The 110,024-nt window shown below is 60.9% G+C and carries 103 protein-coding genes and 1 riboswitch (1 of these 104 running past the window's edge); of the genes, 51 read left to right on the top strand and 52 right to left on the bottom strand.

Annotation, left to right across the window (positions count from 1 at the left end; all coding sequences use genetic code 11):
* The 3 genes from CQ015_RS12600 to CQ015_RS12590 form a co-directional block, all read right to left on the bottom strand.
* The coding region (locus CQ015_RS12600; RefSeq protein ID WP_146114057.1) for an aldehyde dehydrogenase family protein at window positions 1–299 on the bottom strand (299 nt) is incomplete at its 3' end.
* Window positions 296–2,461, bottom strand: coding sequence for a choline BCCT transporter BetT (gene betT, locus CQ015_RS12595; RefSeq protein ID WP_105554136.1), 2,166 nt, complete (start codon window positions 2,459–2,461; stop codon window positions 296–298). The genes CQ015_RS12600 and betT, both read right to left, overlap by 4 nt.
* Window positions 2,462–2,680: 219 nt before the next feature.
* Window positions 2,681–3,793 (bottom strand): mannose-1-phosphate guanylyltransferase, encoded by a 1,113-nt coding sequence (locus CQ015_RS12590; RefSeq protein ID WP_105650244.1) that lies wholly within the window; start codon window positions 3,791–3,793, stop codon window positions 2,681–2,683.
* Window positions 3,794–4,040: 247 nt separating this feature from the next.
* Between CQ015_RS12590 and sdhC the strand changes: the two genes are divergently transcribed.
* The 6 genes from sdhC (at window position 4,041) to CQ015_RS12565 (ending at window position 9,289) form a co-directional block, all read left to right on the top strand.
* Window positions 4,041–4,454, top strand: a complete 414-nt coding sequence (sdhC, locus tag CQ015_RS12585) for a succinate dehydrogenase, cytochrome b556 subunit (protein WP_170947871.1) — start codon at window positions 4,041–4,043, stop codon at window positions 4,452–4,454.
* 3 nt (window positions 4,455–4,457) lie between these two features.
* The gene (locus CQ015_RS12580) at window positions 4,458–4,901 is read left to right on the top strand and encodes a succinate dehydrogenase hydrophobic membrane anchor subunit (RefSeq protein WP_096288996.1); all 444 of its coding nucleotides are present in this window, start codon (window positions 4,458–4,460) and stop codon (window positions 4,899–4,901) included.
* Between the two features lie 48 nt (window positions 4,902–4,949).
* Window positions 4,950–6,737 (top strand): succinate dehydrogenase flavoprotein subunit, encoded by a 1,788-nt coding sequence (gene sdhA, locus CQ015_RS12575; RefSeq protein WP_105554137.1) that lies wholly within the window; start codon window positions 4,950–4,952, stop codon window positions 6,735–6,737.
* Window positions 6,737–7,519 (top strand): succinate dehydrogenase iron-sulfur subunit, encoded by a 783-nt coding sequence (locus tag CQ015_RS12570; RefSeq protein ID WP_096289000.1) that lies wholly within the window; start codon window positions 6,737–6,739, stop codon window positions 7,517–7,519. Before sdhA ends, CQ015_RS12570 begins: the two co-directional genes overlap by 1 nt.
* A gap of 120 nt (window positions 7,520–7,639) precedes the next feature.
* The gene (locus CQ015_RS19015; RefSeq protein WP_176484302.1) at window positions 7,640–7,801 is read left to right on the top strand and encodes a hypothetical protein; all 162 of its coding nucleotides are present in this window, start codon (window positions 7,640–7,642) and stop codon (window positions 7,799–7,801) included.
* A gap of 21 nt (window positions 7,802–7,822) precedes the next feature.
* Window positions 7,823–9,289 carry a catalase gene (locus CQ015_RS12565; protein WP_105650237.1) on the top strand — a complete coding sequence of 489 codons (1,467 nt, stop codon included), beginning with the start codon at window positions 7,823–7,825 and terminating at the stop codon, window positions 9,287–9,289.
* 97 nt (window positions 9,290–9,386) lie between these two features.
* On the opposite strand, the gene dctA is transcribed toward CQ015_RS12565, so the two are convergent.
* The 8 genes from dctA to CQ015_RS12525 all read right to left on the bottom strand — a co-directional run bounded on the left by dctA (window position 9,387) and on the right by CQ015_RS12525 (window position 17,215).
* A complete protein-coding gene (gene dctA, locus CQ015_RS12560; protein ID WP_096289004.1) occupies window positions 9,387–10,829 on the bottom strand; it encodes a C4-dicarboxylate transporter DctA in 1,443 nt (480 codons plus the stop codon).
* 167 nt (window positions 10,830–10,996) lie between these two features.
* The gene (locus tag CQ015_RS12555) at window positions 10,997–12,094 is read right to left on the bottom strand and encodes a tartrate dehydrogenase (RefSeq protein WP_096289006.1); all 1,098 of its coding nucleotides are present in this window, start codon (window positions 12,092–12,094) and stop codon (window positions 10,997–10,999) included.
* Between the two features lie 115 nt (window positions 12,095–12,209).
* Complete coding sequence (locus CQ015_RS12550; protein WP_096289008.1) at window positions 12,210–13,115, bottom strand: LysR family transcriptional regulator; 906 nt, start codon at window positions 13,113–13,115, stop codon at window positions 12,210–12,212.
* A 192-nt stretch (window positions 13,116–13,307) separates the two neighbouring features.
* Complete coding sequence (locus CQ015_RS12545; RefSeq protein WP_181150414.1) at window positions 13,308–13,784, bottom strand: 2'-5' RNA ligase family protein; 477 nt, start codon at window positions 13,782–13,784, stop codon at window positions 13,308–13,310.
* Between the two features lie 62 nt (window positions 13,785–13,846).
* A complete protein-coding gene (gene trpS / locus CQ015_RS12540) occupies window positions 13,847–14,884 on the bottom strand; it encodes a tryptophan--tRNA ligase (RefSeq protein WP_181150413.1) in 1,038 nt (345 codons plus the stop codon).
* A 16-nt stretch (window positions 14,885–14,900) separates the two neighbouring features.
* Complete coding sequence (locus CQ015_RS12535) at window positions 14,901–15,746, bottom strand: exodeoxyribonuclease III (RefSeq protein ID WP_181150412.1); 846 nt, start codon at window positions 15,744–15,746, stop codon at window positions 14,901–14,903.
* Window positions 15,747–15,814: 68 nt separating this feature from the next.
* Window positions 15,815–16,318, bottom strand: a complete 504-nt coding sequence (locus CQ015_RS12530; RefSeq protein ID WP_105554139.1) for a hypothetical protein — start codon at window positions 16,316–16,318, stop codon at window positions 15,815–15,817.
* Window positions 16,319–16,396: 78 nt separating this feature from the next.
* On the bottom strand, window positions 16,397–17,215 hold the full coding sequence (locus CQ015_RS12525; protein ID WP_105650234.1) for a GAP family protein: 819 nt from the start codon (window positions 17,213–17,215) through the stop codon (window positions 16,397–16,399).
* Between the two features lie 109 nt (window positions 17,216–17,324).
* On the opposite strand from CQ015_RS12525, the gene CQ015_RS12520 reads away from it, so the two are divergent.
* The gene (locus CQ015_RS12520) at window positions 17,325–18,563 is read left to right on the top strand and encodes a sensor histidine kinase (RefSeq protein ID WP_146114055.1); all 1,239 of its coding nucleotides are present in this window, start codon (window positions 17,325–17,327) and stop codon (window positions 18,561–18,563) included.
* On the top strand, window positions 18,560–19,201 hold the full coding sequence (locus CQ015_RS12515) for a response regulator transcription factor (RefSeq protein ID WP_105554142.1): 642 nt from the start codon (window positions 18,560–18,562) through the stop codon (window positions 19,199–19,201). Before CQ015_RS12520 ends, CQ015_RS12515 begins: the two co-directional genes overlap by 4 nt.
* 16 nt (window positions 19,202–19,217) lie before the next feature.
* Here CQ015_RS12515 and CQ015_RS12510 read toward each other — a convergent pair whose 3' ends face one another.
* Both CQ015_RS12510 and CQ015_RS12505 read right to left on the bottom strand, forming a co-directional pair.
* Window positions 19,218–19,574 carry a VOC family protein gene (locus CQ015_RS12510; protein ID WP_096289022.1) on the bottom strand — a complete coding sequence of 119 codons (357 nt, stop codon included), beginning with the start codon at window positions 19,572–19,574 and terminating at the stop codon, window positions 19,218–19,220.
* Between the two features lie 156 nt (window positions 19,575–19,730).
* A complete protein-coding gene (locus CQ015_RS12505) occupies window positions 19,731–20,681 on the bottom strand; it encodes a LysR substrate-binding domain-containing protein (RefSeq protein ID WP_105570069.1) in 951 nt (316 codons plus the stop codon).
* 133 nt (window positions 20,682–20,814) lie between these two features.
* Between CQ015_RS12505 and CQ015_RS12500 the strand changes: the two genes are divergently transcribed.
* Window positions 20,815–22,215 (top strand): MFS transporter, encoded by a 1,401-nt coding sequence (locus CQ015_RS12500; RefSeq protein WP_105650233.1) that lies wholly within the window; start codon window positions 20,815–20,817, stop codon window positions 22,213–22,215.
* A gap of 78 nt (window positions 22,216–22,293) precedes the next feature.
* On the opposite strand, the gene CQ015_RS12495 is transcribed toward CQ015_RS12500, so the two are convergent.
* A complete protein-coding gene (locus CQ015_RS12495; RefSeq protein ID WP_181148543.1) occupies window positions 22,294–23,190 on the bottom strand; it encodes a LysR substrate-binding domain-containing protein in 897 nt (298 codons plus the stop codon).
* Window positions 23,191–23,304: 114 nt separating this feature from the next.
* On the opposite strand from CQ015_RS12495, the gene CQ015_RS12490 reads away from it, so the two are divergent.
* From CQ015_RS12490 to CQ015_RS12475, 4 genes are read left to right on the top strand one after another with little or no spacing between them, the layout of a single operon-like run.
* Complete coding sequence (locus tag CQ015_RS12490) at window positions 23,305–24,582, top strand: cytochrome P450 (RefSeq protein ID WP_105650232.1); 1,278 nt, start codon at window positions 23,305–23,307, stop codon at window positions 24,580–24,582.
* A gap of 56 nt (window positions 24,583–24,638) precedes the next feature.
* Entirely contained in the window at window positions 24,639–24,962 is a 324-nt protein-coding gene (locus CQ015_RS12485) for a 2Fe-2S iron-sulfur cluster-binding protein (protein ID WP_105554147.1), read from the top strand.
* Between the two features lie 5 nt (window positions 24,963–24,967).
* Window positions 24,968–26,215 (top strand): NAD(P)/FAD-dependent oxidoreductase, encoded by a 1,248-nt coding sequence (locus CQ015_RS12480; protein ID WP_105650230.1) that lies wholly within the window; start codon window positions 24,968–24,970, stop codon window positions 26,213–26,215.
* A gap of 49 nt (window positions 26,216–26,264) precedes the next feature.
* Window positions 26,265–27,665: an MFS transporter gene (locus CQ015_RS12475; protein ID WP_105650229.1), complete on the top strand. Its 1,401-nt coding sequence runs from the start codon at window positions 26,265–26,267 to the stop codon at window positions 27,663–27,665.
* Between the two features lie 188 nt (window positions 27,666–27,853).
* Here the strand turns inward: CQ015_RS12475 and CQ015_RS12470 are convergent, their stop codons facing one another.
* Entirely contained in the window at window positions 27,854–28,738 is an 885-nt protein-coding gene (locus tag CQ015_RS12470) for a bifunctional methylenetetrahydrofolate dehydrogenase/methenyltetrahydrofolate cyclohydrolase (RefSeq protein ID WP_105650228.1), read from the bottom strand.
* Window positions 28,739–28,959: 221 nt separating this feature from the next.
* On the opposite strand from CQ015_RS12470, the gene CQ015_RS12465 reads away from it, so the two are divergent.
* From CQ015_RS12465 to CQ015_RS12450, 4 genes are all read left to right on the top strand, one after another.
* A complete protein-coding gene (locus CQ015_RS12465; RefSeq protein ID WP_258138396.1) occupies window positions 28,960–30,180 on the top strand; it encodes an NAD(P)/FAD-dependent oxidoreductase in 1,221 nt (406 codons plus the stop codon).
* 61 nt (window positions 30,181–30,241) lie between these two features.
* Window positions 30,242–31,087 carry a formyltetrahydrofolate deformylase gene (purU, locus tag CQ015_RS12460; protein WP_096289032.1) on the top strand — a complete coding sequence of 282 codons (846 nt, stop codon included), beginning with the start codon at window positions 30,242–30,244 and terminating at the stop codon, window positions 31,085–31,087.
* Window positions 31,088–31,165: 78 nt separating this feature from the next.
* Window positions 31,166–31,687, top strand: coding sequence for a gamma carbonic anhydrase family protein (locus CQ015_RS12455; RefSeq protein ID WP_096289034.1), 522 nt, complete (start codon window positions 31,166–31,168; stop codon window positions 31,685–31,687).
* Window positions 31,688–31,729: 42 nt separating this feature from the next.
* Window positions 31,730–32,788, top strand: a complete 1,059-nt coding sequence (locus CQ015_RS12450) for a Gfo/Idh/MocA family protein (protein ID WP_105650226.1) — start codon at window positions 31,730–31,732, stop codon at window positions 32,786–32,788.
* 96 nt (window positions 32,789–32,884) lie between these two features.
* On the opposite strand, the gene CQ015_RS12445 is transcribed toward CQ015_RS12450, so the two are convergent.
* The 5 genes from CQ015_RS12445 to CQ015_RS12425 all read right to left on the bottom strand — a co-directional run bounded on the left by CQ015_RS12445 (window position 32,885) and on the right by CQ015_RS12425 (window position 39,809).
* Window positions 32,885–33,886 (bottom strand): bile acid:sodium symporter family protein, encoded by a 1,002-nt coding sequence (locus CQ015_RS12445; RefSeq protein WP_105650225.1) that lies wholly within the window; start codon window positions 33,884–33,886, stop codon window positions 32,885–32,887.
* Window positions 33,887–33,953: 67 nt separating this feature from the next.
* Entirely contained in the window at window positions 33,954–35,870 is a 1,917-nt protein-coding gene (locus tag CQ015_RS12440) for an HNH endonuclease (protein ID WP_105650224.1), read from the bottom strand.
* A gap of 20 nt (window positions 35,871–35,890) precedes the next feature.
* Window positions 35,891–37,111: a cystathionine gamma-synthase gene (locus CQ015_RS12435; protein ID WP_105650223.1), complete on the bottom strand. Its 1,221-nt coding sequence runs from the start codon at window positions 37,109–37,111 to the stop codon at window positions 35,891–35,893.
* Complete coding sequence (locus CQ015_RS12430) at window positions 37,108–38,418, bottom strand: O-acetylhomoserine aminocarboxypropyltransferase/cysteine synthase family protein (protein WP_105650222.1); 1,311 nt, start codon at window positions 38,416–38,418, stop codon at window positions 37,108–37,110. Before CQ015_RS12430 ends, CQ015_RS12435 begins: the two co-directional genes overlap by 4 nt.
* Window positions 38,419–38,538: 120 nt before the next feature.
* Window positions 38,539–38,629: riboswitch (SAM riboswitch) on the bottom strand.
* 238 nt (window positions 38,630–38,867) lie between these two features.
* A complete protein-coding gene (locus CQ015_RS12425; protein WP_105554158.1) occupies window positions 38,868–39,809 on the bottom strand; it encodes a LysR family transcriptional regulator in 942 nt (313 codons plus the stop codon).
* Between the two features lie 122 nt (window positions 39,810–39,931).
* Here CQ015_RS12425 and CQ015_RS12420 point away from each other — a divergent pair, with 122 nt between their 5' ends.
* From CQ015_RS12420 to CQ015_RS19130, 4 genes are all read left to right on the top strand, one after another.
* Window positions 39,932–40,924: a DUF1852 domain-containing protein gene (locus CQ015_RS12420; RefSeq protein WP_096289048.1), complete on the top strand. Its 993-nt coding sequence runs from the start codon at window positions 39,932–39,934 to the stop codon at window positions 40,922–40,924.
* A 17-nt stretch (window positions 40,925–40,941) separates the two neighbouring features.
* A complete protein-coding gene (locus tag CQ015_RS12415; RefSeq protein WP_096289050.1) occupies window positions 40,942–41,982 on the top strand; it encodes a methionine synthase in 1,041 nt (346 codons plus the stop codon).
* 297 nt (window positions 41,983–42,279) lie between these two features.
* The gene (locus tag CQ015_RS12410) at window positions 42,280–42,852 is read left to right on the top strand and encodes a YdeI family protein (RefSeq protein WP_105554160.1); all 573 of its coding nucleotides are present in this window, start codon (window positions 42,280–42,282) and stop codon (window positions 42,850–42,852) included.
* 185 nt (window positions 42,853–43,037) lie between these two features.
* Window positions 43,038–43,982 (top strand): hypothetical protein, encoded by a 945-nt coding sequence (locus CQ015_RS19130; protein WP_219844306.1) that lies wholly within the window; start codon window positions 43,038–43,040, stop codon window positions 43,980–43,982.
* A gap of 106 nt (window positions 43,983–44,088) precedes the next feature.
* Here the strand turns inward: CQ015_RS19130 and CQ015_RS12400 are convergent, their stop codons facing one another.
* Window positions 44,089–44,298, bottom strand: a complete 210-nt coding sequence (locus CQ015_RS12400) for a hypothetical protein (protein ID WP_096289054.1) — start codon at window positions 44,296–44,298, stop codon at window positions 44,089–44,091.
* A gap of 181 nt (window positions 44,299–44,479) precedes the next feature.
* Here CQ015_RS12400 and CQ015_RS12395 point away from each other — a divergent pair, with 181 nt between their 5' ends.
* On the top strand, window positions 44,480–45,415 hold the full coding sequence (locus tag CQ015_RS12395; RefSeq protein WP_146114054.1) for an NAD(P)-dependent oxidoreductase: 936 nt from the start codon (window positions 44,480–44,482) through the stop codon (window positions 45,413–45,415).
* A gap of 62 nt (window positions 45,416–45,477) precedes the next feature.
* On the top strand, window positions 45,478–47,010 hold the full coding sequence (locus CQ015_RS12390; protein WP_105650220.1) for a deoxyguanosinetriphosphate triphosphohydrolase family protein: 1,533 nt from the start codon (window positions 45,478–45,480) through the stop codon (window positions 47,008–47,010).
* 21 nt (window positions 47,011–47,031) lie between these two features.
* Here the strand turns inward: CQ015_RS12390 and CQ015_RS12385 are convergent, their stop codons facing one another.
* Window positions 47,032–47,643: a maleylpyruvate isomerase family mycothiol-dependent enzyme gene (locus CQ015_RS12385; protein ID WP_105650219.1), complete on the bottom strand. Its 612-nt coding sequence runs from the start codon at window positions 47,641–47,643 to the stop codon at window positions 47,032–47,034.
* Between the two features lie 283 nt (window positions 47,644–47,926).
* On the opposite strand from CQ015_RS12385, the gene CQ015_RS12380 reads away from it, so the two are divergent.
* On the top strand, window positions 47,927–48,355 hold the full coding sequence (locus CQ015_RS12380; RefSeq protein ID WP_146112491.1) for a hypothetical protein: 429 nt from the start codon (window positions 47,927–47,929) through the stop codon (window positions 48,353–48,355).
* 96 nt (window positions 48,356–48,451) lie between these two features.
* On the opposite strand, the gene CQ015_RS12375 is transcribed toward CQ015_RS12380, so the two are convergent.
* A complete protein-coding gene (locus CQ015_RS12375) occupies window positions 48,452–50,674 on the bottom strand; it encodes an NADP-dependent isocitrate dehydrogenase (protein WP_096289064.1) in 2,223 nt (740 codons plus the stop codon).
* Window positions 50,675–50,880: 206 nt separating this feature from the next.
* Window positions 50,881–51,492, bottom strand: a complete 612-nt coding sequence (locus tag CQ015_RS12370) for a TetR/AcrR family transcriptional regulator (protein WP_096289066.1) — start codon at window positions 51,490–51,492, stop codon at window positions 50,881–50,883.
* Between the two features lie 150 nt (window positions 51,493–51,642).
* On the opposite strand from CQ015_RS12370, the gene CQ015_RS12365 reads away from it, so the two are divergent.
* The 8 genes from CQ015_RS12365 (at window position 51,643) to CQ015_RS12330 (ending at window position 60,533) form a co-directional block, all read left to right on the top strand.
* Window positions 51,643–53,100 carry an MDR family MFS transporter gene (locus CQ015_RS12365; RefSeq protein ID WP_258138390.1) on the top strand — a complete coding sequence of 486 codons (1,458 nt, stop codon included), beginning with the start codon at window positions 51,643–51,645 and terminating at the stop codon, window positions 53,098–53,100.
* 203 nt (window positions 53,101–53,303) lie between these two features.
* Window positions 53,304–54,062, top strand: a complete 759-nt coding sequence (locus CQ015_RS12360; protein WP_105554166.1) for a LamB/YcsF family protein — start codon at window positions 53,304–53,306, stop codon at window positions 54,060–54,062.
* Window positions 54,059–55,669, top strand: coding sequence for a carboxyltransferase domain-containing protein (locus tag CQ015_RS12355; RefSeq protein ID WP_105650218.1), 1,611 nt, complete (start codon window positions 54,059–54,061; stop codon window positions 55,667–55,669). Before CQ015_RS12360 ends, CQ015_RS12355 begins: the two co-directional genes overlap by 4 nt.
* Window positions 55,666–57,402, top strand: a complete 1,737-nt coding sequence (locus CQ015_RS12350; RefSeq protein ID WP_105570051.1) for a biotin carboxylase N-terminal domain-containing protein — start codon at window positions 55,666–55,668, stop codon at window positions 57,400–57,402. The genes CQ015_RS12355 and CQ015_RS12350 overlap by 4 nt, the downstream gene beginning before the upstream one ends.
* Window positions 57,403–57,442: 40 nt before the next feature.
* Window positions 57,443–58,129 carry a GntR family transcriptional regulator gene (locus CQ015_RS12345; RefSeq protein WP_096289074.1) on the top strand — a complete coding sequence of 229 codons (687 nt, stop codon included), beginning with the start codon at window positions 57,443–57,445 and terminating at the stop codon, window positions 58,127–58,129.
* Window positions 58,130–58,136: 7 nt separating this feature from the next.
* Entirely contained in the window at window positions 58,137–58,580 is a 444-nt protein-coding gene (locus CQ015_RS12340; RefSeq protein WP_105554169.1) for an HD domain-containing protein, read from the top strand.
* A 208-nt stretch (window positions 58,581–58,788) separates the two neighbouring features.
* Window positions 58,789–59,304 carry a Clp protease N-terminal domain-containing protein gene (locus CQ015_RS12335; RefSeq protein WP_105570048.1) on the top strand — a complete coding sequence of 172 codons (516 nt, stop codon included), beginning with the start codon at window positions 58,789–58,791 and terminating at the stop codon, window positions 59,302–59,304.
* 128 nt (window positions 59,305–59,432) lie between these two features.
* Window positions 59,433–60,533, top strand: coding sequence for an adenosine deaminase (locus CQ015_RS12330; RefSeq protein WP_374955693.1), 1,101 nt, complete (start codon window positions 59,433–59,435; stop codon window positions 60,531–60,533).
* Between the two features lie 70 nt (window positions 60,534–60,603).
* On the opposite strand, the gene CQ015_RS12325 is transcribed toward CQ015_RS12330, so the two are convergent.
* The 6 genes from CQ015_RS12325 to CQ015_RS12300 form a co-directional block, all read right to left on the bottom strand.
* The gene (locus CQ015_RS12325) at window positions 60,604–61,410 is read right to left on the bottom strand and encodes a putative hydro-lyase (protein ID WP_217990442.1); all 807 of its coding nucleotides are present in this window, start codon (window positions 61,408–61,410) and stop codon (window positions 60,604–60,606) included.
* 28 nt (window positions 61,411–61,438) lie between these two features.
* Entirely contained in the window at window positions 61,439–62,656 is a 1,218-nt protein-coding gene (locus tag CQ015_RS12320; protein ID WP_105554171.1) for an NRAMP family divalent metal transporter, read from the bottom strand.
* 248 nt (window positions 62,657–62,904) lie between these two features.
* Window positions 62,905–63,027, bottom strand: a complete 123-nt coding sequence (gene ykgO / locus CQ015_RS12315; RefSeq protein ID WP_096289084.1) for a type B 50S ribosomal protein L36 — start codon at window positions 63,025–63,027, stop codon at window positions 62,905–62,907.
* Window positions 63,024–64,127 carry a GTP-binding protein gene (locus tag CQ015_RS12310; RefSeq protein ID WP_105650216.1) on the bottom strand — a complete coding sequence of 368 codons (1,104 nt, stop codon included), beginning with the start codon at window positions 64,125–64,127 and terminating at the stop codon, window positions 63,024–63,026. Before CQ015_RS12310 ends, ykgO begins: the two co-directional genes overlap by 4 nt.
* A gap of 122 nt (window positions 64,128–64,249) precedes the next feature.
* Window positions 64,250–65,920, bottom strand: a complete 1,671-nt coding sequence (gene purH / locus CQ015_RS12305; RefSeq protein ID WP_105650215.1) for a bifunctional phosphoribosylaminoimidazolecarboxamide formyltransferase/IMP cyclohydrolase — start codon at window positions 65,918–65,920, stop codon at window positions 64,250–64,252.
* Between the two features lie 102 nt (window positions 65,921–66,022).
* Entirely contained in the window at window positions 66,023–66,781 is a 759-nt protein-coding gene (locus CQ015_RS12300) for a DUF4303 domain-containing protein (RefSeq protein ID WP_105650214.1), read from the bottom strand.
* Window positions 66,782–66,935: 154 nt separating this feature from the next.
* Here CQ015_RS12300 and CQ015_RS12295 point away from each other — a divergent pair, with 154 nt between their 5' ends.
* Together CQ015_RS12295 and CQ015_RS19400 are read left to right on the top strand one after the other, a co-directional pair.
* Window positions 66,936–68,273, top strand: a complete 1,338-nt coding sequence (locus CQ015_RS12295; protein WP_105554175.1) for an MFS transporter — start codon at window positions 66,936–66,938, stop codon at window positions 68,271–68,273.
* A gap of 83 nt (window positions 68,274–68,356) precedes the next feature.
* Window positions 68,357–68,848, top strand: a complete 492-nt coding sequence (locus CQ015_RS19400; RefSeq protein ID WP_258133664.1) for a hypothetical protein — start codon at window positions 68,357–68,359, stop codon at window positions 68,846–68,848.
* Here the strand turns inward: CQ015_RS19400 and CQ015_RS12285 are convergent.
* Window positions 68,831–69,745: an N-acetylglucosamine kinase gene (locus CQ015_RS12285; RefSeq protein WP_105650240.1), complete on the bottom strand. Its 915-nt coding sequence runs from the start codon at window positions 69,743–69,745 to the stop codon at window positions 68,831–68,833. The genes CQ015_RS19400 and CQ015_RS12285 overlap by 18 nt on opposite strands.
* 220 nt (window positions 69,746–69,965) lie before the next feature.
* On the opposite strand from CQ015_RS12285, the gene CQ015_RS12280 reads away from it, so the two are divergent.
* Window positions 69,966–72,986, top strand: a complete 3,021-nt coding sequence (locus tag CQ015_RS12280; RefSeq protein WP_105650213.1) for a glycoside hydrolase family 38 C-terminal domain-containing protein — start codon at window positions 69,966–69,968, stop codon at window positions 72,984–72,986.
* Window positions 72,987–73,081: 95 nt separating this feature from the next.
* Here CQ015_RS12280 and CQ015_RS12275 read toward each other — a convergent pair whose 3' ends face one another.
* Window positions 73,082–73,600 carry a hypothetical protein gene (locus CQ015_RS12275; protein WP_105570044.1) on the bottom strand — a complete coding sequence of 173 codons (519 nt, stop codon included), beginning with the start codon at window positions 73,598–73,600 and terminating at the stop codon, window positions 73,082–73,084.
* 242 nt (window positions 73,601–73,842) lie between these two features.
* Here CQ015_RS12275 and CQ015_RS12270 point away from each other — a divergent pair, with 242 nt between their 5' ends.
* Both CQ015_RS12270 and CQ015_RS12265 read left to right on the top strand, forming a co-directional pair.
* Window positions 73,843–74,346: a sigma-70 family RNA polymerase sigma factor gene (locus CQ015_RS12270; RefSeq protein WP_105650212.1), complete on the top strand. Its 504-nt coding sequence runs from the start codon at window positions 73,843–73,845 to the stop codon at window positions 74,344–74,346.
* On the top strand, window positions 74,343–75,011 hold the full coding sequence (locus tag CQ015_RS12265) for a zf-HC2 domain-containing protein (protein WP_181148539.1): 669 nt from the start codon (window positions 74,343–74,345) through the stop codon (window positions 75,009–75,011). Before CQ015_RS12270 ends, CQ015_RS12265 begins: the two co-directional genes overlap by 4 nt.
* A gap of 125 nt (window positions 75,012–75,136) precedes the next feature.
* Here the strand turns inward: CQ015_RS12265 and CQ015_RS12260 are convergent, their stop codons facing one another.
* Complete coding sequence (locus tag CQ015_RS12260; RefSeq protein ID WP_181148536.1) at window positions 75,137–76,651, bottom strand: SDR family NAD(P)-dependent oxidoreductase; 1,515 nt, start codon at window positions 76,649–76,651, stop codon at window positions 75,137–75,139.
* A gap of 33 nt (window positions 76,652–76,684) precedes the next feature.
* Entirely contained in the window at window positions 76,685–77,254 is a 570-nt protein-coding gene (gene purN, locus CQ015_RS12255; protein WP_096289096.1) for a phosphoribosylglycinamide formyltransferase, read from the bottom strand.
* 128 nt (window positions 77,255–77,382) lie between these two features.
* Here purN and CQ015_RS12250 point away from each other — a divergent pair, with 128 nt between their 5' ends.
* Window positions 77,383–77,904, top strand: coding sequence for a DinB family protein (locus CQ015_RS12250; protein ID WP_096289098.1), 522 nt, complete (start codon window positions 77,383–77,385; stop codon window positions 77,902–77,904).
* Between the two features lie 108 nt (window positions 77,905–78,012).
* Window positions 78,013–78,648, top strand: a complete 636-nt coding sequence (locus CQ015_RS12245) for a hypothetical protein (RefSeq protein ID WP_096289100.1) — start codon at window positions 78,013–78,015, stop codon at window positions 78,646–78,648.
* A 227-nt stretch (window positions 78,649–78,875) separates the two neighbouring features.
* Here CQ015_RS12245 and CQ015_RS12240 read toward each other — a convergent pair whose 3' ends face one another.
* From CQ015_RS12240 to CQ015_RS12225, 4 genes are all read right to left on the bottom strand, one after another.
* Complete coding sequence (locus CQ015_RS12240; RefSeq protein ID WP_258134021.1) at window positions 78,876–80,207, bottom strand: DUF6350 family protein; 1,332 nt, start codon at window positions 80,205–80,207, stop codon at window positions 78,876–78,878.
* Window positions 80,208–80,267: 60 nt separating this feature from the next.
* Window positions 80,268–81,077, bottom strand: coding sequence for an aldolase/citrate lyase family protein (locus CQ015_RS12235; RefSeq protein ID WP_105554180.1), 810 nt, complete (start codon window positions 81,075–81,077; stop codon window positions 80,268–80,270).
* Window positions 81,062–81,847, bottom strand: coding sequence for a 2-oxo-hept-4-ene-1,7-dioate hydratase (gene hpaH / locus CQ015_RS12230; protein ID WP_096289106.1), 786 nt, complete (start codon window positions 81,845–81,847; stop codon window positions 81,062–81,064). The genes CQ015_RS12235 and hpaH overlap by 16 nt, the downstream gene beginning before the upstream one ends.
* Window positions 81,848–82,001: 154 nt before the next feature.
* Window positions 82,002–82,688 carry a CE1759 family FMN reductase gene (locus CQ015_RS12225; RefSeq protein WP_096289108.1) on the bottom strand — a complete coding sequence of 229 codons (687 nt, stop codon included), beginning with the start codon at window positions 82,686–82,688 and terminating at the stop codon, window positions 82,002–82,004.
* Window positions 82,689–82,846: 158 nt separating this feature from the next.
* Here CQ015_RS12225 and kynA point away from each other — a divergent pair, with 158 nt between their 5' ends.
* Both kynA and CQ015_RS12215 read left to right on the top strand, forming a co-directional pair.
* A complete protein-coding gene (gene kynA, locus CQ015_RS12220) occupies window positions 82,847–83,716 on the top strand; it encodes a tryptophan 2,3-dioxygenase (RefSeq protein ID WP_105650238.1) in 870 nt (289 codons plus the stop codon).
* A gap of 58 nt (window positions 83,717–83,774) precedes the next feature.
* Window positions 83,775–84,548, top strand: coding sequence for a PaaX family transcriptional regulator C-terminal domain-containing protein (locus CQ015_RS12215; RefSeq protein ID WP_096289110.1), 774 nt, complete (start codon window positions 83,775–83,777; stop codon window positions 84,546–84,548).
* A 10-nt stretch (window positions 84,549–84,558) separates the two neighbouring features.
* Here the strand turns inward: CQ015_RS12215 and CQ015_RS12210 are convergent, their stop codons facing one another.
* Window positions 84,559–85,503 carry a CoA transferase gene (locus tag CQ015_RS12210; RefSeq protein WP_258138383.1) on the bottom strand — a complete coding sequence of 315 codons (945 nt, stop codon included), beginning with the start codon at window positions 85,501–85,503 and terminating at the stop codon, window positions 84,559–84,561.
* Between the two features lie 45 nt (window positions 85,504–85,548).
* Between CQ015_RS12210 and CQ015_RS19395 the strand changes: the two genes are divergently transcribed.
* Window positions 85,549–85,764 carry a hypothetical protein gene (locus CQ015_RS19395; RefSeq protein WP_258134019.1) on the top strand — a complete coding sequence of 72 codons (216 nt, stop codon included), beginning with the start codon at window positions 85,549–85,551 and terminating at the stop codon, window positions 85,762–85,764.
* Window positions 85,765–86,088: 324 nt separating this feature from the next.
* On the opposite strand, the gene CQ015_RS12205 is transcribed toward CQ015_RS19395, so the two are convergent.
* Together CQ015_RS12205 and CQ015_RS18770 are read right to left on the bottom strand one after the other, a co-directional pair.
* On the bottom strand, window positions 86,089–86,820 hold the full coding sequence (locus tag CQ015_RS12205) for a transglycosylase family protein (protein ID WP_096289114.1): 732 nt from the start codon (window positions 86,818–86,820) through the stop codon (window positions 86,089–86,091).
* A 210-nt stretch (window positions 86,821–87,030) separates the two neighbouring features.
* Entirely contained in the window at window positions 87,031–87,246 is a 216-nt protein-coding gene (locus CQ015_RS18770) for a hypothetical protein (protein ID WP_146112493.1), read from the bottom strand.
* A gap of 144 nt (window positions 87,247–87,390) precedes the next feature.
* Here CQ015_RS18770 and CQ015_RS12200 point away from each other — a divergent pair, with 144 nt between their 5' ends.
* Window positions 87,391–88,569, top strand: a complete 1,179-nt coding sequence (locus tag CQ015_RS12200) for a YihY/virulence factor BrkB family protein (protein ID WP_105554182.1) — start codon at window positions 87,391–87,393, stop codon at window positions 88,567–88,569.
* Here CQ015_RS12200 and CQ015_RS12195 read toward each other — a convergent pair.
* A complete protein-coding gene (locus tag CQ015_RS12195; RefSeq protein ID WP_176484312.1) occupies window positions 88,537–89,295 on the bottom strand; it encodes a M50 family metallopeptidase in 759 nt (252 codons plus the stop codon). The genes CQ015_RS12200 and CQ015_RS12195 overlap by 33 nt on opposite strands.
* A 124-nt stretch (window positions 89,296–89,419) precedes the next feature.
* Here CQ015_RS12195 and CQ015_RS12190 point away from each other — a divergent pair, with 124 nt between their 5' ends.
* Window positions 89,420–89,734, top strand: coding sequence for a hypothetical protein (locus tag CQ015_RS12190; RefSeq protein WP_096289120.1), 315 nt, complete (start codon window positions 89,420–89,422; stop codon window positions 89,732–89,734).
* Here the strand turns inward: CQ015_RS12190 and CQ015_RS19390 are convergent.
* Entirely contained in the window at window positions 89,731–89,982 is a 252-nt protein-coding gene (locus CQ015_RS19390; RefSeq protein WP_258141577.1) for a hypothetical protein, read from the bottom strand. The two genes, CQ015_RS12190 and CQ015_RS19390, sit on opposite strands and share 4 nt — an antisense overlap.
* 9 nt (window positions 89,983–89,991) lie before the next feature.
* Between CQ015_RS19390 and CQ015_RS12185 the strand changes: the two genes are divergently transcribed.
* Entirely contained in the window at window positions 89,992–93,270 is a 3,279-nt protein-coding gene (locus tag CQ015_RS12185) for a bifunctional RecB family nuclease/DEAD/DEAH box helicase (protein WP_258141576.1), read from the top strand.
* Between the two features lie 31 nt (window positions 93,271–93,301).
* Here CQ015_RS12185 and CQ015_RS12180 read toward each other — a convergent pair whose 3' ends face one another.
* Complete coding sequence (locus CQ015_RS12180) at window positions 93,302–94,567, bottom strand: polysaccharide deacetylase (protein WP_096289124.1); 1,266 nt, start codon at window positions 94,565–94,567, stop codon at window positions 93,302–93,304.
* Window positions 94,568–94,786: 219 nt separating this feature from the next.
* On the opposite strand from CQ015_RS12180, the gene CQ015_RS12175 reads away from it, so the two are divergent.
* Genes CQ015_RS12175 through CQ015_RS12165 form a run of 3 tightly spaced genes read left to right on the top strand, consistent with a single transcriptional unit; the run spans window position 94,787 to window position 100,272 of the window.
* Window positions 94,787–96,253 carry a DUF3375 domain-containing protein gene (locus tag CQ015_RS12175; protein WP_308727264.1) on the top strand — a complete coding sequence of 489 codons (1,467 nt, stop codon included), beginning with the start codon at window positions 94,787–94,789 and terminating at the stop codon, window positions 96,251–96,253.
* Complete coding sequence (locus CQ015_RS12170; protein ID WP_096289126.1) at window positions 96,250–96,936, top strand: DUF4194 domain-containing protein; 687 nt, start codon at window positions 96,250–96,252, stop codon at window positions 96,934–96,936. Before CQ015_RS12175 ends, CQ015_RS12170 begins: the two co-directional genes overlap by 4 nt.
* Before the next feature lie 3 nt (window positions 96,937–96,939).
* A complete protein-coding gene (locus CQ015_RS12165; protein WP_105650210.1) occupies window positions 96,940–100,272 on the top strand; it encodes an ATP-binding protein in 3,333 nt (1,110 codons plus the stop codon).
* Window positions 100,273–100,388: 116 nt separating this feature from the next.
* On the opposite strand, the gene CQ015_RS12160 is transcribed toward CQ015_RS12165, so the two are convergent.
* The 4 genes from CQ015_RS12160 to CQ015_RS12145 form a co-directional block, all read right to left on the bottom strand.
* Window positions 100,389–102,875, bottom strand: a complete 2,487-nt coding sequence (locus CQ015_RS12160; RefSeq protein ID WP_096289131.1) for an ABC transporter permease — start codon at window positions 102,873–102,875, stop codon at window positions 100,389–100,391.
* Window positions 102,876–102,879: 4 nt separating this feature from the next.
* On the bottom strand, window positions 102,880–103,629 hold the full coding sequence (locus CQ015_RS12155; protein WP_096289133.1) for an ABC transporter ATP-binding protein: 750 nt from the start codon (window positions 103,627–103,629) through the stop codon (window positions 102,880–102,882).
* A 127-nt stretch (window positions 103,630–103,756) separates the two neighbouring features.
* Window positions 103,757–104,689: a cation diffusion facilitator family transporter gene (locus tag CQ015_RS12150; protein WP_096289135.1), complete on the bottom strand. Its 933-nt coding sequence runs from the start codon at window positions 104,687–104,689 to the stop codon at window positions 103,757–103,759.
* A 3-nt stretch (window positions 104,690–104,692) separates the two neighbouring features.
* Window positions 104,693–105,013: a metalloregulator ArsR/SmtB family transcription factor gene (locus CQ015_RS12145; protein ID WP_308727320.1), complete on the bottom strand. Its 321-nt coding sequence runs from the start codon at window positions 105,011–105,013 to the stop codon at window positions 104,693–104,695.
* A 130-nt stretch (window positions 105,014–105,143) separates the two neighbouring features.
* Between CQ015_RS12145 and CQ015_RS12140 the strand changes: the two genes are divergently transcribed.
* Together CQ015_RS12140 and CQ015_RS12135 are read left to right on the top strand one after the other, a co-directional pair.
* The gene (locus CQ015_RS12140) at window positions 105,144–105,740 is read left to right on the top strand and encodes a DNA-3-methyladenine glycosylase I (RefSeq protein WP_096289275.1); all 597 of its coding nucleotides are present in this window, start codon (window positions 105,144–105,146) and stop codon (window positions 105,738–105,740) included.
* Window positions 105,741–106,586 (top strand): DNA-3-methyladenine glycosylase, encoded by an 846-nt coding sequence (locus CQ015_RS12135; protein WP_105570035.1) that lies wholly within the window; start codon window positions 105,741–105,743, stop codon window positions 106,584–106,586.
* 352 nt (window positions 106,587–106,938) lie between these two features.
* Here the strand turns inward: CQ015_RS12135 and CQ015_RS12130 are convergent, their stop codons facing one another.
* The 3 genes from CQ015_RS12130 to CQ015_RS12120 form a co-directional block, all read right to left on the bottom strand.
* Window positions 106,939–107,748: a siderophore-interacting protein gene (locus CQ015_RS12130; protein WP_258134015.1), complete on the bottom strand. Its 810-nt coding sequence runs from the start codon at window positions 107,746–107,748 to the stop codon at window positions 106,939–106,941.
* A gap of 90 nt (window positions 107,749–107,838) precedes the next feature.
* A complete protein-coding gene (locus tag CQ015_RS12125; RefSeq protein ID WP_096289143.1) occupies window positions 107,839–108,306 on the bottom strand; it encodes a thioesterase family protein in 468 nt (155 codons plus the stop codon).
* Window positions 108,306–109,205 (bottom strand): App1 family protein, encoded by a 900-nt coding sequence (locus tag CQ015_RS12120; RefSeq protein WP_258138378.1) that lies wholly within the window; start codon window positions 109,203–109,205, stop codon window positions 108,306–108,308. Before CQ015_RS12120 ends, CQ015_RS12125 begins: the two co-directional genes overlap by 1 nt.
* Window positions 109,206–109,484: 279 nt before the next feature.
* Between CQ015_RS12120 and CQ015_RS12115 the strand changes: the two genes are divergently transcribed.
* Window positions 109,485–109,916, top strand: coding sequence for a pyridoxamine 5'-phosphate oxidase family protein (locus CQ015_RS12115; protein WP_096289147.1), 432 nt, complete (start codon window positions 109,485–109,487; stop codon window positions 109,914–109,916).
* Between the two features lie 88 nt (window positions 109,917–110,004).
* On the opposite strand, the gene CQ015_RS12110 is transcribed toward CQ015_RS12115, so the two are convergent.
* On the bottom strand, window positions 110,005–110,024 hold the end of the coding sequence (locus CQ015_RS12110) for a 3-hydroxyacyl-CoA dehydrogenase family protein (RefSeq protein ID WP_096289149.1). 841 nt of this gene lie beyond the right edge of the window; only the last 20 of its 861 coding nucleotides appear in the window; the start codon falls outside the window, past its right edge — the gene reads right to left on this strand; it ends in the stop codon at window positions 110,005–110,007.

Raw genomic sequence — 110,024 nt, 5'->3', positions numbered from 1 at the left:
TCGGCCAGCGCGAATTCGTCCTTGCGTTCGGCCAGCCGATGAGCGACGCGCAGCAGGAAGTCACCGCGTTCCGGGGCGGGGAGCTGGGACCAGGTCCCCGTGTCGAAGGCGTGGCGGGCCGCGGCGATCGCGGCCTCGGCGTCCGCGGGCCCGGCCTCGGAGACGAGGGCTACCGGTTCGCCGTTGGCCGGGCAGAAGATCTGCCTGGTCGCGGCCGAGCTGGCCGGGCCAAAGCTGCCGTTAATATAAATCGTCGCGGCATTGAGCAGTAGCTCGTTTTGGTTCTGCGGAAAACTCATGACTCGTCCTTCGTCTTAGTTATCAGGGGAATAGAGGAAGTTTCAAAGTCCGACTCCCAGTCAGACTTTCCGGCTCCCGCCGCGTTGATCTGGCTGGGTCCATCGGATTCGATCTGTGCGTTCAGGAAGGTGAGGTGCGCTTCGTACTGGTCCAGCACATCGCAGATGAGCTGCTCTTTGCTCAGCCCCATCAGGTCGTATCCGTGGCTGCCTTCTTGGGAGAAGACTTCGATGCGGTAATAGATGTCGTCGCCCGCGGAGACTCTCGCGTAGCTCGGTACCGGAAGCTGGACCGGGTACACCTGGTATTTGAAGGGACGTTCCTGCCCGTTGCCGACCACCAGGTCCAGGGAGTCGAGGTTCAGGTTATGCACCGCTTCGGTCTCCAGCTGAACAGCTGCGCCGCGGGCGGTGAACTCCTCACTCACCTCGCGCAGTGCAGGCTCGGCCACCTCAGCGAGGTAACGCTGCACCGCCCGGTGCCCGGGATAATTCATCGCCCGGGACAGGCGCTGCTTCCAGCTGCGCCGTTCGGAGCTGGGACCCATCCGGCTGCTCAGCACCTTGTGCATGGCCCCTTGATAGCTATCGGCCAGCGCAGATTCAACCCGCAGCGATTTAAACAGTCCCAGCATGATGAAGAGCAGCACGAAGGAGAAGGGAAGACCCATGATGACGGTCGCGCCTTGCAGGGTGGGCACGCCATCGACGAAGAGCATGCCCAAGGTCAGCAGGCCCGTGGCCAGCGACCAGAACAGGCGCACCGGCTTCGAACCGTCCGATTGCGCATCCTTCAGATGCGAGGTGAAGTTCGCCATCACCAGGGCACCGGAGTCGGCGCTGGTGACGTAGAACAGCAGGCCGGTGAAGGTGGCGATCGCCGCGGTGATGGGGGTACCCGGGTACTGCTCGAGCAGCGAATAGAAGGCCCGCTCGGGGGTGTTCATGGCGACCTCGCCGAAGGCCTCATTTCCGCCGCGCACCAGCGCCAGCGCGCTGTTGCCGAAGATCGAGATCCACAACAGGATGAAGGCGAAAGGAACTACCAGAACGCCGGTGACAAACTGGCGAATGGTTCGCCCACGCGAAATGCGGGCGAGGAACAGTCCGACGAAGGGCGCCCAGGCAATCCACCACGCCCAGAAGAAGAGCGTCCAGCCATTGAGCCACTCATCGGGCCGGTCATAGGCGAAGGTATCCAGCGCCATGCCCGGGAAGTTCGCGAGGCTGTCGCCGATGTTGATGATGATGCCGTCGAAGAGGTAGGCGGTACCGCCGACGATCAGCACAAAGAGCATCAGCGCAATGCACAGCAACACGTTGAGTTCGGATAGCCGGCGAATGCCTTTTTCCACACCGGTCAGTACCGAGATCGTGGCCATGAAGACGGCCGAGACGATCAGCACGATCTGCCAGCTCATGTTCTCGGGAATTCCGAACATGAAATTCAACCCATAGTTCAGCTGGGCCACGCCAATGCCCAGCGAGGTCGCGATGCCGAAAATCGTACCCAGCATGGCCGCGATATCCACGGAGTGGCCGATCCAGCCATTGATCCGGCGGCCCAGCAGCGGGTAGAGGGCGGAGCGGATCGACAGCGGAAGATTGTGCCGGTAGGCAAAATAGCCCAGCGCCAGTCCGATCAGCGCGTAGAGCCCCCATCCCAGCAATCCGTAGTGGAAGAGCGTCCAGACCACCGCTTGGCGGGCCGCCTCAACGGTTGAACCCTCTCCGGTAGGTGGCGCCAGGTACTGCGTGATCGGTTCGGCCACCGAGAAGAACATCAGGTCGATGCCGATGCCGGCCGCGAAAAGCATCGAAGCCCAGGTGAAAACGTTGAAGGTCGGCCGTGAATGATCCGGCCCCAGCCGGGTCTTGCCGACCTTCGAAATGGCGATGCTGATGACGAAGACGAGCACCGAGACGACGATGAGCGTGTAGTACCAGCCGAAGTTCTTGCCGATCCAGGCGACCGTGGCTCCGATCACCGCGTCGGCAGACTCCCTATCGAGAATGGCCCACAGGGCGATGCCGAGCACCAGCGAGGCCGAACCGAAAAAGACAACTCGATTGATTCGAGTTTCTTTCTGGACCGGTTCGGGCACCTTGGCTTGGTCGTTGGGTTTGCTTGGCGGTTCGGAATCATTCTTAGCCGTTGACATGCGTTCAAACCTACTCAAATTCGTGTCGAAAAGCACCCGAAACCGTGAATCCGAGGCACCGCGAGCATCCGAATTTGTGCCGCCGGGTCTAGTTATACCGGCTTGCTGGCGCGCCTGGCCGCCTTCGCCATCCGCTGCTTCGAGATAGTCCTCACAACCAGCAAAAACGCCCGTGACCTACCCTTTCGAGTCGGCCACGGGCGTCGGAAACTGCGTGCGCTAGAGCACGTCGGTAGCTCCGGAGGCCTTGAGCTTCTCCACCGTCTGCTTGACCTTCTGCGCGTGCTCCTTGGTCGTGACGAGCAAGGCGTCGGCCGTATCCACGACGATCACATCGTCGATTCCGATCAGCGCAACCACCCGGGGGCGATCCCCATAGACTACGCCGGTGGCATTATCCGAATACACCCGAACGTTCTCTCCTAGGGAGATCACCCCGGTGTCCTCGCTGGCCTTGTTCAGCCGACCGATGGCGGCGAAGTCCCCGACGTCATCCCAGTTGAAAACGCCGGGAATCACCGCGACGTCGCCGGCGGCCGCGGCGGGCTCGGCCACCGCGTAGTCGATCGCGATCTTGGGCAGGTCGGTCCAGACCGCGTTCATGACGGCTTCGCGCTCGTCGCTATCCCACGCCTCGGCGATGCGCATCAGGCCGGCATGCAGATCTGGCTCGTTCGACTTGAGGTGCTCGAGCATCAGCCCCACGGGGGCGACGAACATTCCGGCATTCCAGAGGAATCCCCCGCCGGCCAGGTAGCCGCGGGCCGTATCCTCATCCGGCTTCTCCACGAATTCCACGACGGCGCGGGCGGTGGGCGCGTTGGCAACATTCAGCAAATCGCCGGCCTTGATGTAGCCAAAGGCCGTCGAGGCATGAGTCGGATGGATGCCGATCGTCACGATCTTGCCCGTGGCCGCGGTATGGATCGCTTCGCTCAGCGCCTTCTGGAAGATGTCCACCGGGCCAATGACCTGGTCGGCGGCGAAAGAACCCATGATGATATTCGGGTCACGGCGATACAGGATGGCTGCGGCGAGTCCGATCGCGGCCGCCGAATCGCGTGGCTCGGGTTCGAGCACCAGGTTCTCGTCACACAGTTCGGGGAGCTGGTCCATGACCGCGCCGCGGTGGGCACGACCGGTGACGACCATAATCCGCTCACCGGCCAATGGCACCAACCTGTCGTACGTCGCACGGATCAGGGTAGAACCCGAGCCGGTGAGATCGTGCAGGAATTTGGGAGCCGAGGCTCGGGAGAGGGGCCACAGTCGGGTTCCGACGCCACCGGCCGGAATCACGCCATGGAATCGCGCTAAAAGGTCTGCATTCACGAGCACAACACTAATTCATTCGGTGGGCAAACCCGGTCATTGAAGCTCTCGGGCGATCAATAAATACGAAACGTGTCTATGCGTTATTACGCGCGTATTTCCGGCCTTCTGGCGCATATTTGCCACTATTCGGTGAACATACTCACAAGGGCGAGACTCAAGATAGAACCGAGGCTCATATGTGGTTTAGACTCGCACAAGGAACGCTCGCACAAGTGCGTCAAATCTCATTGTGTGCAATATACACATGCGCCGTTGCGAGCCTTGGAGGTTTAGTTCAGTGTCGAAGACTTCGTCAGGCACCCTATACCGCGGCCGTGAAGGCATGTGGTCCTGGGTGGGACACCGGGTCACCGGTGTCGTTATTTTCCTTTTTCTTTTAGTGCACGTGCTTGATACCGCACTTGTACGCGTCGATGCCAGTGCATACGACGCAGTGATTGCCACGTACAAAAACCCCCTGATGGCACTCGGTGAAACCGCTTTGGTCGCCGCCATCCTCTTCCACGCATTCAATGGACTGCGTCTGATCTTGGTTGACTTCTGGAAGCAGGGCACCAAGTACCAGCGCCAGCTGTTGTGGGGCGTCATCGGCGTTTGGGTCGTTGTATTCGCCGGCTTCGCAATCCGCCACCTCTCGCTTGCATTCGGAGGACACTAAACCATGAGCGCAGAAATTGCTGCCCCCCGTAGCCAGCGTATAGACCCGAAGTATGTTCGCGGACCAAAGTCCCGCAGCAGCTTCGAGATGCTCGCATGGCTGTTCATGCGCCTATCCGGCGTAGTACTGGTCGTTCTGATCTTCGGTCACCTGATCGCCAACCTGCTGACCGGCACGGGCATCAACGCCCTGTCCTTCGGCTTCGTTGCCGGCAAGTGGGCCTCACCAATCTGGCAGTTCTGGGATTTGGCGCTGCTTTGGTTGGCGATGCTGCACGGCACCAACGGTGTGCGTACCATCATCAACGACTACGCCGAGAAGCACGCAACCCGTGCCTGGCTCAAGGGCGTCCTCTATGTGTCGACGATCTTCATCATCGTGCTTGGCTCCCTGGTGATCTTCACCTTCGATCCTTGCGTTGTGAACAGCCCGTTGCCACAGTGCTAAAACCCCTTTTTTAGCCACACAGATTTTTCAGAAAAGAGAGCATCAAGAATGCAGGTACACAAGTACGACGTAGTCATCGTCGGTGCCGGTGGTGCAGGTATGCGTGCCGCGATCGAGTCCGGTCAGCGCGCGCACACCGCAGTGCTTACCAAGCTTTACCCAACCCGTTCGCACACCGGTGCGGCCCAGGGCGGCATGTGCGCAGCACTTGCCAACGTCGAGGAAGACAACTGGGAGTGGCACACCTTCGACACCGTCAAGGGTGGCGACTACCTGGTGGACCAGGACGCAGCGGAGGTCATGGCGAAGGAAGCCATCGACGCCGTGCTCGACCTGGAAAAAATGGGTCTTCCGTTCAACCGCACCCCGGATGGCAAGATCGATCAGCGCCGCTTCGGCGGCCACACTCGTGACCACGGCAAGGCCGCCGTGCGTCGCGCCTGCTACGCAGCTGACCGCACCGGTCACATGATTCTGCAGACCCTGTACCAAAACTGCGTCAAGCACAACGTTGAGTTCTACAACGAGTACTACGTGCTGGATATGCTCATGGTTGAGGAGGATGCCTACCGCGAGGACGGCACCGCCTACAAGCAGAAGCGCGTTGCCGGCGTCGTTTCCTACGATCTGGCTACCGGCGAGCTGCACATCTTCCAGGCCAAGTCGGTTGTCTTCGCAACCGGCGGCGCGGGCAAGGTCTTCAAGACCACCTCGAACGCACACACCCTGACCGGCGACGGCATGGGCATCGCCTTCCGCAAGGGCATCCCGCTGGAAGACATGGAATTCGTGCAGTTCCACCCGACCGGCCTGGCCGGCTTGGGCATCCTGCTTTCCGAAGCGGCCCGTGGCGAAGGCGCGATCCTGCGCAACTCCGAGGGTGAGCGCTTCATGGAGCGTTATGCTCCGACCATTAAGGACCTCGCTCCGCGTGACATCGTCGCACGTTCGATGGCCAATGAGGTGCGTGAAGGCCGCGGCTGCGGCCCGAACAAGGACTACGTGCTGCTCGACCTGACCCACCTGGAACCGGCGCATATCGATGCGAAGCTTCCAGACATCACCGAGTTCGCCCGCACCTACCTGGGCGTTGAGCCGTACACCGAGCCAGTTCCGGTCTTCCCGACCGCGCACTACGTGATGGGCGGCGTGCCAACCAACATCGAGGCCGAGGTCCTGCAGGACAACGACACCGTGATCCCGGGCCTCTTCGCCGCCGGCGAAGTTGCTTGCGTTTCGGTCCACGGCTCGAACCGTCTGGGCACCAACTCGCTGCTGGACATCAACGTGTTCGGCAAGCGCGCTGGCCTCTCCGCGGCCAAGTACGCGGCCACCGCGGACTTCGTGGAACTTCCGGAAGATCCAGAGAAGTTCACCAGCTCCCAGATCGACTCCATGCTGAACTCCACCGGCACCGAGCGCGTTTCGGTACTGCGCAAGGAACTTCAGGACATCATGGATGCGAACGTCCAGGTGTTCCGCGACAAGGATTCGCTGGATCGTGCACTGGTAGTCATCGAGGAACTGCGCGAGCGCTACAAGAATGTTTCGGTCCAGGACAAGGGCAAGCGTTTCAACCTTGACCTGCTTGAGGCCATCGAGCTCGGCTTCCTGCTGGACATGGCAGAGGTCATGACCGCTGCAGCCATGCACCGCAAGGAATCACGCGGCGGACACTACCGCGAAGATTACCCGAACCGCGACGACGAGAACTTCATGAAGCACTCGATGTCGTACCGCGACGCAACGGCTACCACCGAGGGCATTTCCGGCATTCGCATGGAAACCAAGCCCGTAATCTTCACCCGTTACCAGCCGATGGAGCGTAAGTACTAATGAGCACGGAACTTCCGGAACCAGCATCAAAGATTGAACTCAAGCCAGGTGTCGGCGGCGGCGGAGAGATCCCTACCTTCGACATCACCTTGCGTGTTCGCCGGTACACCCCGGAGAGCACCGCTGACGCTTACTGGGAAGACTTCAAGCTGACCATGTACGGCACGGACCGCGTGCTGGACGCCCTGCACAAGATCAAGTGGGAGCACGACGGTTCGCTGTCCTTCCGCCGCTCTTGCGCCCACGGCGTCTGCGGTTCCGATGCGATGCGCATCAACGGCCGCAACCGCCTGGCCTGCAAGTCCCTGCTCAAGGATCTGGACACCTCCAAGCCGATCACCGTTGAAGCCATCAAGGGCCTGCCCCTTGAAAAGGATCTCATCGTTGACATGGAACCGTTCTTCCAGTCCTACCGCGAGGTCATGCCGTTCCTGATCAACGAAGGCCATGAGCCTTCCGGCGAGCGTTACCAGTCGGCAGAAGACCACGCCAAGTTCGAGGACACTACCAAGTGCATTCTTTGCGCCGCGTGCACCTCGTCTTGCCCGGTCTTCTGGACCGACGGCCAGTACTTCGGCCCGGCAGCCATCGTCAACGCGCACCGCTTCATCTTCGACTCGCGCGATGATGCAGGCGACATGCGTCTGGAGATCCTGAACGACAAGGAAGGCGTGTGGCGTTGCCGCACCACCTTCAACTGCTCCGAAGCTTGCCCACGTGGCATCCAGGTGACCAAGGCTATCGCCGAGGTCAAGCAGGCGATCCTGTCGCGCACCATCTAAGGATTCTTCCTTAACCCGCCAAGGGGCTCGAACCATCCGGTTCGGGCCCCTTCGCGTTAACTGCTGGCAACCAGCAGAGGAATTCCCGCCAGCGTATTTTGACCGATTCTGATTTGTGGCATGATGAGCAACAAGGGAGCTGGCGGCGACGCCAGCAGCCCTAAAAATTTCACAGACTTCCACGCACGCCACCCGTCCGTGGTTGAGGCCCATGCACAGGGCGTCCGCGTCGCAGCTGCCCGCGGAGCGCACGGGGTAAACCCGTTCCTGGCAAATATGTAATTTCCACGCAAAGGAGAAACAATGGCTGAGAACAAGAACGTGAACCCCTCTGGTTCGACCACCCAGGCTGGCATTCCGACGGTCAGCGATCGCAACTCGCTCACCGTAGGCGCCGACGGGCCGATCGTCCTGCACGACCACCACCTAGTCGAAACCCTGCAGCATTTCAACCGGATGAACGTTCCGGAACGCCGCCCGCACGCCAAGGGCTCCGGCGCTTTCGGCGAATTCGAAACCACCGAAGACGTTTCGCAGTACACCAAGGCGGCCCTGTTCCAGCCCGGCGTCAAAACCGAAACCCTGATGCGCTTCTCCACCGTCGCTGGCGAGCTCGGCTCCCCGGACACCTGGCGCGATGTGCGCGGCTTCTCGATGAAGTTCTACACCACCGAAGGCAACTTCGATCTGGTCGGCAACAACACCCCGGTATTCTTCGTGCGCGACCCGATGAAGTTCCCGCACTTCATCCGCTCGCAGAAGCGCCTGCCCGACTCTGGGCTGCGCGACGGCACCATGCAGTGGGACTTCTGGACGCAGAACCCCGAATCAGCCCACCAGGTCACCTACATCATGGGCCAGCGCGGCCTGCCGAAGACCTGGCGCGAAATGAACGGCTACGGATCGCACACCTACATGTGGGTCAACGCCAATGGCGAGAAGTTCTGGGTGAAGTACCACTTCCTGAACCAGCAGTCCGAGAAGTTCGAAACCATGGGCGGGGAGAGGGCCGAATCGCTGGCCGGCTCCGATGCCGAATTCCACCGCCGCGACCTGTTCGAGAACATCAAGGCCGGCAACTTCCCGAAGTGGGACCTGTACATCCAGGTCATGCCGTACGACGAGGCCAAGACCTACCGCTACAACCCATTCGATCTGACCAAGGTCTGGTCGAAGAAGGACTACCCGCGCATCAAGGTCGGCACGATGACGTTGAACCGCAACCCGGAGAACTTCTTCGCGCAGATCGAACAGGCGGCCTTCTCCCCGGGCAATATGGTTCCCGGCATGGGCATGAGCCCGGACAAGATGCTGCTGGGCCGCAACTTCGCCTACGCGGATGCCCAGCGCTACCGCATCGGCACCAACTTCCAGCAGCTGCCGGTGAACAAGCCGAAATGCCCGGTCACCTCGTACAACTTCGAGGGAAGCATGACCTACGAGCACACCTCGGATCGCAGCGTCTACGCCCCGAACTCCTTCGGCGACAGCTACAGCGACCAGACCGGTCCGGCGGAGAACTCCTTCGAGTCCGATGGCGAGCTGGTCCGCTCGGCCTACACCCTGCGTGAGGACGATGGCGACTTCGTCCAGCCAGGCATCCTGGTGCGCGAGGTGATGGACGACGCCCAGCGCGCCGAACTCGTGGAAACCGTCACCGGCGCGCTGGGCGGAGTGATCGAACCGGTGCTCACCAACGCCATCGAATACTGGAAGAATATCGACCCGGACGTCGGGGCCAAGATCGAAGCCAACGTGCGCGCCCGGTAGGCATTGCGCGGCGCTCTTCCGGGTGCAGGAGAGTGAGCTGAAACAGGTTGGTCCCCGCGAACATTCGCGGGGACCAACCTGTTTTTTTGCTTAACCGTTAGCGTGCTGTAGCTCCCGTTAGCGATTCTGACTGATTTTCGGGTTCATCGCACTTATGCGGATCGGGTTCCGATTCCAGGACTGCTTCCGTTTCATGCTCCGGGGAGACTTGCTCCCGGTTTGTGCCCGTTGCTCCAAGGGCGGGAACGTCTTCCCCGTTGAAAACCCGGCGGACCCGGTCGATATCCAGGGATTTGTCCCACCAGGCGATGAACAACGTAGCCACCGCATTGCCGCAGAAGTTCACCAGAGCACGGCACTCGGACATGAATTTGTCGATGCCGAAGATCAGCATAATGCCCGCTGCCGGAATGGTGCCCAATGTGCTCAGCGTTGCCGTCAGTGCGATGAATCCACCGCCGGCCACGCCTGCCGCGCCCTTCGAGGTCAGCAGCATCACCGCAAGCATTCCAATCTGCTGACCGACGGTAAGGTCCGTGTTGGTGGCCTGGGCTATATACACGGCAGCCAGCGACAGGTAGATCGCCGCCCCATCGAGGTTGAAGCTGTAGCCGGTAGGGACCACCAGGCCCACGGTTTCCTTCTTCACTCCTGCATGTTCCAGCTTCTTCATCAGCCCCGGAAGAGCCGGTTCGGCCGTTGAGGTACCCAGGATCAGCAGCAGTTCTTCGCGGAAGTGCTTAAACATCTTGAAAATGTTCAGTCCCAAGAAGGCCATGATTCCGCCAAGGAAGAAGACGACGAAGACGATAGAAGTGCCATAGAAGAGCAGGATCAGCCAGCCCAAGCTTGAGAGCGTTTCCACCCCGTATTTGCCCACGGCGAAGGCCATGGCGCCAAAGGCGCCCAGCGGGGCTGCTTTCATGATGAAGTTCAACACCTTGAAGATGACCGTTGTCAGACGCTGAACCATCTCCAGCACCGGGGCACCTATTTTACCGACCGCGTTGATCGCGATACCGAACACCACAGCCATGAAAATGATCTGCAGGATGTCGCCCTCGACGAATGGCGAAGCGACGGATCCCGGGATGATATGGGTGAGGAATTCCCACCACTGCTGGTTCTCGCCCTTGTCTATGAGTTCGGCCGCCTGGCCGGTGGTTTCGATCTTGCTCGCATCGGCGTTCACACCGTCACCCAAGCGGAAGATGTTGATCGCTACTAGTCCCAGGAGCATTGCGCAGATGGTGCCGATCTGGAAGTAGCCTAATGCCTTGAGCCCCGTGGCTCCGACCTTCTTCAGGTCGGCAACGCTGGCGATGCCGCCAACAATGGTCAAAAAGACGATGGGACCGATGAGCATTTTCATCGCTTCGACAAATGTCGTACCGATCGGTTGCATGGCTTGACCGGTCTTCGGCGCGAGCCAGCCCAGAATGATGCCGGCGACGATGGCGATCAGCACCCAGAAGTACAATTGCCGGTACCAGCGCTTGCGTACGGGAGGGTTGCTTTCGCTGTGCATGGTATTGCCCATGATTCCTACCTCAGTGTTGGAATAAGTCTTACTCCGTGGATCTCAGGCGTGCTTAGGAGCGAGACTAGAAAATATGTGGGGGGGGTCGAAGACTAAGTCGCTCCGTGGGCGGAGTGCGGACTCTCGGGTCGGGTCGAGCACCCGACCCGAGAGCGCCGTGGTGCAGCTTAGACGGCTGCCAGGGTGCTGCTCAGCGCGTGGACGATGGCTTCGGTGACTGCTTCCGTGTCGGCGTTGCCGCCGATGTCCCGGGTCAGGTTTCCGGAGCCGGTGGCGACCTCGATGGCCGCCTCCACTCGGCGCGCCTCCTGCTCAAGGCCAAAGTGCTCGAGCATCAGCGCGGCGCTGGCGATCGCACCAATCGGATTGCAGATCCCCTGGCCAGCGATATCCGGAGCGGTGCCGTGGACCGGTTCGAACATCGAGGGGAAACGGCGTTCCGGATTCAGGTTCGCGCTGGCCGCCAGGCCCAGGCTGCCGGCGAGAGCCGATCCGAGATCCGAAAGGATGTCCGCATTGAGATTTGAGGCCACGACCACCGAGAGTTCTTCCGGATTCAGGATGAACTTCGCGCTCATCGCGTCGACGAGCACGCTTTCAGTGCGCACCTCCGGGTAATCCAGGGCCACCCGGTTGAAGACCTCGTCCCAGAGCACCATGCCGTACTGCTGGGCATTCGATTTGGTGACTGAGGAGACCTTCTTCACCGTGCGAGTGCGAGCCAGATCGAAGGCGAAGCGGATGATGCGTTCGCAGCCCTTCTCGCTGAACAACGCGGTCTGCAACGCGATTTCGTTGCCCGGTCCACGGCCCGATAGGTTGCGCCCGCCCAGTCCCGCGTACTCGCCCTCGCTATTCTCGCGCACGACGATCCAATCAAGTTCGGTGTCGTCGGCCTTGCGCAGCGGCGAGGTGACACCGGGCAGGAACTTCACTGGTCGGATGTTGGCCCACTGGTCGAAGTTCTGCGTGATGTTCAGGCGCAGACCCCACAGGCTGACATGGTCGGGGACGTTTTCCCAACCGACGGCACCGAAATAGATCGAGTCGAAGTCCTTCAACGTTTCCAGTCCGTTCGGATCCATCATGACCCCGTGCTGGGCGTAGTATTCACAGCCCCAAGGAAATTCGGTCCAGTCGAAGGCGAATTTGCCCGAGGATTGCTCGGCGATGGTGTCAAGCACGCGGCGCCCCGCCGCAACAACTTCCTTGCCGACGCCGTCGGCCGGGATTGAAGCGATCTTGAATACCTTGGTCTGGCTCATAGCGTTCTCCTCTGGAGTGAAAGTGTTCCGCGTCACATGCGAACTTAGTTTCAATTAGACCGGCTCCGCTGAATTGCGTCCAAGACTGAAATTGCATATTCCGAATAGGAAAAACCTATGAGTGGTGGCCAAGACTCGACGCGGCATACGCTTCGGCGACGCTCAGAAACGCCCGGGCTGCCGGCGTCAGGTTCGACTGCCTGCTGATAATCGCCACATGCAATTCGGCCACAGGCTCCAGCCGCGTCACGCGAAGTCCCGAACGGCGCGCCAGCGGCGCCCACGAGACGGGGAGGATCGCGTGCCCCACGCCGGCCAACACCAGCGGAAGTATCGAGGTGCGATGTGCAACCTCCGCCACGATCTCAATGTTGACGCCACCGGCGAGAAGGTCGTCAACCAGGGCGCGCATCAGTGAGCCCCGCTGCGAGATGATGACGCGTTCCCCACCGAGATCCTGGCCACTGAGCACCTCGCGTGCCCCAAAATTATCGGCCGTCGGATTGATGATCAGCATCAGCGGCTGGCGTTCGAGTTGCACCACGTCGACCCCGGGGGCGGTGATGGGCCGATCCGCGCCAAGCAGTCCTATTTCATTGCTGCCGTTACGCACCGAGGAAACCACATCGTCGACGGTAAACGCCGCGGCGGTGCTCACGGAGATCTGCGGATAGCGTTCGGTGTAGCCGGCTATCAGCGTGGTCAGCGGTTCGATTGCGGGCGAGGGCATGGCGATCAGCTCCAGGCGCCCGCGGCGCACCCCCTTCAACGCTGACATGGCCGAATGCGCGGCATCCAGGTCCCGGACCACCAGTCGCGCGGGTCCCACAAGCTCCTTGCCGGCCTCGCTGAGCACGGCCCTGCGCCCGACCCTGTGGAATAGCGGCAGCCCGATTTCCCGTTCAAGGCTTTTGATAGTTTGCGACAGCGATGGTTGTGCGATCAGCAAATGCTCGGCCGCCCGATTGAACCCCTCATGGTCGACCACCGCTAGAAAATACCTCAGCTGCCGAACATCCATGTCTCTCCTCCGCCGCGTTGCCCTGGCCATCACCGTGGCCCACTGACTATTATGTGATGCACCCCACGGGTCGCGTCACATCGTGAGTCAGTATGTGTAGCGCTGTTGGGGTTCCGTGCAGCTGGCCGGACAGAGAAAAACCCCGTGGAACATTTTTGTTCCACGGGGTTTTTGCTTTCCGTTCGGTTAACGCTAGCATCGCAGCGCGAGTTCCTCGCTGAGATTCCACGCCCCGCCGCGGGTGTCGAACAGCTGCAAAGTCCGCACCTCGAAGCTCAGCTCCACCTCGCGCAGCTGTTCCTGCGCGGCATCCAGGTCCGCACTGGGCACGTTCTGCGCGATCGTCAGGTGCGGGTGGTACTCGAATTGCGATTCGTGGCGCAACTGGTCGGCCAGCAGCTGCCGATGCAGCTCCCAGCACCGCTCGGCCCCCGCCGCCAGCGGCAGGTAGACCACCTCGCTGGCCGGGCGGAACGAGCCGACCGAGGCGAGCCGCACCTCAAAGCACGCACTGCCTTGGGCAACTCGGCGCACCTGCCTGGCCGCCTGCTCCCAGGAATCGCCGTAGGACCCGGAGATCAAGGTGATATGCGGGGCGATCGGCTCGGTCGCCGCTCCCCCATAAACCCGCCGCCATTCGCGCAGCACGCTGCGCTGTGGTTCGGGCACGGGAATGACAACCCCCAGCGTGAAGCGGGGCTCGAGCATTCCGGCCTGCGGCTCGATCACGGTTAGCTGTGGCTTCCCAGCGGCGGCAGGAAGCCGACCTTCTCGTAGACGTCGGTTATCGTCGCCGAGGCCACCGTGCGCGCCTTGGCGGCCCCGGCCAGCAGCAGCCGGTCCAGTTCCGCCGGGTCATCGAGCAACGCCAGGGTGCGCTCGCGGATCGGGGTGAGCCGTTCCACCACGGCCTCGGCCACGGCCACCTTCAGGTGCCCGTACATCTTCCCCTCGAATTCGGCGACCAGCTCGGTCACCTGGCGCCCGGTCATCGCCGCCAGAATGTCCAGCAGGTTCGAGACCCCGGGCTGCTCCTGCCGGTCGTAGGCGACGACGCTGCCGGCATCGGTGACCGCGGACTTGATCCGCTTGGCGATCAGCTTCGGCTCGTCGAGCACGTTGATCAGCCCGGCCGGGGACTCTGCGGACTTGGACATCTTGGAGGTCGGGTTCGCCAGGTCGTAGATGCGCGCCCCTTCCTTCGGGATGAAGGCCTCGGGCACCACAAAGGTCTCGCCGAAGCGGTGGTTGAAGCGCTTGGCCAGGTCGCGGGCCAGCTCCACATGCTGGCGCTGGTCATCGCCCACCGGCACGCCTTGGGGCTGGTAGAGCAGGATGTCCGCGGCCATCAGCATCGGGTAGGTGAACAGCCCGACGCTGGACTGGTCGGACCCGCCCTTGGAGCTCTTGTCCTTGAACTGGGTCATCCGGCTCGCCTCGCCGAAACCGGTGAGGCAGTTCAGCACCCAGGCCAGCTGCGCGTGCTCGGGGACCTGGGACTGGACGAACAGCGTGGATTTCTCCAGATCGATGCCGCCGGCGATGTACTGGGCCGCGGTCACCCGGGTGCGCTTGCGCAGCTCGGCCGGGTCCTGCGGCACGGTGATCGCGTGCATATCGGGGATGAAGAAGAACGCCTCGTAGTCGTCCTGGGCCTTGACCCAGTTGACCAGCGCGCCGAGGTAGTTGCCCAGGTGCAGCGAGTCGGCCGAGGGCTGCATGCCCGACAGGACGCGGGGACGGGTGGTGGTGGCGAATGTTTCGCTCATGGGATGAAGTGGTCCTTTAGAACTGGTAGTCGACGACCAGCGGTGCATGGTCGGAGAAGCGCAGATCGTAGGCCGAGGCACGGTCTACGTGGGATTTGATGGCCTTCGCCGCGAGCTGCGGTGTGGCCATCTGGTAATCGATGCGCCAACCAGCATTATTGTCGAAGGCCTGCCCGCGGAAAGACCACCAGGTGTAGGGACCCTGGGCTTCGGGGCCGGCCAGTTCGCGGGCCACGTCCTTGTACCCGATCTCCGCGCCGAAGAACCCGTCGAAGTAGGTGATCTCCTCGTCCATCACGCCGGCGCGCTTATTGTGGTTCGGCTTCCAGTTCTTGATGTCCTTCTCGGTGTGCACGACGTTCAAATCGCCCACCACCAGCACGTGGTCCTTCTCGTTCTTCAGCTCGAGCAGGCGAACGTTCATGCGTTGAAGGAAACGGTACTTGTCCACCTGCTTCTGGGTGTTCAGCTCCCCGGAGTGCACATAGGCGGAGACCACGCACAGCGTGCTGCCGTCTTCCATGGTGAAGTCCGCTTCCACCCAGCGCCCGGATTCGGCGAAGTACTCCTCGCCGATATCCCCGCGCACCGCGGTCGGCTCGGCGCGCGAAAGCACCGCCACCCCGGCGCGGCCCTTGTCCTTGGCTTCGGCATGCAGAATGTGCCAGCCCTCGCCGATCAGCTCGCGCACGATCGCATCCGGCGCGCGCACCTCCTGCAGGCACAGGATGTCCGCGTCGCGGGCGGCAATCCAGTCGGCCATATTGCGCTTGTAGGCCGCGCGAATGCCGTTGACGTTGACCGAGGCGACGCGCACGGCGCCCTGAAGCTTGCTCAAAATTTCCACGCTGGTAGGTATCACAGTTCCACCTTACAAAAAGACAGCGCAACGTTCGGCGTGAACGTTGCGCTGCGCGGTAACAAAATAGTTTAGTTGACGATCTCGCCGTCGATCGCCTCGCCGGAAGGCTTCATCATGTCGCGCGCGTTGGTCGCGGTCATTTGGATGGTTTCCAGGGCGCGGTCGATCATTTCCGCGGAGTTCTCGGCGTTCTGCTCGCGCTGCTCGGCGATCACCCGGGCCTGCACCTGGATGATCTTGAAGGAGTGATCCAGCTTCATATCGCGCTGGCTCGTGCCTTCGTCGACGACGACGGTGGAGCCACCTTGCGCGCGGCCGGTGGCTGCCGCGGTGGCTTCGCGCAGCGAGCTGTTGATCTTATCCGCCCCGCGCTTCAGGCCGAACATCATGAACGCCGCAAGCAGCAGCCAGCCGGCGGAGATCGCGACGATGAACCAGCCGACGACCTCGTTCGAGTTGGCGGCGAACACGACCGCCACCAGGAGGACGACGACCATCACTGCCATGGCCAGAGTCGATGCGTTCAGGGTGACTTTCTTGCCCTGCTTCGCGGTGCTGCCTAGAGGTTCCATAGCTGAAATTATCTCATTTTGGCTCCGCGCTGACCAATTTTCAGGCCCCCGGTTCGCCCACAGCGTGCCTCGGTGGCGCTAGGAATTGAATACGCGACTCATGAAGTCCCCCAGAGACATCCCGTCCAGCGCCGCCCGGATGATCAGAAAGCCGGCGATGCCCACCACCCAACCGAGGGTTTCCTGCGCGTAGCCGCCCAGTTTTCTGCCCACCCGTTGCAGCCAGTTATCCAAGCGGTCTCCGGCCGCCGCGCGGATGGCCACGAAAATGAGGCCCGGGACGATCATCACCACGCAGTAGATCGCCAGCAAGGAGAGCTGCATCGGTTCGGACCAACCACTCTGCTTGAGTATCGCCATGGCGCCGAGGTAGGGAAGCATCGTGGGCAGTTCCAGCAACCCCGCGACCAGCGCCAGCACCGCGATCCCGGACTTGCTATCCAGTGCTCGGGCCAGGAACCCGCGCAGGTTCTTCGGTACTTGCGGCCCGGCAGCCCCCGGCGCAGCTGGGTCCGTTGGCTCCGCGCGCTCTCGGGACGCGCCACCGACGGCCGATTTGCGCAGCGCAGCGGCCTTTTGCGCATCGGTTTTGTAGGTCAACGCCCAGATGATCATGCCCGCCCCGAGCAACAGGCTGAGCAGCCTGATCGTCGGGTGTTGGAAGAAGCCGGCCGGAACCAGTCCCGCACCAAGGTTCCAGCCCGAGCCGATCAGCACGCCAATCACCCAGTAGAACGCCGCGAGCAGCCCCAGATACACAATCACGCGCGGGATGGCTCGCCGGTAGTCGCGCCGCAGCAGCAACCAGATCGGGATGACCAGGGTGCCGATGCTTGTCGCATCGATGAGCGCGAGGATTAGCAGCATCAGGCCCGGGGACTGCATCAAGAAGTTCATGCTTCTCACTGTGCGGCTTCGCTACGTGCTTGAAAATCGGGCAACGGGCCACCTGGCCTCCTACTTTAGGAGGACGCGAGGCGGCCGGAATAACGGGCATGCTTAATGGGTGAGAAGAAAACTAGGGCTGCTGCTGCGCCGCCTGGGCAGCGGGGATCAGGAACCCGAAACCGTAGGCATGTACTTGCTGCTCACCTCCGTGCTGCACTTGGCAAACCTGGTCAATCCCCCGCTGGCGGGTTTTGCTGCGCTGGCCGGATGGTGGTTCCCTGTGCTGGCCCTTGGCACGGCTCCGCTGTTTCTGCGCCGCCGGATGCCCACGCTCTGCGCCTTATGGCTGCTGCTGTTCGCGGCATTGCTGCTGGCGATGGGCAGCATCGGCGGGTATTTCCTGCTCTTCGAATCCGTATTCACCATCTACCTGCTGGCCGGCGCACCGGTGCGGCGCTGGACGCTGATCGTGTTGAGCCTGGTCACGCTCACCGTGGCCGGGTACATCTGGGCGAAGACCGGATCCACCTCCGATGCGGTGCTGGCGATCTTCATCGCCGGGTTTGTCTTCTTCACCCCGATGCTCTGGGCGGAGAACGTGCGTACCGCCAAGGAGCTGGCGCACAGCGAATCGGCGCGGGCCGCCGCGGTAGGTGCCGCCGCGGCGGATCGCGAGGAACTGTTGGTGGCCGAGCATCGGGCGTCGAATATCGAGGAACGCACCGCGCTGGCCCGGGAGATGCACGACGTGCTTTCCGCACGGCTGTCCTCCATCGCGCTGCTCAGCGGCGCACTGCTCGAACGCGAGCCGGTGACCAGCCGGCCTGATCTGCGCGCCCCGCTGGAAAGCATCCGTGCCGAATCGGTAGCCGGGCTGCAGGAGATGACCTCGATGGTGCGGATGCTGCACGCGGGCAGCAGCTCGGCCCTGCGCGCGGACCTTAGCGGGCTGCCCGAACTGGTGCAGTCCTTCCAGCAGGCCGGGCAGCGAATCCGCTATGACACCGGCGTGGATTCGGATCTGGCCCTGGTAGCCGAGCAGACCCAGACGGCGATCTACCGGACGGTGCGCGAGCTGCTGGTCAATCACGCAAAGCATGCGCCGGGCAGCGCGCTGCACCTGGAGCTGCTCCAGGCGCCGGCGGCCCTGGTGGTGCAGTCCAGCAATCCGCTGCGCGACGCGCCCGATTCGGCCGGCGCCCCTAGCGCTGGCGGAGCAGGCAGCGGGCTGAATAATATCCGTGCCCGCGTGCAGGCCCTGGGCGGGCACTGCGAATTTGGCAGCGGCAGCACATTCTGGACGCGGTGCGAATTCCCCACCGTCCCGGAAATCCAGCAAGGGAGCCGCATGAGATGAGCGTCAAAATCTTGATCGTCGACGATCATTCCACGGTGCGCATGGGGATCCGGCTGGTTCTCGAGGCCGACTCGTCCATTGAAGTCCTCGGCGAGGCGGCCGACGGCCGGCAGGCGGTGAGCATGGCGCGGGCGCTGCGCCCCGACGTGGTGCTCATGGATCTGCGCATGCCGATCCTCGATGGGGTCGCGGCGACAGCCGAAATCAGCTCCGCCGGATTGGCCCGCGTGCTCGTGCTGACCACCTTCGACGATGACGCCTACCTCTTCGGTGCGCTGCAGGCCGGCGCGCACGGGTTCCTGTTGAAAAGTTCCACGCCGACGCAAATCCTCGACGGGGTGAAAACGACCGCGCGCGGCTGTTCGGTGCTGGACCCCGAGGTGACTTCCCGCGTCGTGGCGCAGGCGATGGCGGCACTGGACCCGCACCCGGTGCCGCCCCCGCTGCCCGAGGCCCTCACCGACCGGGAATTGGAGGTGCTGGCCGGCCTCGGTGCGGGATTGAGCAACCCGCAGATCGCCGCGCGCTTGGGCATCGGGGAAACGACGGTGAAAACCCACGTATCCCGGGTGATGGGCAAGTTGTCAGTCAGCTCCAGATTGCAGGCGGCAAAGATCGCCTTTGCGCACTGGGGCTAGGCAAAACCCGCGCGGCTTACCAGCTCACCAGGCAGAACGGATGCTGCTGCGGGTCCAAATACACGCGGAAGGTCTTCGAGCCTTCACCGGTGAGCGCGGCACCGAGGGCGAGTACCTGCTGCTCGGCGAGATCCAGATCCTTGACCTTGACATCGAGATGCGCCTGCTGCGGGTGCAGATGCCCCGGCCATTCGGGGGCCACATAGGGGCTGACCGCCTGGAAAGCCAGTCCGGGACGGTCCGGTGCGTCGCCGATGCTCACCCAGTCCGGCTCATCGTCGAGCCGGATCATGCCCAGCAGCTGCTCATAGAATGTGGCCAACGCGCTGGGATCCTCGCAGTCGATGACCATGGCCTGCCATGTGCCAATCATTTCCTTAGCCCTTCGCCTTGAAAAGTCGTGTGTGCTTCGGATGCTTCCCATTATGCCCAGCCGCAGGCCCCGGCGATAGTGCCCGTCGGGGCAAGAATCCACGCTCTGCGGCGGTTCGGCCGTTGGCTTGGTGCGATGGGTTTTTGCCGATTCGGGCTAATTGCCGGCAGAGCTCTGGTTCTCCGGTTGCGCACGCTGCCAGGACTCGTTCATCGCGGTAATGGCAAAGTCGATCAGGGCGAGCACCCGCGCCGAGAGCTGCGCCTTGCGCGGCCAGATCGCCACGACGGCGCTGGGATAATTCGGCGGGTTGAGCCGGCGAATTGCCAGTTTGCGCCCCTCGAGCGATAGCTCGGCATTGTTCGGCCGTGACATCAGCAGCCCGTAGCCCAACCCGCGGCCAACCATCGCGTTGACCAGAATCATCTGCGGCACCGAGGCGGTGATCTTCGGCACCAGCCCGCGCGCCGCAAAAAGCTGCATGGTGTATTCGGTGCTCGGCACCGACTGGTACATGATCAACGGTTCCGTCACGAGATCGCTTAATTCCAGTGGCCGCTCAAGGCGCGCCAGCGGGTGCTCGGGGTGCAGCACCACCTGCATCTCGGTCTCGTAGATGACCTGCTTATTCATCTCTTGCGGCAGCAACAGGTCGTAGACGAAGGCAACGTCGAGGTCCCCGGAGTTCAGCGCCGGGATCAGTTCCTCATGGGTGCCCACGCGCACGCTGACGTCCAGCTCCGGGTGCACCCGGGGAAATCCCTCGAGCAGCGCGGGGACCACATGGGGTGAGAGCGAGGCGAAGCAGCCAAAACGCACCGGACCGCGCAGCTTTCCCTCCTGGTGCGGAAAGGTCGCCTGCAGCTCATCGACCTGGGCAATGATTTTTCGCGCCATCGATGCGAAGTACTCCCCCGAGGCGGTCATCGAAACGCCATGGGCCTTGCGGCGCAGGCACAACGGTTCGCCGGCGATTTTTTCGATTGCGGTAATCGATTGGGACAAGGCCGATTCGGAAATCCTCAGCTCGCTGGCGGCCGAGCCTAGGGTGGCATGTTCGGGCAATTCGGCAATGATTTCCAGATGGCGCAGGGTGAACTTCGGCATACAGTTAAGTCTACCTTCAATAGTTCTGCAGATCTTTGAAGTTTACCTAAGGTTTGTGCGGTGCGACACTGTAGTGACTTACAACTCACGCAGTACTGGTTTTTGGGGCCAGCGCAGCTCAGCGAGGAGCACCATGGGTAACACCGCAAACATCGCAGGACGGAGCGCCAAGTCCAATCAACGGCGCGTCGCTTTTGCCACCATCATCGGCACCACCGTTGAATGGTACGACTTCTTCATCTACGCCACCGCAGCCGGCCTGGTCTTCAGCCAGCTGTTCTTCGAACCGGCCGGCAAGGAAATTGGCCTGCTGATCTCCTTCGCCTCGGTGGGCCTGTCCTTCCTCTTCCGCCCGCTGGGTGCGTTCCTCGCCGGGCACTACGGCGACAAGATCGGCCGCCGGGCGATGCTGGTGCTTACGCTGAGCCTGATGGGCGCCGCGACGATGCTCATCGGCGTGCTGCCAACCTACGAGACCGCAGGCATCCTGGCGCCGATCCTGCTGCTGTCGCTGCGCATCCTGCAGGGCATCTCCGCCGGCGGCGAATGGGGCGGCGCGGTCCTGATGGCCGTCGAGCACGCACCCGATACCCATCGCGGACGTGCTGGTTCCTACCCGCAGATCGGCGTGCCGCTGGGCATGCTGCTCGCCTCGGGCACCATGGCGCTGATGACCGGCGTCATCTCCCCGGGCGAAGAATTCGTGCAGTGGGGTTGGCGCGTGCCGTTCCTGGCCTCCATCGTGCTGATCGCCGTGGGCTACTTCGTGCGCCGCGCGGTCGACGAGTCCCCGGTCTTCGAAGAGATCGCCGAGCAGAAGGCGCAGACCAAGGTGCCGATCCTCGAGCTGTTCCGCAAGCACTGGCGTCTGGTTGTCGTCGCGGCACTGGTTTTCGCGGGCAACAACGCGGCCGGCTACATGACCACCGGCGGCTTTTTCCAGTCCTACACCACCGACCCGGATGGGCCAATCGGTCTGGAACGCACCGACGTGCTCATCGCGGTGGTCTTCGGGGCCGCAATCTGGCTGATCATGACCCTGGTCTCTGGACTGCTGGCCGACGTGCTGGGCCGCGTGCGCACCTACCAGGTAGGCTTCGTGATTCTGGGACTGTCGATGTTCCCGGTCTTCGCGCTGGTCAACACCGGGTCGCTGGGCCTGCTCTACCTGGCCTTCGGCATCTTCGGCATCGGGCTGGGGCTGACCTACGGCGCCCAGTCGGCGCTGTACTCCGAAATGTTCCCCGCTTCGGTCCGCTTCTCCGGCGTGTCGATCTCCTACGCGATCGGCGCGATCGTCGGTGGCGCTTTCGCCCCGACCATCGCCCAGGCGCTGGTGCAAGCGACCGGCGGGACGAACGCGGTGGCCACCTACCTGCTGATCGTGGTGGCGATCTCGCTGATCGCAGTCTCGATGATCCGCGATCGGAAAGGCATCGACCTGTCCTTCCGCAATCAGGCCGAACAGGAAGTCGGCGCGCTGGTCTTCGACAAGCGCGTGGCAGAACCTGCCAAGGATCTGAGCAACCGCTAAACGGCACCTGTCATACAGCAATGCCCCGGCAAGAAACCAAATGGGTTTCCTGCCGGGGCATTGCCGTGCCCGTGGTGCTTAAAGTGCATGGATCTGCACGGCAAGATCCCGCATGGCTACGGCCGCGAGGGAGAGCCTGACCCCGGCTCCGTACACCATCGAGACCCCGACCCTTCGAACCGCCGGGTGAATTCGCTTGGTCACCAACCTCCGCCCTTCGTAGGTCAGATCAGAAGCGGGTCTCTGCACCAAAATCGCGTAGCCCATCCCCCGCCCCACCATCGAGCGGGTGACTTCGAAGTCGGTGGTGCGATACCTGATCCAGGGAGTCAGCCCCGCGGCTTTGAACACCATTTCTGTATGCTCTCGGCTAGGCGGCACGTCCAGCAGGATCATCGGCTCTGCGACGAGCTCCGCCAAGGCGACCTTCTGTTCACCGGCCAAAGCGTGGCCTGCCGGCAGCACCAGCGAGGGCTCGGTGGAAAAGAGCTTGGTCCGCTCCAGCCCGGCATCGAGCGAAAAATCGTAGACCAAGGCCAAATCCAGTTCGCCGGCCAACAACATCTCGTTGATGCGTTGCTGCGTTCCCGCATAGAAGTCCAGCTGCACCTGAGGGTGCAGCTGGCCATACACGTCCAAGAGCTCGGTGAGCACGGTGGGGGCCAAGGACGAGTAGCAGCCGATCTTTACCCGCCCACGCAGCACCTCTCCCACGCCGCTGGCCATTAGCTCCAGATCTTCGGCGCCTTCGATGAGATTGCGCGCCTGTGACAGCACGTAGCTGCCGGCAGGAGTGAGCTGCACCCCATGGGCTTTGCGCCGGATCGTCAGCTGGGTATTGAAGATCTTCTCCAACTCGTTCAGTGACCCGGTCACCGCCGAAGCCGATAGCGATAAATTTTTCGCCGCGCCGGCTATCGATCCGGCCGCGCCGATCGCTACCAGGCATTCGAGCTGCCGCAGGGTAAAACGCATTTCAAAACCTCGCCTAAACCGTGGATACAGCTCACATAAAACCAGTTTACCGACGATTGTGGCTTGTCGCACACTGGAGGAAGCCAGGAACATAACACGTACAGGAGCCCAGCCATGAGCACTTCCACCGACGCACCTGCCAGCTGCCCATTCAGTGGGGCAGCCGCCGAGGCTTCCAGCATTTCACCTGCGAAGGCCCGGCCGTCCAGCGAGACCGGAGCGGAAGCGCCTAGCGCGGACTGGGTCACCATCGCCGACTTGCACGACGATCCGTTCCCCATCTACCAGAAGCTGCGGGCGCAGGCTCCGATCCACTGGGTGCCCGCCGTCAACAGGTATATGGTCACCTCTTACGCGGCCGCACATGAAATCGAACAGAACGAGGCAGATTTCACCGCCAATGAACGCGAATCCCTGATGAAGCGCTCCATGGGGCATTCGATGCTGCGCAAGGACAATCCAGAACACCAGATCGACCGTGACTCCTATGGCAAGACCCTGCGTCCGGCAACCATCAAGAACCACTGGAATGAGATCTTTGCCGCCAACAACGACAAGTATCTGAACGAGCTGCAGGCCAAGGGGCCCGGCGCCGACTTCGTCTGGGACTATGCGGCCCCGTACACCGCGGAAAACCTGCGTCTGATCTGCGGATTCCACAACGCCAGCCAGCAAGACATGCAGCGCTGGAGCCAGAGCATGATCGACGGCACCGGAAATTACGCGGACGACCCGGCGATCTGGGCTAAATCCGCCGAGTCCTCTGCCGAGGTCGACGCCGCCATCGCGGAAATGCTTCCCTACCTGGCGAAAAATCCGGATCATTCGCTGCTCTCCGGGCTCGCTTCGATGCCGATTCCGTTGGAAGCGATCCGCGCGAACCTGAAAATGACCATCGGCGGCGGGCTGAACGAGCCACGCGACGTGCTGGCAACTACCGTCTGGGCCCTGCTGAATCACCCGGACCAGCGACACGCGGTGCAGAATGACGATGCGCTTTATTCCAAGGCGTTTGAGGAATCCGTGCGCTGGGTGGCACCGATCGGCATGTACCCCCGGGAAACCACACGTGATCTGGTGCTCGAGGGCATTGCTCTACCCCAGGGGGCCCGACTGGGGGTCGTGCTCGGTGCCGCGAACCGCGACCCGCAGGTGTTCGATGATCCGGAGTCCTTCAACATCTTCCGTCCGAAAAAAGCCCACTTGGCCTTCGGCGGTGGCGTGCACTTCTGCGCCGGCACTTGGATCGCCCGCGCACAGGTCGCCCAGATCGCCCTGCCAACTGTCTTCGGACGCCTGCCGAACCTGCGATTGGATCCGGCCAATGCGAGCGTCGACGCCGGATGGGTCTTCCGCGGCATGACCAAGATGCCGGTGCTCTGGGACAGCTAATCCGCGCCGCATCTCCCGAATTTTCACCAACAATTCCAGTACGAAAGCGAGCCCCCGTGCCTACCATCATTTTTTCACAATCGGACCAGTCAGCTACCGAGATCGAGGTCTCCGAAGGCACCAGCTTGATGCGCGCCGCGGTCAGCAATGGTGTGGCCGGAATCGTCGGTGAATGCGGCGGTCAAGCCATGTGCGCGACCTGCCACATCTACGTCGACCCGGAATTCTCTGCCGAACTCGATGAGATCGGCGAGGACGAAGAGGAAATGCTGGACTGCACCACCGCAGCCCGCACCGAATACAGCCGGCTGGGCTGCCAGGTGAAGATGTCCGCCAAGCTCGCGCGGATTCGCGTAAGCGTACCGAACGAGCAGGTCTAGAGCCCGTGGGTGCAATTAACGAACGCGTCGTGATCATCGGCGGCGGGCAAGCGGGAATCCAGCTCGCCGACTCGCTGCGCGCGCAGGGGTACCAGGGCGAGATCAGCATCGTGCACGATGACCGGGCACTGCCCTACCAGCGTCCGCCGCTGTCCAAGGACTTCCTCGCCCAAGGCCCGGCCCCCGAGCCGCTGCCGCTGCGCGCGGCCAGCTTCTTCGCGGAGCAAAACATCGAGCTGCGCAGCGGTCTCACCGTGCTTAGCGTGGACACCGTACGACGCAGCGTGGCGCTCAGCGACGGAAGCACGCTGGGCTATGCGCATCTGGTGTTCGCCACCGGGGCACGCAACCGGCAGCTGGCCTGCCCGGGGGCGGAACTTCCCGGCGTGCTGGGGCTGCGGACCTTGGCTGACGCGCAACAGCTGCAACAGGCGTTGGGCCGCGCGCGGCAGGTGGTGGTGATCGGCGCCGGATTCATCGGCCTCGAATTCGCTGCGGCGGCGCGAGCCCGCGGGCTCGCCGTCACGGTGCTCGAATTCGCGCAGCGGCCGATGGGCCGCGCGGTGTCCACCTGCCTGTCGGACTGGTTTGCCCAGGCCCACCGGGACAACGGCATCGATCTGCGGCTCGGCGAGGGTGTGCGCGAAATCCGTGCCACGGGCAATTCCCTGGTGGTCGGATCGAGCACCGGCGACGAATACGATGCTGATCTGGTGGTCTATGGCATCGGGGTGCTGCCCAATATCGAGCTGGCCCAAGCCTCCGGGATTCACACTGAAAACGGAATCACCGTGGACGCCGCGCTGCGCACCAGCACCGCCGGGGTCTACGCCATCGGCGACTGCGCCTGGTTCCCCAACGCCTTCAGCGGATCGCGGACGCGCCTGGAATCGGTGCAGAACGCCACCGACCAGGCCAAAGCACTGGCCGAAGTGATCGCGACCGGATCCGGCGAGTACGCCGCGCTGCCCTGGTTCTGGAGCACGCAGGGAGCGTTGCGGCTCCAGATCGCAGGGCTTGCGCACCCGGAGGACACTCCGCTCGTGCTCGGCGAAATGCGGGCCGGCAAGTATTCGGTCGCGCTCTTCCGCCAGGGAGTGCTCACCGCGGTGGAGTCGGTTAATTCACCGGCGGACCACATCGCCGCGCGCAAGCTGCTCGCCTCCCGCACCGAAATTACCCCGGCGATGCTCCGCGAACCGGGGAGCACGCTGAAGGAATTGGCCAAGCGCGCGGTTCTCATCGGCGCCTGAGCCCGAACCTCGGAATCAGCTCAGCCATCAACGTCCAGTCAGGAACTCCATGAACACCGCCACCAGCACCCCAGGCCGCCGCGGCACCAATCAGCGCCGCGTCGCCTTCGCCACGGTCATCGGCACCACCATCGAATGGTACGACTTCTTCATCTACGCCACCGCCGCCGGACTCATCTTCGCGCAGCTGTTCTTTGAACCGGCCGGCGCCCAAATCGGGCTGCTGCTGGCGTTCGCCTCGGTGGGCATCTCCTTCCTCTTCCGCCCGTTGGGTGCCTTCCTCGCCGGACACTATGGGGACAAAATCGGCCGCCGGGCCATGCTGGTGCTCACCTTGACACTCATGGGGGCCTCCACCACGCTGATCGGCGTGCTGCCCACCTACGACACCGCCGGGGTGCTGGCACCAATTCTGCTGTTGTCCCTGCGCATCCTGCAGGGCATCTCGGCCGGCGGCGAGTGGGGAGGCGCGGTGCTGATGGCCGTGGAACACGCTCCGGCGGACCGCCGCGGCCGGGCCGGGGCCTACCCGCAGCTCGGTGTGCCGCTGGGCATGCTGCTGGCTTCCGGGGTCACTGCCCTGATGACCGGAGTGATCTCGCCCGGCGAAGCATTCCTCGCCTGGGGCTGGCGGGTCCCGTTCCTGCTGAGCATCGTGCTGGTCCTGGTCGGATACTTCATTCGCCGTGCGGTGGATGAATCACCGATCTTCGAGGAGATCGCCGCCAAGAAGGCGCAAACGAAGGTCCCCGTAGTCCTGCTCTTCCGCAAGCACTGGCCGCTGGTGCTCATTGCCGCACTGGTCTTCGCTGGGAACAACGCCGCAGGCTACATGACCACCGGCGGATTCCTGCAGGCGTATATGACCAACCCGGAGGGTCCGGTCGGCTTCAGCCGCACCGCGGTGCTGATCGCGGTGTCCTTTGGCGCGGTCATGTGGTTCATCTTCACCGCGCTGTCCGGATTGGTGGCCGACAAGCTAGGGCGCAAACGAACCTACCAAATCGGTTTCATCTCGCAGCTGCTGTGCATATTCCCGCTCTTCTGGCTGGTCGATACCGGGAATCTAGGTCTGCTCTATCTGGCGTTCGCCTTCTTTGCCGTCGGGCTCGGATTCTCTTATGGTCCGCAGGCGGCGCTGTATTCCGAGCTGTTCCCGGCGTCGGTGCGCTTTTCCGGTGTGTCGATCTCCTACGCCCTCGGTGCGATCCTGGGTGGGGCCTTCGCCCCGATGATCGCCACCGCCCTGGTGAACGCCACCGGAGGGACCAATGCGGTGGCGCTGTACCTGATCAGCATCACCGCGGTGTCGCTGATCGCCGTGTCGCTGTTGCGTGATCGCAGTGGGATCAACCTGTCCATCGAGAACCAAGCCGAGCAGGAAGTCGGGGCCACCATCTTCGACAAGCGCGTTGCCGTTGCGGTCCCGGAACAAGCAGGCATCCGCTAGACCACTTTGAGCATGTATCAGGCTCGATAACCTGGCTCTTCGGCGGTCGTGCCCGGGTCAGCGCGGCGGGCGTGGCCAGCGGAGCTGACCGCCGGAGGCATCACCAGCCGGCGTTCCGGGTACGAAAAAGGCCCGTGGGCCATCCCGCCGCGGCGGGATGGCCCACGGGCCTTCGGGTTGCGTTGCGCCTAGCTGGCGACGCTGGCGGCGTGGGCGGCGTTGCGTTCGGCCGCCTCGACCACGTTGTTCAGCAGCATCGCCCGGGTCATCGGGCCCACGCCGCCCGGGTTCGGGCTGATCCACGAAGCGACCTCGGCGGCCGCCGGATCCACGTCGCCGGTGACCTTGCCGTCAACCCGGGAGACTCCCACGTCGAGCACGATCGCGCCGGGCTTGATGGACTCGGCCTTGACGATGTGCGGGACCCCGGCGGCGGCGATGATGACATCGGCCTGGGCCAGCAGCTCGGGCAGGTTGGTGGTGCCGGTGTGCGCCAGGGTGACGGTCGCGTTGACCGACCGGCGGGTGAGCAGCAGTCCGACCGGACGTCCGATGGTCACGCCGCGGCCCAGGACCAGCACGTGCTTGCCGTTCAGATCGATATCGTGCCGGGCCAGCAGGTCCACGCAGCCCAGTGGGGTGCATGGCAGCGGGGAGGCCATCGGGCGGTTCACGTTGGCGACCAGGCGGCCCAGGTTCATCGGGTGCAGCCCGTCGGCGTCCTTCTGCGGATCCATCGCCTCCAGGATCGTGTCCTGGTCGATATGCTTGGGCAGCGGCAGCTGCACGATGTAGCCGGTGCAATCCGGGTTCTCGTTCAGCTCGCGCACCTTGGCCAGCAGCTCCTCCTGGGTGGTTTCCTCCGGCAGATCCACGCGGATCGATTCGATGCCGACCTCGGCGCAGTCCTTGTGCTTGCCGCCGACGTACCAGGCCGAGCCCGGGTCGTTGCCCACCAGGATGGTGCCCAGCCCGGTGGCGTAACCCTGCTCCTTGAGCTTGGCGACGCGTTCGGCCAGCTCCGCCTTGATGGTTGCCGCGGTGGCCTTGCCGTCGAGAATACGTGCGCTCACACTGTTCCTTCCGTTGTGGCCTGCGCAGCTGCTGCGCGGCTCACGATGCTGTTCGGTACCAGACCCAGGCGCGCGGTCCGTATTCACTGCAGGTTGCTCGCTCCCCGGTGGTTATCCACCTCACGCCAGTCACGATGCTTCTGCGCACAAGTCTAACGAACTTCGCGGTGCGCACACCGGTGGATGACGGGCGAAAAATGTGATTTCCTCGGCCGAAGGCTGTGCACCACGTAGCGGGTGCGGCGGGAATGCGCACCGCTCCGGGGTTGTTGTACCCGGTGAGCGCAACGTGGAGAAAGCAGGTTCGGGTGAGCTACCAGAGCATCGTGATCGGCGCCGGCCAGGCGGGGCTTTCGGCGGCCTATCAATTGCACCGGCGCGGACTGGTAGCCGGCGAGGATTTCGTGGTGCTCGACGCGAACGAGCGCCCCGGCGGCGCGTGGCAGCACCGCTGGGACACCCTCACCCTGGGCAAGACGCACCGGATCCACCCGCTGCCGGACTTCCCCTTCGAAAATCAGGACCCCACGCGGCCAGCCTCCGCGGTGGTCTCCGACTACTATGCGCGGTTCGAAGCGCTGCACCGGTTGGCGGTGTGCCGGCCCGCGAAGGTGGCGGCGGTCAGCCACGACGGAACCTGGTTCAGCGTTCGGCTTTCCAGCGGCGAGGAGCTCGCGACGCGCACGCTGATCAACGCCAGCGGCACCTGGACCAACCCCTTCTGGCCGGTCTACCCCGGCAGCCAAGAATTCACCGGGCCGCAGGTGCACACCTCCGGATTTGTGGCGCCGGAGCAGTTTGCCGGGCAGCGGGTGCTGGTGGTCGGCGGCGGGGCGAGCGCCACCCAGTTCATCGTGCAGCTGCGGGCCGCCGGGATCGACACCCTCTGGTCCACCCGGCGCGCCCCGGACTGGCGGGAGGTGGGCAACGATCCCGAATGGGGCGTGGCCGTGGAGCGCGAGGTCAACGCGCGGACCGCCGCCGGGCTGCCGCCGAAATCCGTGGTCGGCACCACCGGGCTGATTCTCACCGAGGCGATGCGGGCGGGCATCGACTCCGGTGCGCTGATCTCCCGCGGGGCCATCTCCTCGCTGGGTGCACGGTCGGTGCGCTTTGCCGACGGCACGAGCGAAAAGGTCGACGCGATCCTGTGGGCCACGGGGTTCCGCCATGCCCATCGGCACCTGCGCGGGCTGAAGCTGCACACCAGCGCCGGCGGGATCCGGGTGCTTGCCGATTCGGTGAGCGCGGCGGCGCTGCCGGGAATGTTCTTCGTCGGGTACGGCGCCTCGGCCTCCACGATCGGGGCGACCCGGGCCGGGCGGAAAGCCGCGGTGGCGGCGGTGCGCCGGCTGGCCGAGCTCGGGGTGGCGGCTGGTTCCGCGGACGCGAGCGAAGCGGGGGCCGAAAATCGCCCGCCGCAGATGACAACGGCCAGGTAAATATCGCGCTGGCAAGACGCCGGATTCGGCGCAGGGGGCTCCGGGAGGTTAACCTCGATCCATGAGCAACCAGTACATCGTGACCCTTTCCTGCCTGGACCGACCGGGCATCGTGCATGCAATTTCCGGCGGGCTGCTGGGCGCTGGTTGCAATATCACCGAGTCCCAGCAGTATGAATCGCCGGATTCGAACACCTTTTTCATGCGCATCGAGGTGGCCACCGAACAGTCCCTGGTCCAGGTGCGCGCGGCGCTCGCGCCGATCCGCGAGGAATTTGTGATGTCGCTGCGCGTGGACGACGCGGCCAAGCGCACCCGCACCATGATCATGTGCTCCAAGGCGGGGCACGCGCTCAACGACCTGCTCTTCGCCCAGCGCGCCGGAAATCTGGCCATCGAGGTGCCGGTGATCGTCTCCAACCACCTGGATCTGAAGCCGATGGCCGAGTTCTACGGGGTGGACTTCGTGCACCTGCCGGTGACCCCGGCGAACAAGTTCCAGGCCGAGGCGGAGCTGCTGGCCCTGGCCGATGAGTACGATATCGAACTGGTGGTGCTCGCCCGCTACATGCAGATCCTCTCCGACGCCTTGTGCGAGCGGATGGCCGGACGGGTGATCAACATCCACCACTCCTTCCTGCCCTCCTTCAAGGGGGCGAAGCCGTACCACCAGGCCCACGCCCGCGGGGTGAAGCTGATCGGCGCGACCGCGCACTATGTGACCGCGGACCTGGATGAGGGGCCGATTATCGACCAGGAGGTCACCCAGGTTTCCCATGCGCGCACCCCCGCCCAGCTGGTCGCGCTCGGGCGCAGCGTCGAGGGCCGCACGCTGACCCGTGCGGTGCAGTGGCACTCCGAGCACCGGGTGATGCTCGATGGGCAGCGCACCATCGTCTTCTCCTAGTTTCGCGGCAGTGCCCGGCGGCGCGCACCGCGCAGCGCTTCGCCGAGCCGGACCCCGGCTGCGGATAGGATGGGTGCCATGGCTCACATAATTACCATTGACGGCGTTACCCCTACCGTGGGCGCCGAAGTTTTCCTTGCCCCGACCGCGACGCTGAGCGCCGACGTGCAATTGGCTGATCGCGCCAGCGCCTTCTACGGTGTCTCGGTGCGCGGCGATTCGGCCCCGATCCGGGTGGGCAAGGGCACCAATCTGCAGGACAACGTCGTATTGCATGCCGATGCGGGGTTCCCCTGCACGCTCGGGGACGCGGTATCCGTCGGCCACAGCGCGGTGGTGCACGGCGCCACCGTGGGCGATGGCTGTCTGGTCGGGATGAGCGCGACGATCATGAACGGCGCGGTCATCGGCGAGCAGTCGCTGGTGGCGGCCGGGGCCCTGGTGCTTGAGGGCACGCAGGTGCCGCCGCGCTCGCTGGTGGCCGGGGTTCCCGCGAAGGTGCGCCGCGAACTGACCGCGGACGAGGTCGCCAGCCTGAACGTGAACGCCGAGCACTATCTGGTGCTCGCCGCCAAGCACCTGGCCGCCAACGGTTCCTGACCGCCCCGCCGATTCTCGACTCCCAGTACAAGGACACCGCCGATGACCTCGCATATCCGCACGCCACCGACCGCGCAGCCCTCGGCTCTGCCGGCCGCCGAGGCCACCGGGCGGACGCTGAACTGGGGCGTGGTGTCCACCGGGCGGATCGTCTCCAAGGTGATCGGAGACCTGCAGGCTCTAGCCGACGCGCAAGTCTGCGCGGTGTCCTCGCGGAATACGGCCAAGGCGCGGGAATTCGCCGACGAGCACGGCATTGATCGGGCCTACGGGTCCTATCAGGAGCTGTTCGCGGACGAGCAGGTGGAGGTCGTCTACATCGCGACCCCGCATGGGCAGCATTATGAGATCGCCATGGCTGCGCTGGCGGCCGGCAAGCATGTGGTCTGCGAGAAGTCGCTGACCATCAACGCATCCGAGGCGCGCACGCTGGTGGAATTCGCGGCCGAACGTTCGCTGTTCCTGATGGAAGCGCTCTGGGCACGCTTCACTCCGGCATTCGCCCGGGCCCTGGCGATCCTCGCATCGGGGGAACTGGGCGAGGTCACCTGGGTGCAGGCGGATCTGGGGTTCCACGCCGCCTATGATCCGGCCTCGCGCCTCTTCGACCCGAAGGCCGGCGGCGGGGCCCTGCTGGATCTGGGTGTGTACCCGCTGACCTGGGCCATCGGCGCCCTCGGCTTCCCCGAGTCGGTGCACGCGGTAGCTCAGCTCAATCGGGACGGCGTGGATACGCAGACCGCGATGAACCTCTCATACGCCGGTGGCAAGCATGCCCAGTTGCTGCTGACGCTCAACGGGGGCGCCCCGCAGCAGGCGCGAGTCACCGGCACCGGCGGATGGCTGGCCACGAACGCGCCGCTGTACAACGCGAGCAAATTATTCATCCACCCCACCGATGGCCCGCCCCGCGTAGAAGAGTTCGAGGCGGTAGGCGAGAACTACGGATACGAATTCCGCGAGGCGACCCGCTGCATCCAGCAGGGGCTCACCCAGTCGCCCACGATGCCCTGGGAGCACTCGGTGAAAACCATGGAGCTCTTCGATACGATCCGCGAGTCTGTAGGGGTCGTCTACCCGAACGATCTGGTGACGCGCTGAGCTCCGGTCGCGGAAAAGCTCTGCGGCACAAAAGCGCCGGCCCCACGCTGAATTTCAACGTGAGGCCGGCGCTTTTTGCGTGGTGCAGCCGTGCGGCTAGTTGACGGGCTGTTCCGCGGTGGCCAGCTGGCCATTTTTGGCGCTGCTGCGCCGCCAGTAGGCGGCAATGAGCGCGCCGGAGAGGTTGTGCCAGACGGAGAAGACCGCGCCGGGAAGCGCCGCCTCGGGGGTGAAGAAGTCCTTGGCCAGCCCCGAGGCGAGGCCGGAGTTCTGCATGCCGATCTCCACGGCCATGGTGCGGCGGCTCGCGATCGGCTGCTTGAACAGCTTCGCGGTGCCATAGCCCAGGGCGATGCCCCCGGCGTTGTGCAGGATCACCGCGAGCAGGATCAGCAGGCCCGCGCTGAAGATGGCCGCCGAGCTGCCGGCCACCACGATGACCACCACGAAGGTGATTGCGATGACCGAAACCCACGGCAGGGCCGGCAGCACCATGTTGACCAGGCGGGGCAGGATCGTGCGCAAGACGAGGCCCAGGACCACCGGAATGAGCACGATCTGCACAATGGACAGCGCCATGGTTCCCGCGGCCACCGGCAGGTATTGCCCGGCGAGCCACAGGGCCAGCAGCGGGGTGAAGATCGGCGCGAGCAGCGTCGAGACCGAGGTCATCGTCACCGAGAGGGCCACGTCGCCCTTGGCCAGGTAGGTGACCACATTCGAGGCGGTGCCGCCCGGGGCGCAACCGACCAGGATGACGCCGGCGGCCAGCGCCGGAGGCAGCGCCAACGCCATGGCGATGCCCAGGCCCAGCAGCGGCATGATGATGAATTGGGCGATGACTCCGAGGAGCACCGGCAGTGGCCTGCGCACCACGAGGGCAAAATCGGGCAAGGTGAGCGTGAGCCCCATGCCGAACATGATGACCATCAGCAGCGGATTGATCAGCTTGGAGAAGCCGGAGAAGGTTTCGGGGGTGAGCAGTGCGAGCGCGCCGCCGGCCAGCACCAGCAGCGGGAAGAGGGTGACCGCAACTTTGGCGCTGCGTTCCTCGCCGGCCTTTTCGGGCGCGGAGTGAACAGGAAGATCAGAAGACATGGGATAATCTTGGCAAATCGATCATCATTGCGCCAATTGTGACGGCAATTCGATCAAGCGCAGGCGGTCAGGGATCGACGATTTCCACGTCCAGCTGCCCCGCGCGCCACAACCGCGTCATCCGCTGCGCCAGCTCCTCGGCTTCCAAGGCCTCCGAAGGCGTCATGAAAAACGTATTGACCCGCAGGCGCTGTTGTGGATCCAGCTCCTTGGAGAGCAGCACCATTGGCCGGCACCCCTTGATCTTCACCGCGTGGAACAATCCGCAGTGCCGCTCGATATGGTGCACCGAGCAGCCCAACTCCGAGGATTCCACATCCGTGGCTCCGCCCTTCTCCCAGGCGTCCAGATGATCCAGCTCGCACCGCTCGGCGGGCATGCTGCATCCAGGATAGGCGCACCCCCGATAGGCGGCGCGTATCGCCCGGCCCTGAGCCTTGGAAAACAACCGCTGGGTGCGTCCCAAGTCCAATGGCAGGCTCTTGCCGTTGAGCACCAACGGGTACACTCCCGCGTTGCATAACGCCGCCCGGGTTTCGCCTGCCGACAACTCGATGCCCGAGGAGGTTACGGCGAAATCCTTGCCGCGCTCGCGCATCTTCTCGTAGTCCAAGATGATGCTCACCTGCGGGGCGACCAGTCCCGGCCGCTTCCCCTTCGAACCACCCGAACCGGTGCGGTCGGCCATCAGCAGCGCCATGAAGCCGATCAGATACCGGCGTTCGGGCCGCAGCTCTTCCCACGGCGCCTGCGCCTCAGGGCCGGCACGGGCAAGATCTGGCGGGTCAACCGCGGAATCGGGAAGGTCCTCGGCATCGCGGCTCTGCGCCACCGCGGTCGAGAGCCGCGGCGCATCGGTGCCCGGGAGCGCCGGCGCTGCAGGACAGCCGCCGGGCAGATCCGCTGGGCGGCTTTCGGCTTCCGCCGCCGGAGCCGCCGGTTCTTCATCCTGGGCTGCGCTGCCGCGCTCCACGGCGTTGCCTGGCTCGTCGTTTTCCGCGGGCTCGGTGGCGTCGTTGCCGGGCTCGGCATGCGCCGGGCGGTTTTCGACGTTCTCGGCATCCGCGTCGCCTTTGGCCCAGCCGGGCATCGAATCCGAGTCGTCCCACGAGCTGCCTGGCTCCCCGGTCAGCTCGGCATCCAAATCCTTCAACGCCTCCCGGTTGCCCGCGATCGTCTTCGGATTGTTCAGCGCCTGCTGGAACGCTTCGATCTGCGCCGCCTGCGCAGGCAGCACGCGCAGCAAGTACTCCACCAGCCCGTTGCGCACCCCGAGCTTGAAAAAGCCGATGTCCGCCAGCAGCGCCTTCATCGGCCGCTTCCCGGCCTTCACCTGCGCGACCAGATCCGCCACATGCTTGCGCGCGGTTTCCGGTTCGTTCTTGATGAAGCTCACCGCTTCGGCCTGCAGCCGCGCTTTGGCGGCCTCGCCCTCGGCTCCTTGGCCCAGATCGTTGCGGGCCGCGTGGATCTTCTTCGCCGTCCCCACGACCAGGCGCGGATCTGCGGCGGGATCGGCGAACTGCTCTGCCAATTGCGGCAGCCAGGGGTCGAGGCGTTGCCCGGCTTCGTCGACCCCGGCGATCAGGCAATCGGCCTGCACCAGGCGTTCCCGCGCGGTGGTTGCGGGCACGCCCAGCCAGCCGTGCAGCAGCTCCGCGGTCGCCTTGAACTGCGTCCGGCCGGTGGTGGTCTGCCCGTGCAGTGCGTCGAGCTCTTCGGGTGCCGTCTGCGAGCCGGCGTCGGAAATCTTCTGGAGGGACTGCTGGTCCAGCTTGTGCGCTCCGCTGCGGCGCAGTGCGTCGGCCGCATGGATCTGCGCGTGGGCCACGGCCGCGGCGGCCCGCTCGGTGAGCCAGGCGAAGTAGGCGGCGTGCCCCGGGGCGGGCGTCTCGGCGGCGATGGCCTGCGTCGCGGCGGTCATCAGCGCCAGGCCCCGGGCCAGCTGGCCCAGGGCCTCTGCGGTGCTGCGGGAGTTGTCCATGGCCCCAGTGTGCGCGGCGGCTAAAGCTGCAGTGCGGGTTCCCTCGCCGGCTGTGGACAAGTGGTGCGTGCCGGGCCTGCGGCGTTACGCGCGGCGGCCAACCCGAGGGAAAGATCCGCGATGAGGTCCTCGGGTTCCTCGATGCCCACCGAAAGGCGGACCAGGTTGGCCGGGATTTCCAGCTCGGTGCCGATCAGCGAGGCATGGGTCATTTCGCGCGGGTAGCAGACCAGGGATTCCACCCCGCCCAGGGAAACCGAGAGCTGGAAGTACTCCATGGATTCGGCGAAAGCGCGCGCGGCGGGTTCGTCGGTGAGCTGCAACGAGACGATGCCGCCAAAACCACGCTGCTGGCGCGCCGCAAGCTCATGGCCGGGATGGGATTCCAACCCGGGGTAATAGACCCGCGTCACCTCAGGCTGGTCATCAAGCCAGCGTGCCAGCTTAGCTGCGGAGGCGCAGTGGCGTTCCATGCGCAGTCCCAAGGTCTTCAGGCCGCGTGCGGCCAGGTAGGAATCCTGCGGGCCGGCCACCGCGCCGCCGGCGAATTGCTGGAAGCCGACGGCTTCGGCCAGCGGCTGGCCACGGAAGAGGTGATCGGCGACGATCACCGCGCCGCCGAGCACATCCGAGTGTCCCCCGATGTACTTGGTGGTGGAGTGGACCACCGCGTGGGCCCCGAAGTCCAAAGGCCGCTGCAGGTAGGGAGTGGCGAAGGTGTTGTCCACTACCAGCAGGGCGCCGTGCTCGCGGGCGATGTCCGCCCAGCCGGCAAGATCGGCGATGCCCAGCAGCGGGTTGGAGGGAGTCTCCACCCAAAGCAGCGCGGTGTTCGGGCGCACCGCTGCGCGCACCGAGTCCAGGTTGGTGATATCCACCGCGGAAGAGGTGATGCCCCATTTGCTGTGCAATTTGGAGATCAGCCGGTTGGTGCCGCCGTAGCCGTCGGCGCCCAGGATGATGTGGTCGCCCGGTTCAAGCACCGCACGCAGCAGCGCGTCTTCGGCGGCGATGCCCGAGGCGAAGGCGAACCCCGCGGCTCCGCCTTCCAGGGCGGTGAGCTGCGCTTCGAAGCCATCGCGGGTCGGGTTCGAGCCGCGGGAGTATTCGTGCCCGGAGCGCAAGACGTTGATTCCGTCCTGGATGAACGTGCTGGTTTGGTAGATCGGTGGGACCACGGCTCCGGTGTGCGGGTCTTTATGCTGGCCGGCGTGGACGGCGAGGGTGTTGAAGCCGCTCATGATGCTCCTTGGGTTTGCGGGGCCAGGGCCCGGTTTAGTGCGCTGTCCAGCGCTTGGGTGAGGTCGGCGAGCAGATCGGCGGGGTCTTCAAGCCCCACCGAAATGCGCAGGGTGGAGGTGTTCAGGCCCGCGGCGAGAAGTTGCTCCGCGGAGAGCCGGCAGTGCGTCATGGTGGCCGGGTGGGCGACCATGGTGCGGGTATCGCCCACATTTGCGGCCAGGGAAATCAGCTGCAGCCCGTCGATCACCGGGGACACCAGCGAGGGGTGGGCCAGTTCGATGGCCAGCACGCAACCGGTGCCCTTGGGCGTGAGCTTTTTGGCCAGCTCGTGGCTCGGGTGGGCCCGCAGCGAAGGGTGGTGGATGGCCGCAATGCCCGGGTGATCTGCAAGTTCCTGGATCAGGGTGCTCACGCTGCGCTGCACGTGTGCGGCACGTACCGGCAAGGTTTCGATGCCGGTCAGAATGCCTTGGGCGCTGGCCGGGGCCAAGGCCGGCCCCAGGTCGTGCAGGAATTTGGAGCGGACCAGCATGGCGTAGGCGGCCGATCCGTGGCGTTCAAGCAGCGAGGCATTGTTCAGCCGCACTCGCGGGGCGGCGATTTGCGGCCAGCGGGTGGAATCCGAGAAATCGAACTTCCCCGAGTCCACGACCACGCCGCCGAGCACCGAGCCGTGTCCGGCTAGCCCCTTGGTGGCCGAGTGCACCACAATGTCGGCGCCAAAATCCAGCGGGCGAATATTCAGCGGGGTGGCCAGCGTATTGTCGACGACCACCGGAATGTTGTGCTCGTGCCCGATCGCCGAGATAGCGGGCAGGTCCGCCACGGTGCACAGCGGGTTGGAGACGGACTCCAGGAAGAACGCCCGGGTGTCTTCTTCGATGGCCCCGGCCCAAGCTGCGGGGTCGGCCTGGTCGACAAAGCTGACCCGGATGCCGAAGTCGGAAAAGGTGTCGGTGAACAGGTCCACGGTGCCGCCGTACAGCGAGGAGGAAACCACGATGTGCTTAGGACCCTGGGTCAGGGCAAGCAGCGAGAGCGCAACGGCCGACTGCCCCGAGGCGGTGGCTACCGCTTGGGCTCCGCCTTCAAGGGCGGCCACCCGCTGTTCCAGGATGGCCACGGTGGGGTTGCCGGTGCGTGAATAGGTGAAGCCGGCCTGGCGCAACGCGAATTTTTCGATCGCTTCTGCGTGCGATTCGAACTGGTACGCTGCGCAATTGTGCAGTGGCGGCAGCATCGGGCGGAAATCTCCGCTCGGACGATACCCTGCATGGACCGCGTCGGTTCCTTGGCGTTGGTTCATAGCTCCTTCTCGTTTCTGATCCACGAGAGAGTGCACCGAACACCCGGCGTCGTACCGCCCCTCGGCCGCCCTGAGGCCACAACGGTACGAAGCATGGCGCCTTATGGCACGTTCGGAACTGCTCCATCGTTCCTGGCATTAGCACCTTTCGGTTTCCCGATGGTTGCTGCGACGTCTACGAGCCAGATCTCTCGGTCGCTCTTGATGGGTTGTTGTTCTTCCATGGTTGGACATCGGCATCCGGCGGCGCAAACGACGCCCACGCCCGCGCTTCATACAGGGGCACCTAGCTTCACATCCCGCGCCAGTCCCGTAATGGGGCCCGGCCCGCAGTCCCTTTGTGACGCGCGGCAACCGCCAGAATCCTTGAAGAACCAGGGTTTTGCGCAACTATTATGTCGCCGACGGTCCGCCAAATGACACGGTGTTACGTCTTGGGGGCCGGGGATTCAGTCCAGGACCTCAACTCCGAAGCTTGAGACGACCGAGCGCACCTCGTCCAGATAGCGCCGCGCTTGCTCGGTCAGCGGAATCGCTGCATGGTCGATCCAGCCGATCTCGATGCGCTCATCGACATCCAGCGGGATGGCGACGATGGACGGATCCAGCTCGTCGCTGATGATGCCCGTGGAGATCGTGTACCCGCCCAGGCCGATCATCAGGTTGAAAATCGTCGCGCGGTCCGAAACCTGGATCTCGCGCTTGCTGGAGCTGGTGGAGAGCACTTCCTCGGCGAAGTAGAACGAGTTGTTCGCACCCTGGTCGAAGGTCAAGCGCGGCAGGTCTTCGAGGTCCTCGAGCGTCACCCGCGCCCGGGAGGCCAGCGGGTTGCTGCGCGAAATGAAGATGTGCGGATCGGCGAGGAACAGGGGGTGGAATACGAGCCGGGACTCGCGCAGCAGCTTGTCGATGACCTTCCGGTTGAAGTCGTTGCGATAGAGGATGCCGATGTCGCTGCGCAGGGTGCGCACGTCCTCGATGATCTGTTCGGTGCGGGTCTCGCGCAGCGAGAATTGATATTCCTCGGCCCCGCTGGCCTGAACCATCCTGACAAACGCATCCACCGAGAAGGAATAGTGCTGCGTGGAAACGCCGAGCAGGCGACGGACCGAGGGACGGCCGAGGTAGCGATGCTCAAGCAGCTCCACCTGCTCCAGAACCTGCCGGGCATAACCGAGGAATTCTGCTCCCTCGGCGGTGAGCGTCACTCCCCTGGCCGAGCGGACCAGCAAGGTGCGTCCCACGCGGGCTTCGAGCTCCTTCATCGCCGCCGACATGCTCGGCTGTGCGACGTAAATCAGGTCAGCCGCCGCGGAGATCGACCCCTCGCTGGCGACCGCGATGAAATAGCGCAACTGCTGCAGTGTCAAACCACTCGTCCCCTGAACCATAGTGCAAGTCTATATGAATCCATAGTTATATCGAGTTACCTGATATCCGCGATCTCACTGCATGATGGACGCATCGACTTACTTTCGGCCGGCCCAGGCCACTGAGCACCAGATAGGCCACCATGGCAGACGCGTTCACCTTCAGCATCAGCACCACCAAATTCGACGAAGACTACACCCCCTGTGCGAGCTCACGAGTCACGACAAACTTCGCCAACCTGGCCCGCGGGGAAAACCGCCAGGAGAACCTGCGCAACGCTCTGACGATGATCAACCGCCGCTTTAATTCCCTGGCTCACTGGGACAATCCTCAGGGCGATCGCTATGAACTCGAGCTGGAGATCATCTCCGCCAATGTGCACTTCGACTCGGCGAACGCAGCGGAGCAGTTCCCGCTGCTTGAAGTCTTAGACACCACCATCGTGGACCGAGCCACCAGCACCCGCAGCCACGGCATGGTGGGCAATAATTTCTCTTCCTATGTGCGCGATTACGACTTCAGCGTGGTGCTTCCGGCGGCCGGCAACGGCTCCGGTGCCCCTAAATTGCCTGAAGATTTTGGCGAACTTCATGGCCAGCTCTTCCAGCACTTCCTGGATTCGCAGGCTTATCGTCAGCGCTTTGCGCAACTACCCGTGGTCTGCATCAGCGTCTCCACTTCCAAAACCTACTACCGCACGGGCAACAGCCACCCGGTCCTCGGCTTGGAATACCAGCAGGATGAGAACTCCCTGACCGATGCGTACTTCGGCAAGATGGGGCTGCGCGTGCGCTATTTCATGCCACCGGGCGCCGTCGCTCCGCTGGCGTTCTACTTCCGTGGCGACTTGCTCAACGATTACACCAATCTGCAGCTGATCAGCACCATCGCCACCATGGAGACCTTCCAGAAGATCTACCGCCCCGAGATTTACAACGCAAGCTCCGCTGCACCGGCCGTCTATCGCCCAAGCTTGGGGGCACAGGATTTCGCCCCGACCAGGATCTCCTACGACCGCGAAGAGCGCACCCGGCTCGGCGCAGTGCAGGGCAAGTACACCGCGGAGCACTTCATCACCCCGAACCGCGAATTGCTGGACCAGTGGGCCGCCACTTGCCCCGCTCCCGTCGCCTGAGAACCGAAAGACACACGATGACATCAAAGCTACTTCCCACCTCCATTGTCGGCAGCCTGCCCAAGCCTTCCTGGCTGGCGAAGCCCGAAACCCTCTGGTCTGATTGGAAGCTGGAAGGCGCGCAGCTGCGCGAAGGCAAGCAGGACGCCATGCGCGCAGCGGTGCTGGAGCAGACCCGGCGCGGCATCGACATCATCAGCGACGGCGAGCAGACCCGCCAGCACTTCGTCACCACCTTCATCGAGCACCTGACCGGGGTCGATTTTGAAAAGCGCGAAACGGTGCGCATCCGCAACCGCTACGACGCGAGCGTGCCGACCGTAGTCGGTGCGGTGCGGCGTGAGAAGCCGGTGTTCGTTGAGGACGCGAAGTTCCTGCGCTCGTGCACCGACCGCCAGATCAAGTGGACCCTTCCCGGCCCAATGACCATGGTCGACACGCTGTATGATGCGCACTACCGAAGCCGCGAGAAACTGGCCTGGGAGTTCGCGGCCATCCTCAACCAGGAGGCCAGAGAACTCGAAGCAGCCGGGGTGGACATCATCCAATTCGACGAACCGGCGTTCAACGTGTTCTTCGACGAGGTCGCGGACTGGGGCGTCGCCGCGCTGGAGCGCGCCTGCCAGGGGCTGAAAGCTGAGACCGTGGCGCACATCTGCTTCGGCTACGGGATCAAGGCGAACAACGATTGGAAGGCAACCCTCGGCGCCCAGTGGCGCCACTACGAGAAGTCTTTCCCACTGCTGCAGGCCTCGTCCATCAACACCATATCCCTGGAGTCTCACCACTCCAATGTCCCGCTCGAGGTCGTTGAGCTGGTGCGCGGCAAAAAGGTCATGCTCGGCGCCATCGACGTGGCCAGTGAAACGGTGGAAACCCCCGAAGAGGTCGCGCAGACGCTGCGCAATGCACTTGAATTCGTCGACGCGGACAAGCTGGTGCCCAGCACGAACTGCGGCATGGCACCGTTCCCCCGCGACGTCTCGCTGGCCAAGCTGAGCGCGCTCAGCGCGGGAGCCGGCATCCTGCGCGAGGAGCTGGTTGCTGCACGCGTCTGAGCTGGCGACGGCCAATTCACGGATCGGCTTCATCTTGCACGCTAGCTCGCAGTCCCGCCTGCGGAAGGTCCTAGCAAAGTTCTTGCCTGGAAGGCCGAAAACCCATCAGCCCCGGCACCAGCCGGAGGCTGATGGGTCTCGCCGTTCCAGAGCCGGGAAATAGGGCCAATCTCTGACCCGCGTGTCGGCCACCACTGGACGGAAACAATCACCATTGCAGGGACCGGTCCAGAGCAATCGTCCTGGCGCCGGATGCATCCCTAGCGGCAATCAGCAACTAGGGGCAGGATAGATGGCATGGATCCTGACGATGCTTTGATTCTTCCCGACGTTGCCGCATGGCGGGCATGGCTCGATGAGCACGAAGAGACCAGCGACGGCGTATGGCTGGTTGTAGCGAAGAAAGGGACTACCACTCCGACTTCGCTGACTGTCACCCAAGCCCTGCCCGAGGCGCTATGCAGCGGATGGATTGATGCCATTCGTCGCAAGCGCGATGAGACGACTTTCCTCCAGCGCTACACCCCTCGGCGCAAGGCCTCTGTCTGGTCGGAGAAGAATACTGGATATGCCCAGGAGCTGATCGACCAAGGCCGCATGCGCCCGCGAGGGTATGCGGAGATCCAAAAGGCGAAGGACGATGGACGGTGGGAACGCGCGTACCAAGGCCAAGCCACCGCCCAGGTGCCGCAAGATCTCCAAGATGCGCTGGACCGCGCCCCGCTTGCTGCCAAGAATTTCGCCGCGTTGAAGTCCCAGCCGCGCTATCACATCCTGCACCAGCTGATGATTGCCCGGACCGAGAAGACCCGGAGCGCGCGGCTTGCCAAGTTCCTGGCCGAGCTGGAAGCCACCGACACCGAAGGCTGAGGGGCCAGCTCCCTGTCCACGATGCGCAAAACGGTCAACGATGCTACTTAGTGCGGTTCCGCCGCCTAGGCTGATTCTCCGGGTTCTCAAGTAATCGAGCCGAGGCGTCCTTGAGCGAACGGCGTTAGTCCCAACTGTCGGTAGGACATGTCAGCATTTAGTAAACCGCGATCGAAGGATATCAATTGGACTCTCAGCTTCCTCTGCGAATACTTGAAGCCGTTGGACTGCTGCACCGCTTGGGCTACTACGGGCTGCGTGTTTTGCCCGGAATGAATGCCTCAGGTACGGCCTGGCGGATTGTTATTTTCAACGTCACGGAATGGAACCTCGAGGATGAGTTCGGCGACCCCTATAACGCCGAAGAGCGTTGCCTCTACTCCACCTCTGGCCAGAACGTCTTCAACAATGACATCCAATTTCCCGAAGACGTCAGCCATGTGAGCGTTGCGGAAGCAATTCTTGAGGCGATGCCGTCACTCCAGCGCAGTACCGGCAAGGAGAATGGAAACAAGCAATATACCGACTGGTACGCGATGCTTTTGTCCCAAGTTCATAGCCTGGCTGATCTCCCCGTTGCCTACGCCGACTACTTCGACGATTCACTCGGCTGGGAGCTGGGGTGGTGCAGCAGGCACCGTGTGCCAGCGCCGCCGAAGCATCTGCCTGCACCCACGCTCAGCAAACGCGCTGACAGCGACGAGCACTACGTGCTCGAGCTCTGCGATCAGGTGCTGGAGGCAAAGCGGACAGGCCAGCAAACGTTCCCCTGGCTCGTCGGCGATCCGTCAGCCAAGAATGGAAAAGTTAAGCCGCTACCGGTGGACGGTTATTGGGCTGAACTAGGAGTAGTCGTGGAATATCACGAAAGGCAGCACACCGAATCGGTGCCGTTCTTCGACGACAAAATCACGGCGAGCGGACGACGACGCGGCGAACAGCGCAGAATCTACGATGCCCGCAAAGCAGAACTCATTCCGGAGCACGACTTGAAGCTTGTCATCATTGATTTCAAGGACTTCAGCAACAAGCGCGGCAAGATCGTTCGAAAGCCTGCTGAAGATTTGAGAATCGTCGAATCGATACTCGCACAGGCTATGGAAGATCCCGCAGGAAATATCACAAGATAAAGATCGCAGAGCTACCTGCGGCACCCATCGGAACTGCAAGGCCAGGATGGCACATCCGGATCTGCGGCAACACCTTGGCACCGAGGTGCCAACGCGGCCGGCGAGGCTATTTGGTGCGGATTGCCTCGGTGATGGTGGTTCCCACGTAGAGCACGGCACCGGAGAGCAGCAGCAATCCACCGCTGATTCCACCGCCCAGAATGAGGCTGGCGAGGCCAAGAACCATCACCGTGCATCCCAAATACATGAAGATCGACGAGCTGGTATTCGCCTGGGACTTGTTGGAGGTATTCACGTATTCTTCCGGCTGCGGCATGCCTAAACTCTAACATCTTGACAATCAGAAGGGTTTCATGAAGCGCCTGACTCGCCTACTCAGCGCGCGCTTCACACAAGGACAAGGCACTTGCACGGTGTGGCAAAGATGCGCAGAATAAGCTCCGAGGCTCGCACCAAAAACTTACGTCACCGGTGTGACCAGTTCGGGAGGGAACCCTTTGACTTTACGTGTGCTCGTGCCCAATGGCCGGCTGGCAATGAAACTGGATCTGCCTGGCATCACTCCGATCTACTGGCACCTCAACGACTCGAACGAAGAAGCGCCGGAAGCAGAGGTGCTGATCACCGAGCGTCCGCTGCTGGTCGAACGGCGTGCACGGGTCGCGCAGATTCCAGGGTTGCGCCACGTGCACCTGCTCTCCCTTGGCTATGAATGGGTCCTGGAACACCTGAACCCCGACGTCAGCTTGAGCAATTCCCGCGGGGCGGTGGAAGACGCCACCGCCGAGCACACGCTGGCTCTGGTTCTGGCTTCGCTGCGTGAGCTTCCGGAGGCCGGGGCTCAACAGCTCAAGCGGGATTGGAATCCGCTCTGGGGTGGCACGCTCCACGGAGCCACCGTCTTGCTCTTGGGATTCGGCGGCGTCGGACAGGAAATCCGCGACCGTCTGCTGCCCTTCAAGCCCAAGGAAGTGATCGCGGTAGCCAGCCGTGCTCGGCAACTGCCCGATGGCACACCGGTCCATGGGATCGATGAGCTGCCAGCGCTATTGCCCCAAGTACAGGTCGTGATCGTGGCTCTGCCCGATGCCCCGTCGACACGCGGACTCGTTAATGCCGAGTTCTTGGCCCATATGCCGGACCAGTCCCTGCTGGTAAATGTGGGACGTGGTCCAGTGGTCGATACCGACGCGCTGCTTGCCGAATTGCAGTCCGAGCGGCTGCGCGTGGCATTGGATGTCACCGATCCGGAACCATTGCCCGAATCCCACACCTTGTGGGCGGCCCCGAATTGCCTGATCACCCCGCATATTGCCGGAAACACGTGGATGTTCATCGATCTGTCCATGAATCTGGCCGTTGAACAGATCCAACGCATCGCCGCGGGAGACGATCCGCTGCATGTGGTCCGCGGCGCACTGCAGGAGAATTAGCCTCACCAATTTTCTCTCCTTGCCTGCTCCCCGGGTTCCGATCGCCTAGGCTGGTTCCTACGATGGATATCAGGCAGAAAACCCATGACACCGGCGGCCGGGAACGCGCGATCGACGAGGCTAACCGTACAGGTGAGGACGAGTTCCGCATCGATATCGAGCGCATTCGATTCTCCCCGTACTTCTCGCGCCTCTCGGCGGTGACCCAGGTGATTCCGCAGGCGGGTTCGGGCACCACCGTGCACAACCGGTTGACGCACTCCTTGAAGGTCTCCGCGGTGGCCCGCACCATCGCGATCCGCTTGCGCACCGCAGATGAGCCAACCCGAAAACTCGTCGCCGAGCTCGGCGGCTGCGACCCCGTGGTCGTGCAGGCGGCGGCCGCGGCCCACGATTTGGGCCACCCGCCATTCGGGCATTTGGGTGAGCAGGAATTGGATCGTGTTGCCCGCAATACCTTGGGGTTGCCCGACGGCTTCGAAGGCAACGCGCAGACCTTCCGCATCCTCACCGCGCTGGATAGCTGCGATGCCACACCACGCGGGATGAATCTGACCCGTGCCGTACGCGGCGCGGTGCTGAAATACCCGTGGACTCGCAACGAATGGCGCACTATGGCTCCGCTCGCCCCGGAAATGCTGCCCCGCGGGGTGGGGACCGACCCGGCGGCGGGAGCCTTGAAGTACTCCGCCTACGACTTCGAGGCCGCCGAAATGCGCGATGTGCTCTCGGTGTTCCCCGCCATCGGCAAATTCCAGCAGACCCTGGAAAGCTCCGTGATGGATATCGCCGACGATATCGCCTACGCGGTCCACGACCTCGACGATTTCTACCGTGCAGGGATCTTGCAGTACACCACCGTTTCGGCCGAGTTCCGTGCCTGGCTCGATCAAACGGTGCAGCTAGCTGCCATGCGCCAGGCCGACCTCGACCTGCGCAAGCCGGGCCACGCCTTGGAATCCACCTGGCGGCGCGCCTTTGCAAAGGACCCGTGGATCGCCGACGCGGAGGCCTTCCGCGCCTCGGTGCAACGCGTGGGCCATGACCTGGTCGAGGGGCTGCTGGCGGTTCCTTATGATGGCGGTCTGGAGGCGGATCGGGCGGTCACCGCTTTCACCCGGCGCTGGATCGACCGGCTGCAGGAATCCGTCACGGTGGAACGCAATCCGACGATCCGCAGCGGACACGTCCGCCTCACCAAGGAGGCCTGGCACGATGTGGGCGTGCTGAAGTTCGTGCACTCGCGCTTTGTGCTGGACCGCTCGGATTTGGCCGTGTACCAGCGTGGCCAGACGCGCATCGTCAGGTCTTTGGCCGAGGGCTTCCATAGTTGGCTCAACGACGCGGAGGATGCCGCCCGTGCCCCGCGCCGGCTGCTCGATTCGGTGGAAGCCGCCACCGACGAATACCGTCAATTGCGCGCGCACTCCCCCGAGCTTTTCTTGCAGGCCGGACCGGATGAGGTGCAGCGTTTGGGCCAGGCCCGAGCGATCGTGGATTACATTGCCTCGTTCACCGATGCCCAGGCGGTCTCGCTGAATGCCTTGCTGGCAGGTACGGCGGATAACCTCTGGGAGGCCGGGCGCGGGCTGTAGCTCGCCGAAGCCATTGCCCGACTAAAGCAACTCGATGCCGGGTCCGGAGAGGCTGCCCTCGCGCGCCTCGCGGGCGGTGGCGATCATCAGCAGCTCTAGCGCCGGGCCGCGGACTTCGGGTCCGGTGCCAAAGATGACGCCCGCATCTTCGGCCACGAGGCTGACGCGTTGGGCCAGTTCCTTCGCGCCGCCAAAGGACTGGCTCGTCCGGGTCTGGTAGCGAATAGCCGCGGTGACGGCCTGCGCCGGATAGCTGCGGGTGATCCCCAAGGGCCTGCGGATATCTTCGCCATGGGCGACTTCTTCGACGAGTCGGCTGGCGAGCGGGGCCGGCGGCCCGCTCTTGCGCACAGCTACCTCGCGCAGCCGCTGCAAGGTCAGTTGCGGAGTCGCGCCCTTTTCCTCGGCGACTCCATTTGAGTTTTGCCGGTCGAAATCAAAGCGCGCCCGGAGCATGGCGAGCAGCAGCCCAGGGGTGGTGGTGCGCGCGTTGTTCACGAGATGAGCGGCGACGTCGTGAACCGTCCACCCCGAGCACATCGATGGACGCTCCCACTGCTCCGGGCTCAGGACGGACAGGTCATCGATCAGTGCCTTGCGTTCGGCATGTACTAGTTCCCAGACTTCTTGCATAGGTAGAGTCTGGCAGTTGGAGCCACGCGAAACAACACGCGTGGTGTGCCACAGCGTCGGCCAACACCTTGGAGGAAGCGTTCACTCGCCATGTGCCAGCGGGCAATCATCCCGTGCGCTCGGAGGCACAGACCATCACTTTCTTGGACAACGTATGTTCGCCGCTCAATCGGTCGGACACCGCCGGAGCTCTCTACCGTAGTTTTACTTTTAGTGGCTAGGCTAATAAGCGGCCCCTCGTGGGCTTGCTCCGAAACCAACTCAGCGAGGAATGAAATTGAAGTTGAGACCTCTCGCAGTCGTGGCTGCGGCACTTGCCGTGGCGACGCAGCTGGCTGCTTGCGATGCCACAGGTGACATACGGCCAGCTGGATCGAACGACGATGCCCCGCCGTCCTTGCAGGGCCATGAGATCGCCGTATTATCTACGGTTGTTCAGAACAATAATCAAGAAATTTCCATCGGCCGCGCTATCGCCGGCGGTCGCTATTCGATTGCGGTCCGGTGCAACGGTCAGGACCAAGCAACACACATCCCCTGGGCTGGCGGCACCGAGAACAATCGAGGCCAGCTGGAGATTCTTTGCTCGCCAGAGAGCCCGGTCAGGTACGCAGAGATCGAGCTTCCTGACTACGCCGAGGCCGTCTCATTCCAGCTTCAGCAGCTGCGCGCCAGCGAAGTGACCATCTCGATTGCCGCGGTCGAAGGCTGATCCTGGAAACTCTATGCACGAGTTCAGATACTTCAGGTTAAAACCGTGGGCACCAACTCTTTCGAGTTGGTGCCCACGGTTTTTGGCCGGCTAGGACTACTTGGTCAGCAGTTCCAGCGTCTTGTTCAGGGTGGCGCTTGGACGCATTACGGTTGAGGTCTTGGCCTCGTCCGGACGGTAGTAACCAGCGATATCCACTGCCTTGCCCTGGACCTCGGCAAGCTCGGAAACGATTGCTTCCTCATTCTCGCCCAGTGCCTTGGCAACTGCGGAGAAGGCCTCAGCAAGCTGAGCGTCCTTGTCCTGCTTGGCCAGTTCTTCTGCCCAGAACTTAGCCAGGTAGAAGTGGCTGCCACGGTTGTCCAGCTGGCCAACCTTGCGCTTTGGCGACTTGTCTTCCAACAGGAAGGTGCCGGTCGCGGCATCAAGGGTGTCAGCCAGCACCTGAGCGCGGGCGTTGTCATTGGTGGTGGCCAGGTGCTCGAAGGAAGCGGCCAGGGCCAGGAACTCGCCGAGCGAATCCCAACGCAGGTGGTTTTCGTTCACCAGCTGCTGGACGTGCTTTGGAGCCGAACCACCGGCACCGGTCTCGAACAGCCCGCCGCCGGCAAGCAGCGGAACGATCGAGAGCATCTTTGCCGAGGTGCCCAGTTCCAGAATTGGGAACAGGTCGGTCAGGTAGTCGCGAAGCACGTTGCCGGTCACCGAAATGGTGTCCTCGCCACGGCGGATACGTTCGATGGTGTACTTGGTGGCCGCAATCGGATCCAGGATCTCGAGGGTCAGGCCGGCGGTATCCAGATCCTTGAGGTACTCGTTGACCTTGGTGATCAGCACCGCGTCGTGCGCGCGCTTTTCATCCAGCCAGAATACGGCCGGGGTGGCCGAGGCGCGGGCACGGTTCACGGCAAGCTTGACCCAGTCGCGGATGGCAACGTCCTTGGTCTGGCAGGCACGCCAGATGTCACCGGCGAAGACCTGGTGCTCGATGAGGACCGCGTCGTTCTCGTCCAGGATCTGGACGTGGCCGTTGGCCGCCAGTTCGAAGGTCTTGTCGTGGGAGCCGTACTCTTCGGCCTTCTGAGCCATCAGGCCAACGTTTGGCACGGTGCCCATGGTGGTTGGGTCAAAGGCGCCGTTTGCACGGCAATCCTCGATCACGGTCTGGAAGACGCCCGAGTAGGAGGAATCTGGCAGGACTGCCAAAGTCTCGGCTTCCTTGCCATCTGGGCCCCACATCTTGCCGCCGAGGCGGATCATTGCTGGCATCGAAGCATCAACGATCACATCCGAAGGGACATGCAGGTTGGTGATGCCCTTGTCGGAATCGACCATGGCAACCGCTGGGCCCTCTTCAAGTCCCTTGGCGATCAGCTTCTCCACACCGGCGCGCACGTCGTCGGAGAGCTCGTCCAGTCCGGCGATGATGGCCGCCAGGCCGTTGTTCGGGTTCAGGCCGGCTGCTGCCAGCTCGTCGCCGTAGGTCTCGAAGAGTTCGGCGAAGTACGCCTTGACGACGTGTCCGAAGATGATTGGGTCCGAAACCTTCATCATGGTGGCTTTCAGGTGTGCCGAGAAGAGCACTCCTTCTTCCTTGGCGCGGGCCACTGCGTTCTTCAGGAATTCGGACAGTGCCGCCACGTGCAGGACGGTGCCGTCGATGACTTCGCCTTCGAGGACCTTGAATGGCTTCTTCAGAACCTTGACTTCTCCGTCTTCGCCCACGAAGCGGATGGAGATGCTCTTGTCCTTGTCGATGACGACGGACTTCTCGTTCGAGGCGAAGTCATCGGCGGACATGGTGGCGACATTGGTCTTCGAGTCGGCTGCCCAGGCACCCATGGAGTGCGGGTACTTGCGTGCGTAGTTCTTCACGCTCAACGGCGCACGGCGGTCCGAGTTGCCTTCGCGCAGCACAGGGTTCACTGCCGAGCCCTTGAGCTTGTCGTAGCGTGCGCGGACGTCGGTGTCCTCATCCGAGGATGGGTTTTCCGGGTAATCCGGAAGCGCGTAGCCGGCTGCCTGGAGCTCGGCGATGGCGACCTTCAGCTGCGGGATGGAAGCCGAGATGTTCGGCAGCTTGATGATGTTTGCCTCTGGGGTCTTGGCCAAATCGCCAAGCTCTGCCAGGGCATCGGAGATGCGCTGTTCCTCGGCGAGGTAGTCCGGGAAGGTGGCGATGATGCGTCCTGCCAGCGAAATGTCGCGGGTCTCAAGTTCAACACCGGCGGTCGACGCGAAGGCCTCCACGATCGGCAGGAACGAGTGGGTTGCCAGCATCGGGGCTTCGTCGGTGTGGGTGTAAATAATCTTGGCCATAGGTGTGGCGTCTCCCTGAACGTCGTGCGGAAGCGGGCTAACCGCCCTAAACTCAACGTTCCAAACTTACCTGATTTTAGCCTGCACCACACTTTTGGGTGCCCAGATTTCCCCGGGCAGCACAGCGTTTAGCCCCGAAATGCCGGGATGAATAACGGTAGAGCAGTTCGTCACATTTAAGTTAATGCGCAATAACTCAAAGCGGGCTATGGCGTCTTTTCGGCGCTCGGAGCGGGCAATGAAGCGATTTGCGCCAGACCCAGTACCGCCTTCTCAAAAAGTTCAGCAGGCTTTGAATCAATTCCCGCCCGTTCTTCATGGGCGAAACATTGCCACGCAACGCGCCAGGTAGTCGCCAGCATTTCGGCAAGCAGCAGGGCTTGGATCGAATCCAGCAGCTCGCGGTCAATCAACGATTGGCTCAGCGCTACGACCAGTTCCTGCTCACGCCGCGTGGCGATCATGAGCAGCTTCGGATCCTGCAGCATGAGCCTTGAGATCCTGCGGAATTCATGGTGCCTGACTTCAACGCTGAAGTGCCCGCGGCACACTTCGAGCAGTGCGTGAAAAATTTCTGCGGCGGAACTTCCCGGGGTCATTTCGGCGGCGACGAGCGCGTTGATCAGTTCTCGCTGGCCCGGAACTATAGCGGATTCCTTGGAATCGAAATAGCGGAAGAAGGTGCGGTCCGAGATCCCTACGCGTTCGGAGATCCGCGCCACCGTGATGGCCTCTAGCCCCAAGCTTTCGACAAGGTCGAGGGTCGCGGCCTGAATCTCCCGTTTGGTCGCGGCTTTGCGTTCGTCACGAATTCCCATTGAGCTCCCCCTGTCATTCTGCGTGCATTTATCGTCCCATGACCGCACGGCGAAAACTTATTTCCTGTCACAGTCTGCCAGTTCTTCTTACGAAATTCTGTCACTCTGTGACAGAATTTGAAAGTTGACATCACCTAGAAAGAGGAATCCGTGACTTCCGAGCGCACCGAAATCAAGGCCGAGTCCGCCCCTCCGCGGCCTGAGAAACCCGAACTGACCACGAAACAGCTCACCGGAATCATCGGCGCACTGGCACTTGCCGCCTTCCTGATGATCCTCAATGAGACCGTGCTGACCGTGGCGTTGCCCGGAATCATGTCCGACATGAATATTTCGGCGGCGGCCGGCCAATGGCTCACCACCGGATTCCTGCTCACCATGTCCGTGGTCATTCCCACCACCGGCTTCCTGCTGCAGCGTTTCAGCACCCGCTCGCTGTTCATCTTCGCGCTGTCCAGCTTCTTCATCGGCACGCTGCTCGCCATCTTCGCCCCGAGCTTTGCCGTCTTGCTTGCCGCCCGAATCATCCAGGCTATTGGTACCGCGATCGTTTTGCCGTTGCTGATGACCACCACCTTGACGCTAATTCCAATGCACAAGCGCGGCGCGGTGATGGGCCTGAACTCCATCGTGATCTCCGTCGGACCGGCAGTCGGCCCAACCGTATCCGGCGCGATCGTCCACGCTTGGGGATGGCACTACATCTTCGTCCTGATGGCCCCGCTATCGATGATCATCCTGGCCTTGGGCATCATCTTCCTCAAGCTTCCGTCGAATACGCGCAAACTTCCCGTTGACGTGATCTCCGTGATTCTTTCCGCGCTTGCATTCGGTCTGCTTGTTTACGGAATCTCCACCATCGAGAAGGCCAGCGAAGACATGCTGCTCACCGTGGCAACCTTCGCCATCGGCTTGGTCTCCCTGGCCCTATTTATCAGGCGCCAGATTCGCTTGACCCGCGAGGGCAAGGAATTGCTGAACCTCACCCCGTTCACCTCGCGAACCTTCACCTTCGCAATTCTGATGATCATGATCGCCTTCGGCACCTTGCTCGGCTCGATCATGATGGTTCCGATCATCCTCGAATCCGGCAAGGGCATCAGCTCCCTGGCAATCGGCATGATGCTGCTGCCGGGCGGCCTGGCCCAGGCCATCGTTTCGCCCATCTTTGGTCGCATCTACGACAGGCACGGACCACGCCCGGTGCTGATCCCCGGTGCCATCATGCTCGCGCTGGGACAGTGGATGTACGTTTCGGTCACCACCGAGACCGAGCTATGGATGTTCATGCTCAGTCACAGCGTCTTCTCGATTGGCCTGGCACTGCTCATGACCGGCTTGATGTCTTCGGCCATGGCCTCGGTGAATCCACGCCTCTACGGCCACGGCTCGGCCATCTTCAACACCGGCCAGCAGCTCGGCGGTGCCATCGGCACCACCATCTTCATCACCGTGCTGACGGCGCTCTCAAACGCCAAGCTCCAAGAGGGCGCCGAGCTTGCCGAAGCCTTGTTTGCCGGCGCCCACGCTGCCTTCATCGTTGGTGCGTTGCTCGGCACGGCCGGCGTGGTGCTTTCCCTCTTCGTGAAGGTTGAAAAGCGCGGCTAGCCACGATTGCCCGAAGCGCGGGCAAAATTGCGCGGGGTTCAGCAGCCAGTGGCTGCGGAACCCCGCGCTCTTTTAACGATTGCCTTCACTTCGGCCGCACCCCGCCCCGCACAGCAAATTTACGATCCAGTCAAAAGATTGTTGAACAATCTCTATTTTTGGTGCATGCTTAGATAAACGGCACAGCGAGACGGGGATCACAAATGACATGCATCGACCTGAATTCCGACGTAGGCGAATCCTTTGGCAATTGGGTTATGGGCGACGATGCGGCCATTTTCAGATCCGTCTCCTCGGCCAACGTAGCTTGCGGCTTCCATGCAGGGGACCCCACCGGCATTGCGCAGACCTGCCGCGCTGCAGTCTCCGCGGGCGTCACCATCGGTGCACATGTCGGATATCGCGATCTTGCCGGGTTCGGTCGTCGATTCCTCGACTGCTCCGCTACCGAACTCGCCGATGACGTGCTCTACCAGCTGGGCGCACTGCAGAGCTTGGCCCGAGCTGCGGGATCCAGCATCAAGTACGTCAAGCCGCACGGCGCCCTCTACAACACCATCGTGCACCATGAGGTCCACGCTCAAGCCGTCATCGACGCCATTAAAGCGTTCGGCGACGATCTTCCGGTGCTGCTCTTGCCCGGTTCGGTGGCACTGGCCAAGGCCGAGGCCGCCGGGCTGCGTCCGGTCGCCGAAGCCTTTGCCGACCGCAACTACACCCCCGAGGGCACCCTGGTCTCGCGCCGCGAGGCGAACGCCGTGCTCCACGACTCCGTGCTGGTCACCGAAAACATGATCCGCCTGGCCACCGAGGGGACCATCAAGGCGGTGGACGGTTCGATTATCCAGATGCCAGCCGAGTCGATCTGCGTGCACGGCGATACCGCAGGATCGGTCGCGATGGCGGCCGCGGTCCGCGCCGGACTTGAATCGGCCGGCGTGCAGATCAAGAGCTTCGCATGAGCATCACCGCGGTACACGCCGCCGGAAGCCACGATGTGCTCGTCGAATTGGATGATCTCGAATCCGTCCTTTCCCTCGACGCCCTGTTGCAGGCCCAACCGTTGCCTGGGCAACGCGACGTCCTAGCTGCCGCCGCGACGCTCATGGTGAAATTCGAAAACGTCGAACAGGCCCGGCAGGCCAGGCAGCTGTTGCCCAAGCTGACATTGAACACGGCAGCGGCAACTACGGGCAAACTTGTCACCATCGAGGTCTATTACGACGGTGCGGATCTGGAAACCGTCGGGGAGCTCACCGGCCTTGGGGCCCAGGGAGTTATCAACGCGCATACCGGCCAGCAGTGGCGTGCGGCGTTCGGCGGATTCGCGCCCGGTTTCGCCTATCTTCTGGGAGAAAACACCGACCTGCAGGTTCCCCGCCGCGAGAGCCCCCGTACCCAGGTGCCCACCGGTTCCGTGGCCCTCGCCGGTGAGTACTCGGCCGTTTACCCACGCCAGTCCCCCGGCGGATGGCAGCTGATCGGCCATACGAATGTCGCGCTGTGGGATCTGGGTCGAGAAAATCCGGCGCTCATCCGCCCGCAGGACCGTGTGCAGTTTATTGCCTCACGCCAAGCGCTGACCGTGAAAACGGCGGCCTCGGCCGCTACCGAAACCGAAGCTCCAACGGGTACCGGATTGGCCATTCTCGATTCGGGTTTGCAGAGCCTGCTCCAGGACACCGGCCGGCAGGGCTTTGGCGGGCTCGGCGTACCGGCCAGCGGCGCCGCCGATCTCGCCTCCTTGCATCAGGCAAATCGGCTGGTTGGAAATACGGCCGATTCTGCCTGCATCGAAAACCTGACCGGTCGGATGAGCCTGCTCGCCCACGGCGACCAGGTCCTTGCGGTGTGCGGAGCCGAAGCGAGGCTGGTCATCACTCCGGCGGCCGGCGACGACCTCCGTGCCGAACGCGAGGTTTGCATGGACGCGCCCTTCGCCCTGCTGGACGGCGAGCGCCTGGATCTGGAGCCCACCGGGAACGGATTGCGCAGCTACCTTTCGATTCGAGGCAAGATCCAGCTGCCCCGAATTCTGGGTTCGCTGTCCACCGACACGCTCTCCGGGGTGGGTCCGGCTCCACTGATGGATGGAAGCTTCCTGCCGGTATCGCTGCCGGAGAACCTGCAAATCGTGGGACAGGGCGAACCGAGCACCCTGCCCCGGCCAGATGCCGAGGGCTGCTATGTTCTGCGCGTCCAGGCTGGCCCGCGCGATGACTGGTTCGGCCCCGCCGGACTGGCGAAACTACTGGACCAGCGCTGGCTGGTCACCAGCGAGTCCAACCGCATCGGCGTGCGGCTGGGCGCGGAAGGGGACGCCAGCGCGCTTGAACGCGTTCGCTCCGGCGAGCTTTCCAGCGAAGGCGTCGCGCTCGGCTCCTTGCAGGTACCTCCCTCGGGATTGCCAGTGCTGTTCCTGGCCGATCACCCGGTCACCGGCGGTTACCCGGTGATCGCCACGGTCATCGCCGAGGATCTATCCGCCGCGGCACAGTTGCCGCCAGGCTCACAGCTTCGTTTTGAACTTTCCGAATCCACCCCAAGCACCGAAGGATCCCAGGCATGAAAAAGGTCTTGATCGCCAACCGCGGCGAAATCGCTGTTCGTATTGCCCGCGCCGCAGCCGACGCCAATTTGGTATCGGTTGCCGTCTATTCCGATCCCGATGCGGATGCCCTGCATGTGCGCCGGGCCGATGAAGCCTACGCGCTGGGTGGGACTTCGAGTGCCGAAACCTATCTGGATATTTCCAAGATCATCGCCGTTGCCAACCGCTCCGGGGCCGACGCGGTCCACCCGGGCTATGGGTTCCTTTCGGAGAACGCCGGCTTTGCCCGCGCAGTCATCGAGGCCGGGCTGATCTGGATCGGCCCAACCCCTGAAGCTATTGAGCTATTGGGCAATAAGGTGACGGCGCGCGAAATTGCGGTACGCGCCGGTGCCCCGCTGGTGCCCGGTACCGATGCACCAGCGGCCGACGCATCCGAGGTGCGCGCCTTCGCCGAGAAGCATGGCGTGCCGGTAGCCATCAAGGCGGCGTTCGGAGGCGGCGGACGCGGGTTGAAGGTTGCGCGCACCATGGAAGAAATCGAGGATGCCTTCGAATCGGCGGTCCGTGAAGCCACCGTCGCCTTCGGCCGCGGCGAGTGCTTTGTGGAGCGATTCCTGGACAAGCCGCGCCACGTCGAGGCACAGGTTCTCGCCGATACGCACGGCAATGTCATCGTGGTGGGTACTCGCGATTGCTCGTTGCAGCGCCGTCACCAGAAACTCGTCGAAGAAGCGCCAGCCCCATTCCTCTCGGATGAGCAGCGTGCCAAGATCCACGAGTCGGCCAAGGCCATATGCCGGGAGGCAGGCTACGTAGGCGCAGGAACCGTCGAATACCTGGTTGCGCCGGACGGACTCATCTCCTTCCTGGAAGTTAATACCCGTTTGCAGGTTGAGCATCCCGTTAGCGAGGAGACTGCCGGAGTGGACCTGGTCATCGAACAGTTCCGGATCGCCGAGGGCAAAGAACTGTCTTTGAAGGAAGATCCGCAGCCGGTAGGCCATGCCTTCGAATTCCGCATCAACGCCGAAGATCCGGCCCGTGGTTTCCTGCCCGGCCCGGGGACCGTGACCCGGTTCGAGGTCCCTACCGGCTCCGGAATTCGTGTCGATGCCGGGGTGCGCAGCAACTCGAATATTCCCGGGCAATATGATTCGCTGATGGCTAAGCTGATCGTGCATGGTGCGACTCGCGAGCAGGCTCTGCGCCGCGCCCAGGTGGCTCTGGCGGAGTTCACCATCGAGGGTGTTCCCACGGTTTTGCCCTTCCACCGGGCCGTCGCCAAGCATCCAGACTTCACCGCCGAGCAAGGCTTTAAGGTCTACACCACTTGGATCGAATCGGACTTCGCCGAGGAACTGGCAAATAGCGAGGAAATCGCCACCACGTCCGTCGGCGGTGAGCGTGAAGTGCTCACCATCGATCTAGACGGCAAGGCGATGGCGTTGGGCCTGCCTGCCGCGCTGGTGCACGCCATCCGCCACGGTGGTTCCGCCTCGGATGGGGCAGGCGGAGGCGAGGCTTCGGTGGTCGACGCCGACGCACTGCTGTCCCCCATGTCCGGAAATCTGGTCTCTTTCTCGGTCGAGGACGGAACCCCGGTGGCCAAAGGCCAGACGGTGGCAGTCTTGGAAGCAATGAAAATGGAATCACCGGTCATCGCGCATCGCGATGGAGTCTTCACCGCGGCATCGTTTAACCCGGGACAGGCAATTAATCGTGGTGAGTCATTGGGAAGCATTGCTTAGCCAATGCGGGATTCTGCGAAGCACTGGCTAGATTAGAGGAATGAGCGTGAACGAGATCTACACTTCGATTCCGCTGGGCAGCGGATCCACCCATGCGCATACCAGCACCTGGGTGGCCTCGACGTTGCGCCAAGAAATCGCCCAGGGGCGGCTGTTGCCAGGCTCTAAGCTGTCGGAGCAGGCGCTGGCCGACGCGCTGGGAGTCTCACGTAATACCCTCCGCGAGGGGTTCACGCTCTTGGACAGTGAATTGATCATCACGCGAATTCCAAACCGTGGAGTGTTCGTGTCGTCCCCGGGTGCCGCAGACATCCGTGAGATCTACGCGGTGCGTCGCACCATCGAACCCGCAGCGCTTGCGTGGGGGCCCGCTTTGGATGTCCCGGCACTGGCCCAGGCGATCGTCGAGGCGCGCGCCGCGGCCAAAGCGCATGACGTTCCGGGCATGGCTGATGCCAATCAACGCTTTCATGAGTCCGTGGTGCGAGCCACCGGGAGCGTTCACTTGCTCGAACTCATGGGCCGAATTCTCGCCAAAATGCGCTTGGTCTTCCATTCGATGAGTGATGCCCCAGATTTCCATTCGCACTATGTGGAACGAAACGCTGCACTTGTTGAATTGCTGGCCTCCGGCCAACGGAACGAAGCAGCCCAAACCCTACTGGGCTACCTGGATACCGCGGAAGCCGAACTTCTCGACCATTACGAGTCATCTCAAAAGATCTAGGAGCGCTATGCCTGAGTCTTCTTTGCCTGCATTGGCCGAAACGATTGCACGTCGAGCCCACGAAGGGCAAAACGATAAGTCAGGCGCGGATTACATTACGCATCCTGCTCGCGTGGCGGCCAACGTTAGTGAACAAGGCGGTAGCGAAGAGGCCGTCGCAGTGGCCTGGCTACACGACGTCCTTGAAGATTGCGCGGTCACTTCCTCGGATCTTCTGTCTGCTGGGATCCCGCAGCGGGTCATCGATGCTGTCATTTCGGTGACCAAACGTGAAGGGGAACAAATCGAAGATTATTGTGCCCGGGTCCGGGCAAACCCCATCGGACTCATGGTCAAGTACGCCGACCTCGCGGACAATACCTCCCCGGAACGCACTGCGCTGCTTGAGGACGCGGTACGAACCCGGTTGGCGGAAAAGTACGCGTACGTCCACTCATTGCTGGCGAGCTAAGTGCGTCTGCGCCTGGTCGTCCAGTCCTGAGGTATACCAGGTTATGGGACCGGCATAGCCGGTCGTAGATTAATGTCCGGGCTGTGCCGATGACTTGGTGTGCGGAAATCGCTAACCAAAAACTGTCCTCAATACGGTTGCAGAGGCCCCTAGCCGTGCTCGCGAATACGCTGTTTCGTTGAAAATCTGCACGGCATTTTCTCTTCACATGATCCGTGAAGCGCGTAGCATCGAAGTACTAGGTGGGAAGGACCGTGCCGACATGTTTGAGAAATTCACCGATCGAGCACGGCTTGTCGTTGTCTTGGCACAGCAAGAAGCCACTGCTCGAAACGACGACCATTTAGGCACGGAGCATTTCCTGCTCGCTCTGGTGCGAGAACCTGATGGTATTCCTGCCAAAACTTTTGAGGCCCTGAACATCTCCTACGAAAATGTGCGCGAGCAGGTCAACGCGTTGGCAGGCAACGAGAAGTCCGGAATTACTGGCGAGCTGCCGATCACCAAGCATGTAAAGAAGCTCTTAGAGCTATCGCTGCACGAGGCCAAAGAGCTAGGCCATGACTTGGTCGACACCGAGCATCTCTTATTGGGGCTGCTTCGCGGTAGCGAAGGCATCGCGTCCAAAGCCTTCAAAAGGTTGGGAACCACTCCCAACCGAATTCGTCAGGAACTCATTAGGCTCTGGTCTGGTAATTCTGGTGAATCTCAAACCGGCAGCTAAGCCGGTCCTTCCAGCACTTGGGTGATCGCCACCTCATCATGCCTTGGGCCCAGCGTTCTGTTTGGAGAGTATCGTTAGAAACGGCTAGCAGGTCAATTAGTACGTGGCCAGAGCAACTTGAGTGGAGTTTGTCCGCCACGGATACTGCATATTTTCCTTGCGCCGCTGCTGCGACGGACCGAAGCAGCCATACTTTGGTTCATTTTCCGAAAGGACAAGACTTGAAACTGCCTGTAGCCGAACTACACATCCATTTGGAAGGTTCGTTAGAGCCCGAAACGATTTTTGCCCTTGCCGCCAAGAATCGGATCGCTCTGCCCTACCAGTCGGTGGAGGAGCTGCGGGAGCAGTACGATTTTAATAACCTTCAGTCCTTCCTTGATCTTTTCTACGCGAATATGGCCGTGCTGCGCACCAGCGAAGATTTCCATGAAATCACTCGCGCCTACCTGCAGCGAGCACACGATTCTGGTGTTCGTCACGTTGAACTGTTCTTTGATCCCCAAGCACATTTGGAACGCGGGCTGACACTGTCCGACGTGATTTCCGGAATCAGTGCTGGTCTTGATGAAGCCAAGCAGCGTTGGGGCATGACTCATAAGCTCATTGCCTGTTTCTGGCGACACGCCCCGGCAGCCTCTGCCATGGAAATCCTGCAGCTGATTGTTTCCGAAAAGCATGAGATCGATGGAATCGGCTTGGACTCTTCCGAGCTTGGATTCCCTCCTGAGCTCTTTACTGAGGTCTTCGCTTACGCCCGCGAGCACGGCTTGCATCTGGTGGCCCATGCGGGCGAGGAAGGGCCAGCTGACTATATCCGTCAGGCCTTGGACCTGTTGCGGGTTGAGCGCGTTGATCACGGCATCCGTTGCTTGGAGGACCCTGAGCTCGTGACACGCTTGGTCAATGAACAGGTGCCTCTGACGGTATGTCCTTTTTCGAATGTGCGATTGCGTGCAGTGGATACCCTGGCAGATCATCCGTTGCCTCAGATGCTCGAAGCTGGGCTGAAGGTTTCCATCCATTCGGATGATCCTGCCTATTTCGGCGGCTATATGGATGCCAACTTTTCGGCCATCACCGAACAATTCTCCTTGACTGCCTCGCAGCTGGCTACGCTGGCCCGGAATTCCTTTGACGGATCTTTCCTCGAAGCGGGAGAAAAAGCGGCTCGCGTAGCCGAGGTTGATGCGTGGCTCGAATTACAGGCGGACGCGGAGCCGCGTTAATTAGAAGTGCCGCGATTCCTTGGGGATGGAATCGCGGCACTGGACTCAACAGGTACTCGTACTTTGGGGGTTACGGCACCTGATACATCGAGTCCCTGGCATCGGTGATTAACATATGCCCGGGGGCGTGTCCGATAGCCAGCACAGGACGGGATTCCATGACAGCGGCTTGTGGGGTCACGCCGCATGCCCAAAAAATTGGAATGGTTCCGTCCGGAATGGTGAGTGCATCTCCGAAGTCTGGTTTGCCCAGATCCGTGATGCCTATTTCTTCGGGATTGCCCACATGAACCGGGGCTCCGTGTACCGCTGGGTAGCGGGAAGTGATACGCACGGCGTCCGCTACCTGAGAAGCCGGTATTGGACGCATGGAGACGACCATCGGTCCGGAAATACTCCCGGCCGAGGCGCTGCGAATGTTCGTCTTGTACATAGGCACGTTCACACCTTGGTCGATGTGGGCAACGCCTATGCCATTTTCAATCAGGGCCGCTTCGAAGGTGAATGAACACCCCACGATGAAAGTCACCAGATCATCTCGCCAATACTCGCTCAGATCCGTAGGTTCGGCTATTTTCTGGCCGTTTTGGTAGACCGTGTATTTCGGAAGATCGGTGCGAATATCGCCATCGGGCAGTAATTCGTTGCTCGTCTGGCCCGCTTCCAGTACCCCTAGAATCGGGCAAGACTTCGGGTTGCGCTGGGCAAAGAGTAGTACCTCAAAGGCCAGCTCGCGTGGCACGATGATCAGATTCGCTTGGGCATATCCGGCAGCATACCCAGCGGTGGGTACGCTCAGTCCTTGCCGAAAGAGTTTACGGGCTGCTGACGGGGCCATACTGGCACGTTCGTCGCGATGTGGTTCGAGCGGGATCATGAAGTTCTCCTAGATCTCAGACGCGAGCTCAGGCCCACATTTTTGACAGGCCAGTGAGCGACATCCATCCGAGGTAAATGGTCAAGAGCCAAGTCAAGGCGCCAATAATCAACAGCCATGCCGGGTACTTGTAGTCGTTCAGCAAGTCTCGGCGGCGCCAAGCCACCCACAACAGGACCGCAAAGCCAACGGGGAGGATCAATCCGTTGAAGGCGCCGGCGAAGATCAGCAAGGTCTGTGGGGCTTGGCCCAGGAATAGGTAGATTGCGGCGCATACGGCGATGAACGCCACGGTGATCAGATTTCGTGTGCGTTCTTTGGTCACCGATTTGGTGACGAAGGAAACCGAGGTGTAGGCGGCTCCGATGACGGAAGTCAACGCGGCGGACCAGAGGATGACGCCGAAGGTGCGTAGTCCAATATCTCCGGCTGCTGCGCCGAAGGCCTCGGCGGCCTTGTTGTCGCTGGTCAAGGCCACGCCACCGGCAACGACGCCGAAGATGGCGAGGAACAGCAATACTCGCATGACACCTGTGACGATGATGCTGACAACCGAGATGCGGCTAACGGCCTTGACATGCTCGACACCCGAAGTGCCGGAGTCAATCATGCGGTGCGCACCGGCATAAGTAATGTAGCCACCGACGGTGCCGCCGATCAGCGTTGTAATGACCAAGAAATCTATGTTTTCCGGCATCACGGTGTTCTTCAGCGCTTCGCCAACCGGCGGGGCAGCAATGATTGCAACGTAGAGCATCAACAGGATCATGATCGCCCCGAGGAGTACCACGATCCGGTCCAGTGCCATGCCGGCTTTCTTCGATAGGAAGATGAGAATGGCGATTGCCGCTGAAATTGCGCCACCTATTTTTGGGTCAACGCCCATCATCGCGTTCATGCCAAGACCGGTGCCGGCAATATTGCCAATGTTGAAGACCATGCCACCGATAAATACCAGCGCCGCAAGGAACCAGCCGACGCCGGGAAGCACCTTGTTGCCCAATTCCTGGGCGCGCAATCCGGAGACTCCGATAACTCGCCAAACGTTCAGCTGAACTGCGATGTCTACCAAGATCGAAACGACAATCGCGAAGGCGAAGGACGCTCCTAGCTTGACCGTAAATTCCGAGGTCTGGGTGATGAACCCCGGCCCGATTGCGCTTGTTGCCATGAGGAACATGGCGCCCATAAGGGCTGTGCGCCGTGCCCTACTGCTGAGCTGCGGCTGAGTCTCTGAATGTGCCATGGTTCCATCCATTACAGGTTGCGGTGACTGCGGTCACAAGTCTTGGTGACTCACAGAAGAATACAGGTTGTTCAACAATCTGCACAAGAGGTTGTTCAACAATCCTCTTCCCGAATTTCCCAGAGACCGCGGTTGACCTGTAACTGTGTACACAAACAATGGCACAAGAATTCTTAAAATACGACACCTCGCCCCGCGAAAAACACAACTTCAGAGTTTTTGCGAGCCGAGGTGCCGAGCGAGCATGACTAGCCCTGACGCGCTTTCATCCTTGGATTCTTCTTGTTGATCACAAAGACCCTGCCGCGACGGCGGACCACTTGAGCACCGGGCACCTTCTTCAGTGCTCGGATTGAATTTCTAACCTTCATACGCTTTCACCTCTTCTCCATATATCCGACTCCTCCTGATCTGGCCCAGTTGCACTCGAAGCGCCATGCAGGGCCAGAAGCTGTTCATCGCTTAGTTCGCAGGATTCCAAGAGCGCCCTGACCTCAGCTTCGCAATGCTCCGAGCCGGTCAATTCCAGATGAGTGCAAGCAACGTCGCTTTCCCATGCCCCGGTTGATTCCATCCAGACCCGTGGCCCAGTACCGGTGAGCGCAACACGTACGCCGGGGCAGCTTGCCATCCAGAGCGTCCCGCGAACGCACATGCAGGTTGCGACTACCTCCGGCAGCACCTCGCGGAAACGGTCGGCATCAAGTGGTCGCTCGACTCTGATGAGAATTTTTGAATCTGCGATCTCCGAATCACCCGCGCCATGCGAGAAATGACCGGGGCGAGACCTAAGAAGGGCTTCGTGCTGGTCATAATCACCCAAATCAACTTCGCTTGCGCCTGAATTGAGCGCCGCATGCGGCGCTAATTCCGCGATCAGCCTCGCCCCATGCTCGTATTGCTCACCGGAAGCTTTTAGATGCTCAGCCGATTCGCCAAGAAGCTCTACGCTCACTCCTTCAACGAGCATCAGGCTATCGGCCAGCGCGAGTTCACGGATCAGGAACTCCCCTGCGGTTCGCTCATCATTTGGCATGGCATTGAAGCCTGACTCCCACAGGGTCCTTCGATCCCAGAACTGGTCTTCCGTCGCGGCCGGGTCCAGCGCGAGGACCACGTGGTCGATTGTGACCCCACGCCCCGCAAGCTCGGAACGCACTATGTCCAAGACCTGATCACTATGCCAAGTAGCCGGCAGCAGTTGGATCACCACGGCATCTTCGCGCCCAGGTAGCAGGCGCAACAGCGTCGGGAGAATTTCAAAGCGCACAGCGCAGCCTATGCAACCGTGCTCGAGTACGGATTCGGCGCGCTCGGTAGCATTATGCTTTCCTTCAACTCGGCGCAGGACACGATTGCCCTCTAGCAGATCGTGGCCAATAACCAGCGCCTCGGGATATTTCCCAAGCAGTCGACTGACAGCGACATCTCGGCAGTGGACTTCCAAAGATGAGACAAAAATAAGCTTCATAAGGCTCGAGTTTACATGAGAATGATTCTCAATATAAATAACGAATACTTCGTGTTAACCGGCAGCGGGCCGCCAAAATCATCAATGATCGATGATTTGGCGGCCCGCACCGTGGAAAATTCCTAGTGGAAGAAGTGACGCGCTCCGGTGAAGTACATGGTGATGCAAGCAGCGTTTGCCGCGGCGACAACTTCCTCATCACGAACCGAACCACCAGGCTGAACGACAGCCTTAACGCCGGCGTCAAGCAAGATCTGCAGGCCATCGGCGAACGGGAAGAACGCATCCGAGGCGGCAACGGCACCTTCGGAACGTTGCTCGGAAGCGGAGCCGTCAACGTTTTCCGCGCCCCCGGCGGCATCTGCACCGGATTCAACCTTCACGCCAAGGGTATTGGCGCGCTCGACTGCAAGCTTGCACGAGTCGACGCGGTTGACCTGGCCCATGCCGATACCCACGGCTGCACCGTCCTTGGCGAGGAGAATTGCGTTCGACTTCGCCGCACGCACCGCACGCCAAGCGAAGGCAAGATCAGCCAGCGTCTTCTCGTCGGCAGCCGGGCCGGCCGCAAGGGTCCAGTTCGCCACGTCGTCACCGGCAGCAGTGATCTTGTCACTGGCCTGCACCAGCATGCCGCCGGAAACCTGACGGAACTCGTTTGCGTTGCGCGCGTAGCCCTCTGGCAATGCCAGCAGGCGGATGTTCTTCTTGGCCGAGAGGATCTCTACTGCTTCTGGTTCGAAGTCCGGTGCGATGACCACCTCGGTGAAGATGCCCTTGACCGTTTCGGCCATTGCTTTGGTCACCGTGCGGTTAGCGGCGATGACACCGCCGAAAGCCGACACCGGATCGGTGGCATGCGCCTTGGCATGGGCCTCGGCAATTGGATTGGCCGCCTCCGGGGAAGCGACCGCAACGCCACAGGGGTTGGCATGCTTGATCACTGCCACCGCGGGCTGCTCAAAATCGAAAGCGGCGCGCAGCGCCGCATCGGCATCCACGTAGTTGTTGTAGCTCATCGGCTTACCGTGCAGCTGGTCCGCCTGAGCGATACCGGCTGGGGCCGCCTCGTCAACGTACAGTGCTGCCTGCTGGTGCGGGTTTTCACCGTAGCGCAGCGCTTCGGCACGCTGCAGGGCTACGCCCGCGTAGGCTGGCCAGTCGATAACACCGTCGCCGTCCTCGTCAAGGAACTGGCTGGCGGTCCAAGAAGCCACTGCGGTGTCGTACGCCGCGGTATGGGCGTAAGCCTTCGCCGCCAGACGCTGACGGGTCTTCAGATCGAAGCCGCCCTCTGCGGCGGCCTCGACGACCTTGGAGTAGAAGGTTGGGTCCACCACGATGGACACCGCTGCGTGGTTCTTCGCAGCCGAGCGGACCATGGCAGGTCCTCCGATATCGATCTGCTCGACAACCTCGTCCTGGCTGGCTCCCGAGGCTACGGTCTGGACGAATGGGTAAAGGTTCACCACGACTAGGTCGATCTGCTCGATATCCATGGCGGACAGGGTGTCCATATGTTCGCCCACGCGACGGTCGGCAAGGATGCCGCCGTGGATGCGCGGGTGCAGGGTTTTCACACGGCCATCGAGCATTTCCGGGGAGCCGGTAACCTGCTCTACCTCGGTGACTGGAATCCCTGCTGCCGCGATCTTCTTGGCGGTGGAACCGGTGGAGACCAACTGCACGCCAGCTTGGTGCAGTCCGGCGGCCAGTTCCTCCAGGCCAGTCTTGTCGTATACGGAAATCAAGGCGCGGCGGATGGCCACACGATCCAAGACGGTCTTACTCACGAAAATGCTCTCCCGGCGGTGAGATGAAAAGGGGCGGGCAACCAATGGTCGCCTCCCCTATTCTAGCGCCGGAAGCAGGCGATTCTTCAGTTCATGTCAGCGCTACTGAACTGGTTGCTCCAGCTGCGGGAAATGCTCGACGAGCTGCTGCGGTGTCAGGCAGAGTTCGAGCAGTTTTTCTGCATGATCGTCGTCGGCAACATAGGCGACCAAGTCGACCTTTGTCCGTTCGTTCAGCTCCTCACGCAATGACTGAGCGACGGCAACGAGGGTGTGATAATAGCGCTTAATTGTGCTCTCCCACCCTTCGCGGGTAGCCAGATCCGTCATCGCATCCGACCAGATTTGCGCGGCCGGGTCTTGGCATAGATCGATAGCGGACCAATGCCAATCGCTCGGTTCCCACTTATCTGAGTAGAAACTGTCGCCATCGTCGTCTTCGAGATCTGCCTCGATGGCGCTCAGGACGGCATCGAGATCTTCGCTGTCCTCGTCCTCATCTGCCTCATCGGTCTCATCCGCGGAGTCTTGAAACTCATCCTCGGTTTCGGTGACATGCTCAACGCTGAGCTGCCCCTGAAGATCAGCGTCCGAACGATCCTCGTAGTTGTCGTCCTCGTCGAGATCTTCGCCGCGTTCCACCAGTAAGTCCCGAGATTCGCTTTGGCGATCGCGTTCGAGCGCTTCAACAGAATTTAATGCCAGCAGCGGCATTGCGATGTTCTCGCTCTCCGAGGTGCTGACACCATGCAGGGCAATGGCATAGAAGTTCTGTTCCGGGTGTTCGGCAATCACTTCCGCCGCGTGTCGAAGGGCAGCCACCCGTATCGCCTCTTCGAGAGCGGTCCAATCTACTCCCATGACCAGAGAATACTCCCTTCGGGCCCCGCGCAACAGGCCTTGACGAAGCCGTGCAAAAGGCGTAATGAGATGCGCTGAAGCTACAGGTTTCGGTATGCTTCGACGCGAAGCGTGCCGCACTTTATGTGGCCGATCCTAGGAAAGGCCAACGACAGTGCCAACTGCCACACTCCCCTCCGGCACGCACATTGTGCAGGAGCTGCCCTTCAAATGGAAGGTGCAAGGCACCATCTTCATCATTGGTGGGCTGGGCTTCATGTTTGATGCCTGGGACGTGACCCTGAACGGTGCGCTCATCCCGTTGGTGGCCGCCGAATGGGGCCTGGACCGCCCCACGGCCGCGTTGCTTGGAACCTCTAACCTGGTGGGCATGGCGCTTGGCGCTTTCCTATGGGGAGGAATCGCGGACAAATACGGTCGCAAAAATGCCTTCTCACTGACCTTGCTGATGTTTTCGATATTCACCGTGCTTGGCGCGCTCTCCCCTAACTTTGGTTTCTTTGTCGCCTTCCGCTTCCTTGCAGGAGTAGGCTTGGGAGGCTGCATTCCGGTGGACTACGCCTTGGTTGGCGAATTCACCCCGGCAAAACTGCGCGGACGGGTGCTCACGGCAATGGATGGCTGGTGGCCCATCGGCGCGGCACTGTCCTTCTTCGTTTCCGGGTGGGTTATGGCCACTGCCGAGAACTGGCGCTTGATTCTCGCGGTGATGATCCTTCCGGCCTTCATGGTGTTTCTGGTGCGTTTGAAGATGCCCGAATCCCCGCTGTTCCTCGCGGCCAAGGGACGCGAGGTCGAAGCCCGACAAGTCATCGATGAATTGGTGCAGCGTACCGGTGCCGCACCTCGGGACTACGTCATCGAGGCGGCCCCATCTGGCAAGGGACCACGCTGGTGGGAGCAGGTCGTGGAGCTGTGGCGCTACTCGGCCAAGCTGACGGCAACCAGCTGGCTGTTGTTCGTCACCGTCTTGCTCGTCTACTACCTGGCACTGACTTGGCTTCCCACCATCTTGACCGAGGCCGGCATGGCGCAGTCCGCCTCGTTTTTCGCCACCGCGGTGATGGCCCTGATGGGTCTGGTCGGTGTGCTGATCGCCGCCTTGCTCGTAGAGCGAGTGGGCCGCAAATGGCTGCTCGGCATCTCCGCACCACTGGCGGGGATCGTGCTGATCGTGGTCGCCGTCAGCCTGGACGCACCGGCCACCGCGGTGGCCTGGATTCTGGTGTTCGGCGTTGTGGTCCAGGTGGCGATTCCGGTGTTGTATGCCTACGTCTCCGAGCTGTACCCGACCGAACTGCGCGCCAGTGGCTTCGGCTGGGCCTCAACCATGTCCCGCTTTGCCGCGGGCTTTGGTCCGTTGCTCTTCGCCGCCCTTTGGCCGATCGTCGGACTGCCCTGGCTCTTCGCCGGGGCTACCTTCTTGGTGCTCCTCGCGGTGTTGTTCATGGCCCGCTTCGCCCCGGAGACCCGCGGGCGCGACCTTCGCTAGGGACTGCGCAAGCCAAAGGGAGCACGAATGCTTCGTAGTGGACGAGGCGACTTTTTCCTCGCTTACCGAGGTATTGTGAGCTCATGCCTAGGCTCGGAACTGTGCGGCCGCTCGGCGTCACGCGCCGGGTAGCTTTCCCGCTGATTTTCGCGGGCGCCCTGGCGGGAGCGCTGGCCTCCTGCAGCGCGGACACCCGGCCGGATTCGGCCTGCATGCCGCCGGAATTTTCGCTGTCCCAAGGGACCGCGCAGCGCGGAGATCCGGTGCAAATTTCGGCACCAGATGCGGATTGCGACCCTCGCTACGGACCTCAAGCCCAGGTGGAAATCAGCGTCACCGATGCGCAAGGCATCGAAGTCATCCACACCACCGAACCCATGGGCGATGCCGGGAAGTTCAGCTACACCTTCGAAGTGCCGCAGGACATGGAACTTGGCAAGGCGGCTATCAGCGCCTTTCCGCACGCGGTGGACTGGTGCGATGACACCGGGGTGAACAACCGGATTTACGGCGGGCTGGCTATCGTTCGCGCTTCGTGCAGCATTCCCGTGAAAACCTTAGCGATCATCCGCTAGGCCGGCAAGGAATGCCGCCCCGTGCACCGGGCTTCGGGCCAAGAAGCGAAGGTCCTCGAAACCTTCGACGGCCAGTGCCGCGCGGAGGCGCTCTTGATAAATGGGCTGGTGCTCGATTACCCCACCGCCGAGCACCACGGGAGCGGAGATTCCCAGCTGGCCGGCGACAACGCATACCTTGGTCACCACAAAGGTGATCGCCCGCTGAAGAATTTCTTCGGCCGCAGCATCCCCCGACGCAATAGCTTGGAAAACTAGCGGTGCGCACCGGGCCCAGTATTCACGCGAACTTCGCTTGTGGAAGAGCCCAATGAGCTCTTCGGGATTCGCGCACTCGACATGTTCCAGCAACGACGAGGTCAGAGCCGACTCGCGCCGACCTCGGTTGAACTCATCCAGGGCGTGGCGTACCGCCTCACGGCCAAACCAGTAACCCGCTGCTTCGTCTCCCAGCAGGTAACCCCATCCCCCGTACCGTGCGGTCTGCCCGGCGGAATTCAGACCCCAAATCGCTGACCCGGTTCCCAGAATGACCGCGATCCCCAGGTCAGATTGCCCGGCGGCCAGGATCAGCCGCGTATCGTGCACCACCCTGACCTCAGCATCCGGAACAAACGGTTCGATGAGTTTGCGCAGCGCCAGGCTATCGGCGTCGGTGTCGATCCCTCCGGCACCTGCAATCACCAAATCAACCTGCGGTTCGCCGAGTTCCGCGAACGCTTCGCGTAGCGCCTGCCGGGCTTCGTCCAGGCTGACGTTTTGCACGTTGGCGCTGCCGGTGCGAACCTCTGCAACGATCTGGTCGTCCAGGTAGCGCACCGCGTGCGTTTTTGTTCCACCGATATCGAGCGCGATCAGTCGAAGCGGTGCTGATTTACTTGCGTGCGTCGATTCCATGGTGACCTTTGTCTGCCGTCTCTTCGGGCTCTTACCCGGCTTTAGCTTTTCATCGCGCTTGCCCAATGGCCGAGGAAGCAGCCACACCACCTGCACAGAACGCGATTTTGCAGAACCGTCCACGTGAGAGCGCGGTGGAGAGCTCAACCATTCCGCTTATTGGATAGTCTAAATGCAAGCTTACTGTTCTCAAGGAACCGTTGTTCCGAGAAAGGCATTCATGCATGATGACATCTCGCTGACCACCGGACGCGTCAAACGCGTCCTCAATGAACGAATCCGTCCCTCGGTGTATTCGGATTCGGTCCCGTTCGAGGTGTCGTGGCATGAGCTGCCAGGTGAACCGATCCCCGCCGTGGAAGGTATTGCCCTTGACTACACGCCGACGCAGGTCGGCGCCGCGTGGGGAGCCGCTTGGGGTACCACCTGGTTCAGGCTTCGCGGGCAGGTCCCGGAAAGTTGGGCCGGACGCCGCGTGGAGGCGGTCATTGACCTGGGTTTCGATGCCAACATGACCGGGTTCCAGTGCGAAGGGCTGATTTACCGTCCCGACGGGATCACCATCAAGGCGCTGAACCCGCGCAATCAATGGGTTCCGGTCAGCGAGTCAGCCGAGGGCGGTGAACAACTCGAGCTCTTTTTGGAGGCAGCTTCCAATCCGGTGCTCCTTGATTATCACCCGTTCTTGCCCACCGAGCAGGGAGATATCCTTACCTCGTCCCCGCGCAAGCTCTACACCACTCGCCGCATGGATTTAGCGGTCTTCGAACCGGTCGTCCATGATCTGGTCCTCGACCTTGAAGTGCTGCTGGATCTGCAAGCCGAGCTGCCCGAAGGTCCACGACGCATGCAGATTCTGCAGGCGCTGGATAACTCAATGGACGTGCTGGACCTGCAGCGCATCGTTGACACCGCGCAGGCTGCACGTGACCGGCTCTCCCAGGTGCTCGCCGCCCCGGCGGAACACAGCGCCCATCAGATTTCGGCGATCGGCCACTCGCATATCGACTCCGCCTGGTTGTGGCCACTGCGCGAAACCATCCGTAAGGTCTCACGCACCTGCTCCTCCATGGTGGAACTGCTGGATTACGATGATGAGTTCCTCTACGGAATGTCCAGCGCACAACAATACGCCTGGCTGAAGGAACACCGTCCCGAAGTGTGGGACCGCGTGAAAAAGGCGGTGGCCGACGGCCGTTTCCTCCCGCTAGGCGGCATGTGGGTCGAATCGGACACGGTGATGCCTTCCGGGGAGTCTTTGGTCCGTCAATTCCTCTATGGACAGAAGTTCTTCCGCGACGAATTCGGGATCACCTCGGCCGGAGTGTGGCTTCCGGATTCCTTCGGCTACTCCCCCGCGCTGCCGCAGCTGATGCGCCGGGCAGGCTTTGAATGGTTCTTCACCCAAAAGATCTCCTGGAACCAGCAGAATAAATTCCCACACCACTCGTTCTTGTGGGAGGGAATCGACGGATCGCGAATATTCAGCCACTTCCCCTCCATGGATACCTATAACTCGCAGCTTTCCGGCGAGGAAGTCGCCAAGGCTTCCCGACAATTCCGCGAGTCACGGCTGACCAACAATTCGATCGCCCCGGTGGGCTGGGGCGACGGTGGCGGCGGAACCACGCGCGAGATGACCGGCAAGGCGCGCCGCCTGGCAAACCTTGAAGGCAGCGCCACGGTGAAGTGGGAACATCCCAACGACTTCTTTGACCGCGCCCAGCAAGAGTTGCCAAGCCCTCCGGTTTGGGTGGGCGAACTCTATCTTGAGCTTCACCGTGCCACGCTCACCAGCCAGCACCAGACCAAACAGGGGAACCGGCGCACCGAGCAGCTGCTGGTCGAAGCCGAACTATGGGCGGCCACCGCCACCATCTATGCCGGCGCCGAATACCCCTACGAGCGGATCGACGCGCTCTGGCAGACGGTATTGCTGCACCAGTTCCACGACATCCTCCCGGGCACCTCGATCGCCTGGGTGCACCGCGAGGTGGTGGCCCGGTACGCGCAGGTCATCGAGGAAGCAGAAGCGCTCATTGGTGCAGCGCAGCAAACGCTCGCCGGAACCGGCACGACATCGCTGACCTTCAACGGCGCAGCCTTTGCCCGTGCGGGCATACCCTTCGGGGCCGCCGGCGAAATTTGCGCAGCCGAACACGAGGCGGTGCAGGTCGCCGAGCATGAGGGCGGATACCTGCTGGAGAACGCTCTGGTGCGGATTTTCGTCACCGCCGAGGGTCTGGTGAGCTCCGCAATCGATGTGGCTACCGGCCGGGATGCCATCGCTCCGGGGCAGGTGGCGAACCTGCTGCAGCTGCATCAGGACTTCCCGAATATGTGGGATGCCTGGGACGTGGACAAGTACTACCGCAATCAGGTCACCGACTTGCGCGCGGTGGACTCGATGGAGCTTTCCCGCGAAGCGGATGGAAGCGTGAAGCTGACAATTCTGCGCAGCTTCTCGAATTCCAAGATCGAACAACAGCTCGTTCTGGCGCCTGGCTCACGGACCCTGCAGATCAAGCAGAGCACCGAGTGGCATGAGGCGGAGAAGTTCCTCAAGGTCTCCTTCCCGCTGGATATTCGTGCGGAGCATACGATCGCCGAGACGCAGTTCGGCTACCACCAACGAGTCACCCATGTGAACACCAGTTGGGAGGCTGCGAAGTTTGAAACCTCCATGCACCGCTTCGTGCTCGCGCAGGAGCCCGGCTTCGGTGCGGCACTGATCAACGATTCCATCTATGGCTTCGATGTCACCCGCGACTCCACCGAGGCCGGCATCTCCACCACCTTGCGCTTGTCGCTCTTGCGCGCTCCGCGATTCCCGGACCCGGAAACCGACCAGGGGCGCCAGACCCACCGCTACGGTTTGGTCATCGGCGCGGATATCGCCTCGGCGACCGAGGCAGGAGCCTTGCTGAACAGCGCCGCGCGGGTCATCCAGGGTGCCACGCCGGTGGCTCCGCTGGTCACCCTCGACGGCGAAGGCCTGGTGGTTTCCAGCGTGAAGCTTGCCTCCGATCGCTCCGGCGACCTGGTGGTTCGGGTCTACGAGTCGCTGGGACGGCGGGCGCGCGGCAGCTTGAAAATCAACGCAAAAATCGCGGCGGCGAGTACCGTGAGCCTGCTGGAAGATGCGCTCCCCGAGAACGGCACCGAGGTGGCAGACGCTGAGGTGCGCCTGGCCTTGGGTGCCTTCGAGGTGCGCACGGTTCGCTTCGGCTTGGCCAGCTAGCCGGCGACAGGCAAGGGGCGTCTGGTCCACGCGCTGACTCGTATGGACCAGGCGCCCCTTGCCGCTCCGTGAGGCGACCGCAGTATCCGGCGCCGCTACTGGATCATCGTCCCGTCGGGTGCGACCGCGTACCAGACTTCGTTAACCCCTTGGCCGGCAACATCACCCGCTTTGCTGTCATTGATGAAGGTGTACAGCGGCATTCCGTTGAGCGTCAGATGCATTTCGCCCTCGGGGCTGGTGATAGTTCCAACTTCGCCGGTGACTCCTTCCAGGGTCGGGGTGTCGCTGGTGGTTGTGGCGATTGGCCAATTGGCCAGGCACTCGCCGGTGCAGGCGCTGGTCGTGGTGCCGGCCGTGTCGTTGGTGAAGTAGTACAGGGTCATGCCGTTCGCGTCCACCACGACATCACCCAAACTCGTGGAAGCAACGCCCAAGTCAACGCCCGCGGCGGTGTCCATCGGCGCTTCGGAGGTGCTCTTCGGCCCGCCGTACATGCCGCCACCGCTGTCGTCGCCGCTGCCCGCGCCGCCACCGCAACCGGCAAGCAGCAAGGCCGCGCCAAATAACACCGCGGCGGGAGCAGCAAATTTCCTGCGGCTGATCGTATTCATGATGCATTCCTTTCATCGGACGGGCTGAGCGGTCTGGCCCCGGCCAAGACCGAATCCACGCGAGGCCATTGAGCAGAGTTGCCCGCAGACTGCCCTCAATGTCTAAGACGCAGAGAAATGTGTTCTGGTTCATGTTTTTGCAATTTTTTCTGCGCATACTTGGAATGTGAATGAACCATTTTCCGTACCGGCGCGTCTTAGTGGGTGAAGCTTTGCCCTCACGACGACCGACTGGAGCGAAGGTGCCATTAGACGCACAGGTAGTCTCCGACATCTACCGCGAGCATGGAGAGGCGCTGCGGCGCTTTGCCTTGCGTGTCGCGGACAATCGGGACGAGGCCGAAGATGTGGTGCAGGAGACCGTGCTAAAAGTTTGGAAGGCTGCGCCGGTATTGACCGGCTCGCTACGCAGTTATCTGTTTGCGACGGCGCGCAATGTGATTATCGATCGGCACCGCCGGGCGGCTGCCCGAATTTCGGCCCTGCCCTTGGGCGAAACCGATCCGGAGGCCGGCGACACCTCGCGAGAAATATCCGAGGCCTTGGACCGGATACTGATGGAGGAAGCGCTCATGCGCTTGAGCTTCGAACACCGCAAGGTAGTTTTGCATCTGCATTATTTCGGTTCCACGGTGGCGCAGGCAGCACGGGATCTTGGCATCCCGGAGGGTACGGTGAAATCGCGGGCCTACTACGCGATGCGTTCCCTGCGCGGGATCTTGGAGGAGATTGGGGTTGGGCAGTGAACGAGCACATTGATCTTGGAGCGCATGTGCTCGGCGGGCTGAGCCCTGATGAGCAGGCTGCCTTCGAACTGCACCTGTCCGGATGCTTGGAATGCCGGCAGGAATTGGCTGTCTTCGCTCCCGTGGCCGGGCGTTTAGGTTCGGTGGACGCGGGCACTGCGCGGACCTTGCTGGAGCCGCGCCCCACAGAACCAGAGCTGAGGGCCGAGGTTGATTTGCTGGACTCCTTGCGTGCCCGGCGGCGCTCGCGGCGCCTGATTCAACGGTCGGCGCTCGCGGTCGCGGTCGCAGCTTCGGTGGCCGCCGGGGTCTTCCTGGCCCCGGTAGTGCGCCCAGCCCCGGCGCCGGATGCCACCTATGAGGTTGTTGGCCTCACCGGGCAACAGGTCGGTCTGGGGCTGAATGCAAAGGCCTGGGGCACCGAACTCCGATTCGAAGGTAGCGGACTTCCCACTCAGGGCACGCTGTCGCTCTGGGTGGTCGATTCCACCGGCGCGGTGGACCAGGCTGGCGCTTGGAGCGCCACGAAAACGGGCAAGACCCAGATGACCGGTGCCGTCCCCGTGCAGCTGGACGAAATTTCCTCGATTCAGTTGCGCGACGTCGATTCGAAAGTTCTCGCCGAGCTGCAATTGCCTGCGCATCCCGCGCCGCAGTCAAGCTAGCTGCTGGCGGTCCACCGCCGGCAGCCCGTGATCCTGCCATCCGGTTGGCGCCCGGCCAGCGTGGCGGGCAAGAATCTAGCCGCTCCCGGTACGAGCCTCGCTCAGCCCGGGATGTGGCCGGTGGCCTACCAGGGGGAGGGCTCGTAGTCCTTGAGGAAGCAGCCGTAGAGGTCGATGCCGCGTTCCCCGTCGACGATCGGCTGGTAGACCCGGGCCGCCCCGTCGATCAGGTCCAGCGGCGCGTGCCAGCCCTCGGCGACCATGCGGACCTTGGAGTCATGCGGGCGCTCGTCGGTGATCCATCCGGTGTCCACCGCGGACATCAGGATCCGGTCGGTGACCAGCATTTCCTCGGCGCTGGTGCGCGTGAGCATGTTCAGCGAGGCCTTGGCCATATTGGTGTGCGGGTGCCCGGCGCCCTTGTAGCGGCGGGAGAACTGGCCCTCCATGGCCGAGACGTTCACGATGTACTTGCGGTGCGCGTCGCTCGCGGCCAACGCCGGGCGCAGCCGCGAGGCCAGCAGGAACGGCGCGGTGACGTTGCACAGCTGCACCTCGAGCATTTCCAGCGCGTCGACGTCCCCCAGGATCTGCGTCCAGGAGTTTTCGGTGACCACGTCGGGCACCAGCCCGCCGGCGTCGATCGCGGTGCCGGTGGCAATTTTTTCGAGGGTGGCCGAACCCGCGGTCATCGCTAGTTCGGCGAGCGCCTGCGCATCGTATTGCGCGTGGGCTGCCGGTGCCAGCAGGGCTGAATCTTCGAGCCGGAACGCGCTGGCCAGCGCCTTGGGGTGTTCTGCCGGCGGATTGGCCTCGCCCCACAGTTCCGGTCCGCCGCGCACGAATTCTAGCTCAGCCGGAAGTTGCTGATGCTCGGCTTCGATCAGGTGCTGGTAGGAATTGGTGGTGCGCCGCACCGTCTGGGCCGCGTTATTGATCAGGATGTCAAGCGGACCTTCGGCGGCGACGCGGTCGGCCAGCGAGATCACCTGAGCGGGGTCACGCAGGTCGATTCCGACGATGCGCAGCCGGTGCATCCAGTCTGCCGAGTCTTCGATCGCGGCGAAACGCCGGACCGCGTCGCGTGGGAAACGCGTGGTGATGGTGGTGTGGGCGCCGTCGCGCAGCAGGCGCAGCGCGATATGCATCCCGATTTTTGCCCGGCCACCGGTGAGCAGTGCGCGTCTTCCGCTGAGGTCTGCGCGGGCGTCCCGGCGTTCGCGGCCCTGCGCGGCACAGGCGGGGCAGAGGTAATGGTGGAAGGCATCGACCGTGGTGTAGCGCTGCTTGCAGATGTAGCAGCCGCGCGGGCGCAGGTATTCACCTGCGCTTTGCTCCGCGGCGGAGGAACTCAGATCCAGACCCAGGGTTTCGTCATCCAAGCGATGTGGCGAGCCGGTGGCGGTGCGTTCGATGACCGCCCGGTCTGCCGCGGTGATTTCGGCGCGCTTCTGGGATTTGCGGTGGCGTTTGGCGGCCTTGAACATGTTGCTGGTGGCACGGCGGACGGCGATATGCCGCTCATCCTCGCTGGGAAGCCGGTGCACCATGCCCAAGACCTTCAGGGCGGTTTCGAGTTCGGCTTCGGTAAAGTGGGCGTCGTCGCCGGTGGGCTCTGCCGGGTGTGGATGTTCAGTCATGTCGCCATCCAGTCTACTTTGTGCCGTTGCTGGCTACTTGCCCGTTGCCAGATCCGCCAAGGTATCGATCAGCAAGCGGCGTTCGACCAGCTTGATGCGTTCGTGCAAGGTGTCTTCGGTATCCTCGTCGCGCACTGCCACGGCTTCTTGACGTAGGATCGGGCCGGTGTCTACCCCGGCGTCGGCGATGTGCACCGTGCAGCCGGTGACCTTGACCCCATAGGCCAAGGCGTCCCGCACGCCGTGGGCTCCCGGGAAGGAAGGCAGCAAGGCCGGGTGAGTGTTGATGTACGTGCCGTCGAAAGCATCGATGAATTCCTCGCCGACAATGCGCATGAATCCGGAGGAAACCACGTAGTCGGGCCGGTAGGACAGGCACTTTTCGGTGAGCTCATGATTCCACTGCCCGCGGTCGGCGTAGTCCTTGAAATTGACCACGAAGGTTTCGATGCCGGCGGCCGCCGAACGCTCAACGCCGTAGGTGCCGTGCTTGTCCGCACCGACTGCGGCGATCTCTACATGAGGCAATTCGCCAGTTGCCACGGCGTCAATGACCGATTGAAGGTTCGAACCGGTTCCGGAAACAAGTACAACAATGCGCATACAGGCTATTCTACGGTTCCTTTGGCGTGCGGTTATCGCCGCCGCCGGCAGGTGAAGTAACGGCGCTCACAATAGCTGCGCTGCACAGCCTAGACTGGGCAGAAGCGCAACCAGAAAAGGAGCATGCCATGACCGAGATCATTCCGGATGACAAGAATTGGACCTTCGTCCTAGAATCCGTCTGCACCGAATGCCATCACGACGTGAGGAACGTGTCTCCAGCCGATGTTATCGAACAGCTCCCCCAGCTCGTCGACCGCTACCTGCTCGCATTGCGCCGCCCGCAGGCGCAAGAGCGCACCAGCCCGACGCGTTGGAGCGATCAAGAATATGTGCTTCATGTAGCCGAGATGCTGGTGACGATGACTCGCCGTTTGGAGCTTATGACCACTCAGGATGATCCGACCTTCCCCAGCTGGGACCAGGACCAGGCCGCCGAAAAGGGCAACTACAACCAGCTCGAAGTCGACGAGGCAGCAGCACGGTTGCGAGCCGCAGCCTCGCTCTATAGCAACAAGCTGGCCCGCATCGACAGCTCCGACTATGGCCGCAAGGGGCTGCGCTCCAATGGCGCAGCCTTCACCGTAGCTACTTTGAACCAGTACGCTTGGCACGATGTACTGCACCACATTTGGGATTTGAAAGCCTAGCGGACTACTAGGAGTTATTTATTTCAACCGTTTTTTGCCCCGCGGATCTCCTTGATTAGACTGCTTGATAAGCACGCCAAATCCTCACAGTTCAAGGACCGCAAGAGTATGAAGAATCATCACGCCGGCAAGGTATTGGTCTTGGCTCTCCTCGGGCTGTTCATGCTTTCGGCCTGCAGTGCCGATACCGCGTCCGAAGAAACTACCGCCCCGGTTCCGGACGCAACCGAACTAATGCCGGTGTTGAGCGAAGAAGCTGGAGACGCAGACCGGCTACCGGAGGGTTTCGAGACTTCCGAGGCCTACACCGCCGAAGCGCTGAGGATGTTGGCGCAGTCGAGTTATGGCGACCATTTTGTGGCCGAAGGCGTCAACGGCGAGCTCTGCTTGATCACCGTGGCCGCACCAAAAGAGCAAGGCATGGAACCCGAAGTCGCCGCCTCAACCTGTCCACCGGTCGAGCATGTGGCCGAGAACGGTATCCTGCTAGCGGTAACCGGCGGCGAGTCGAGTTTCGACGTGGTGACATTCCTGTTGCCACCGGATATTTCAGAGCAAACCGCCACCGAGACGATCAACAAGCTAGTACCCAATAATCACACCGACCTTCGTCCTGCGGTGGAAATCCTCAGCAATGATTCGGCCGTCTTGCTTGTCATGACTTCAGAGACTTCTCAGGAACTGGGCGATTTCCAGCTTCCCCGCCCGAATGGTGATTCGCTGACGATACGGCCATTGGATTAAAGCAAAAACGAACACCTTGGAATCTCAGATGCAATGATCTACGCTGAAACGCCAAAGTGCTCGACAGTTGATTCGGTCCATACGCGGGTGCGCCACCACCGCAGCGCTGTGCAAAAAGATCGCATGCTTTTCTGCGCCTCTCGCCCCGCTGGCTACAAGGCCCAACCAACTCGGAGGCCGGTTGCCCTTCGCTGAATTGAATGCGAACCTGAGGTTGCCGGGGTTTTCTATCCTTCTAGTACGGGATCAGTTTCGAACAAGGGAGCAACCAGATAGCCGATCGCGGTACCCAAACCAATTTGCAGCGCCAACGCGCCGGCGGTGATCCACATATGCGGGCCCAACTCGGTCAGCCGGCCAACGGCCAAGGAACCCGAAGATAACCATGAACCGCTCAAGCTCACGAGACCGGCGACTATTCCGGTGAAGATTGAAAGGCACATGGTGGACAGGCCAAGGGAGAGAATTGTAAAAGGGATGCGGCGGGCAAACCAATCTTCCAGATGGTTTTCTCCCACACGAAGGAAGTACCAGCCAGCAACGATTCCGGCAACTACCGGGAGCAAGAGAAATAGCCATTGATTTCCCGCTTCGCCCGAGGGCAATGCCGCGAAGAGCGGCATGGACGGCAGCGGACCCACGGTGGTTTCCAACGTTGAAAGCGTGCTTCCGGCGCCGATGCTAAAACCGCCACCGCTAATCCAAGACAGCACCCAAAATACCGCATTCGGGATCAGCCCCAGCTGCAGCAGGGTCAGCGCAAAGGAACCGATGGGGCCCGGACGCAGCTCCTGGTAAATATTTGCTACATCGGCCCAGTGCAATCCCACGGTCACACTCATCAAGATGCCGGAAATAGCTACGGCGGCCATATATCCGATGAAACCGGCCACGATGACGTGCCATACATAGGATCCGGCCCAACGCCGATGTGGCGAGACACGCGATATATGTGCCGCAACGTCGACGCCGATGAGCCTGCCCCAGGTACCGGCTTCCCGGCGTGCGCCAAAGATCAGTCCGATGAAGGCGATGATCAGCGGGATAAAGGTCGCCGGCACGACGTCTGCCCTCGCGTATGCGTTACTCGCCAGGAAGGCCATGCCGGTGCCGATGGCACCATAGGTAATGAATGCCCCTGCAAGGCCTTGCCACAACTGGTCGGTGTATGAGGCCCTCGCGATTCGCCGCCCTGCGCGCCAGCAGAAAATGAATGGCAGCAAGCTCAAGCCCAAGGGCAAAAGTGTCAACCACCCGGAGGCCGAGCTGGGATCTGCCTCCGGTCCGAGGTTCATGACTTCTAGCGGAACCCCGTGAATCAATAGCCACAGCAGGCCGCCAAATTGCAGGATCGTTTCAAAGGATTCTTCGAGGAACCCACCGCTGAAATACACCGCAACCAGGGGCACGATCAGCAGCGCCATGCAGAACACGACAGATTGCACAATCTCGAACACACCCTGCAGGGCAAGGGGCATTGGCCATCCGTTGCGCAAGCGCAGCATCACGGCTTTCATGGGTTTCTTTTCGCGGCTCATCATCTTCAATGGTGCCACCATTGCCGCCGCCCACCGAGAAGCGACGCGCAACGGCAACCCATCAGGTCATCGGACCGGAAGCTAGTAACTTGCCGGAGCAGCTGCCTGTCCATCGTCCTTAAAGCTCGCGGCCAATGCCTCCGTGGCCCGGGCAAGCAAGGCAACGTCGGCACCGACACCCACATAATCGGCGCCGGCTTCGATGTACTTTCGCGCAGTTGCCTGATCGAAGGCATTCACTCCGGCATATTTGCCGGCGGCTTTTGCCGCCTCGATGGACTGCAGCACGCCGGAGACCACATCCGGGTGGCCTTGCTGACCGATCACGCCCATTGATGCTGCCAGATCCGAGGGGCCGATAAAGATCCCATCGACACCTTCGGTGCCAACGATCTGGGCGACGTTTGACACCGCCTCAGCCGACTCGATCTGCACCATCACGGTGATCGTATCGCCTGCACGATTAAGGTAGTCGGGAATTCGGTTCCAGCGCGCCGATCGCGCCAGCGCCGAGCCGACACCGCGCACGCCAAGCGGCGGATAGTTGCATGCGGCGACCGCGCTAGCCGCTTGCTGGGCATCGTTGACCATCGGAATGATCAGCGACTGCACGCCCAGATCCAAGAACTGCTTGATAACGACCGGGTCGTTGACCGGCGGGCGCACTACCGGGATGGTGGAATAGCCGCGCACCGCTTGGAGCTGCGCCAAGATGTTCTGCAGGTCATTGGGTGAATGCTCGGCATCGATGAATAGCCAGTCAAAGCCTGCGCCCGCGCAGATCTCTGCGTTGAGCGCCGAGGCGGAGCAGACCCAGATGCCGGTGAGCGCATGGTCTGCCTCGCGCAGCGCGTCCTTGAGCGACGGGTCGGGTTCTACTCGAAATGACATGTCACGGTTCCCATCGGTCCGTAGTCCGCAAAGACCGTGTCGCCCTTGTCCACCGGCATGGGACGGGTGAATGAGCCGGCCAGGATGATCTCCCCGGCGTTGAGCTTGTCCCCGTGCGGAGCGATTTTATTCGCCAACCAGTACACTCCAGCGGCCGGGTGGTTTAGCACGCCCGCTGCGACCCCGGTCTCTTCGATGGTCTGGTTCTTGAACAGGATGCCCGAGACCCAACGCAGGTCGATGGCATCCGGCTTCATCGGTGTGCCACCGATGACCATGGCACCCATCGCGGCGTTGTCGCTAATGGTGTCGACGATGCTGCGGCCCTTCATCTCAATGCGGGAGTCTAGGATCTCCAGGGCCGGAATCACATATTCGGTGGCCTCCAGCACGTCAAAAATATTCGCGTTTGGGCCTTCGATATCTTTCTTCAGTTTAAAAGCGAGTTCCATCTCCACTCGTGGGAACGTGTATTGATCCCAGTTGAAGGTGCACCCGGTGTCCAGCACCATATCTTCGAAAATGATGCCGTAGTCAGGTTCGGTGATTCCGGTCGCCATCTGCATGGCGCGCGAGGTCAAGCCGATCTTCCTGCCTGCCAAGACACGGCCGTTGGCTTCGCTGCGCTGGCGCCACAGGTTTTGCACCCGGTAGGAGTCCTCGACGGTCATTTCCGGGTAGCGTGCGGTCAGGAGCGGCACGGGCGTACGGGTAGCGCCTGCCTCGACAAGTTCATCGGCAATCGCCGTGATAATTTCCTCGGATAGCATCGACGGCTACACCTTTCGCATTCGAATTAAATCTACATGGGCTTTGTGGATGACATAGCTCACAAGTAAATATGCTATCGAGCTTCAAGGCTTCTGGCACATCGTACTAACATCCGCCGCCCGCAACGTCCGGAGGCAACGGCTAGATCGTGGATCAGCTTTTGCTCCCCTGGATGTTCGCCAGTAGGGCTTCGAACGGAAGTGTGGTTAGCGGGTCGTTGGGGTTTGCCGTGTCGCTGACCGATGGAGCAATCGAGCGCGTATCCGCCAGATCGGTATCGGCTTGGAGGTTTCCTCCATCCGCGGCAAGGGCCACAATGACCTCGCGAGCCACCCGCCGGGTGCGTTCGGCCAGGGTCCCGGCAAGGCCCTCGCCGCCAAAATCTTCCGAAGCGGCAAAAACGGTAGTAGGCATGATCTGCGTACGCAGGTAGGAGAAGATCGGTCGCATGGCGTAGTCCACGGCAAGTTGATGGCGCTGCGAGCCGGCAGTTGCAGCCAAAACTACCGGCTTTCCGTCCAGCGACCTCGGATCCAGGATGTCGATAAAGGATTTGAACAGTCCCGAAATCGAGGCCGAAAAGACCGGAGTGACAGCCACCAGTACGTCGGAATTCACAACCGCATCCACGACTTCCTGCAGCGCAGGTGGAGCGAACCCGGTAAGCATGTTATTCACGATGTCCTGCGCAAATTCACGCAATTCTACGTTGAGTACGTCGGCTTGGACTCCTGCACCGGCCAGTTCCGCTGCGACGCTTTCACCGATCTGGCGCCCGAGCAGCGAGGTGCTCGAAGGGTTGCCCAGTCCGCCGGAGATGACCACGATTGATTTGCTCATTATTCCCATCCTGAATCCAAATTTTATATGCGTATGCATGTAATAACGGGCGGGCGGTTGATTCTATTCCCGCCCCGGCGCGAATGCCCCTGCAGCTCATCTTGGGAACTTGTTTTCATTATTGTGACGGTCGCAAAGATATTGATACGATGATCTTTATGAGCAATGACCATGCAGAGTCCAAGAATCAGCGCGACATCGAGTCCGGCGTTCGCACCGATTTCCGAAATGCCATGTCGTACGGAAGCTACCTGGATTTGGAACGCGTCCTTTCGGCCCAGCACCCGGTCAGCGTCCCAGAGCATCACGACGAAATGCTGTTCATTATTCAGCACCAGACCAGCGAACTCTGGCTGAAGCTGATGCTGCATGAACTGCTCGAAGCTCGCCGGCTGATCGACTCGGACGACCTCGGCAAGGCCCTGAAATGCCTCGCTCGTGTGAAACATATCCAGAAAACCCTCACCGAGCAGTGGTCTGTTCTCGCAACGCTCACACCACGCGAATACGCGCAGTTCCGTGGTTTCCTCGGCTCATCCTCGGGTTTTCAGTCATTCCAATACCGTGCGGTGGAGTTTATCCTCGGCAACAAGCACGAAGGCATGCTCAAGGTGCACGAATCAGACCCGAAGGCACACGAAACGCTCACCGAGCTACTGCACGAACCAACACTTTACGACGCCTTCCTCGCTGCGCTTTCGCGCAAGGGCTACCAGATCTCCTCAGAAATCCTCGAACGCGATGTCACCAAGCCCTGGGAATTCCAAGCGTCGCTAGTGCCAATCTTCAAGGAAATCTACGAGTCCGAAGATACCGTGTGGAATCTCTACCAGGCCTGTGAAGACCTAGTGGATCTGGAAGACAATTTCCAAGCTTGGCGCTTCCGCCACTTGCGCGTGGTGCAACGAACCATCGGCTTCAAATCCGGGACCGGCGGCTCATCAGGCGTCAGCTTCCTGAAACGCGCACTGGACCTGACCTTCTTCCCCGAGCTCTTTGCGGTGCGTACAGAAATTGGCTCCGACTAGCCCCCTTGCCGCATTCGCCCTTGATGATTTCGAGTCTAGGACCGGTAGCGCGGCGTCGGTGGTACGCACCATTGCCGGCCTCTACCTGCGCCATGAGACAACGCCGGTTCCACGTCCCCGAATCATTGAGATGGCTCGAGCGGCAGGGGTGTCGACTCCCGCAGCACAGACCGCTGTTTCGCGGCTCATCGACCGCGGTGTATTGGAAACCGCGGGGCCTGCGGCACTTTCGGTGACCACGCCCGCTATGGCGATGTTTGCCCGCGGCAATAGGCGTATTTTCACTCCGCGTTGCATGGAACATTCCGATCGTTGGGTCCTTGTCGCTTTTTCCTTGCCGGAAGCCCTGCGCGCCACCCGGCATCAGCTGCGCAAACATTTCGTCCAGTTAGGTGGAGGCCTCGTCTCGGCTGGCCTGTGGATCTTCCCCGAATATTTGCAATCCGAGGTCTTGGAAGTCCTGGGAGCCTTGGACGCGAGGAACTACGCCACGCTTTTCATTTCGGAGACATTCGACCACCCGGGATCGGCCCGTGAAGCCTCCGCACAGTGGTGGGACTTGGACAAATTGGCCAAACTCCACCGCTCTTTTCTTGCTGCCACGGCGGGACTCGACGCGACGTCGATAGACGCTGAAGATGCCTATCTCGGCTATGTCGTGCTCATTGATGCGTGGCGAGCCATCCCGTACCTTGATCCGGGTCTCCCCGAACAGATGCTCCCCGATAACTGGCCTGGCCAAGCAAGCCGGGAGCGGTTCGTGGAAATTTCGGCCGCCTTCAAAGACCGGGCTGCGGCACATGCCGAGCACCTGCTGCGCTTGGCGGGCTGAAATCCTTCGATTAGCGCCAGACGGGCTCATCTGTGCCGTAGGGAGCCGGCGGCCCTGCATAATCAAGTGCCAGGCCTCCACACGATAGAGCTGGCGGGGCATAGGTCAGTTCTCCGAACGTACTGTTGATCTTGCGCACTGCGGGTTGACCCAGCGGTTCAATGTCCGCAGTTGGCAAGGGCTGCTCCAGCAGTGCCGTAGCCGTGCGAACCAGCGAGAATCTCGCGTGGCCGGTCATTCCCTGGGTTCTTCGCGCAGCCGCCAAGGACACCACGGCCGCAGCCATCCCGTATCCGGTTGCATGATCCAGCGCCTGCACCGGCAATGCGCCCGGTCTGCCCTCGGCGTCCCGGTAGATATCCGCGATACCGCATGCGGCTTGTACGATGCTGTCGAAGCCACGACGCTTTGCGTAGGGGCCGGTGTCACCCCATGCGCACAACTCGACGATGATTAGATTCGGATAGCGTTCGCGTAGCTGCTGAGTCCGCAATTCGTGCGCCGCTAAAGCACCGGGACGGTACCCGAGTAAAACCACGTCTGCTTCGCTCAACAGCTCATGCACGGTGTTTGCCTGCCGCAGATCGCGCAGGTCAATTTCCGTGCTTCGCTTTCCGAATCCGGTTTCTATGTACTGGCCCTGCAGTTCGGGCATTTGCGGAGGATCGACACGTAGGACGTCGGCACCCAACATCGCTAGGGTACGCGAGGAAGTGGGTCCCGCTATGACCCGGGTGAAGTCCAGGACGCGTAGCCCTCGAAGCGGCTTGATTAAGTCTTGAGAATATTTCCACAATCGGCCCTGCGACACCTCGCTCATCGCGAACTCGACCCAAGGTCCGGCGGCAGCCGCTTGCCCCATTGCCGTAGCTTGCCATTGCGCGCGCGTTCGAACCTCTGCCGCGATCCCTCCGCAGGCGGTGATCAGTTCGACGACGTCGCCGGCTTCAACCATCAGAAGAGACTCAGCGAGCCGTTCGGGGCGGTCAATCCTCAAGGCTTGGAGCAGGGCGCGACGGTGATGCGGATAATTCGCGTGCGTGCGTATCCAGCCGTCGCTCGTTTGATAGAACCCAGAACAGGCATCGAACGCATCTCTTCGTTGCCCAGCGATGCGCAAGTGTTTCGTGGAAGCAAAGGCGGCGGCAGCCCTGCGAGCATCGATGGTGAACAAATCTTGGCTGCCGGTCAGCTGATTAACCGCCGCGGCACATAATTCGGTGGAGGCAATCGTTAGCCCCTCAACGTCCAAAGGCCCACCCCACCACCGCCGGGGCCCACTCCAGTTCTTTGCACGCAGAGCTGGAAGCAGCCCACACTGGGCAAATTCGGCATCGAGTGAAGGCACATCTCGGAGCTGGGAGGTACTCATCCCCGCGTGAACTGACTTTTAGGCATGTGGCTAGCGTGCCATTGCGCTCAATCACAGGCAAATGCTGCGGATACCGCGGTGCCTGCCCTGCAGACGCAGGGTTAAACACCTTGAGCTCGTGCCATTACCCAGCTGGGTAATGGCACGAGCTCAAGACCAAAAGCGAAATTAGTTCGCTGGTACGTTCAGGGTCTGACCAACCATGATCAGATCTGGGTCATTCAACTGATCGTCGTTCAGCACGAACAATCCACGCCAGTCCTTGACGCCCAAGCTGTCAGCAATCTTCGCAAGAGTATCGCCGGACTTTACGGTGTAGTCCTTGCCCGAGTCGGTAACCTTGATGTTGAAAACTGGTGCCTGAGGTGCCGCTTCAACGTGCTTGCCAGCGCTTGGCTGCGTGACCTTCTTGGAGCTACCGGTGCGCTCCAACGACTGCGAAGGCGCAGCCTTCTTGGTGGTCTGCTGCTTAGGCGCTGCCTGCTGCTTTGGCGCTGCCTGCTGCTTTGGAGCCTGCTTCTTTGGAGCTTCCGGAGCCGAGTTGCCCGATGGCGTGCCGCTCAGCCCAAGCTTCGCCGAGCAAGCTGGCCACGCACCCCAACCCTGTCCGGCCTGGACCTTGGTGGCGATACGAATCTGCTCGGCCTTCGAAGCCTGGTTAGGCATGCCACTGCCGCCGAATGCCTTCCAAGTCTGAAGCGAGAACTGCAAGCCACCGTAGTAACCGTTGCCGGTGTTGATGGACCAGTTGCCACCGGATTCACACTGTGCAAGCTTGTCCCAGCTGCTAGCCGCGGAAGCCGGCACGGTCGAGGCGACGACTGCGGTGCTTGCTACTGCTACGGCGGCCAAGGTGGCTCCACCGCGACGAATGATGTTTTTGGTCTTCTGCTGGATCATGACTCTCCAGTGCCCTTCCACGCTCAGGCCTTCCTAGGCCATCCCTGTGCACCGCTCTGCGTCGCATTTCGACTTTTTTTGAAGTACTGCCCTGGTGAGCGGTTTGGAAGTCCCGGCAGTAGGTGTTTCCCCATAACACTGCGAGTGTTATCGAAACGTTATAAATGACCATAGCGCACGACCCCGCACCCTACGCAACTCAGGATTCTTTCAGAAACCCTGTAAATACAGGTCAAAACGGCCAAAGAAATTTTTTCGACGATCCCTTTTTTGGGCGATTTCTTCGAATCCACCGCCGAAGTTGTTATCTTTTCTAAGTGGATCTTGCTTGTGCTTTTGTGATACAGCTTCCACCGTTTTCTCGCTGTGTCCTCCACCTAGGTTCACTGCCCGATGGTGCACTAACGAGAAAGTTTGTTTCCTCACCGTTCGCCACCTCCTTGCCTCCCGAGCCGCTGATTGGGAAACTTCGATCCACTTCTAACTGCCGCCTCACCGCACGGTATTTAGGTAGTGTGGGACTCGGAATAACAAGTAGTGTTTCTGCAAAACGGCAGATAAGGGAACCCGATGGCATTTAGCGACCGACTGACCAAGGAACGAGTCAGGGAGGCCTTGAGCTGCTATCCCCGGGCGATGCGAGAATTCTTCCGAATCGACGGGCTAGACGGAGCCGCTTCCCTTTCCTACTATATGGTTCTAGCGATGTTCCCCGGACTGCTGGCACTGATCTCTTTGCTTTCGCTGGTTGGAGCAAGCGAAAGTAGCACTCAATGGATTATGGATCTGATTCGCCAAAGCCTCGCTGCTAGCGGACAGCAAACCGGCGACGCCCAGCAACTAGTCGAAACCGCTGAGCAGCTACTCACCGGCCTCGCGAGCTCAGCCAAGGGCACATTTTGGGCCATTTTGATTGGTTCCCTCGGTGCCCTGTGGAGCACCTCCGGATACGTGACCGCATTCAGCCGGCAAATGAACCGGCTTTTCGGTGTACGCGAAGGTCGTCCACAATGGAAGAGACGCCCGCAAATGTTTGCCATCACCGTGCTGATCATGGTCGTGGCCGTGATTTCTTTGGCACTGCTGGTAACGTCCGGTTCGATCGCACGGGCCATGGGAAATCTTTTCGGACTCGGCGACAGCTTCGTGCTGCTGCTGAACATCGCCAAACCGCCAGCCCTATTTGTGATGATCCTGCTGGTTCTTGCCTTGTTGTACCACTTCACCCCGAACGTTAGACGCGTAAAGTTCCATTGGTTTTCCCCAGGAACATTTACGGCTCTGATAGTTCTTGGCCTTTCCGCAGTGGGATTCACCGTCTACCTCGCAAAATTTGCAAGCTACTCGGCCACATACGGAGCGATTGGCGGCGTCATTGTTCTCGTTCTGGCCTGCTGGATCAGCAATATCGCACTCATTATCGGGGCATTGGTAGACATTGAATTTACCCGTCTGCGCCAACTACGAACCGGCCTTGCCTCAGCAGCTGAGGTGCATCTTCCCTTGCGCGACAACACCATGGTGGCTCGCGAACAACTTGCGGTTTACAAGGACTTAGTCCGAGCCCAGGAGATTCGCATCAATCATGGCGGAGATCCATTACAAGATATGGAAATTGACCCGGCCGGACGGACCAAGCGCAAAACAAAGTGGCTGCCGGTTGGCATTGCGGCTGCCACGGCTTGGCTGGTGTCGCGTAGCCGTGCGACTAAAAAGCTAAAACAGCCGAAGAAGACTCTGAACTCCTAAGAATATGCCGGCTCCGCCCAACGCCATGATGACCAACAGCCAAAGCGTGGCAAAGGTCCCGGTGGCGCGGGCAATCAGGTAAGCATCGGATTGCTCAATGTCACGGCGCCGCCAAGTATGAACTGCCAAGACCTTGAGGTAATCACGGATTCCCGAGCAAAGCAGGAATCCGCCAAGGAGCAAGGCCAAATATATGTAAGCACTGGACGGTGCAAAGAAAACGACTCCGAGAGCGACCAAAGCGCTCGCGCTGCACACGACAAATGCTGGCCAGTTACGCACGAAAACTAAGGCAAGCACAAAGAACAACGCGTATATGCCCAAGGCTCTGCCGGCATAGCCGGCGGCAGTGGCCCACAATAATGCAGCCGAGACTAGAAGTGGCGCGGGATAGCCAAAGATCCCAGAAATAATGATCGAGACCTTTCCCCGACCACGGCTGACAACTTCGCCGGAGTGGTCCCAGCCGAGGCGGAGCCCAGTGACGAAGCGCCCGGTGAACAGCGCACTGATTACATGTCCTAGCTCATGGACCAGAGTGGAATACATTCCGGTAATTCGCCATACCGGGCGTGGAAGTACCAGCCCAAGGACAAGGACTAATAGGATTGTCCATTGCCCGGAGACGAGATCAACAGGTTGCGATTCCCATAGCCGAGCCCAAGCTCCATTGAGATCTACAATCATGTTCGCTCCAGATGCATTTCGATCGTCGATTTCTCTCATTCTTTCAATCCCTAGCGCATTCCCCGAATTGCCACTTCGACCATGCACCAACTTCTGGGGATGGTCACAGGTGAGAGCAATACGATTAACGGCAGCATACTGTTGTCGTTTTCTGGAGGTTTCCTTGTCTCGCTTAGCTTCTACCGCCATTGCCGTCACCGGATTGACTGGCGGATACGCCACGGGTCGCATCACCAAGAAGCGCCCACTTGCCGCGGTGGTGTTGGCAGCAGCCGGTACCGGGGCATTCTTCATCTGGAAAAAGGATGCCGGAACAGCCAAGGCAATTGCCTTGGTCGGCGCATACCTCACTGCTTTCGGTGCATCGCACCCATTGTCAAAGAAAATCGGAGCTTGGCCAGCGGTCAACACGGTCACCGCCGCGGTGGGTGTTCTTTCGCTAGTTGTCGGCGGCGCGACGAAGCCTTCGCAAGACTAGGCAACGGACATCAATTGGTCGGGGCAGAGTGCTACGTTGACTAGGTAACCACCCAGTCTGCGAAAGGCACCGCCCCCGTGTTCTTCTTTGGTGATCAGTTCGTCTTTTCGGCTAGTGACCTTGCGGTCGCAGTCGACTGTCATTTTCAATCGTTGTGCCTGCTGGATGTAAAACTCGGGCGCCGGGGAAAGACCGAGTCGGCTACCGACGAAATGCTTGTAAGAACCGCGGAGCTCGGAGACGTCCACGAACGAAACGTGCTTGCGGAACTAATTGAGCAATACGGTGACTACGACCCGCAGTCCGGCACCGGCGTCAAACAGCTCCTCACAAGACCCGAACACAATGCTGCGTCCTTGCAGGCAGCGCACCGCGAAACCATCCAAACGCTTCGCAGCGGTGCGGACGTCATCTTCCAAGCTACGTTCTTTGACGGCTCTTTTATCGGATTCGCCGATTTCTTGGTTCGCCAGCCCGACGGCAGCTGGGCTGTTTGGGACACCAAACTCGCAAGGCATGCCAGGGTATCCGCATTGCTTCAAGTTGCCGCCTACGCAGACCAACTGCAAGCCGAAAACATAGCCGTACACCCACAAACAACATTGGTTCTTGGCGACGGTACTCACTCGGTGCACCGAATCGACGAGATCCTCCCGGTGTTCCGCGCTCAGCGCGAACGATTTATCAAGATGGTCGGTGAGCACTCCGCAGCCAATGGCCCGGTGCTCTGGGATTCGGACACGATACGCATTTGTGGCCGTTGTGATTTCTGCGCGGAGCAGGTGAGCACCACACGCGATGTGCTGCTGGTAGCCAATATGTCGATGGTGCAACGTGAGAAGCTTCGCCGACAAGGAATCTTCACTATCGACCAGCTTGCCGCAACGAACGCCAAGGAAGGCACCTCGCTGGCCCGCACGGTCGATCAGGCAAGAATGCAATTGGGTTTGGGACAGGTGGACGGTACCGAGCAGGGGGTGTCCTACCGGGTGAAGTCGTCGCAAACGATATCGACGCTGCCCAACCCCGACCAAGGTGACATATTCTTCGACTTCGAAGGCGACCCGCTATATCAGGAACCCGTCGATAACTCGTGGGGATTGGAATACCTATTCGGGGTCATTGAAAATGATACTGGAGCACCGGTATTCCGCCCCTTTTGGGCACACAGCCGCGCCGAAGAACGACAAGCCTTCTTGGACTTTATTGAGTACGTGCAAGCGCGCCGTCAGCGCTTCCCGAACATGAAGATCTACCACTACGCGGCCTATGAAAAAAGTGCACTACGTAAACTCTCACAGGTTCATATTGCAGGAGAAGACGAAGTCGACCAGTGGCTCCGCGACAATCTACTCATTGATCTCTATGAAACGGTACGAAACTCGTTGGTGGTGTCCACCCGTTCGTATTCAATCAAGAAGCTTGAACCGCTTTATATGAAAGAGCATCTGCGCTCCGGTGATGTCACCGATGCGGGTGCTTCCGTGGTCGCCTATGCCCACTATGTATCTGCGCTGGCCTCCGGTGCTGATGCGCAGGCAGCGCAGATTCTCGAATCAATCGCTGACTACAATGAATACGATTGCCTGTCGACGCTTCGCTTGCGCGATTGGCTCTTGTCGCTCGTAGACTTCCAGCCACAAAGGCATCCTGATGTAGAGCTTTTGGACGAAGTCCCCGACGAATATGAGCCCACCGAAGAAGAGCTACGGCTCCAAGAATATTTGGCCGGGCTCCCGCACAACCAAGCACTGAGTGACGATGACCGGGCAATCGCCATGGTCGCGGCGGCCACTGGCTACAATCGCCGCGAGAGAAAGCAGTTCTGGTGGGAGCATTTCGACCGGCTCTCCGCACCTATGGACGATTGGTCCGAGGTACGCGGCATCTTCACGGTGGACTCCGCAGAGCTACTTGAAGATTGGCATAAAGCAACCGAACGCGCCCGGACGTTGACCAGAGTCACCAAGCTTTACGGAACTCTGGCCGAAGGATCACTGCTCAGCCCGGGCACCGGGGTCTTTGCCATGTTTGCCGCACCCCTGCCCGAAGGCATGGAAGCAGGCGACGACGCGCTTCGCGGCGGAGCTTTCAACGCCACGGTGGTCGAGGTTGGCGAAGGATGGATTGCCATCGCAGAAAAGACCAGTGGGAAAGTCTCCGAATACGGGTCTTTCCCCGTCGCGCTCACCCCAGGCCAGCCAATAGCCACCAAAAGCATTGACGAAGCATTGGCACAGATCGCCCAAGAGGTAGGTGCCATTGTCCCGGAGCTACCGCAACAGCCTGGCATAGATATTCTGCGTCGAATTCCACCGCGGTTGAAAACTCTAGCTACCCCGACCGCCCCAGCAATAGTGGACGGTAACGCCCAAGTTTATCCTGCCTTGGTGGAAGCTCTGAAGGACTTGGATCATTCTTATCTTGCTGTTCAGGGCCCTCCGGGCACCGGCAAGACCTTTGTCGCTTCGCATGTGATTCACGAATTGGTTAAGGACGGCTGGAAGATTGGAGTCGTCGCCCAATCTCACGCGGTAGTTGAAAACGTTTTGCGCAAGGCCATCGAAGCAGGCGTGCACCCCGATCAGGTTGCGAAGGAAGTCAAGCACAAGGACCCGGTGCCGTGGACTGGTATCAGCGCCGCGGCGATTGACGATGCGATCCGCTCTGCAGACGGTGCGCTAGTTGGCGGCACCGCGTGGACGATGACCGGCAAACGGATCCCGGCCGCGAGTTTGGATTTATTGGTCATCGACGAAGCCGGACAGTTTTCGCTGGCTAACACCTTGGCCGTTTCACGGGCAGCACGTAACCTTCTGCTGCTCGGAGATCCGCAACAGTTACCGCAGGTAACCCAGGGTTCTCATCCCCAGCCTGTGGATGAATCAGCATTGGGCTGGCTATCCGAAGGTCGCCCGGTACTACCGGAGGAATTGGGCTACTTCCTTGCAACATCATGGCGCATGCACCCGCAGCTTTGCGAAAAAGTCTCGGCGTTGAGCTACGACCACAAGTTGTTCTCCGCGAAGGCCGCGGGGCTCCGCGAACTGAGAGGAACAGCCCCTGGCGTTGAGACCCGCATCGTGCAGCACCGTGGGAACACGACCAGCAGTGCCGAAGAAGCCTCAACCATTGCGGGGCTAGTCCGCGAGCATCTGGGAATGCTGTGGAATCCGGGTGGCGGGAAGGAACCGCGGGTACTGGCCGAAGCAGACATTCTTGTCGTGGCCGCCTACAACGCCCAGGTGAATCTGGTGCGCGAGATCCTTGACGGGGAACAGCTTTCCGGGGTGAAGGTCGGCACGGTGGACAAATTCCAGGGTCAAGAAGCACCAGTGGTACTGGTGACAATGGCCTGTTCAAGCGCCGACGATGCTTCACGAGGTATCGATTTCCTGTTGAACCGAAATCGCATCAACGTGGCCATCTCCCGAGGCCAGTGGAAAGCGGTGATCGTGCGTAGCGAGCGACTCACCGACTTCCTGCCATCGAATCCCGCCGCATTGTCGCAACTCGGTGCTTTCATGGCGCTTTAACCATTGGCCGTCCATCGATTCGGCGCGTCTTTCACCGCGCCGAATCGATAACTTCTGCTACGTCAAAGAAGGACTTCAGCACGGGCCGATCCCCGCGTTGCTCTTTGTCGAATTGCAGGCCATCGACGTTTATTCGCATCTGCCGCTGGTAATCATCGCGTTGCTGCATCCATGCGGTGATGGTGCCGTCTACACCGTAGAAGTACATAAACCCTTCCTTCTTCAACAGCTCAAATCGTGCACCCGAGTATGACCCGGTGCGAGCGATATCTGAGCCAAAAGGGTAAATGAACTGATCGGTTTCGCCCAGAATTGGTTCGACTTCGTCCTTCCACAGCTTCATGTCACGTTTGAAACGGCCCAGGCTCACGGTTCCGGTTGCGATATGACCCCATGAATGAGAGGCGAAGACCCACCCTTCCTTTTTCATCGCCTCGGCGATTTTGGTTGCTTCTTCCCGGTCCTTTTTAAGATTCTTACTATCCGGATATTGGCTTTGCGAAGTCCGGTAGCCGAATACACCGTTATAGCCGGTCATGGCGATGATCCCGCGAGCATCCCGGTAGGAAAAATCCGGATGCTCGGCTACAAAGTCATCGAGCACTGTGGTCACGTCGTACGCGCCCACATGCTTCTTACCGTCACCGTCTACATATTCGTTTCGGACGTTGCCCTTCTTATCGAGCACCAGCCGGTCGGCGAAACCATCGCCTTCCATATATTCGTAGTAGCTCAGGTCATCAAGGGATAAGACGATGGGTTTTTTCCCGGCCGGAAGCATAATTTCCCGGTAGCTCATATTTTTCTTCTTATCGAGACCGGCGAAGTCAGCAGGGTTGACCAGCACGAAATCACGGCTGTGCAGCTCTTGGAGGATCGCTTCAAATTCCTTTTGCGTCACCATATAGTCCCGGTAGCCCTGTGCCCTATTGTCTTTATCGAAGGCGCGCTTCGGATCAACAACGAGCGAGTGGAAGAATAAGTGCGGAATCTGGTCGGGGTGTTCCCACGCAGAGGTGCCCTTCTTTTCAGATTCGAGACCCCGAACCAAGTCGTTGAGTTTGGCGCTAGGGTCTTCCTCCGCCAGTTTGATGGCGGCGTTGTAGTCGTACCCGTCGGCAAGTCGATTGATCTGGGCAAGGACGCCTTCTTCGCGTGCAGCTTCATCTGCAGCCTTTTGAGCCTCTACGGCTGCTTGAGACGCGCTACTAGCAGCTATTTCAGGGTCGACTTGGTCACTACAACCGGCCAATGCCAAGACGACTGTGGCCACTACCGCGATCTTGATGTGCTTCACTTCGCATCTCTCTCCTCGTAGCGGCTATCCCCATGGACGCTACGATTTCTCCTTGCCATCACCTTGTTTCCGACCTTACACATACTTATCTGGGGTTTGTACCCTTGGACGCAGTCGGCCGGGCAACAACTTGGCAACACTCTTCACTTCACAATTTCTCACATGAACCTTCAGGCTCGATGGCTTAGAATTGATAGGTTAGGCGTCGAAAGATCAAGGATGTACATGCAGCCCTCGCATCGCGCGAACAGCTTGTGGCTTCAGTCCCAGCAGTTCAGGAGTTCGGCAGCATATCGGCTTCTTACCGCGCAGCCTTGGGCTGTTGCCTTTATCCGATCAGAATTTACTGCGGACAAGCCACGTGTAGCCCTAGAACTTTTCCATGCTTCATTGGATTCGTTCTTGAAGCTCGCTCGCACCAGCGACGAACAGATTCCCCAAACGTATTCCGCCCAAGACTTCGCCGAGGTCTGGGTCAAGCAGGGAATCTTGGCCCGTCCCCTGATCGACGGGCGTTTCGTCTACGAACCGAGCGCACAGACCTTGCGTACCCTGCGTTTCCTCGCAGATTTTTCGGCTGACGACTCGCACCTGAACTCTTCTCGCTTGAATACCTTGCTGTCCTCGCTGGAGTCCTTAGCCCACGAGACAGATCCAGACCCTGAAGCGCGTATTCGTGCCTTGGAGTCACAGATTGCCATGCGGCAAGCGCAGATCAATGAACTGCGCACCGGTGATGCTCCTGCGGTGCTTTCGCGTGCCACCGCGCTGTCCGCGACTCGCTCGGTGCTTGACTTGGCTTCGAGCCTTCCTGCCGACTTCCGCCTAATGCGCGACGGGGTTCAGGAGATGTTGCATTCCCTACGGGAAGGCATCTTGGACGCGTCTACGGCAAAAGGCGTTGCGGTAGGCCAAGTCTTAGAAGCCGACCGCCAGCTCCGTTCAACCGCCGAGGGCGAGACCTTCCGGGGCTTCACCGAGTTCCTCAACTCTCCAGACGCGCAACAGCGTTTCCGCGCCGCACTTTCTGAAGTCCTAGAACGCAACTTCGTGGACGACCTCGATACTCCGGAACGCCAGATTCTGACCAATTTGCTTCGTGAGCTCCGACGTCAGGCAGCAGAAGTCCATACTTCGTACGGAAAGCTCTCCGAATCGCTGCATGCCTTTGTTCAGTCTGAGGACTACCAACAAGCACAGCTTCTGCGCCAGGCGGTACGTAGTGCTGAAGCGGCGATCGTGAAGTCTGTGACGCTCAGGCCACGCAGTGCTTTGGCTCCGCTTGAACTTTTCGCCCCACAGTTCATGACGCTTGCTGGCCTAGGCATCTTTGACCCGTCCGAGCATGTGGCCCCGCCGCCGTTGGCGGCAGCACCGGACTACAGCGCCTCCGATATCGTGCGCACCCCATCCACTCCGCAAGCGAATATGGCTTTCCTCCGTGAGTCGGTAACAAGCAAGCTTGGCCACCGCTCAGAGGATCGGCTCCCGCTCGATGAAATTTTCAATGATCTGCCCGAAGAACACCGCCATCTGAATACCGTGCGTGCCTTGATCGAAATAGGCCGGACCAACGGCGAATCACTGAGTGAAACGGATTTGATGACCATCACCTTCCGGCAGATTGATGGTTCTGAACGTACAGCAATTCTTCCCGCCCTAACTTTCACGAAGGAGCCGCTATGACCAGCACAAATTCATATGCTGCACCCATCACCGAATCGCTCTTTGAGGGAGACCGCGGCAACTTCTCATTGGAGCTGCGGCAATTACTAGTACGTTTGCTACGCGGCCCCTACCTCGATGGGTCAACCGACCCGGCGGCATGGCAGCTATTGCTAGACCAGCAGGAAGTAGTAGGAGCCTATGTTTCGGAAATTTTTCTGACCATCTCCATGGACACGGATCGAAAAATTGCGATGCTCACTCCAGCGCAAATCGATCAGGTGCACACCTCTCCGATTGCCCCGCGCCGCGCCTTGAAGCGCGACGAAACCTTGCTCGCGCTACGCCTGCGCCTACTGCTGGAACAGCATTCCGGCACCGGAACCGACGCAGTCCTTTCACGAAGCGCCATGCATGAGATCTTGGCCGAACATCGTAGTCCCTCCGATCGCGATGACAAACGCTTTGCCGAATCCTGTGACGCGGCAATTGCCCGGCTGAATTCCCTGCGCTTGCTCACCGGCACGGAATTAGCCGACGAATTCAGGATTTCTCCGGCCCTGGCGATGGCCCTGCCCATTTCACGAATCGAAGATATTCCCCAATATATCGCTGCGATCGATGCAAACGAATCGACGCTGAATCTGTCCGCCGACACTTCCGAAGAATTGTCCCTGGATTCAACCGACCTGGTGCAGGAGTAGCCGATGAGTATAGAAATGACCCTCCCGCTCGGTGGCGCCCTCAACCCGGGACAGCATCGGCTCTGCCGGATCCAGATCGTTAACTGGGGCACTTTCCACGGCCTGCACAACCTTGAAATTGATCGCGCTGGAACGCTGGTCACCGGACACCCCGGCGTGGGTAAGTCGACCTTGTTTGATGCCATGGGGCACATCTTCTTTGCGACCCCCAAGCTCAACGAGTCTGCAAACGATGCCGCAACTCGCGCCGATCGCCGCACCACCTTCTCCTACCTGCGTGGCCGCAAGTTCAAGACCAGTTCGGGCACCGTCTATCAGCGCCCCGGCGCTACATGGAGCGCCATCTTGCTGGGCTACGAGGATGGCCTGGGCAACACCGTCAGCATTGGCGCGGTTTTCGACCTGCCAGACGCAGGGTTAGAGAATCAGGTGTCCAAGCATTATCTGCTCAGTGAAGGCGCGCTGGATATTGCGGAGCTTGAACATCATGGGCCACGACGTTTTACCGTGTCTTCGCTGTCCAAGTCTTTGGAACCAACCGAGGCATTTGATACGCACAAGGCCTTCATCGAACGTGTCCGCCGCCGCCTTGGGGTGGAAAGCGACAAGGCTTTTGCCTTGCTTCGCACCTTGCAAAACGGCAAAGGGTTGGCGAAGGGTGTCAACCAGTTTTTCCGTCACGAGGTGTTGGAAGAACCCACCACGCTGAAAGCGGCAGCGGCGGCGGTGGAGGACTTCGCCCATCTGCGCGGCATCTACCGCCAATTGGATACGGCGCGCGCACAGCGCGATGTGCTGGCCCAGGTTCCAGAGCAGGACCAGGTTTATCGAACGCTCGCCCAACGCATCGGCGAGACCGAACAGCTGCTCAATAGCGATCTGCAGCAACTCGATGCCAAGGTCCGCCAGCATATTCTGCGCAACGACTTGCACCGTCATCAACGCGAACTAGCCGAGCTCAAGGAACAAGAAGCTGACATTCTGGCGCGCAAGAGCCGGACCGAGGGCCAGCTTCAGTCGCTCGCGGCGGCCCACGATTCCGCTGGTTCAGCCTCGCTGATGCTACTAGAGCGTGAGGCGGATGCGGCACGCAAGGCACTTTCGGAAAAGGAATCCGCGTTACGCGCGTTGCAGGAACAGGCGACCGCTGCCGGCTTGAACTTCGAGTTCAGCGCCACCGGGCTCGATGAGCTGCGCGGGAATGCCGCCCGGACCATGCAACAGCTGGCTTCCATCACCAAGGATGCGCAGACGGTTGAGTACGAGGCCATGTCCTCGCTGATGGCGCTGCGCAAGCGTGCAGAAGCATTGGACGAGCAGATTCGTTCCTACCAGCGCCGTGGCACGAATATCGATGACCGTTCAGTGGCAGCACGCAGAGCCATCGCATCGGCTTGTTCCTTGAGCGAAGAGCAGTTGCCCTTCGCTGGCGAACTGATGGATGTGGCCGCTGACTCGGCCATCTGGCGGCTGGCTGCCGAAAAGGCATTGCGCTCGCTGGCTCGCACCATTTTGGTGCCGGGCGAATTCCTCACCCAGGTAACGCACGCAATTGACGAACTCGACGGATTGGGTCGAGTACGTTGGGTCGATACGTCGGTCAAACCACGCGAAGCAGAAGCCGGACCGGCCGATTTGGTCAGCAAACTCGACTTTGCTTCAGGTGAAGCGGGAACCTGGCTGCGCACCAAGATCACCGCCGATTATCCGCTGGCCTGTGTGGAGAATGACGCGGCGATGCATGTGCATCCCAAGGCCATCACTCCCGCAGGAACCATCAAATCCGGTGCGGGTAGCTTTGAACGCGATACCCGCAGCGTCCCGGCCTCTGATTATCTGCTTGGTTTCACCAACGAATCCAAAATTTCGGAATTGCAGAACAAAGCCGAACGCCTCAAGGAACAGATCCTGAAGGCCCAGGATGCCGTCGATGAACGGACGGCAGCAAAAAACCAAGTCGTTGCGAAGTCTCAGCTGCTTGCGGCCATCGTTGCCGACGAACGCAATTTTGCCCAGCTAGATGCTTCAGCTGCGCTAGATTCCCTGCGTCGCAGCGAGCAGAAGCTCGGCGACGCACTGGTGCTTTCGGGCGATTCTTCGAAAATTCGCCAGCAGATCGAAAACGCAAAGGCAGATTCTGAGCAGTTGGTTGGCGACCTCGCGTTGGTGCGCTCGCGTATTGATGATCTAGAGCTACAGAACGAACGTGCGCAGAAAGTGCTCGCAACCACCGAAGATGAGGATGCAAACGGCAACTGGGTCTCCGCTGTCCCTACTCATCTGCGTCACCATGCGATCCTTGGCCCGATTTTGGAACAGGTGGCTGCGGGCGATTGCCCGCCAGTAGATTCCATTGGCGAAGCCTTCGCCGAGGTCAAGGTGCAGCTAGGCGGCCAGCTCAACGATTTCTCCTCGCAACGCCATGAAGTAGGTGGGGCGCTAAGCGACACCTTCAAACGCTTTGCCCGAGAATTCGGTACCTCGCACGCGCAGACGCACGGAACAACTCCGGAAGCCGCCGAGCACTATGCCAAACTGCATGGTCAGATCGTTGCAGACGGATTGCCCCACCACGAAGCACAGTTCCGCGAGTACTTTGCCAACCGTTCCTACGAACGCTTCAGCGACCTGTTGCAGCTGCTTGACGAGGAACGCCGGATGATTTCCGAGCGAATCAAACCGCTAAACCAGATCCTTGCCGATGTCACCTTCGAACATGGCTCGATGCTGCGGTTGGAAGTTGAAAACTCGATTCCCGTTGAGGCTGGAACCTTCCGCAAGGAACTGAAGGCGGCATTAAATGACGCCTACACCACCAAGGAAGAAAGTACTCTGGCGAAGTCCTACCAGGCACTTGAAGCCCTAGTTTCCGCACTGAGCGATCCAGGCTTGAACGCCTGGCGGTCTACCGTGCTGGATGTTCGGCAACACGTGGTGATTAGCTGCAATGAGCACAAGCCGAACGGAGAGGTGGAGACCGGCCTGGAACCTGGCACGCTATCCGGTGGTGAGGGCCAGCGCTTCACGTCCTTCATCATGGGCGCAGCCCTGGCCTATCAGTTGGGCTTTGCCTCGGCGGGTTTCACTTCCTACGGCACCGTGATGATTGACGAAGCGTTCATCCAAGCGAACTCCGAATATGCGGCAGCTGGCATCCGTGCGCTGCAGGAGTTCGGTTTCCATCTGGTTCTGGCGGCGCCGGAAGACAAGATCGATTTGAGCCACCACCTGGGTTCCATTATCGATATCATCAAGCATCCGGGATCTAATATCTCCGGCTTCGTCACTACTGGTCGCTCCCCGGCGCTGGCCACCACCATTACGCTGCGTGGTTAGCGCGGCAAGACAACAGGCAGCACCCAGCCCTGCTCCCAGGAACATTTCGGCAAATTAAACACGACGGGGTCGGAATAGTTGCTCATCAACTATTCCGACCCTTGCCGCATCATCAATTACTCGGTAGCGAGCCCCTCCACCGGAGATAGCTTCGCCGCACGACGTCCTGGTGTAATCGAAGCAAGCAACGCTGCCAGGAGGCTCACCAGCAGAACCGCCGCCAGCTGCAGCCATGGGATCTCGTAGCTCATACTTCCCACGCTGGACAAGGCGCTGTGCGCACCGAGCAATCCGTAGACCGCGCCGAGAATGAGTCCCAGCAAGGCTGCCACGCCACCGATCAGCACCGCCTCCGTGGCAAGCATGGAACGCAACTGCTTCTTCTTCAGCCCCAATGCGCGCAGCAGGGCGTTTTCCCGGGTGCGTTCGAGCACCGACAGGCTCAACGTGTTGGCCACGCCGATCAATGCGATCAGCACGGCTACGGCAAGCAGACCCGAAACGATCATCAGCAACACGTCGATAATCTGGGAGAACATTGCCTTCTCCGTCACGCCGCCGGAAATCATCGAATTTTCAACACCCGCGACATCCGCAATGGATTCCACCAGCTCAGTGACCGCCCCATTGGAGAGCGACGGATCAACCTTGATCGCTACCCCTGACATCCCCTCCTTGTCGGAGATGCCTAGTTTGGCTGCGGTGTTTTCGGTCAATGTGTTCGAAACGAAGCTTGCCGAAGTAGTTCTGAGCTTCACCGGCTGACCATTGACCGTCGCGTGGTCCGCCTCGATCTGCCACCAGGTCGAAAGCAATTCGCCATCTCGTGGAACGATCTGCTCGTCATGGACTACCGATGCGTACGACTCCGGGTCGACAACCATCGCGTACTCTTCGCTCGAGGAACCGTCGGGGAATTCGGTGGCAACGGTGCGCATGGTGTACGCCGACACGCTTTCAACGCCCTCCAGCTCGGCGAGCTTAGGCGCCACGGAGTCACTAGTCAAAGTGTCTTGAGCCACCGTCAAGTCGATCGGGTATTCGCCGCTGATGCTCCCATTCAAGGTGGCCTTGGCACTCTGCCCGCCGACCATGATCATCGAGACTAGCGTGACGCCGATCAGCAGCGCGGTGGCAGTAGCGGTGGTGCGTCCGGGGTTTCGAACGGCGTTGAGCGAAGCCAGCCTGCCAGCCACCGAGCGACCGGTCATCAGCTTGCCGATACCGAACACCGTGGCCGGAACAAACAACGAGGCCAGCATCAAAATGCCGGGGAAGGACAACAGCCCACCGGCGAAGGCAATCAGCAGCTCGGAATTGAGTGCTCCATAGGCTAGCAAGGCTGCGCCTGCGAGCGTCAGTAACGAGCCGAAGATGATGCGTACGAGGCCTGCACGGTTCTTGACGCTGGCCGCATCAAATGGGCGCAAGGCGGCAAGCGGGGCCAGGCTCATGGCTCGACGCGCCGGCAGCCAGGCAGCCAGAACAGTCATCACGATACCGACGGCCAAAGGAATAATGATGCCGCGAGCATCCACGGCCAAAGTTGCGTAGGACATTTCAGGTACTAGATTTCGCAGCAGCTGAATCAGGCCTGCCATCAGTGCCACGGCCAGAGCTACACCCACCACCGAAGCGATAACGCCGATCAGCAGCGCTTCGATCAGCACCGAGCTGCGGATCTGTGCGCGTTTGGCACCCAGGGTGCGCAAGAGCGCCAGCTCGCGGGTGCGTTGCGCGATGACTACCGAGAAGGTATTCATCACCACCAGACCGGTGACTATCAGCGCGACCAAGGCAAAGACCAGCAAGATGATGGTCAGCTGATCGGTTCCTCCGGTCATGCTTGCCACGTCGTCGAGCACCTGTTCGTCGGCGGTGTTGACCACCACATCGACCAAGTCCTTGCCATGGAAATACTCGGCCACTGCGGCTTGGGTTTGAGCGACGTCCTTCTCTGCATCGATCACCAGCCTGTTCAGCTGGGCATTCTCGCCTGCAAAGCGTTCCCAAGCGTCTTCTTGCATGGCGAGCTGGGCGAAGGAGGAAGACATCGGATCGGTGGTAGTCTCCACGATTCCGACGACTTTCAATTCACGCATCTTCGCGTTATCCTCCATGCTCGACAACGCGACGGTGTCGGCAACTGAGAGGCCCATCTGCTCGGCATGCTCCTGGTCGATCACGACCTCATCGGCGCCCAGCGGGGCACGTCCCTCGAGCATCGACATACCCGAGAGCTTATTTTCTGCGGAGATGGGTTGCAGCATTACGGTGTAGCCGTTGTCGCCGGTACGCAATGCTGCGCCCATGACTCCGTCGCCATAAACGCCTGAGACTTCGGGAAGATCACGGATTTCACGGACCGTATCCATGCTCAGCATGCTCGTGTCGCGATCGTTGGGTGTTAGCTCCCAATCGACCGAGGCCACCAGGTCGGCGTTCTTATATGAGTCGCCCAAGCTATTCTTTAGCGTTGCACGCGTAGAGGAATCCACCGCGAGGGTGGCGCCAAGGAAGGCCGTGCCAATGGCCACGGCCAGGAGCACGGCGATATACCGTCGCGCATAAGTTTTAATGTTCGCTATTGCTACCTGAAGCATGATCCTACTCCGCTAGGGAGGCGAGAGCCTCGGTGACGCTGGCTACGGTGGGGTCTTCGAGCGAACCGACGAGGTTTCCATCCTTCATCAGCAATACGGTGTCCGCGTAGGATGCTGCAGCCGGATCGTGGGTGACCATGATGATGGTCTGTCCCATTTCGCGGGTGGAGGTGCGCATCAAGGAGAGCACTTCAGCACCGGTTCGAGAGTCCAAGTTGCCGGTCGGCTCATCGCCGAAGACGACTTCAGGGCGGGTGAGCAATGCACGAGCTACGGCTACGCGCTGCTGCTGTCCACCGGAAAGCTCGTGTGGTTTGTGCGTCAGCCGGTCACGCAGACCCAACGAATCGATGACGACGTTGAACCATTCACGGTCGTGCTTCTTGCCGGCTAAGGACAGCGGCAGCAAGATGTTGTCCCTGGCATTTAATGTTGGAACGAGGTTGAAGGATTGGAACACGAAGCCGATCTGCTCGCGGCGCATAGTGGTCAGCTGGTCATCGTTGAGTTCGGTAAGGTTCTTGCCACCGATGATGATTTCGCCAGAATCGGCGTTGTCCAAGCCCGCCAAGCAGTGCATCAGGGTCGACTTGCCAGAACCTGAGGGTCCCATGATTGCGGTGAAACGGGAACGGGCAAAGGCCACATCCACTCCGCGCAAAGCTTCGACTCGGGTGCTGTCACGACCGTAGCTCTTGCTTAGTCCTCGAGCTTGGACTGCATAGTCGGTTACCTGCTGTGTTTCAGTTGTCATGCATCAATTATATAAAGCTACTAGCCAATTGAGGATCGGTCAGAAGGTTTGCATCTACGCTGCGGGAGTCATACCACGGGATGAGAGAGCCTCCCGGTACCCTCATCCCGTGCACGGTCACGAACGCCTAGCACTGCGAATGGTAGTCCGAGTCGCGGTGGCTTCGGGGTTCGATCTGGAAGGTTGAATGCTCGATGCTGACCTCAAAATGATCCGCCACGCACTGTTGAAGTTCACGCAGCAGTTGACCGGCCGCACCGGCCGTGAACATGTGGTCCTCGGCGACAATATGCGCGGTGAGCACCGGAAGGTTCGAGGCAATTTGACTGGCGTGCAGGTCGTGAACGGCGATCACGCCCGCCTGTTCTTCCAAGTGCCGGCGTACCGATTCAAGGTCCAACCCACGGGGCGTTGATTCGAGCAAGATATGCGTCGTCTCCCCCAGAAGCTTCACGGCGCGTGGCACGATCAGCGCGGCAATGACGAGCGCTGCGACCGAGTCCGCGCTCGCCCATCCGGTGAAATGGATTGTCAGCGCGGCAATAATGACCGCTACGGATCCCAGTGCGTCATTCATGACCTCGAGGAACGCAGCGCGCATGTTCAGATTGGCCTCGCGCCCCGCGGAGATGATCCACATGGCTAGGAGATTTCCGGCCAAGCCGACGATACCGAAGATCAGGAGGCCTTCGGCGTGCACCTCTGCCGGTACAAAGAGGCGACGAACCGCGTCGATGGCCGCGTAGATGCCGACGGCGAGCAACAGTGCGGATTGTAAGGTCGCGGAGAGCACCTCGGCGCGGCGGAACCCCCAGGTGCGTTTGAGTGTGGGCTTGCGCTGAATCAGATTGGCTGCGGTCAACGCAAGCAAGAGCCCCACCGAGTCGGTCAGCATATGGGCCGCGTCGACGAGCAAAGCCAGCGAGTTGGTAACTAGCGCGCCAATAATCTCCGCGAGCAAGATACTCACGGTAATCGCAAATGCCCATGCCAGCCTGGTGCGGTTCACATTTGAGTGGTCATGTTCATGGCCATGGCCAGAAGTGTGCTCATGCCCCATGCCCTAGGCCTCCAGAGATTGGTGCGGGTGAGCTTCGTGCCATCGATGACCGCTGGCGCTGGAACTTGCCAACTTCTCCGCTTGGGTGAGAATCATTGTCAGTTGCGTGGTCTCAGTAAGGGAATAGAGACTTGCACGTCCCTGCGTGCGCACGGAAACGAGATCGCTTTCGCGGAGGCAAGCCAGATGAGCGCTGACGGTGCTTTGCGCTAGCCCAAGGTGTTCGGTCAGCTCTTTGACCTTGTGTTCACCTGTTTTGAGATGCACCAGGATGAGCAACCGCGTGGGGTCAGCTAGGGCGTGGAACAACGCTGCCATTTTCATGCGTTGAGTTGCTCCAAGCTTTGCATCGACAAAAGACTCTATTATCGCCATATGACGATAATAGCTCGAGCTTCTGCAAATGGCCGTTTATGACTCTGCGTCCTCGATACGCAAGTGGCATGATGATTTCATGAGTGAAGATTTAGTTATTGGTGCAGACGGGTTGGCCCGCCCGCAATGGGCCGCAAGCAACGCGCTGCTGCGCGAGTACTACGACACCGAATGGGGCATGCCTGTCACCGGGGAACAAGCCCTGTTTGAACGACTCAGCCTAGAGGGCTTCCAGTCAGGTTTATCGTGGGCCACAATTCTGGCCAAGCGCGAAAACTTCCGTTCCGCCTTTCAGGGATTCGACCCGCAGTTGGTCTCGGCCTACGGTGAGCAGGATTACGAGCGACTCATGGACGATGCCGGTATTGTCAGAAATAAACTCAAGATTCGGGCAACCATCGCCAACGCTCAGGCGACGCTCGCATTGCGTGACGATGGAGGCCTGTCCCAGCTGATCTGGTCTTTCAAACCTGAAAGCACCCCGTTCCCACGCACCTTGGCTGAAATTCCCACGCAGAGCCCGGAGTCCAGCGCGCTGGCCAAATACCTCAAAAAGCGTGGCTTTAAGTTCGTTGGCCCAACGACTATGTTCGCGCTAATGGAGGCTATTGGGATCGTTGATACGCACCTAGTCGGCTCACATCGCCGCGGCACCTCTGGCGTCTGGCCAGCCTAGATGAAGTTCACGGTTCCAGTGGACGGAGTTCTGGATGCCTCGCACGCACTCTCGGTCCTGGCTATCCATTCATTGCCGAATCAGGAGCGGCTGGATCGCGAAGCGTCGAGCGTCGTCCGCGTGCTACGCATCGATGATCAGCTCCACGAACTCAAAATACTGCTCGGCACCCACGAGGCCACGGTGCACACGCAAGCCCCAGAATCGCTGCACCCCAGACTCGCCAAGATCATTAGCACCTGGCTAGGCCTAGCTGACTCGAATGAGCTCAGTTATCAGCAACTGGCCACCATCAGTGCCCTGCAGCCAGCATTGGACAACTTCCCGAACCTGCGGCTTATCAGCTACCCGGACCTCTTTGAGGCGCTCGCCACGACAGTTCTAGGGCAACAGATCTCAACGAGCGCAGCCCGAACCCTCGCCACCCGATTCGTCGAAGCGCTCGGAGAACTTCACGCCTGCGGACTGCGGGCGTTCCCCGATGCGCACGCCACCGCGCAACTAACCGCCGAAGAACTCCAGCAGGTGATCCGCTGCCCGCTTTCCCGCGCAGAGACGCTTCTCCGGGTCGCCACGTGGTTTATTCACACCGGCGGGCGTCTAGCCGAAAACCATGACGAGTTCCTCAGCAGCCTGCTCGCCCTGAAAGGCGTTGGCCCCTGGACACGGGACTATGTTGCATTGCGTGGCTTACGCCAGAAGTCCATATTCTTGGATACGGACTTAGTAGTGAAACGGGCCATGCGCCAGTTGCGCATCCCAGACATTGAATGCCTTCAGCTTCCAGAAGGCGCTAGATCACTGGCCACCGTCTTGTTGTGGGCCTTCGAAGCAAACAAAAATTGAGACGCACCGACAGATTCTAAGCCGATACGTCTCAATTTTGCGGTTCGGCTGATTGAGCAAGCCAGCTGATCCCCTGTTTACAATTTTCCTGGTACCGCCGGCAACTACTGCATGGTGAGTAAGCCACGTGGTAGCAACCGAACGATCCCCGTCGATCAAATTGCTTGCCTTCCCCGTCCACACACGGGGTAGGCATTGACCTTAGCTTACGGCAAATTCAGCCAATAACGTCAAGCATCAATGATCATATTTCCAATTATTAAGCTTAGGGGTGCCTAATTAACCGAACTTGCAGTTCACGGATCATTTGCACTGCAGGCCCAAGGCTCCATCCAGGCCAATTGCGTTCGGGCTACTCGTTGAATATTTGACCCACGGGCGTCCGCTTTTCAGCTTGGAATACATCTTCCGCGCGGCCAAAAGCCCAGTAGGCCGACAGCGACATATCCCGACGGTCCACGCCACGCTCGTCATAGAAATAGGAGCGCAGTGCCTTCATCACCTCACGCTCGCCATGCGCGAAAACTTGCACCCGTCCGCCCGGCCAAGGGTGCTGGCGCACTGCCGACTCAAGGGTTGAGGCCTCCGGGGTAAACGCCGCGCCGCGATGGATCCAGCGGATATCAACACCACGGGGTGCGCGCATTTCAATTTCGTCCCCTGCGCCTTCGACCTCAATGAGCACCTGCCCCACCATGTCTTCACGCATGGCCTCGAGCGATGCCGCGATCGCAGGAATCGCAGTCTCATCACCTACGAGGAGGTGGAAATCGAATTCGCCCTTGGGCTCATACATGCCACCGGGGCCCGAGAAGCAGACAGAGTCGCCGATCTTCGCATCACGCGCCCACGGTCCGGCCAGCCCATCGCTTCCATGGACGACAAAGTCAACTTCAATAGTGCCCGCGGCCGCATCGGAACGGCGCACCGTATACGTCCGGCGCACCGGCATATCTTCTCCGGGCAGCCGTTCGCGCAATTCATCCATGTCGTAGGGTAGCGTCAAGCCCAGCTCCGGCTTGGCGAAAAGTATCTTGATGTAACGGTCTGTCGCTGATTTGTCGACGAAATTCTCAAACCCAGGGCCACCAAAGGTGAGGCGAACCAGGTGTTCCGAAATTTGCTGCCGCTTAACAACCTGCAAAACAACTTGCGGGCGCACCGGGCGCCCACCCTCTGCTCGTGCCACAAAAACACTTCCTAACTGAATAAGACTAGATAGACCTACCCTAATTCATTTACAGCCCACCAGTTATCGCGCGAACGTCGATGGACCTTCCAACACAGCCAATGATTCACGCTCCGCGATGCTCAAACGTTGCACGCGTGAAGTTAATGGGTCAAAATAGGCCAGCGTTGTCGAGGCCTTTACGCAGACGTGGCCCTCCACAGGATCTCGGAATTCATAACAAATATCAAAACTCGCAGGCTTGATATTCGCTACCCACAGATCGACTCTGACCGGAACATTCCGATATTCCAGCGGCCTGGAGTAGCGCACGCGATGCTCAACAACAAGGATCTGCACCCCATTGGGGACCGCGGAGAATATATCCACCTTAGGCTTGGAACCTGGTGCGCCCGTTCCGCCAGGTACGCCGAAGCCAGCGATTCGCGCCTCTTCCATAAGCCGAATCAGATTGACGTTGTTGACATGTCCATATGCGTCCATGTCGCCCCAACGCATGGGTACTTCTACGCACAGTACCGAGCCGGACATTATTTTTCCTCCCCCAAGCGATCATCGGGACGAATCACATCATAAGCAGCTAATTGCTCTAGGATCTGGGACCCGTCGGGCTCGTAGCTCCAGCGAATGCCTGGTGTCGTGCGGCGCAAATCAGTTGAACGCCCACCGGCGAGCACCGCTTCGGAGGGCGTCAATTGACGGATGACTATCGTGTGCACATGCTCCGGGTAGCGCCGGGCAAACTCCGCGTAAATCGTCGGATCATGCTGCCCGTCGTCTCCGATAAGCATCCACTCAATGTTTGGAAATTCCACAGCGAGCCTGCGCAATTGGTCAACTTTATGTTGCATACCGCTACGGAACCAGCCTCGGTCGGTTGGCCCCCAATCGGTCAGAAGCAGCGGACCCCGTGGATACAAATTGCGCGAGATGAATCGTTCCAGAGTCTGCGCAACATTCCACGCACCGGTAGAAAGATAAATTGTTGGGCTCGTCGGGTGCTCCGCCAAAACGCGTTGCATCATCACCGCCATACCCGGCGTCGCGACGCGGGCATGCTCCGAAAGCACGAAGGAATTCCACGCGGCGAGCAGTGGCCTAGGCAGCGCCGTCACGACAACCGTGTCATCCACATCGCTAATGATGCCGAAACGTTGCGTCTCGTCGATGACGAGAATCTGCGCGGTGGCGGATTGCCCATTGTGGGCAGTGATTTCAATATCGTTCCAGCCAGCTGGCAGATCCACCGAAAGTTTGACATCTAGGACGCCGCCGCGGTCCGCGAGGACTTCGAACCGCTTTCCGTCAGCAAGCACAGTGACTTTCCCAAAAGGAAGTACCGCCGAGGTGAAGTTGCGGAACCCTCGGATCCCATCTTCGACAACCTTGGCATGGTGCTTGCCACCCTCGAACGCGCCGGGTTTAGCCATGACCACGCGAGCGAGAACCCGCACCCATCCGCCTTTTTTGGCCGCATATCCGTACCCGTTGTAAGGAAGGATAACCGGACCCAATCCCTTGTCGATGGCACGGCGTGCTCGCCATTGCAGGACATGGTCCTCAAGTCGCGAGGCTACGTGGCGTGCGACCCTATTACTTGCTGCATGGCTCATGTTAGTAGTCTTTCATGTTCGGGGACTGCAACGCGTCTAAAAACAAATGCGTCACAAACTCTTGAACTTTTCTACATAACGTAGAAAACTAGTTGCATGAGATATCAGCACACTAATGATGCTCCAGTTTTGGTGCTCACCGAAGAACAGTCCTGGGAGCTATTGGCTCACACGGCACATGGCCGAATAGCCACTGCGGCGGCCGGAACCGTGGACATCGTTCCGGTAAATTACGCGGTGCATAAAGGAAATATCTACCTACGCACTGCGCCGGGAAACAAACTCGCTTCGATGGTCGTGAACTCCTCGATTGCTTTGGAGGCCGACGGAATCCTTTCCGACGAGGCCTGGTCCGTAGTGGTGCACGGTACCGCAGAAATTTTGGAGCACGAAGCAGATATCAATGAGGCTCTCGAAAGCGGTGTCAGCCCCTGGGCACAGAGCATCAAAGATTTTTGGATCAGAGTGACCGTCAACTCGATCTCCGGTCGTCATTTCATCCTCGGTGAGCAACCGGAAGCCATCTAATCCCTCCGCATATGCGGTAGCAACACGATGGGCTCGCGGACAGCACATTGTCGATACCGGCCGCGAGTCCAGATTCTGCAGTTTGCTGCTACCTGCGATATTCGTAGA

Source organism: Arthrobacter sp. MYb221 (genome assembly GCF_002979835.1).
Classification (GTDB): Bacteria; Actinomycetota; Actinomycetes; order Actinomycetales; family Micrococcaceae; genus Glutamicibacter.
Note: the sequence above shows the minus strand (reverse complement) of the source record. Positions and strands in the feature narration are given on the sequence as shown.

What these genes read in the sequence shown, in the direction of transcription:
- CQ015_RS12525 (WP_105650234.1), bottom strand. Translation starts at nt 17,215, where the DNA reads ATGAACTTCTTGATGCAGTCCCCGGGCCTGATGCTGCTAATCCTCGCG.
- CQ015_RS12455 (WP_096289034.1), top strand. Translation starts at nt 31,166, where the DNA reads ATGGCTCACATAATTACCATTGACGGCGTTACCCCTACCGTGGGCGCC.
- dctA (WP_096289004.1), bottom strand. Translation starts at nt 10,829, where the DNA reads ATGGGCAATACCATGCACAGCGAAAGCAACCCTCCCGTACGCAAGCGC.
- CQ015_RS12205 (WP_096289114.1), bottom strand. Translation starts at nt 86,820, where the DNA reads ATGATCCAGCAGAAGACCAAAAACATCATTCGTCGCGGTGGAGCCACC.
- CQ015_RS12505 (WP_105570069.1), bottom strand. Translation starts at nt 20,681, where the DNA reads ATGCCGAAGTTCACCCTGCGCCATCTGGAAATCATTGCCGAATTGCCC.
- CQ015_RS12415 (WP_096289050.1), top strand. Translation starts at nt 40,942, where the DNA reads ATGACATCAAAGCTACTTCCCACCTCCATTGTCGGCAGCCTGCCCAAG.
- CQ015_RS12245 (WP_096289100.1), top strand. Translation starts at nt 78,013, where the DNA reads ATGAAGAATCATCACGCCGGCAAGGTATTGGTCTTGGCTCTCCTCGGG.
- CQ015_RS12235 (WP_105554180.1), bottom strand. Translation starts at nt 81,077, where the DNA reads ATGTCATTTCGAGTAGAACCCGACCCGTCGCTCAAGGACGCGCTGCGC.
- CQ015_RS12210 (WP_258138383.1), bottom strand. Translation starts at nt 85,503, where the DNA reads ATGGTTGAAGCCGGCGACGTCGTCGAACTGATCACCGCCTGCGGAGGG.
- CQ015_RS12285 (WP_105650240.1), bottom strand. Translation starts at nt 69,745, where the DNA reads ATGGAATCGACGCACGCAAGTAAATCAGCACCGCTTCGACTGATCGCG.
- CQ015_RS19400 (WP_258133664.1), top strand. Translation starts at nt 68,357, where the DNA reads ATGCCTAGGCTCGGAACTGTGCGGCCGCTCGGCGTCACGCGCCGGGTA.
- CQ015_RS12360 (WP_105554166.1), top strand. Translation starts at nt 53,304, where the DNA reads ATGACATGCATCGACCTGAATTCCGACGTAGGCGAATCCTTTGGCAAT.
- purU (WP_096289032.1), top strand. Translation starts at nt 30,242, where the DNA reads ATGAGCAACCAGTACATCGTGACCCTTTCCTGCCTGGACCGACCGGGC.
- CQ015_RS12260 (WP_181148536.1), bottom strand. Translation starts at nt 76,651, where the DNA reads ATGACTGAACATCCACACCCGGCAGAGCCCACCGGCGACGACGCCCAC.
- ykgO (WP_096289084.1), bottom strand. Translation starts at nt 63,027, where the DNA reads ATGAAGGTTAGAAATTCAATCCGAGCACTGAAGAAGGTGCCCGGTGCT.
- CQ015_RS12120 (WP_258138378.1), bottom strand. Translation starts at nt 109,205, where the DNA reads ATGGCTAAACCCGGCGCGTTCGAGGGTGGCAAGCACCATGCCAAGGTT.
- CQ015_RS12325 (WP_217990442.1), bottom strand. Translation starts at nt 61,410, where the DNA reads ATGATCCCGCTCGAACCACATCGCGACGAACGTGCCAGTATGGCCCCG.
- CQ015_RS12495 (WP_181148543.1), bottom strand. Translation starts at nt 23,190, where the DNA reads ATGCGTTTTACCCTGCGGCAGCTCGAATGCCTGGTAGCGATCGGCGCG.
- CQ015_RS12370 (WP_096289066.1), bottom strand. Translation starts at nt 51,492, where the DNA reads ATGGGAATTCGTGACGAACGCAAAGCCGCGACCAAACGGGAGATTCAG.
- CQ015_RS12320 (WP_105554171.1), bottom strand. Translation starts at nt 62,656, where the DNA reads ATGGCACATTCAGAGACTCAGCCGCAGCTCAGCAGTAGGGCACGGCGC.
- CQ015_RS12160 (WP_096289131.1), bottom strand. Translation starts at nt 102,875, where the DNA reads ATGCTTCAGGTAGCAATAGCGAACATTAAAACTTATGCGCGACGGTAT.
- CQ015_RS12140 (WP_096289275.1), top strand. Translation starts at nt 105,144, where the DNA reads ATGAGTGAAGATTTAGTTATTGGTGCAGACGGGTTGGCCCGCCCGCAA.
- CQ015_RS12340 (WP_105554169.1), top strand. Translation starts at nt 58,137, where the DNA reads ATGCCTGAGTCTTCTTTGCCTGCATTGGCCGAAACGATTGCACGTCGA.
- trpS (WP_181150413.1), bottom strand. Translation starts at nt 14,884, where the DNA reads ATGAGCGAAACATTCGCCACCACCACCCGTCCCCGCGTCCTGTCGGGC.
- CQ015_RS12375 (WP_096289064.1), bottom strand. Translation starts at nt 50,674, where the DNA reads ATGGCCAAGATTATTTACACCCACACCGACGAAGCCCCGATGCTGGCA.
- CQ015_RS12135 (WP_105570035.1), top strand. Translation starts at nt 105,741, where the DNA reads ATGAAGTTCACGGTTCCAGTGGACGGAGTTCTGGATGCCTCGCACGCA.
- CQ015_RS12170 (WP_096289126.1), top strand. Translation starts at nt 96,250, where the DNA reads ATGACCAGCACAAATTCATATGCTGCACCCATCACCGAATCGCTCTTT.
- CQ015_RS12250 (WP_096289098.1), top strand. Translation starts at nt 77,383, where the DNA reads ATGACCGAGATCATTCCGGATGACAAGAATTGGACCTTCGTCCTAGAA.
- CQ015_RS12300 (WP_105650214.1), bottom strand. Translation starts at nt 66,781, where the DNA reads ATGGGAGTAGATTGGACCGCTCTCGAAGAGGCGATACGGGTGGCTGCC.
- CQ015_RS12450 (WP_105650226.1), top strand. Translation starts at nt 31,730, where the DNA reads ATGACCTCGCATATCCGCACGCCACCGACCGCGCAGCCCTCGGCTCTG.
- CQ015_RS12555 (WP_096289006.1), bottom strand. Translation starts at nt 12,094, where the DNA reads ATGAGCCAGACCAAGGTATTCAAGATCGCTTCAATCCCGGCCGACGGC.
- CQ015_RS12195 (WP_176484312.1), bottom strand. Translation starts at nt 89,295, where the DNA reads ATGAGAGAAATCGACGATCGAAATGCATCTGGAGCGAACATGATTGTA.
- CQ015_RS12435 (WP_105650223.1), bottom strand. Translation starts at nt 37,111, where the DNA reads ATGAGCGGCTTCAACACCCTCGCCGTCCACGCCGGCCAGCATAAAGAC.
- CQ015_RS12570 (WP_096289000.1), top strand. Translation starts at nt 6,737, where the DNA reads ATGAGCACGGAACTTCCGGAACCAGCATCAAAGATTGAACTCAAGCCA.
- CQ015_RS12410 (WP_105554160.1), top strand. Translation starts at nt 42,280, where the DNA reads ATGGATCCTGACGATGCTTTGATTCTTCCCGACGTTGCCGCATGGCGG.
- CQ015_RS12200 (WP_105554182.1), top strand. Translation starts at nt 87,391, where the DNA reads ATGGCATTTAGCGACCGACTGACCAAGGAACGAGTCAGGGAGGCCTTG.
- betT (WP_105554136.1), bottom strand. Translation starts at nt 2,461, where the DNA reads ATGTCAACGGCTAAGAATGATTCCGAACCGCCAAGCAAACCCAACGAC.
- CQ015_RS12550 (WP_096289008.1), bottom strand. Translation starts at nt 13,115, where the DNA reads ATGGATGTTCGGCAGCTGAGGTATTTTCTAGCGGTGGTCGACCATGAG.
- CQ015_RS12490 (WP_105650232.1), top strand. Translation starts at nt 23,305, where the DNA reads ATGAGCACTTCCACCGACGCACCTGCCAGCTGCCCATTCAGTGGGGCA.
- CQ015_RS12425 (WP_105554158.1), bottom strand. Translation starts at nt 39,809, where the DNA reads ATGGTTCAGGGGACGAGTGGTTTGACACTGCAGCAGTTGCGCTATTTC.
- CQ015_RS12175 (WP_308727264.1), top strand. Translation starts at nt 94,787, where the DNA reads ATGTACATGCAGCCCTCGCATCGCGCGAACAGCTTGTGGCTTCAGTCC.
- CQ015_RS12385 (WP_105650219.1), bottom strand. Translation starts at nt 47,643, where the DNA reads ATGCAAGAAGTCTGGGAACTAGTACATGCCGAACGCAAGGCACTGATC.
- CQ015_RS12150 (WP_096289135.1), bottom strand. Translation starts at nt 104,689, where the DNA reads ATGGGGCATGAGCACACTTCTGGCCATGGCCATGAACATGACCACTCA.
- CQ015_RS12420 (WP_096289048.1), top strand. Translation starts at nt 39,932, where the DNA reads ATGGCAGACGCGTTCACCTTCAGCATCAGCACCACCAAATTCGACGAA.
- CQ015_RS12350 (WP_105570051.1), top strand. Translation starts at nt 55,666, where the DNA reads ATGAAAAAGGTCTTGATCGCCAACCGCGGCGAAATCGCTGTTCGTATT.
- CQ015_RS12430 (WP_105650222.1), bottom strand. Translation starts at nt 38,418, where the DNA reads ATGAACCAACGCCAAGGAACCGACGCGGTCCATGCAGGGTATCGTCCG.
- CQ015_RS12225 (WP_096289108.1), bottom strand. Translation starts at nt 82,688, where the DNA reads ATGAGCAAATCAATCGTGGTCATCTCCGGCGGACTGGGCAACCCTTCG.
- CQ015_RS12125 (WP_096289143.1), bottom strand. Translation starts at nt 108,306, where the DNA reads ATGTCCGGCTCGGTACTGTGCGTAGAAGTACCCATGCGTTGGGGCGAC.
- CQ015_RS12335 (WP_105570048.1), top strand. Translation starts at nt 58,789, where the DNA reads ATGATCCGTGAAGCGCGTAGCATCGAAGTACTAGGTGGGAAGGACCGT.
- hpaH (WP_096289106.1), bottom strand. Translation starts at nt 81,847, where the DNA reads ATGCTATCCGAGGAAATTATCACGGCGATTGCCGATGAACTTGTCGAG.
- CQ015_RS12155 (WP_096289133.1), bottom strand. Translation starts at nt 103,629, where the DNA reads ATGACAACTGAAACACAGCAGGTAACCGACTATGCAGTCCAAGCTCGA.
- CQ015_RS12345 (WP_096289074.1), top strand. Translation starts at nt 57,443, where the DNA reads ATGAGCGTGAACGAGATCTACACTTCGATTCCGCTGGGCAGCGGATCC.
- CQ015_RS12310 (WP_105650216.1), bottom strand. Translation starts at nt 64,127, where the DNA reads ATGAAGCTTATTTTTGTCTCATCTTTGGAAGTCCACTGCCGAGATGTC.
- CQ015_RS12445 (WP_105650225.1), bottom strand. Translation starts at nt 33,886, where the DNA reads ATGTCTTCTGATCTTCCTGTTCACTCCGCGCCCGAAAAGGCCGGCGAG.
- CQ015_RS12115 (WP_096289147.1), top strand. Translation starts at nt 109,485, where the DNA reads ATGAGATATCAGCACACTAATGATGCTCCAGTTTTGGTGCTCACCGAA.
- CQ015_RS12580 (WP_096288996.1), top strand. Translation starts at nt 4,458, where the DNA reads ATGAGCGCAGAAATTGCTGCCCCCCGTAGCCAGCGTATAGACCCGAAG.
- CQ015_RS12145 (WP_308727320.1), bottom strand. Translation starts at nt 105,013, where the DNA reads ATGAAAATGGCAGCGTTGTTCCACGCCCTAGCTGACCCCACGCGGTTG.
- CQ015_RS12400 (WP_096289054.1), bottom strand. Translation starts at nt 44,298, where the DNA reads ATGCCGCAGCCGGAAGAATACGTGAATACCTCCAACAAGTCCCAGGCG.
- CQ015_RS12515 (WP_105554142.1), top strand. Translation starts at nt 18,560, where the DNA reads ATGAGCGTCAAAATCTTGATCGTCGACGATCATTCCACGGTGCGCATG.
- CQ015_RS12440 (WP_105650224.1), bottom strand. Translation starts at nt 35,870, where the DNA reads ATGGACAACTCCCGCAGCACCGCAGAGGCCCTGGGCCAGCTGGCCCGG.
- sdhA (WP_105554137.1), top strand. Translation starts at nt 4,950, where the DNA reads ATGCAGGTACACAAGTACGACGTAGTCATCGTCGGTGCCGGTGGTGCA.
- sdhC (WP_170947871.1), top strand. Translation starts at nt 4,041, where the DNA reads ATGCGCCGTTGCGAGCCTTGGAGGTTTAGTTCAGTGTCGAAGACTTCG.
- CQ015_RS12510 (WP_096289022.1), bottom strand. Translation starts at nt 19,574, where the DNA reads ATGATTGGCACATGGCAGGCCATGGTCATCGACTGCGAGGATCCCAGC.
- CQ015_RS12565 (WP_105650237.1), top strand. Translation starts at nt 7,823, where the DNA reads ATGGCTGAGAACAAGAACGTGAACCCCTCTGGTTCGACCACCCAGGCT.
- CQ015_RS12280 (WP_105650213.1), top strand. Translation starts at nt 69,966, where the DNA reads ATGCATGATGACATCTCGCTGACCACCGGACGCGTCAAACGCGTCCTC.
- CQ015_RS12530 (WP_105554139.1), bottom strand. Translation starts at nt 16,318, where the DNA reads ATGGAACCTCTAGGCAGCACCGCGAAGCAGGGCAAGAAAGTCACCCTG.
- purN (WP_096289096.1), bottom strand. Translation starts at nt 77,254, where the DNA reads ATGCGCATTGTTGTACTTGTTTCCGGAACCGGTTCGAACCTTCAATCG.
- CQ015_RS12275 (WP_105570044.1), bottom strand. Translation starts at nt 73,600, where the DNA reads ATGAATACGATCAGCCGCAGGAAATTTGCTGCTCCCGCCGCGGTGTTA.
- CQ015_RS12165 (WP_105650210.1), top strand. Translation starts at nt 96,940, where the DNA reads ATGAGTATAGAAATGACCCTCCCGCTCGGTGGCGCCCTCAACCCGGGA.
- CQ015_RS12355 (WP_105650218.1), top strand. Translation starts at nt 54,059, where the DNA reads ATGAGCATCACCGCGGTACACGCCGCCGGAAGCCACGATGTGCTCGTC.
- CQ015_RS12475 (WP_105650229.1), top strand. Translation starts at nt 26,265, where the DNA reads ATGAACACCGCCACCAGCACCCCAGGCCGCCGCGGCACCAATCAGCGC.
- CQ015_RS12390 (WP_105650220.1), top strand. Translation starts at nt 45,478, where the DNA reads ATGGATATCAGGCAGAAAACCCATGACACCGGCGGCCGGGAACGCGCG.
- CQ015_RS12240 (WP_258134021.1), bottom strand. Translation starts at nt 80,207, where the DNA reads ATGGTGGCACCATTGAAGATGATGAGCCGCGAAAAGAAACCCATGAAA.
- CQ015_RS12500 (WP_105650233.1), top strand. Translation starts at nt 20,815, where the DNA reads ATGGGTAACACCGCAAACATCGCAGGACGGAGCGCCAAGTCCAATCAA.
- kynA (WP_105650238.1), top strand. Translation starts at nt 82,847, where the DNA reads ATGAGCAATGACCATGCAGAGTCCAAGAATCAGCGCGACATCGAGTCC.
- CQ015_RS19015 (WP_176484302.1), top strand. Translation starts at nt 7,640, where the DNA reads ATGATGAGCAACAAGGGAGCTGGCGGCGACGCCAGCAGCCCTAAAAAT.